Source organism: Paeniglutamicibacter sp. NPDC012692 (assembly GCF_042901625.1).
Classification (GTDB): domain Bacteria; phylum Actinomycetota; class Actinomycetes; order Actinomycetales; family Micrococcaceae; genus Paeniglutamicibacter.
The window spans coordinates 1-95,982 of the sequence record NZ_JBIBDE010000004.1 but is presented as its reverse complement, the minus strand read 5'-3'; the positions used below and the strand labels follow the sequence as shown (position 1 = coordinate 95,982).

General features: G+C 64.9%; 82 protein-coding genes and 1 pseudogene. 43 read left to right on the top strand and 40 right to left on the bottom strand.

The genetic code is table 11. The annotated features are described in order from the left end of the window. Nucleotides 1-206: 206 nt before the first annotated feature. From ACFY5D_RS14835 to ACFY5D_RS14825, 3 genes are all read right to left on the bottom strand, one after another. Nucleotides 207-932 carry a transglycosylase family protein gene (locus ACFY5D_RS14835; RefSeq protein ID WP_387531301.1) on the bottom strand — a complete coding sequence of 242 codons (726 nt, stop codon included), beginning with the start codon at nt 930-932 and terminating at the stop codon, nt 207-209. A 318-nt stretch (nt 933-1,250) separates the two neighbouring features. Next, nucleotides 1,251-1,940: a phosphonatase-like hydrolase gene (locus ACFY5D_RS14830; protein ID WP_387531298.1), complete on the bottom strand. Its 690-nt coding sequence runs from the start codon at nt 1,938-1,940 to the stop codon at nt 1,251-1,253. Between the two features lie 23 nt (nt 1,941-1,963). After that, nucleotides 1,964-2,734, bottom strand: coding sequence for a GntR family transcriptional regulator (locus tag ACFY5D_RS14825; protein WP_387531295.1), 771 nt, complete (start codon nt 2,732-2,734; stop codon nt 1,964-1,966). Nucleotides 2,735-2,888: 154 nt separating this feature from the next. Here ACFY5D_RS14825 and ACFY5D_RS14820 point away from each other — a divergent pair, with 154 nt between their 5' ends. The 5 genes from ACFY5D_RS14820 to rarD all read left to right on the top strand — a co-directional run bounded on the left by ACFY5D_RS14820 (nt 2,889) and on the right by rarD (nt 7,581). Further along, nucleotides 2,889-4,091, top strand: coding sequence for a TIGR03364 family FAD-dependent oxidoreductase (locus ACFY5D_RS14820; protein ID WP_387531292.1), 1,203 nt, complete (start codon nt 2,889-2,891; stop codon nt 4,089-4,091). Between the two features lie 14 nt (nt 4,092-4,105). Further along, nucleotides 4,106-5,026, top strand: coding sequence for a phosphate/phosphite/phosphonate ABC transporter substrate-binding protein (locus tag ACFY5D_RS14815; protein ID WP_387531290.1), 921 nt, complete (start codon nt 4,106-4,108; stop codon nt 5,024-5,026). After that, nucleotides 5,026-5,835 (top strand): phosphonate ABC transporter ATP-binding protein, encoded by an 810-nt coding sequence (locus ACFY5D_RS14810; protein WP_387531287.1) that lies wholly within the window; start codon nt 5,026-5,028, stop codon nt 5,833-5,835. The genes ACFY5D_RS14815 and ACFY5D_RS14810 overlap by 1 nt, the downstream gene beginning before the upstream one ends. Then, nucleotides 5,832-6,650, top strand: coding sequence for a phosphonate ABC transporter, permease protein PhnE (gene phnE, locus ACFY5D_RS14805; RefSeq protein WP_387531284.1), 819 nt, complete (start codon nt 5,832-5,834; stop codon nt 6,648-6,650). Before ACFY5D_RS14810 ends, phnE begins: the two co-directional genes overlap by 4 nt. A 70-nt stretch (nt 6,651-6,720) precedes the next feature. Then, a complete protein-coding gene (gene rarD, locus ACFY5D_RS14800; protein WP_387531281.1) occupies nt 6,721-7,581 on the top strand; it encodes an EamA family transporter RarD in 861 nt (286 codons plus the stop codon). Nucleotides 7,582-7,622: 41 nt separating this feature from the next. Here the strand turns inward: rarD and ACFY5D_RS14795 are convergent, their stop codons facing one another. The 3 genes from ACFY5D_RS14795 to ACFY5D_RS14785 form a co-directional block, all read right to left on the bottom strand. Next, the gene (locus tag ACFY5D_RS14795; protein WP_387531278.1) at nt 7,623-9,113 is read right to left on the bottom strand and encodes a TIGR01777 family oxidoreductase; all 1,491 of its coding nucleotides are present in this window, start codon (nt 9,111-9,113) and stop codon (nt 7,623-7,625) included. Between the two features lie 409 nt (nt 9,114-9,522). After that, the gene (locus ACFY5D_RS14790) at nt 9,523-11,271 is read right to left on the bottom strand and encodes a hypothetical protein (protein ID WP_387531275.1); all 1,749 of its coding nucleotides are present in this window, start codon (nt 11,269-11,271) and stop codon (nt 9,523-9,525) included. 255 nt (nt 11,272-11,526) lie between these two features. Then, on the bottom strand, nt 11,527-12,261 hold the full coding sequence (locus tag ACFY5D_RS14785; RefSeq protein ID WP_387531272.1) for a M50 family metallopeptidase: 735 nt from the start codon (nt 12,259-12,261) through the stop codon (nt 11,527-11,529). A 737-nt stretch (nt 12,262-12,998) separates the two neighbouring features. Between ACFY5D_RS14785 and ACFY5D_RS14780 the strand changes: the two genes are divergently transcribed. From ACFY5D_RS14780 to ACFY5D_RS14740, 9 genes are all read left to right on the top strand, one after another. Beyond that, complete coding sequence (locus ACFY5D_RS14780; RefSeq protein WP_387531269.1) at nt 12,999-13,643, top strand: DUF305 domain-containing protein; 645 nt, start codon at nt 12,999-13,001, stop codon at nt 13,641-13,643. A 12-nt stretch (nt 13,644-13,655) separates the two neighbouring features. Then, nucleotides 13,656-14,258, top strand: coding sequence for a DUF3105 domain-containing protein (locus ACFY5D_RS14775; protein WP_387531267.1), 603 nt, complete (start codon nt 13,656-13,658; stop codon nt 14,256-14,258). A gap of 24 nt (nt 14,259-14,282) precedes the next feature. Beyond that, a complete protein-coding gene (locus ACFY5D_RS14770; protein WP_387531264.1) occupies nt 14,283-14,579 on the top strand; it encodes a hypothetical protein in 297 nt (98 codons plus the stop codon). Between the two features lie 90 nt (nt 14,580-14,669). Then, entirely contained in the window at nt 14,670-16,241 is a 1,572-nt protein-coding gene (locus ACFY5D_RS14765; protein ID WP_387531261.1) for an AMP-binding protein, read from the top strand. A 51-nt stretch (nt 16,242-16,292) separates the two neighbouring features. Further along, nucleotides 16,293-17,009, top strand: coding sequence for an SGNH/GDSL hydrolase family protein (locus ACFY5D_RS14760; RefSeq protein WP_387531259.1), 717 nt, complete (start codon nt 16,293-16,295; stop codon nt 17,007-17,009). A 9-nt stretch (nt 17,010-17,018) separates the two neighbouring features. After that, the gene (gene glsA / locus ACFY5D_RS14755) at nt 17,019-18,806 is read left to right on the top strand and encodes a glutaminase A (RefSeq protein WP_387531256.1); all 1,788 of its coding nucleotides are present in this window, start codon (nt 17,019-17,021) and stop codon (nt 18,804-18,806) included. 70 nt (nt 18,807-18,876) lie between these two features. Then, nucleotides 18,877-19,629, top strand: coding sequence for a FadR/GntR family transcriptional regulator (locus ACFY5D_RS14750; RefSeq protein WP_387531253.1), 753 nt, complete (start codon nt 18,877-18,879; stop codon nt 19,627-19,629). Further along, nucleotides 19,626-20,306 carry a cache domain-containing protein gene (locus ACFY5D_RS14745; protein ID WP_387531250.1) on the top strand — a complete coding sequence of 227 codons (681 nt, stop codon included), beginning with the start codon at nt 19,626-19,628 and terminating at the stop codon, nt 20,304-20,306. Before ACFY5D_RS14750 ends, ACFY5D_RS14745 begins: the two co-directional genes overlap by 4 nt. Nucleotides 20,307-20,432: 126 nt before the next feature. Beyond that, on the top strand, nt 20,433-21,935 hold the full coding sequence (locus ACFY5D_RS14740) for an APC family permease (protein ID WP_387531247.1): 1,503 nt from the start codon (nt 20,433-20,435) through the stop codon (nt 21,933-21,935). A 783-nt stretch (nt 21,936-22,718) separates the two neighbouring features. Here ACFY5D_RS14740 and ACFY5D_RS14735 read toward each other — a convergent pair. Continuing rightward, nucleotides 22,719-23,729, bottom strand: coding sequence for a saccharopine dehydrogenase NADP-binding domain-containing protein (locus ACFY5D_RS14735; protein WP_387532064.1), 1,011 nt, complete (start codon nt 23,727-23,729; stop codon nt 22,719-22,721). A gap of 109 nt (nt 23,730-23,838) precedes the next feature. Here ACFY5D_RS14735 and ACFY5D_RS14730 point away from each other — a divergent pair, with 109 nt between their 5' ends. The 6 genes from ACFY5D_RS14730 to ACFY5D_RS14705 all read left to right on the top strand — a co-directional run bounded on the left by ACFY5D_RS14730 (nt 23,839) and on the right by ACFY5D_RS14705 (nt 33,735). Further along, entirely contained in the window at nt 23,839-24,396 is a 558-nt protein-coding gene (locus ACFY5D_RS14730) for a TetR/AcrR family transcriptional regulator (RefSeq protein ID WP_387531244.1), read from the top strand. Nucleotides 24,397-24,410: 14 nt separating this feature from the next. Then, the gene (locus ACFY5D_RS14725; protein WP_387531242.1) at nt 24,411-25,289 is read left to right on the top strand and encodes an AfsA-related hotdog domain-containing protein; all 879 of its coding nucleotides are present in this window, start codon (nt 24,411-24,413) and stop codon (nt 25,287-25,289) included. 481 nt (nt 25,290-25,770) lie between these two features. Then, nucleotides 25,771-27,129, top strand: coding sequence for a hypothetical protein (locus ACFY5D_RS14720; protein ID WP_387531239.1), 1,359 nt, complete (start codon nt 25,771-25,773; stop codon nt 27,127-27,129). 439 nt (nt 27,130-27,568) lie between these two features. Further along, a complete protein-coding gene (locus ACFY5D_RS14715) occupies nt 27,569-28,528 on the top strand; it encodes a hypothetical protein (protein ID WP_387531236.1) in 960 nt (319 codons plus the stop codon). A 742-nt stretch (nt 28,529-29,270) separates the two neighbouring features. Then, the gene (locus ACFY5D_RS14710) at nt 29,271-32,744 is read left to right on the top strand and encodes a TM0106 family RecB-like putative nuclease (RefSeq protein ID WP_387531233.1); all 3,474 of its coding nucleotides are present in this window, start codon (nt 29,271-29,273) and stop codon (nt 32,742-32,744) included. Nucleotides 32,745-32,748: 4 nt separating this feature from the next. Continuing rightward, entirely contained in the window at nt 32,749-33,735 is a 987-nt protein-coding gene (locus tag ACFY5D_RS14705) for an aldo/keto reductase (protein WP_387531230.1), read from the top strand. 282 nt (nt 33,736-34,017) lie between these two features. Here the strand turns inward: ACFY5D_RS14705 and cynR are convergent, their stop codons facing one another. Next, nucleotides 34,018-34,893: a transcriptional regulator CynR gene (gene cynR, locus ACFY5D_RS14700; protein ID WP_387531227.1), complete on the bottom strand. Its 876-nt coding sequence runs from the start codon at nt 34,891-34,893 to the stop codon at nt 34,018-34,020. A 109-nt stretch (nt 34,894-35,002) separates the two neighbouring features. On the opposite strand from cynR, the gene ACFY5D_RS14695 reads away from it, so the two are divergent. Continuing rightward, nucleotides 35,003-35,662, top strand: coding sequence for a carbonic anhydrase (locus ACFY5D_RS14695; RefSeq protein WP_387531224.1), 660 nt, complete (start codon nt 35,003-35,005; stop codon nt 35,660-35,662). 52 nt (nt 35,663-35,714) lie between these two features. Then, nucleotides 35,715-36,185, top strand: coding sequence for a cyanase (gene cynS, locus ACFY5D_RS14690; RefSeq protein WP_387531221.1), 471 nt, complete (start codon nt 35,715-35,717; stop codon nt 36,183-36,185). Nucleotides 36,186-36,333: 148 nt separating this feature from the next. Here the strand turns inward: cynS and ACFY5D_RS14685 are convergent, their stop codons facing one another. After that, complete coding sequence (locus tag ACFY5D_RS14685) at nt 36,334-37,680, bottom strand: polysaccharide deacetylase family protein (protein WP_387531218.1); 1,347 nt, start codon at nt 37,678-37,680, stop codon at nt 36,334-36,336. Nucleotides 37,681-37,824: 144 nt separating this feature from the next. On the opposite strand from ACFY5D_RS14685, the gene ACFY5D_RS14680 reads away from it, so the two are divergent. The 5 genes from ACFY5D_RS14680 (at nt 37,825) to ACFY5D_RS14660 (ending at nt 44,408) form a co-directional block, all read left to right on the top strand. Then, nucleotides 37,825-39,282, top strand: coding sequence for a DUF3375 domain-containing protein (locus ACFY5D_RS14680; RefSeq protein ID WP_387531215.1), 1,458 nt, complete (start codon nt 37,825-37,827; stop codon nt 39,280-39,282). Further along, the gene (locus ACFY5D_RS14675; RefSeq protein ID WP_387531212.1) at nt 39,279-39,938 is read left to right on the top strand and encodes a DUF4194 domain-containing protein; all 660 of its coding nucleotides are present in this window, start codon (nt 39,279-39,281) and stop codon (nt 39,936-39,938) included. The genes ACFY5D_RS14680 and ACFY5D_RS14675 overlap by 4 nt, the downstream gene beginning before the upstream one ends. Then, complete coding sequence (locus tag ACFY5D_RS14670) at nt 39,935-43,258, top strand: ATP-binding protein (protein WP_387531209.1); 3,324 nt, start codon at nt 39,935-39,937, stop codon at nt 43,256-43,258. Before ACFY5D_RS14675 ends, ACFY5D_RS14670 begins: the two co-directional genes overlap by 4 nt. Nucleotides 43,259-43,332: 74 nt before the next feature. Beyond that, nucleotides 43,333-43,830, top strand: coding sequence for an RNA polymerase sigma factor (locus ACFY5D_RS14665; protein ID WP_387531206.1), 498 nt, complete (start codon nt 43,333-43,335; stop codon nt 43,828-43,830). Then, nucleotides 43,827-44,408 (top strand): methylated-DNA--[protein]-cysteine S-methyltransferase, encoded by a 582-nt coding sequence (locus ACFY5D_RS14660; protein WP_387531203.1) that lies wholly within the window; start codon nt 43,827-43,829, stop codon nt 44,406-44,408. The genes ACFY5D_RS14665 and ACFY5D_RS14660 overlap by 4 nt, the downstream gene beginning before the upstream one ends. A 9-nt stretch (nt 44,409-44,417) precedes the next feature. Here the strand turns inward: ACFY5D_RS14660 and ACFY5D_RS14655 are convergent, their stop codons facing one another. From ACFY5D_RS14655 to ACFY5D_RS14630, 6 genes are all read right to left on the bottom strand, one after another. Next, a complete protein-coding gene (locus ACFY5D_RS14655; protein ID WP_387531201.1) occupies nt 44,418-45,737 on the bottom strand; it encodes a PP2C family protein-serine/threonine phosphatase in 1,320 nt (439 codons plus the stop codon). 13 nt (nt 45,738-45,750) lie between these two features. Further along, nucleotides 45,751-46,182 (bottom strand): ATP-binding protein, encoded by a 432-nt coding sequence (locus ACFY5D_RS14650; protein ID WP_387531198.1) that lies wholly within the window; start codon nt 46,180-46,182, stop codon nt 45,751-45,753. After that, a complete protein-coding gene (locus ACFY5D_RS14645) occupies nt 46,175-46,507 on the bottom strand; it encodes an STAS domain-containing protein (RefSeq protein ID WP_387531195.1) in 333 nt (110 codons plus the stop codon). Before ACFY5D_RS14645 ends, ACFY5D_RS14650 begins: the two co-directional genes overlap by 8 nt. Nucleotides 46,508-46,563: 56 nt before the next feature. Next, a complete protein-coding gene (locus ACFY5D_RS14640) occupies nt 46,564-48,498 on the bottom strand; it encodes a glycosyltransferase family 2 protein (protein ID WP_387531192.1) in 1,935 nt (644 codons plus the stop codon). Nucleotides 48,499-48,688: 190 nt separating this feature from the next. After that, complete coding sequence (locus ACFY5D_RS14635; protein WP_387531189.1) at nt 48,689-51,211, bottom strand: ABC transporter permease; 2,523 nt, start codon at nt 51,209-51,211, stop codon at nt 48,689-48,691. Between the two features lies 1 nt (nt 51,212). Then, nucleotides 51,213-51,965, bottom strand: a complete 753-nt coding sequence (locus tag ACFY5D_RS14630) for an ABC transporter ATP-binding protein (protein WP_387531186.1) — start codon at nt 51,963-51,965, stop codon at nt 51,213-51,215. A 126-nt stretch (nt 51,966-52,091) separates the two neighbouring features. Here ACFY5D_RS14630 and ACFY5D_RS14625 point away from each other — a divergent pair, with 126 nt between their 5' ends. Beyond that, the gene (locus tag ACFY5D_RS14625; RefSeq protein WP_387531183.1) at nt 52,092-52,637 is read left to right on the top strand and encodes a VanZ family protein; all 546 of its coding nucleotides are present in this window, start codon (nt 52,092-52,094) and stop codon (nt 52,635-52,637) included. On the opposite strand, the gene ACFY5D_RS14620 is transcribed toward ACFY5D_RS14625, so the two are convergent. Together ACFY5D_RS14620 and ACFY5D_RS14615 are read right to left on the bottom strand one after the other, a co-directional pair. Next, on the bottom strand, nt 52,634-53,548 hold the full coding sequence (locus ACFY5D_RS14620; RefSeq protein ID WP_387531180.1) for a cation diffusion facilitator family transporter: 915 nt from the start codon (nt 53,546-53,548) through the stop codon (nt 52,634-52,636). The two genes, ACFY5D_RS14625 and ACFY5D_RS14620, sit on opposite strands and share 4 nt — an antisense overlap. Then, nucleotides 53,545-53,943 (bottom strand): ArsR/SmtB family transcription factor, encoded by a 399-nt coding sequence (locus tag ACFY5D_RS14615; RefSeq protein ID WP_387531177.1) that lies wholly within the window; start codon nt 53,941-53,943, stop codon nt 53,545-53,547. Before ACFY5D_RS14615 ends, ACFY5D_RS14620 begins: the two co-directional genes overlap by 4 nt. A 64-nt stretch (nt 53,944-54,007) precedes the next feature. Between ACFY5D_RS14615 and ACFY5D_RS14610 the strand changes: the two genes are divergently transcribed. Both ACFY5D_RS14610 and ACFY5D_RS14605 read left to right on the top strand, forming a co-directional pair. Further along, the gene (locus tag ACFY5D_RS14610) at nt 54,008-54,604 is read left to right on the top strand and encodes a DNA-3-methyladenine glycosylase I (RefSeq protein ID WP_387531174.1); all 597 of its coding nucleotides are present in this window, start codon (nt 54,008-54,010) and stop codon (nt 54,602-54,604) included. Continuing rightward, the gene (locus ACFY5D_RS14605) at nt 54,601-55,452 is read left to right on the top strand and encodes a DNA-3-methyladenine glycosylase family protein (RefSeq protein ID WP_387531171.1); all 852 of its coding nucleotides are present in this window, start codon (nt 54,601-54,603) and stop codon (nt 55,450-55,452) included. Before ACFY5D_RS14610 ends, ACFY5D_RS14605 begins: the two co-directional genes overlap by 4 nt. An 87-nt stretch (nt 55,453-55,539) precedes the next feature. Here the strand turns inward: ACFY5D_RS14605 and ACFY5D_RS14600 are convergent, their stop codons facing one another. Then, a complete protein-coding gene (locus tag ACFY5D_RS14600) occupies nt 55,540-56,214 on the bottom strand; it encodes a heme oxygenase (biliverdin-producing) (protein WP_387531168.1) in 675 nt (224 codons plus the stop codon). A 648-nt stretch (nt 56,215-56,862) separates the two neighbouring features. Here ACFY5D_RS14600 and ACFY5D_RS14595 point away from each other — a divergent pair. The 7 genes from ACFY5D_RS14595 to ACFY5D_RS14565 all read left to right on the top strand — a co-directional run bounded on the left by ACFY5D_RS14595 (nt 56,863) and on the right by ACFY5D_RS14565 (nt 65,208). Then, nucleotides 56,863-57,765, top strand: a complete 903-nt coding sequence (locus ACFY5D_RS14595; protein ID WP_387531165.1) for a hemin ABC transporter substrate-binding protein — start codon at nt 56,863-56,865, stop codon at nt 57,763-57,765. Nucleotides 57,766-57,767: 2 nt separating this feature from the next. After that, a complete protein-coding gene (locus ACFY5D_RS14590) occupies nt 57,768-58,907 on the top strand; it encodes a FecCD family ABC transporter permease (protein ID WP_387531163.1) in 1,140 nt (379 codons plus the stop codon). Next, complete coding sequence (locus ACFY5D_RS14585; protein ID WP_387531160.1) at nt 58,904-59,722, top strand: heme ABC transporter ATP-binding protein; 819 nt, start codon at nt 58,904-58,906, stop codon at nt 59,720-59,722. Before ACFY5D_RS14590 ends, ACFY5D_RS14585 begins: the two co-directional genes overlap by 4 nt. Further along, nucleotides 59,719-61,134: a hypothetical protein gene (locus ACFY5D_RS14580; protein ID WP_387531157.1), complete on the top strand. Its 1,416-nt coding sequence runs from the start codon at nt 59,719-59,721 to the stop codon at nt 61,132-61,134. The genes ACFY5D_RS14585 and ACFY5D_RS14580 overlap by 4 nt, the downstream gene beginning before the upstream one ends. Next, nucleotides 61,131-62,471: a hypothetical protein gene (locus ACFY5D_RS14575; protein ID WP_387531154.1), complete on the top strand. Its 1,341-nt coding sequence runs from the start codon at nt 61,131-61,133 to the stop codon at nt 62,469-62,471. The genes ACFY5D_RS14580 and ACFY5D_RS14575 overlap by 4 nt, the downstream gene beginning before the upstream one ends. Nucleotides 62,472-62,572: 101 nt before the next feature. Next, entirely contained in the window at nt 62,573-63,964 is a 1,392-nt protein-coding gene (locus ACFY5D_RS14570; RefSeq protein WP_387531151.1) for a hypothetical protein, read from the top strand. A 155-nt stretch (nt 63,965-64,119) separates the two neighbouring features. After that, on the top strand, nt 64,120-65,208 hold the full coding sequence (locus tag ACFY5D_RS14565) for a WxL protein peptidoglycan domain-containing protein (protein WP_387531148.1): 1,089 nt from the start codon (nt 64,120-64,122) through the stop codon (nt 65,206-65,208). A gap of 193 nt (nt 65,209-65,401) precedes the next feature. Here ACFY5D_RS14565 and ACFY5D_RS14560 read toward each other — a convergent pair whose 3' ends face one another. The 4 genes from ACFY5D_RS14560 to ACFY5D_RS14545 form a co-directional block, all read right to left on the bottom strand. Further along, nucleotides 65,402-66,250: a siderophore-interacting protein gene (locus ACFY5D_RS14560; RefSeq protein WP_387531145.1), complete on the bottom strand. Its 849-nt coding sequence runs from the start codon at nt 66,248-66,250 to the stop codon at nt 65,402-65,404. A gap of 145 nt (nt 66,251-66,395) precedes the next feature. Beyond that, nucleotides 66,396-67,040 (bottom strand): histidine phosphatase family protein, encoded by a 645-nt coding sequence (locus ACFY5D_RS14555; protein WP_387531142.1) that lies wholly within the window; start codon nt 67,038-67,040, stop codon nt 66,396-66,398. 358 nt (nt 67,041-67,398) lie between these two features. Continuing rightward, the gene (locus ACFY5D_RS14550) at nt 67,399-67,863 is read right to left on the bottom strand and encodes an acyl-CoA thioesterase (RefSeq protein WP_387531139.1); all 465 of its coding nucleotides are present in this window, start codon (nt 67,861-67,863) and stop codon (nt 67,399-67,401) included. Further along, nucleotides 67,860-68,942, bottom strand: a complete 1,083-nt coding sequence (locus tag ACFY5D_RS14545) for an App1 family protein (protein ID WP_387531136.1) — start codon at nt 68,940-68,942, stop codon at nt 67,860-67,862. Before ACFY5D_RS14545 ends, ACFY5D_RS14550 begins: the two co-directional genes overlap by 4 nt. A 120-nt stretch (nt 68,943-69,062) precedes the next feature. Between ACFY5D_RS14545 and ACFY5D_RS14540 the strand changes: the two genes are divergently transcribed. After that, the gene (locus ACFY5D_RS14540; RefSeq protein ID WP_387531133.1) at nt 69,063-69,503 is read left to right on the top strand and encodes a pyridoxamine 5'-phosphate oxidase family protein; all 441 of its coding nucleotides are present in this window, start codon (nt 69,063-69,065) and stop codon (nt 69,501-69,503) included. On the opposite strand, the gene ACFY5D_RS14535 is transcribed toward ACFY5D_RS14540, so the two are convergent. From ACFY5D_RS14535 to ACFY5D_RS14520, 4 genes are all read right to left on the bottom strand, one after another. Next, a complete protein-coding gene (locus ACFY5D_RS14535) occupies nt 69,504-70,382 on the bottom strand; it encodes a 3-hydroxyacyl-CoA dehydrogenase family protein (protein ID WP_387531130.1) in 879 nt (292 codons plus the stop codon). A gap of 149 nt (nt 70,383-70,531) precedes the next feature. Then, entirely contained in the window at nt 70,532-71,995 is a 1,464-nt protein-coding gene (locus ACFY5D_RS14530) for an aldehyde dehydrogenase family protein (RefSeq protein ID WP_387531127.1), read from the bottom strand. A gap of 31 nt (nt 71,996-72,026) precedes the next feature. Next, a complete protein-coding gene (locus ACFY5D_RS14525) occupies nt 72,027-73,214 on the bottom strand; it encodes an acyl-CoA dehydrogenase family protein (protein ID WP_387531124.1) in 1,188 nt (395 codons plus the stop codon). 66 nt (nt 73,215-73,280) lie between these two features. Further along, entirely contained in the window at nt 73,281-74,642 is a 1,362-nt protein-coding gene (locus ACFY5D_RS14520) for an aminotransferase class III-fold pyridoxal phosphate-dependent enzyme (RefSeq protein WP_387531122.1), read from the bottom strand. Nucleotides 74,643-74,724: 82 nt separating this feature from the next. Between ACFY5D_RS14520 and ACFY5D_RS14515 the strand changes: the two genes are divergently transcribed. Next, complete coding sequence (locus tag ACFY5D_RS14515) at nt 74,725-76,278, top strand: PucR family transcriptional regulator (protein WP_387531120.1); 1,554 nt, start codon at nt 74,725-74,727, stop codon at nt 76,276-76,278. Here ACFY5D_RS14515 and ACFY5D_RS14510 read toward each other — a convergent pair. The 4 genes from ACFY5D_RS14510 to ACFY5D_RS14495 form a co-directional block, all read right to left on the bottom strand. Further along, nucleotides 76,264-77,466 (bottom strand): CaiB/BaiF CoA transferase family protein, encoded by a 1,203-nt coding sequence (locus ACFY5D_RS14510; RefSeq protein WP_387531117.1) that lies wholly within the window; start codon nt 77,464-77,466, stop codon nt 76,264-76,266. The genes ACFY5D_RS14515 and ACFY5D_RS14510 overlap by 15 nt on opposite strands. After that, nucleotides 77,463-78,995 carry an APC family permease gene (locus ACFY5D_RS14505; RefSeq protein WP_387531114.1) on the bottom strand — a complete coding sequence of 511 codons (1,533 nt, stop codon included), beginning with the start codon at nt 78,993-78,995 and terminating at the stop codon, nt 77,463-77,465. Before ACFY5D_RS14505 ends, ACFY5D_RS14510 begins: the two co-directional genes overlap by 4 nt. Nucleotides 78,996-79,199: 204 nt before the next feature. Further along, the gene (locus tag ACFY5D_RS14500) at nt 79,200-80,759 is read right to left on the bottom strand and encodes an MFS transporter (RefSeq protein WP_387531111.1); all 1,560 of its coding nucleotides are present in this window, start codon (nt 80,757-80,759) and stop codon (nt 79,200-79,202) included. Further along, nucleotides 80,756-81,253, bottom strand: coding sequence for a MarR family winged helix-turn-helix transcriptional regulator (locus ACFY5D_RS14495; RefSeq protein WP_387531108.1), 498 nt, complete (start codon nt 81,251-81,253; stop codon nt 80,756-80,758). The genes ACFY5D_RS14500 and ACFY5D_RS14495 overlap by 4 nt, the downstream gene beginning before the upstream one ends. Nucleotides 81,254-81,377: 124 nt before the next feature. On the opposite strand from ACFY5D_RS14495, the gene ACFY5D_RS14490 reads away from it, so the two are divergent. After that, nucleotides 81,378-82,238, top strand: coding sequence for an inositol monophosphatase family protein (locus ACFY5D_RS14490; RefSeq protein ID WP_387531105.1), 861 nt, complete (start codon nt 81,378-81,380; stop codon nt 82,236-82,238). Here the strand turns inward: ACFY5D_RS14490 and ACFY5D_RS14485 are convergent. Next, nucleotides 82,235-83,068, bottom strand: coding sequence for a hypothetical protein (locus tag ACFY5D_RS14485; RefSeq protein WP_387531102.1), 834 nt, complete (start codon nt 83,066-83,068; stop codon nt 82,235-82,237). The two genes, ACFY5D_RS14490 and ACFY5D_RS14485, sit on opposite strands and share 4 nt — an antisense overlap. Before the next feature lie 90 nt (nt 83,069-83,158). After that, entirely contained in the window at nt 83,159-83,650 is a 492-nt protein-coding gene (locus ACFY5D_RS14480; RefSeq protein ID WP_387531099.1) for a DUF2087 domain-containing protein, read from the bottom strand. 57 nt (nt 83,651-83,707) lie between these two features. Between ACFY5D_RS14480 and ACFY5D_RS14475 the strand changes: the two genes are divergently transcribed. Beyond that, nucleotides 83,708-83,920, top strand: coding sequence for a hypothetical protein (locus ACFY5D_RS14475; protein ID WP_387531096.1), 213 nt, complete (start codon nt 83,708-83,710; stop codon nt 83,918-83,920). Between the two features lie 55 nt (nt 83,921-83,975). Here ACFY5D_RS14475 and ACFY5D_RS14470 read toward each other — a convergent pair whose 3' ends face one another. The 7 genes from ACFY5D_RS14470 to ACFY5D_RS14440 form a co-directional block, all read right to left on the bottom strand. Beyond that, entirely contained in the window at nt 83,976-85,667 is a 1,692-nt protein-coding gene (locus ACFY5D_RS14470) for an FAD-binding dehydrogenase (protein WP_387531093.1), read from the bottom strand. 78 nt (nt 85,668-85,745) lie between these two features. Next, nucleotides 85,746-86,540: an IclR family transcriptional regulator gene (locus ACFY5D_RS14465; protein WP_387531091.1), complete on the bottom strand. Its 795-nt coding sequence runs from the start codon at nt 86,538-86,540 to the stop codon at nt 85,746-85,748. Between the two features lie 144 nt (nt 86,541-86,684). Then, the gene (locus ACFY5D_RS14460; RefSeq protein WP_387531088.1) at nt 86,685-87,155 is read right to left on the bottom strand and encodes a nucleoside deaminase; all 471 of its coding nucleotides are present in this window, start codon (nt 87,153-87,155) and stop codon (nt 86,685-86,687) included. A gap of 135 nt (nt 87,156-87,290) precedes the next feature. Next, nucleotides 87,291-88,547: an aminopeptidase P family protein gene (locus tag ACFY5D_RS14455; RefSeq protein WP_387531085.1), complete on the bottom strand. Its 1,257-nt coding sequence runs from the start codon at nt 88,545-88,547 to the stop codon at nt 87,291-87,293. A 61-nt stretch (nt 88,548-88,608) separates the two neighbouring features. After that, the gene (locus tag ACFY5D_RS14450; protein ID WP_387531082.1) at nt 88,609-90,009 is read right to left on the bottom strand and encodes an MFS transporter; all 1,401 of its coding nucleotides are present in this window, start codon (nt 90,007-90,009) and stop codon (nt 88,609-88,611) included. 260 nt (nt 90,010-90,269) lie between these two features. Beyond that, entirely contained in the window at nt 90,270-91,064 is a 795-nt protein-coding gene (locus ACFY5D_RS14445) for a creatininase (protein WP_387531079.1), read from the bottom strand. A gap of 173 nt (nt 91,065-91,237) precedes the next feature. After that, nucleotides 91,238-92,839, bottom strand: a complete 1,602-nt coding sequence (locus ACFY5D_RS14440; RefSeq protein ID WP_387531076.1) for a purine-cytosine permease family protein — start codon at nt 92,837-92,839, stop codon at nt 91,238-91,240. 176 nt (nt 92,840-93,015) lie between these two features. Between ACFY5D_RS14440 and ACFY5D_RS14435 the strand changes: the two genes are divergently transcribed. Further along, nucleotides 93,016-94,524 (top strand): PucR family transcriptional regulator, encoded by a 1,509-nt coding sequence (locus ACFY5D_RS14435; RefSeq protein ID WP_387531073.1) that lies wholly within the window; start codon nt 93,016-93,018, stop codon nt 94,522-94,524. Here ACFY5D_RS14435 and ACFY5D_RS14430 read toward each other — a convergent pair. Then, a complete protein-coding gene (locus tag ACFY5D_RS14430; RefSeq protein WP_387531070.1) occupies nt 94,521-95,192 on the bottom strand; it encodes a GntR family transcriptional regulator in 672 nt (223 codons plus the stop codon). The two genes, ACFY5D_RS14435 and ACFY5D_RS14430, sit on opposite strands and share 4 nt — an antisense overlap. Nucleotides 95,193-95,356: 164 nt before the next feature. Between ACFY5D_RS14430 and ACFY5D_RS14425 the strand changes: the two are divergent. Then, nucleotides 95,357-95,982 (top strand): annotated as a pseudogene (locus tag ACFY5D_RS14425) (serine hydroxymethyltransferase); the annotation flags it as partial.

Genomic DNA, 95,982 nt, shown 5'->3' with positions numbered 1-95,982 from the left:
GTTTTTTTTGTTTATGTGGGGGCCGGGGGCGCGCCCCCCCCCCCGCCCCCCCCCCCCCCCCCCCCCGCGGGGGCCCCCCCCCCCCCCCCCGGGGGGGCCCCCCCCCCACGCCACCGCTCAATGCAAAAGGGCTGTCCAACCGTCCCGTTCACAATGCGGGAGCCGTTGGACAGCCCTTCCTGATCCGTTCCCCGCGGGGTGACGGTTTACTTGCTCGGCAAGTCCAAGGACTGGCCTACGAAGATGAGGTTTGCGCTCGGAACAACATCGTGGTTCAGCGAGTACAGGTCCTGCCAGCTGTTCAGGCCGTGCGACTTGGCAATCTTGAACAGGGTGTCACCGGACTTTACCGTGTAGTTCTTGCCCGAATCCTTGACGTTTACGTTCACCGCGGGGGCCTTGGCGACAGATGCGGCAACGCGCTTGCCGCTGGATGCGAAGCTCTTGGCCGGAACCGACTTGGTCTTGTAAGCGGTCCTCTCATACGACGACTGCTTTGAGGTCGAGGCGTAGGACTTCTTCTGCGTGGCGGTCGCCTTGGCGGGGCTTGCGTAGCTCTTGGCCACCGAACCCTTGCCACCGGAAAGCCCCAATTTGGCGGAGCAAGCGGGCCATGCGCCCCAGCCCTGGCCGGCCTTGACCTTTTCGGCCACGCGGATCTGCTCGGCCCTGGATGCGTTGTGTGCGCTTCCCGTGCCGCCGTAGGCCTTCCACGTCGAGTTGGTGAACTGCAGGCCGCCCTTGAAACCGTTACCGGTGTTGATGCTCCAGTTACCGCCCGATTCGCACTGCGCCAGAGCATCCCAGGTGTTGCCGCTGGCGGCTGAAGCAGGCGCTACGGACATGGCCATCGCTCCGCCCGCCAAGGCAATCGCCGCAATCGTTGCTGCACCGCGGCGAATGTTCTTTTTCTTGGTGTTCTGCTGGATCATGGTTCTCCAGTGCCATCCCCGCATAGGTCGTCCCCGACCATTGTGGCGTCGTTGTCCGGCGTCGCAATCGACGTATGGGTGGCTACCGCCGCGCTGGACAACGGAGGATATCCGGCGGTAGATGTATCGTGTTCCGCAACCTGCTGTTATAGAAACGTTACTTAACGACCGTACGATACAACCCCCGCCCCGAGTCAACCCCGGCGACAGCAAAAGCTGCTTTTGCACTAGTCAGCTAAGATAAAAAATTTTTTACGCAGAAAACGGAGCTCCGGCGGCCCTTCGGGCCGCCGGAGCTCCGTTACCAAGTCGAAATTGTTAGTTACTGACTAGTGCCGATGCAATCACTGCAGGAAGATCCTTGACACCATCCAGCACCCATTCGTGAGGGTGGGCCTCGAGCTGCTCGCGGTCCAGCGCGCCGGTGAGCACGCCCAGCGGGCGAACCCCCGCGTTGTGTCCGGCCAGGAGGTCGACAACCGTGTCGCCGCCGGCAATCACATTACGAACGTTGTGTACGCCGGTGGCCTCCATGACGCGGTGGATCAAGTACGGTGCGGGGCGCCCCGCGGCAACCTCGTCACTGGTCACCACTGCATCCAGCAGTTCACCCTCACCGATGCCCCATCCAAGCGTTTCCAGAATCGGCGCGGCCACATCGCGGGAGAATCCGGTGGTCAACCCAACCTTGATTCCGCGTGACTTCAACTCTCGCAGGGCGTCCTCGACACCGGGCAAAGCCACCGGCGGGTTCGCTGCATAGAACTGCGCCAGCAACGCACGGAATTCACCGAATTGGCGGGCAACGACGGCCGGGTCGGCAGTGATCCCGCCAAGTTCCATCAGGGCCGCGATGGCTTCGGTCTTGTCGGCACCCATCCACGCCTGCAGGTCAGCCGCGTCTACTGTCGCACCCGTTGCCTTGACGGATTCTTCCAACGCCCGGTAAACATCTCCGTGCTCATCCACGGTGGTGCCGGCCATGTCCAAAACTACAAGTTCAATCATTTTTCTTCCTTTGTTTTTGTCGTTTAGGCAACCATGGGAATGCGCACCAACGCAGCCCTTGTTTGTCTCGTATTTTCAATGACGAAGTTCGCCAAATGAGGCAAATACCTGTCGTCGGAACATTCCAAAACACTGCCGTCTTGCCCGAACGTCAGCCGGCGCTCGCGCAAGAGCGGGGCACCCAGCGGGATCCCCAGAAGGGAAGCGTCCACCTCGTCGGCTGCCACCGCATCAATCAAGTGCCTGCCTCGGGAAAGATCAATCCCCAGCGACGTCAGGTGACCAAAAATCGATCCACTGTCGGTGTCGAAATCAAAAAGCGCATTGCCGGCCTCCGGCACGAAATTGCCCCGCTCCACCATGGTCGGAACCCCGTCAAGAAGTCTCAGGCGCAGTAGCTGCACCACCGGCTCCCCTGGCTCGATATTCATTTGGCCCGCGAGATATTCGTCGGCCCCGCGTCTGGCAATCTCCAAGGTCTTTTGCCCCGGCACCTTACCCATGGAATGGGCCCATTCGGTGAAGGACATAAACGTGGCAAATGGCTGCGATGGCACGGCATGTGCCACCACGGGCGGCTTGCCGCGTCCACCGGTGATCAACCCCTCGCTGCGCAAGGTGGCCAAGGCCTGGCGGATGGTTCCGCGGGAGACTTCGTGGGCACTGCAGAGTTCGGCCTCGCTGGGAAGGCCTTGGCCCTCTTTCCACTCCCCGGATGAAATCCGTTGGCGGAAAAGTTCGCTGAGACGCTGGTGCATGGGTTCATCGACTATCGGCATCACAATCTTGAGCATACAAGTGAAAATGGCGTGATTTCGGGGTATTTGGCAAACGATAAGTGAACAAATCATGGCCGATTAGCGACCAAAATGAACCGTTGGTGAACTTGTCTGAACAAGTGCCATTTCAGCTTGAAACGAGTCCGTTTGATCAGCAAGTATCAATGCCGTGAACATCTCCAACATGAATTCCACGGCCACCCAAGAACCGGTGGCGAGCAGCGACGTATTGATCGTCGGGGCCGGCATTGTCGGTCTCGCCCACGCTGCACTGGCCCACCAAGCGGGCCTGAGCGTTACAGTCGTCGAGCGCGACCACCGCGCCGTCGGTGCCTCGATCCGCAACTTCGGCCATGCCTGCATCACCGCGCAGCACGGCGAACTCTACGACCTCGCCCAGGCGGGACGACGCCACTGGCTCGGTTTTGCCGACAAGGCCGGATTCTGGGCTGCCGAAGCCGGCGCCCTGGTGGTTGCCGCAACCGAAACCGAACTACAGGTCCTGCGCGAATTCTCGGCTTCCCGCCCGCCCGGCCAGGTCACGGTGTTGGATGCCGAAGAGGTCCGGGCCAAGCTCGGACGGGAGAACACCAACGGCATCCGCGGTGGCGCTTTCCTGGCGGATGACCTGCGTGTCGACCCCCGCACCACCGTCGGCACCTTGGCAACCTGGCTGAACAAGCAAGACAATGCAGCAGTGCACTTCAACACCGCGGCGTTGGGCTTCGGCGAGGGAACCGAACGCCGGGCACGGGTTGCGACCAGTAGGGGCGTCTACGAAGCCGATCAGGTCTTCATCTGCGTCGGCCACGACGTCGACTACTTGTTCCCCGAGATCGCGGCCGAGCACCAAATCAAGCGTTGCGCACTTCAGATGACTGCGGCTGCCGCCCCGGAAAGCACGACCATCGTCCCTGCGGTCCTTACCGCAACGTCGATGCTGCGCTACGAAGCCTTCACCCACATGCCGTCGGCGAGCGCACTGAGGGACCAGGTCAAGGCCACCCGCCCCGATTTGTTGGACATCGGCGCCAACGTGATGTTCACCCAGCGGCCCGACGGCACGTTGCTCCTCGGGGACTCCCACTCATACGCCCTGACCCAGCCGCCGTTCCTCACCGAGTCCACCTCCGACCTGTTGCTGCAGGCCGCCGCGCAGGTGCTGGACGTGGAACAGATCCACCCCACCGAACGCTGGCAGGGCGTCTACGCCTCTTCCGACGTGGCACCGGTGCTGGTGCGCGAGTTCGCCGACTCCATCACCCTGGTCTCCGTCACCAGCGGGATCGGCATGACCCTCTCCTTCGGCCTGGCCGAGGCAAACCTCAACGCACTTCGACCTTCCCCACTCGCAAACACCAGCGCCCGCTAAGGATCCAGACCAGCATGAAACTCTCCCGCACATTCGCACTGTCCCTGGCGACGCTCGCAGCCTTCACCATGGTTGGTTGTTCCTCCGCCGAGACCCCGGCCAAGGCAGACGCCCAGGCCGGCAGCTTCTGCCCGAACGGCGAGCTGAAGTTCGGCATCGAGCCCTTCGAGGATCCCTCCAAGCTCGAACCCGCCTACAACGTCCTGGCCGCGGCGCTGGGCAAGGAACTGGGCTGCAAGGTCGAGGTCCAGGTCGTTGAGGACTACGCGGCCGAGGTGCTCTCGATGCGCAACGGCAAGCTGGACCTCGGCCAGTTCGGCCCCATGGGCTACGTCTTCGCCTCCACCAAGGCCAACGCCGAGCCGCTGGTTTCCTTCGGCACCGCCGACGGCAAGCTCTCCTCCTACACCGCAGGCATCTGGGTCCCCAAGGACTCCCCGATCACGACCATCGACGACCTGCGCGGCAAGGACCTGGCCCTTGGCTCGGTCGGTTCCACCAGCGGCGACGTGCTTCCCCGCTTCGGTCTGAAGAAGGCCGGCATTGCCGAGGACGAGCTGAACATGAATTACGCAGGCGGCCACCCGGAGGCCCTGCTCGCCCTGGCCAAGGGCACCGTGGACGCCGCACAGATCAACTCGCAGACCCTGGCCAGCGCGCAGGAATCCGGGAACTTCGATCCGGCGAGCTTCCGCCAGATCTGGAAGAGCGAAGAGATCCCGAACGACCCGATCACCGTTTCAGCAGACGCCGACCCCGCCTTCAAGGCAGCGGTGAAGGACGCCCTGCTCAACCTGGCTCCGGCGGACATCGAGGCGGTGGGCAAGTTCCTGGACGTCTCCCCCGCCGGAGGCCTGATCGAGGTCTCCAAGGAAACCTACTCCCCGCTCTTCGACCTTGCCTCCACCATGGGCCTGACCGAGGACGACATCTAATGGCGACGCTGAGCCTGCCCGCGCCGCTGGTCTTGCCGGTTCCCGCCGCCGACGAGCCGATCCTGCGGGTCTCGAGCCTGACCAAGTCCTTCGGCGGCCGCACGGTCCTTGACGGCGTGGACTTCGCGCTGCACCGCGGATCCGTCGTCGCTTTCCTGGGCGCCAACGGGTCGGGGAAATCCACCACCCTCAAGTGCGTCATGGGCCTGGAAACCCCCGAGGCCGGATCCATCCAGTTGGACGGCACCGAGCTGTCCACCCTGCGCGGCGGCGAACTGACCCGCGCCCGTTCATCGGTTGCCATGGTCTTCCAGAAGATCCACCTGGTTCCCCGGCGCACCGCGCTGGAAAACGTGTGCGCCGGGGCCCTGGGCCGGATCGGCGGACCGGCGTCCATCAGCCCCATGTTCTTCCCCCGCGAGCTCAAGGAAGAAGCGATGGCAGCCCTGGCCCGGGTCGGCCTGGCCGACCGCGCCCACGAAAAGGCCGGCCGGCTCTCCGGCGGCCAGGCACAGCGCGTGGCCGTGGCCCGGGCCCTGTGCCAGCGCGCCAGCGTCCTGCTCGCCGACGAACCCGTGTCCGCGCTGGATCCCCGGGCGGCCGAGGAGGTCATGGCATTGCTTGCGGAACTGGCGCACGAGGAAAACCTCGCCGTCGCGGCCGTGCTGCACCAACCGGACCTGGCCATGCGCCACGCCGACCACGTCATTGGACTGATCAACGGCCGCATCGAGTACTCCGGGGAGATCTCCGGCCTCGACGCCGCCATGCTGTCCCGCCTTTACACCCCGAATCGAGTCGCGGCATGAGCACGCCGGCAGCAACCCTCTCAGTACCCAAGGTCCCCAATGCCGGTTGGCGGATCACCTCGATACTCACCGCCATTGCGGTGTTCATCGTGCTTCACGTCTTTGCCCTGCGCGGCACCGACTTCCAGCTCACGGCCCTGGTCTCCGGGGCCGAGGGGATGGCTTCCTTCCTGGCCGATGCGTTCCCGCCGGACCTTGACTGGGAGACGGTCGTGGCACCCGCATTGAAGGCAACGACGGTCACCCTGTGGATCGGGTTGCTCGGCACCACCCTTTCCATCCCCAGCGCGTTGCTGCTGGCGGTGTTCGCCTCGCGCACCACCACGCCCCACCCGTGGGTGTACCAGCTCTCCCGGGCGATCCTGTCATTCTTCCGCGCAGTGCCGGACATCGTCTTCGCCCTGATCTTCGTGACCGCGGTCGGCCTCGGCCCGTTCGCCGGCGTCCTCGCCCTGATCTGCCACAACACCGGCGTGATGGGCAAGCTCTGGGCCGAGTCCATGGAGGAAACCGATTCCGGTCCGCAGCAGGCACTCGCCACCGCCGGGGCCTCCCGGTTCCAGCAGGTCACCCACGCCGCATTGCCCATGGTGCTCGGCCAGTTCGTCGGCCTGCTGCTCTACCGCTTCGACGTGAACGTCCGTTCATCCCTGGTGCTCGGACTCGTCGGCGCGGGCGGCATCGGCCTGCTGATCAACCAGTCCATCAAGTCCTTCCGCTTCGATGCCATGCTCACCCAGATCCTGGTGGTCCTGGTCCTGATCGTCCTCGTCGACCAGCTCTCCTCGTTCATCAGGCGCAAATTGGAGGTCTGATCACAGCCTTCGGCACGCGGTCAATTAGACTGAAGGTCCCAGCAAACCCCCTAGAGACGGAGCGTCTTCGGTGAATCGCGGCGTTCTTGCCTCCATCATTGCCTCGGCACTTTTCGCGACCATTTTCCTCATTTCAGGTTTCCTGAGCGGCATCGGGCCGAACGAGGTCTACGGCTGGCGAATAGTGCTGACACTGTTGATCCTGGTACCGGTGTACGCGCTGGTCCCCGGGCGCCGGGCGGAGATGCTGGCCCTGCTCGGGCGCATCAAGGCGCGCCCCGGACTGCTTGTCTACGGTGCAATCGCCAGCTCCCTGGTCGGCGTCCAGCTGTGGTTGTTCATGTACGCGCCCATGAACGGGTTCGCGCTCGCCACCTCGCTGGGCTATTTCCTGTTGCCGCTGGTCATGGTCGTCGTCGGGCGCCTGTTCTTTGCCGAGAAGCTTTCCCGGTGGCAACAGATCGCCGTGGCGCTGGCGGCCGTGGGCGTCGGCCACCAGTTGGTCTTTGCCGGCGGCCTGGCCTGGCCAACGCTCCTGATCTGCCTCGGGTACCCCGTCTACTTTGCGGCCAGGCGCAGGGCGCGCTTTGAATCCAACGCCGCGTTCACCCTGGAGATACTGTTCCTGACCCCGCTGGCCGTGTACTTCATCCTTGCCGGTGTCCGCGAACCCGATTCGTCCCTGGTTCCGGTGTTTGCCATCGGCATCTTGGGTGCGGTGGCCATGTTCCTGTACCTGGGCGCCGCGTCGTTGCTTTCGCTCTCGATCTTCGGGCTCTTGAGCTACGTGGAGCCGGTATTGCTCCTGGTTGCCGCGGTGGCCATGGGTGAGCAGCTCTTCCTCCGGGACGCGTTCACCTACGCACCCATCATTTTGGCTCTGGTTGTCCTGGCCCTTGACGGGTTCCGGTCGACCCGGACGTTGCACTAGGCGGCCGGGTCGCCGTTTCCTCAGGGACGGCGGCAGCGAAACTACGAGTGGCCGAGGGTGTGCCGCAGCGCGGCTTCAAGGTCCGCATGTCTGAATTCGTAGCCGCTGGCAACGAGCTTTCCGCTCGACACCCGCTGGTCGGCAAACGCGAGCTCGGACGCGCCTTCTTCGCCCAACAGGAGCCGGGGGCCGAACTTCGGGACCGGAAGTCTTGCCGGCCTGCGCAGGACCTTGCCCAGTATCTGCGCATACTCCTTGGCCTGCACCGGGTTTGGCGCCACCGCGTTGACCGGTCCGCTGAGGTCCGGAGTGAACAAGGCATGGACATAGATTCCGGCCATGTCGTCGATGCCCACCCAGGATTGCCAGGCTTCGTCTCCCAACGGGCCGCCGAGCCCCAACACGTAGAGCGGCAGCAGCTGCTGGAGCACTCCCCCGGACGGTGTCTGAACCAGGCCCGTCCGAAAGTTCACCACACGGACGCCGGCTTCCACCGCCGGGGCGCAGGCTTCCTCCCAGGCCAGACAGACCTTGGCAAGAAAGTCGTTTCCCGCGGGGGCGTCCTCGGCCAGCGGCAGTGCCGTGGAATCGCCATGCGGCGAGGCGCCGTAGATGCCGATCCCGGATGCGCAGAGAAGAGTGCGCTGTTTCCCGTCACGGGAAAGCGTCGCGAGGGTCTTTGCCAGAAGCGATGTTCCGTCCACCCTGGACGACATGATTTTGTGCTTGGTCGCTTCGGTGAAGCGTCCGCCGATGGCGTGGCCGGCCAGGTTGACCACCGCGTCGACGTCGGAAAGGTCTTCCGGGTTCAGGATGCCCAGTTCGGGATTCCAATAGATGCGGTCGACTCCGTTGGCGGCGTCACGGTTCCGGACAAGCCTTTTGACGCGGTGTCCCCCGCCGCCGAGCAGGCCGCAAAGTTGGGTGCCGATCGTCCCCGAAGCGCCGCTCACCGCGACCGTCAGGGGCCGCGAGGCGTAGCGGGCATGGAACTTGAGATCGGCGCGCAGCGTCCGTTCGCGGTAGCGGAAAACCTGGGTGAGTTCGCGTGTGAACGCCTTCTCGCTGATTAATCGCGGTTGGTTCCACGGCAGCCGCCCCAGGGCCGGCAGCTCGAACTCGACGACGTCGCGCATCAGCGTGCCGGGTTTTCCATCCACCGTGATGTCCGAAAAGAAATGTTGGTGTTCCCAGCGCGACAGCGGGCCGGACTCCATGACGTCCGTGAAGCTGTGTCCCCGGTCCAGGGAAATGTGTTTGGCCTTCCAGGGGATCTCCGCACGCACCCGGCCAGGCAGGCCCAGGGTTCTGGCGCCTGTCGCCACGGCTGCGGTCAACCCCATGCCCATGGTTCCGGGTGCGGCAACATCCAAGATTGCGCGCGAACCTACGGCGAGGCCATGATCGGGTTCCTGCCTGATCGTTCCCATGAACGGCGCAGAGAGCCGGGGCAATGCGCCCGGTCGTTCGAACCAGGCGAAGACCGTGCCACGGTCAAACGGCAGACTTGTGTTGTACTCAAAGATCGCCATTGTTCGCACCCTTCAATCCACGTATCACCAAGCGTAGGCGAATCATCTTGAAGTTCACCGGGACGGGTCTCAAAAACTTTTCAGGTTCCGGGGTCCAAAACGTCGGTGCCACCGGGTGTACTTGTCATATCGGCGCAAGCTGAAGGGAGCCGAAGATGACCACCGGGATGCCCGCGTACGCCACCTTGATGGAGCTGCGCACCGCGGGTTGGACACTGCAGCAAATTTCGGACACCTATGGGGTTAGTGAAGCAAGTATTCGCAGTGCCCTTGCACTCCATTTCACGTGGCGAAAACCCGCGGCCTAGGACAATTGCAGAAACCCCGCGGCTCCAAGAGATTGCGGGGCCTTCGTCCGCCACGATGCACCGGCGCATCGCCAAGTGGCTGAAATGCGGGTGCGGACTGCCTAGAGCACGTATGTGTCGTGAGCAACCAGTTCGTGGAGTTCGATGGTTCCGTCCGGCAACTTCCAATAGTGAACGCGGCGTGCCGCGGCGACACCGCTTTCAACGCTCATCCTCCAGCAGGTTGCCCCGTCTTCTTCCCGAACCATCTGCGGATCGTCGCCTCCCATGCCGGTGCGCTTCGGGTGCACTTCGCGCGCTTTCATCCGATCCGCGCGGCCCGTCAGCAGTTGGGTCAGTGCCTTCAGCGTCTTGGCCCGCACGGCAGCATCATGGGCGTAGAAGGAAGCCGCGAACTTGGGACCCACCTTGTAGTTTTCGCTCCACGGGTACTGCGACTTTTCATTCGCCGGCACACGTTCCACCCATTCCATGTAGAGCTCGTGCCGCAAGGCCAATTCATCATCGAGGAACTTCTCACGCGCATTGGAGACAACAACGGCGTCATGGGACCGGGCCTTCTTCCGGGCTGCCCTGTGTGCCTCGTTCAACGCCTCCGATTTGCTCTTCAAAAGGGGGCGGAGCTTGTTTGCCTCCTCCCGGTAGTGCACAACCTGTTCCAGGGCCAAGGCAAGTTCATCAATGGACCCGTTGGCCTCCTGGCGGCGCAGAACCGCCAATTGCGATTTGAGGGCATCGATTTTCAGCAGTGCCTGCCTCAAGGCGTCGCGCTGTTTCTCCGCCGTAGGAATCAGCGGCATGCCCAGCGTCGATGCGGCTTGCTCGGACTCGGAAAGTTCCGGAACAAAATCTCGGTCCAAGGCCAACCACGGAATCCCGCCGCGAATCAAGGCCGGTGCAACGGCCACCGGCTCGTCATCGTCCACGTCGACCAAAACCAGTTTCCGGACCCCGGCGGCGTTCACCAGGCGGGCCACGACGACTTGGCCCGGCGCCAACAAGGAATCGACATCGTCAAGTTCGTTGGAGGAGACGTCTTCGCGCCAGACCGTGATTTTTTCCCCGGGCATCGGAGTCAACACGGCAAACTCCGCGCTTGCCTCCAAGACCAGACAGAGGACCACCTGGTTCCAGGAATAGTGCTGCAAGAGACGTGGATGGGTCAAAGAGTCGCGAAGCGACAACTGTTGATTCTTCGGATCATAGACACCGCTAAGCCTGTTCCCTTCGCTGAAAACCCAAGTAAGCGGCGCATCGGCATAGATGTCTTCACTCCTCAGCTCGGCGGTCTTCCCGATGTCCAAAGCGATGTCGGCGGTGAAACCGTTATCCCGAAAACCCGTGACGACACCCGACACCAGGGCCGTGTGGCTACCGGTCGCAGTAGAGATCAACGCATGGGAAGCGATTGTGCGGACGGGTTCGGCAGCGCGGCGGCCCGGGCCTGGCGTTGGCGCGGTTGGCACCACCAACGTTCTTGGGTTGGGCAGAAAAAGAACTTCGTCAATGACTTCGTTCGTGATCTGTTCAACGGAATCCCCCGGACGGACAATATGCGGCTTGCCCGGTGGAATGCCGTCCACGCTGATGCCGATCGGATACACGCGTGCCGCAGTCCCGAAGACGTCCCATCCCCGCGGAAGACTGTCACGTAGTTCGTAGGTGACCCTGCCGGATGAAACTTCAATGACTTCTGCCCAATCCTTGACTTCGTCGTAGATTGCTTCGGTGTCGAAGTCGGCGCAGTCACGCCGCAGGCTGCTGGTAACGATGATGGAGTGCAATCGGCGGGGCCGCATGAGGTGAAGCGCTAGTTCCTCCCCGGAGGACTTCCAGCTTTGTACTCCCATGATTTGCTCCCCCGTTTCTGCACTGGAATCGGAATCGTGTGATTGTGGCTCTAACTTACCCGAGCAGGTCTCCAATCCATCGGCCAAATTGCCAGAGCTTGGCCGGGAACCGGGTTCGTGCGGAACACTGCGTATTTCATTGGGCTATTGACCTAGCCCTTTTCGTTGGGTTTTCTCATCGAAACCATCAACCGAGACTGGAGTGTCGCAGACTTCGCCAGCGGCGATGTGATCCTGGCGAGGGGCCCTGCTCGATTAGGCCTGCATCATCAGGGCCAGCATCATCGTTGAGACCACGACGCATGCACCCACGACAACTGTGAACCCCAGCAGCCAAAACCATGCGGGTAGCCAGCTTCGCGTTGCCAGTAAATAGGCGTCGGAGGAGGCAATAAGTTCCCTTCGGCTGATGTGGACGCCAAGGACCTTGAACAAATCACGGACTCCGCCGATCAGGAGCATGAGTCCAAGCGACAGGACAACCCATGCGATCGCGTACTTTGGAGTGAACACCACCAACAGCTGCGCGATCGCCGCCGAGGACAGTGCCACCAGTATCCCCACCCAATTGCGCAGGAAAATCAGGGACACAAGCAAGATCAGGGCCCCAACGGACAAAGCGGCGGATCCGTAGCCGAAGTAGGTTGACCCAATCAGCATCGCGCCAACCAAGGCCGGAACCGGGTATCCCCAGAACCCGCTCCAAGCCGCGGAGAAGCCCGGTTTTCCACTGCTCACCAGCTCGCCGGAGTGGTCAAGCCCGATCTTGAGCCCATGGACAAACCTGCCGGTCATCAGAGCCGCAAATGCGTGCCCGAGTTCGTGGACAAAGGTCACGTAGAGACCGAAATATCTCCAAGTCGCCCTGGGCACCGTAAGCAGAATGCAGATGGCAATGATCGCCAGGATTGGGAACAGCGTGAAGCTCAACGGCTCGGTGCGAACGAACCCTTGAAGTACCGCCTGCCACCACGTGTCAAGTATCTGCATTTGCCAACCCTACTGGTGCACGCTGTGGACAAGCGGAGACGCCAATCGACATGAGCACGGACTGATTTCGCGCTCCCGAAGAATTTCCATGTTCCCGACAACTCAAAACCCGATGAATGTATGTTCGAAGATTTTACAGGGAGAAATTAAAGGTTCGAAAATCGCGCGACTTCTTGAATGCGGGTGGGATCAACAGACTGTTTCCAGAGCCCTGGTAACCAGTGGAAGACCGGACGCAACACAGAGGGGGAAAGAGCCCAACGCCTGATATCTTCACAGCATCCACACAACTTCCATTCATAAAGTTGATCACTCAACTAACTTTTGTCGAAGGAGGCCCTGCAATGAAGCGACTCTTTGGCTTGCTGCTTGCACTGGCCATCCTCTTGCCGGTATGCCTGTCCAATGGGGCGATATCGGGCGCAGACAGTCAAGAAGTTGTTGTTGCCGGCGAGACGCATTGCCCTGTGGACATGCCAAATCATCATTACTGCGCACCGGCCACGGATCCGGTCCCGAATGTCTCCCAGATTGCGCCCCGGCCTGACACCAGCGAACTTTTCGGGGCTCCCCCGGCTATCGTTGTCGACGCAACGAGACCCTCCCGGGCGCAAGATTCCCCCGCCCCCGACCTGTATCAGCTTTCCATCACACGCATATAGGCAGCCCTTTTCTGCCGTCCCTGCGCGCCAACTATCCAAGTGCGCATTCATTACGTGTACCCGAGGACCAACTTAATGTCCGATTCAAAAACGTCGCGTTCCCTGATCATTGCCTTGGCGGCATTTGTCATTGCCGTGGGTTTCGGCGGCTGGATGCTGGGAACTGCCAGTCCGCGAAGCTCCTATCCGTCAGAGGCATCGCCCGAGGCCGGTTTCGCACGCGACATGCAGACCCACCATCAACAGGCCGTCCAGCTGTCCATGATCATCCGCGACAACTCCACCAACGACGCGGTGCGCTCCTTTGCCTACGACATTGCCCTGACCCAGCAACAACAATCAGGACAAATGTACGCTTGGCTAGAACTTTGGGGGCTGCCGCAATCCGGTGAATCCATGACCTGGATGAACGACCTGCTCACCGAGGACTCCACCCATGCCAGCCATGGGACCCCGACCACGGGGAAGGCCCACACCATGGCATCGATGGGCATGGCAACCCAAGAGCAAATCAAGGCACTTACAGCGGCCCGCGGCGCAGCCGCAGATCGCCAATTCCTGACCCTGATGATCGCCCACCACAAGGGCGGCGTCGAAATGGCACAAGCGTACCTGGACCGTGGACACAACCCCATGGTGCGCACGTTCGCCCAAAAAATCGTTATGACCCAAGAAGCCGAAATTTCGGCCCTGACCCAGCTGCTTGATCAGCTGGACTAAAGGATTCCAACCATGAACAAACGTGAAGAAGCCCAAGCCGTTCTCGCCAAGGCAAAGGCAAAGGAAAAACGAACCAAGATCCTCACCATCTCCATTGCGGCAGCGGCGATCCTTGCCATCGCCGTGCCGACGGCTGTCGTGCTCAGCGGTGCCGCACAGAAAAAGGCGGAGGTGCAGTCGGCGGCCAAGGCGCCCATCGACGGCGTACAGAACTACACCATCGGCACCGTCCAGCACACCCAGAATCCCGTGACATACCCGCAGAAACCCGGCGTGGGCGGAGATCACTTCCCCGTCTGGAAAAACTGCGGCATTTACACGGAGCCCGTCCAGGAAACGGCCGCTGTCCACTCCCTTGAACACGGCGCGGTCTGGATCACCTATGACGGCATCAGCGACGCCGACGTCAAGGCCCTCAACGAGGTCGTTGGCGACCGCACCTACATGTTGCTCAGCCCGTTCCCGGGCCAGGGAGCCAAGATCAAGCTCAGCGCCTGGGGCGAGCAGCTAAGCGTGGATTCCCCGACGGACCCGCGCATCGCAACATTCATCACGAAGTACCGCCAAGGCCCGCAGACCCCCGAACCGGGTGCTGCGTGCACCGGCGGCATCTAGGCTGAAAGAAAAAGGAAAAGGAACATGTCTCTATTGCCCTCCGCCTTGGCGGGAACAGGACTGATCGGCGGCTTCGCCACGGCCCGATCCACCAAGAACCGCCCGCTGGGCGGCGCTGTCCTGGCCGCCGCCGGGACCGGCGCCTTCCTGCTGTGGAAGTCCAACGCGGGAACGCCCACGGCCACCGCACTGACCGCGCTGTACCTGGCCGCGTTCGGTGCCTCGCACCCGCTGGCCAAGAAGATCGGTGCCTGGCCCGCCGTGAACACGGTGACTGCGGGAGTGGTCCTGGCATCCCTGGTCGCCGGCCGACGCCGATAGCTTAAACCTCTCCGGCAAACGGCGGCTGGGCTGGTAGTTTGACTCGAGAAACGCAATTTCGAGCTTTCTTCCAAGGTGGTCATCCGAGTCATGCAAGCATTCAACATCCAGGTTGCATCGACGATGCCTGCCGAAGTCCAGCCGGCAGTGCTGCTGTGCGACAGGCATCCGGCGCAGGACATCGCGTTCACCGTGATCGACGCAAACCTCGACCCGGTGGACCTGAGCTATGCACTGCTGAAGGACCGGTCGGAGCGGGCGGCCGCGCTCTTCGCGTCCCTGGGCATCAAGCCCGGGGACCGCGTGGCAACGCTGATGTCCAAGAGCGCCGAACTGGTCTATGCCCTGTTGGGGCTGTGGCGCCTGGGCGCCGTCCACGTGCCGCTCTTCACTGCCTTCGCCACCCCCGCCATCGAGGTCCGCGCGGCCGGGGCCAACGCGAAGCTGATCGTCGCCGACGAGTCGCAGCTGCACAAACTCGACGCCCTGGGCTATCCGGTGCTTCGCACCGAGGAGCTCGAGGCGCTGCTTGAGCAACAACCAACCGGATTCGAGGCGTGCACCCGTTCGCTGAACGACCCGCTGGTGGAAATCTTCACCTCCGGAACCACCGGCACGCCCAAGGGCGTGCCGGTGCCGGTGCGCGCGCTCGAGGCGTTCCACATCTACTTCAGCTACGGCCTCGATGTGCGCAAGGAAGACGTTTTCTGGAACGTGGCGGATCCCGGGTGGGCCTACGGCCTGTACTACGGCCTCCTGGCGCCCCTCTATGCCGGGCGCCGCAACCTCCTGCTCACCACGGGGTTCGACGCCGACACCTGCTGGAAGGTGCTGGCCAAGTTCTCGGTCACTAACCTTGCCGCGGCACCGACGATCATCCGCTCGATGCGGGCGGCCAAGCCCGAGGGCGTTCCGGGGCTGAAGCTCCTGCGGGCGTCCTCGGCCGGCGAACCGCTCGATGCCACGACGATCGCCTGGTCCGAATCCGTCCTGGGCGTCCCCGTCCGAGACCACTACGGGCAGACCGAGATGGGCATGTGCATCGTCAACGGGTGGGCTCCGGAAGTCATCGACGGGATCAAGCCCGGATCCATGGGCCGCCCCATGCCCGGGTACTCGGCCTGCGTGTTGCGGGAGGACAGCGACGACTACGCGCCGACGGGCACCCGCGGACGCGTGGCAATCAACATCCCCGGGTCGCCGATGATGTGGTTCAACGGATATTCCGGGGACCCCGAGCGCACGGCCGCCCGCTACTCTGACGACGGCCGGTGGTACTACACCGGGGACGCCGGCAGCATGGACGAGGACGGCTACATCTTCTTCTCCTCGCGCGACGACGACGTGATCATCATGGCCGGGTACCGGATCGGCCCGTTCGAGGTCGAGTCGGTGCTGGCAGCGCACCCGGACGTCCTCGAGTCTGCCGTCATCGGCGTGCCGGACGAACTTCGCGGCGAGGTCCTCATCGCCTACGTGGTGCTGCGCAACGGGCTTCAGGGCAGCGACGAGCTGACCGCCGACCTGCAAAAACTGGTCAAGACGCAGTACGTGGCCCATGCCTACCCGCGCCGCATCACCTACGTCGACGAACTGCCCAAGACCCCCTCCGGCAAGCTGCAGCGCTACGTGGTGCGGGAGGCCGAATCGTTGCGGGATTGAGTCCCAATCCCCCGCCCCTCGGTCCTATGCTGGGGCAAAGGGGGGATGGCCATGAAATCACATCGGCCGTTGCATTCGCTGGCACTCGTTGCGGTCCTTGGGGCACTGCTCAGCTTGGATGGCTCGCCACACGCGTTCCTGCCCTCGCCCGCGGCCTTTGACGCCCAGCTCAACCCGAATGCCACGACATTCGTGGTCGCCGGAGACTCGATCACCGCGGCCGGAAGCGACGCGGTGTGGGCGGGCAAGGTCGGGGAGGCCTCGTGGATCAACTTCGTCGATCCGACGGGGGCCGGCGGTACCCGGGTCGGCTGGCGAGGCGGGTGGGCCCTCGGCGGGGCGCAATCCGGCGACATGGCCCGGGCCCTGCGTTACCGAAGCGCCAATGCGCTGGTCGTCCTGGCCGGCACCAACGACCTCGCCAACCGGATCCCCCACGAAACCACAGGCCGGAACATCGAACGGATCGCGCTGGTCGCCTCGTCCGACGTCGTCATCATTTCCAGCGTTCCCCCGCGCGACAGCGCCTCCGACGCCACCACCGAGTACAACGGCTTCCTGCGGGCCCTGGCCGCCCGGCACGGCTGGCTCTTTGTGGACGCCGCGGCCGGGCTGCGCACCGCCGAGGGCAGGTTCAGGCCGGGCCTCAGCGACGACGGGGTGCACCCCAACGTCGCGGGCGCGGCGGTCCTGGGCCACGCCATCGGCAACGCCCTGGCCGGCATTCCGTTGCTCAACGGCGGTCCGATCCAGCCCGCGACCCCCTAGGCTGGGAGCATGCGCTCCCCGATTGCCGACTACCTCAGCCAATTGCACGACGACCTGCTCAAACTCACTTCGGGCAGGCCCTTCCAGGGCATCCCGGCGATGGCGGACGCCGACACCTCCAAGTTCGCGATCGCGCTGGCCACCGTCGACGGGCACGTCTACAAGGTGGGCGACGCCGGCCTGGAATTCTCGATCCAGTCCATCTCCAAGCCCTTTTCCTACGGGCTGGCGCTTGACGACCAGGGGCTTGCGACGGTCGACGCAAAGATCGACGTAGAGCCCAGCGGCGATGCGTTCAACGAGATCTCGCTGGCCCGCGAAACCGGGCGTCCGGCCAACGCCATGATCAATGCCGGCGCCATCGCCACGGTGTCGCTGGTCAAGGACACCGAAACCCCGCGCTTCGCGCGGATCCTGGAGCAGTTCTCGCGCTGCGCGGGCCGGGAGCTTCGCCTGAGCGAAACCATCTACGCCTCCGAGGCGCTGACCGGCCACCGCAACCGGGCGCTGGCCTACCTGCTGCGTTCGTTCGGCATCATCGAAACCGACCCCACCCCGGTGCTCGAGGACTACTTCAAGGCGTGCTCGGTCATGGTCAACACGGAGGACCTCGCGTTGATGGCGGCGACGCTGGCCAACGGCGGCAAGCAGCCGAACACCGGGGCCCAGGTCATGAGCGCCGAGGCCGTCCAGCGGGTGCTCTCCGTCATGACCACCTGCGGCATGTACGACGATGCCGGGGCGTGGATCAGCGCCGTCGGGCTTCCCGCGAAGTCGGGGGTCGGCGGCGGCCTGATCGCCGTGCTTCCCGGTCAGCTGGGCCTGGCCGTGTACTCCCCGGCGCTAGACGCCCACGGTTCCTCGGTGCGCGGCCTGGCCGCCGGCGAGCGCATCAGCCGGGACATGGGCCTGCACTTTGTCCGCGCCGCGCGCATCGGCCGCTCGGTGATCCGCGACCACTACGACATCACCGAGGTCCCCTCCGCCACCCGGCACACCGAGGGCGCGGAAAGGCTGCTTGCCGACTACGGCCAGCGCGCCCACATCCTGGAGCTCGCCGGCGACCTGCTCTTCGCCGGAACCGAGTCCATGGTGCGGGAGGTCAGCGAGCTGCCGGCGGACGTGGAACTGGTGATCCTTGACCTGCGCCGCGTCGACGAGATCGACAAGATCGCCATCCGGATGATCGGAGACCTGAACCGCGGGCTGGCCGCGGAGGGCCGAACCCTCGCGCTGGTCCAGCACGAGCTGTTCGCGCCGCTGGAGGAGGTCAGGTTCTTCCCCAACCGCAACGACGCCGTCGAGTGGGCGGAGACCACCCTGCTGCTGCGCCACGGCAGCCCGGACCTGATGCCGCACAGGGTTGCCATCGCCGATTTCGCGGCGCTCGCACCGCTGTCCCCGGAAGACATCTCGCTCCTGGAATCCCGCATGGTGGAGACCGAGATCGCCGACGACCAGGTCATCCGACGCGTCGGCCAGGAATTCGGGGGCGTGTACTTCATCCTCGACGGCAAGGTCGTCACCTCCACCGACCGGGGAGGCAGCCCCACCCGCCATGCCACGCTGTCCGCAGGCATGACCTTTGGCGAGATCGCGCTCGGCGGCGGCGGCGACCAGACCACCCGGGTGACTGCACTCGGCCGGGTCCATCTGAAGGTGCTGGGGGCCGAGGCCATCACTGCGCTGGAGGCCGAGCACCCGGATGTGGCCTTGCGCTTCTGGAAGGCCATCGCCCGCGATGCCTACACCCGGGTGGAGGCGTACCTCAAGGATTCCGGGCATCCGTTGCGCTGACGGACTCGGACTGAGCCGGGGCCATGCCTGCTGGCGCCCCCGGCGAATCCCAGCGGCTAGAGTTACAGCCATGACCCAGCATGCACTCCCCGGCAGAGGACCGCGCAGCGCCGTGTTCGCACCCCTGGGCGGGGCCGCACGCTCCATGCAGGTGGCGCAGCGGCTCACCGACGCCATACTCCTGGGTGTCATCAAGCCCGGCGAGCGCCTGCCCACCGAGGCCGAGCTCGCCAAGAGGTTCGGGGTTGCGCTTGTCACCGCCCGCGAGGCGCTGAGCGAAATCCGCGAGGCAGGGCTTGTCGAAACCAGGCGCGGCCGCGAGGGCGGGTCCTTCGTGCTGGCATCCGAGGACACCCCGGAACAGGTGCTCATGGCGCGCCTGCGCTCGATATCCCGCATCGAACTGGCAGACGTCGGCACCTACGAGGCGACGCTGTGCGCCGGCGCCGCCGAACGCGCGGCCGAACTCGCCTCGCGCGAGGAGGCGGCACGGCTGGCGACCTGGTGGGAGGGCGCGGATTTCTCTTCGGCGCAAAGCGCGGCGCGGAACCAGGGAGGGTTGCTGCTGGAAATTTCCGTTGCCTCGCAATCGCCGCGCCTGGTCCGTGAGCAGATCCGCTTCCAGGCGGAATTCGGCCAGCTGCTCTGGCTGGGTTTGGGCGAGGGCGGCATCCGGGAACAGGTTTCGGCGCTGAACTCGGAAATCGTCCAGGCCATCGGCTCCGGGGACGCCGGGGGCGCGCGGGCGGTTGTCCGGGCCGAGCTGAAGATCCTGACCACATGGCTTTTGAAGACCAAGGAACGGCTGGAGGCCGCGGCATGAGCCGATTGCAAGAGGTGGCCGAACAGCTCGGCGAGGTTTTTGAGGGTTATTTTTCCGAGCTGCATGAGTTGCGCGTGGCCGTTGAAGCGGGGCTCGCGCGCGGGGACGAGATCGACCGGCTGGTCCTCGACTTCGTGGGGCCCCGCCTGATGGATCCCGCCGCCACTGTCGTTGGAGCGGGGTTCATCGGCGGACCCGGCAGCGACTCCGGGGAATCCATCCACTTCGCGTGGTGGCTCGGCCCCCTGGATGACAACCCGCTTCTTGGCACCACCACGGAGGTGACCAGGCTGGATCTTGCCGCACGCGAGTACGCCGACTACCTCCGGGATTTCACGACCATGGAGTGGTACTCGGTGCCCGAATCCACGGGCGATCGTCACATCACGGGGCCTTACGTCGATCACCTGTGCACCTGCGACTACATGCTCACCCTCACCTCACCGGTCGGATCCCCCGCGCTTGGCGTGGTGGGCCTGGACATCCTGGTCCGGCAGATCGAGCCGGGCATCCTGCGCCTGCTTCGCTCGATCAAAGGCTCCGCCGCCCTGCTGAGTTCCACCGGACGGATCATCGCATCGACCTCGGAGAATTGGGATTTGGGTGCCGGCCTCCAGGACCACGGGGGAATCCCCGTTCCCGGCACGAGCCTGATGGTTGCCGCGATCCCAAACTAATCATTCTATTTAGAATGATAAAGGTGTAGCCTGTTCATGTGACGACGGTCACGAGCGGGTCAAGGTGTTGCGCACACGGTGGCCCGGACCCAATTTTCGTTCGCACCGAATAAGGCCCCACACATCATGAGCAACCAAAGCATCGAAGACGGCAACCACCTCGCCGTCCTGGGATACGAGCAGTCCTTCGACCGTTCGATGTCCCTCTGGGCAAACTTTGCCCTCGGCTTCACCTACCTGTCGCCCTTGGTGGGCGTGTACTCGCTCTTTGCCATCGCCATGGCAACCGGCGGACCGCCGTCCATCTTCTGGATCTTCATCGTCGCCGGCGGCCAGTTCCTGGTCTCGTTGGTCTTCGGCGAGGTCGTTTCCCAGTACCCCATCCACGGCGGCATCTACCCGTGGACCCGGCGGCTCTGGGGCAAGCGCTACGCCTGGATGGCGGCCTGGATCTACATCTGGGCGATGATCGTCACGATCACCGCGGTGGCCCAGTTCGGCTCGGGCTTCGTGGCCAGCACCTTCGGCGTCGAGCTCACGCGCGGCAGCACGCTGCTGTTCTCCGTGGCGTTGCTGCTGGTTGCCCTGGTCCTGAACTTCACGGGAACCAAGACCCTGGCCCGCGTGGCCCGCATCGGCCTGGCCGCGGAACTCATCGGCGTCATCGCCGTCGGCCTGTACCTGTTGATCTTCGTCCGCAAGCAGCCCTTCTCCGTCTTCTTTGATTCCATGGGCGTCGAGGGCGAGGGAAGCTACTCGGCCGCATTCATGGGCGCGGCGCTTGCCGGCTTGTTCCTCTTCTACGGCTTCGAGGCCTGCGGCGACGTCGCCGAGGAGGTCAGCAACCCGGCCCGCCGCATCCCCACCGCCATGATGATGACCATCCTGGTCGGCGGCATCTCGGCGCTGTTGTCCTTCGGCGGATACGTGCTGGCCGCACCTGACCTGCAGGCGATCGTCAACGGCGAGGACGCCGACCCGATCCCGGCGATCCTCGAGTCCGCCCTCGGCCCGGTCGGGGCAAAGATCTTCCTAGTCATCGCGCTGACCGCATTCCTGTCCTGCGTGCTGTCACTGCAGGCCGCGGCCTCGCGGCTGATGTACTCCTTCGCCCGCGACGGCATGATCCCGGGCCATCGCTGGCTCTCCAAGGTCTCGCCGACCACCAAGGTGCCGACCAACGCGCTGGTCGTGGCCTGCTCCATCCCGCTGCTGATCTGCATCATGATCTACTTCGGCTCCGAACAGCTGCTGACCCAAGTGACGAGCTTCGCCATCCTGGGCATCTACGTATCGTTCCAGGCCGTGGTGCTTGCGGCCCTGCGCCAGCGCATGAAGGGCTGGAAGCCGGCGGGGCCGTTCTCCCTGGGCTCGGCTGGTTTCATCATCAACGTGCTGGCCCTGGCCTATGGAATGTTTGCCATGTTCCTGCTGGCTAAGCCCGGCACCTCTGGCGACTTCTTCGCCGACTGGGTGGTGCTCATCGGCCTGGCGATCGTCGCCGGATCCGGTGCCCTCTACCTGTTCATTGCCCAGCCCGACAAGAAGTCCGATGCTCCCACCGGGGACGCCATCGAGGTCGCGGCAAGGCTGCGGGCGGTCAACGCCAACGCCAACGCCCGGGTCTAGCACTCCGCCCGGTGGCCACCCCACTCATGGATGACACACAAGGAAGCGTCCCCCGGCGGGGGACGCTTCCTTGTTGCTAGAGTGTGTCCTCCAATGCGGAATCGACGCGCTTCCGCGGTGCGCCGCCCTCGTTGCCCCGACCCACAGGGCGTCCATGAGTTTTCGAACATCGTCGATTCCCCGCCCCCGACCGGGGCTGAGCATGGGCGCCAGCGGTCCGCGGCTTCCGTCGGGCAGGGGGCGGATCTTGGTGCGCAGCTCTCCACGGGAGCGGCCAACCGCGTGGCCCGGGGCTCAACGAGCAGACTCTTGCCATTCGAGTGGTCCCCGCGTGGCAGGTGAGGTCGGTGCCGTGCTGGCGGGTGCGGTTCTCCGTGGAATCCACAGACACTTCCCAGTTGGCCAATCCCTCGGCGTTCGTCCAGCTGTTCAGGGCATTCAGGACCGTGTCCCAGGTGCCGTGGTGGCGGTGTTGCCCTCAGGACGGTCTTCCACGATGTCGAAATGCTCCGGAAAATCGCGCCCCGGGACTCCGGCCAGGTAACGCCAGCCGATGGTCCTTGAACGGATGTCATTCATTGCCAGTGGAACCCTGCATCACAGGGGCAGCCTGCTCCCACTGAGCACCGCAGAATACGGCATGACGGGACGTCACCCGCCAATCCTCACGAACGCGGCTATCGGGATAGAAGACACACTAACGGGCTTAGCGCTCAGTCCGTTCCCTGCCACTGCCATGACCCCTCATCGTCTTTCACCAGCGCCCATGCACGGACCGTTTTGTTAGGTATCGGCGATCTGGAGGCCAGGCAGCGTGCGGAGGTTACCGGTTCCGACGAGTTCGCCGGAAGTAACGACACCGGGGGAAGGACGATTTCGAAGCTGTTCAATTACCTGCACGGCGATGCGCGCGGCCAGTTCACTTCCACTTCCTCCCTTGAGGTAGCTCGTCACGCTCTCACCGCGGGGGTTGGTGGCCCGAATCCAAATCTGGGTGCACTCCACATCAGTTCCCCTGGGCTTCCGTCCCTTGCGGCGCGAACTGCGTGGCCCGCCCCAGCCCGTTCTGGCCAGTCGGCGGATGAGGGGAATCGTGAGCTGTGCCAGCAGGAGGTTCATCCGCGTGGTGGAATATGCAGTGACCTGCTCGATGCCGGTGGTCCGGGCAACTGCGAACGCGTCCCCAAGGGCCACGGGCACCGCAGTGCGCCGTCCGTCAGGCAGGTCGAATCCGACGATCCTACGACCTCGAGCTGACCGGCGGGAACCTTTGTTGCCAGCATTGGGTTGGCCCAGGATCTCCCACATGGTCCTCGACACGCCTTCAGTCTTTATCCCGCCGCTCGAGCTCCGAACAATCATCAAGCCGTCGGGTTCCTCAATTCTTGCAAGGAGGTGGCTTGCAAGAGCTTCGGCCGCGGCCGTTCCAAAGCCGGCACCAGGAACAAGGGTCACCCCGGCCTGCCGGGCATTGTTGTCCAACGACCAAGCATCCTCGAAAGTGGTCGCCTCGTTAGATAGGTCCAGATAGTGACACCCGTTGCGGATGCAAGCGCGCATGAGCCCGGCCGCCGTGCGGACAAAGGGGCCAGCCGTGTTGAGAACGATCTTCACATCCGTCAGCATGGCGTCCAGATCCTCCGGATCCGCGGACCCCGATTCGCGCCACGGTACGTTTAGGCTCCGCGCCGCAGCTATGAGCCGGGCCGAGGCTCGCCCAGCAAGGATGACTTCGATCCCGGACTCATGAGAGAGCGAGGCGATGCGTTTCGCCATGGAACCGTACCCATAAATTAGAAGGATTGCGCCACCCTCTCGGAGTTACCTGCAGCCATTCGGTCCACTTACCGTTACACTACGTATCATTATGGTCTCATCAATTGGACGCCCGCGAAACGCCGATGTGAATACCGCACTGCTCCGGGCTGCCGAAGAGCTCATTCTTGAGCGCGGCTTTGGCGCAGTTTCCGTGGAGGCAGTTGCTTCCCGGGCCGGAACAACTCGTCCTGCATTCTATCGGCGATTTGACGGCATTCCGCGTCTTTTACTGGCCCTGTTGTTGGACCGGTTCGCCATAGACCTTGATCACTGTATCGATTCCGGCAACCTCCCAGACGACCTCATGGCCATTCAGCGAGACCAGCTGGAACTATTCTCCGACCCTCTCGTCAAACGAAGCTTGGCCGGATTTTTAGGTTCCCTCCATGACGATCCAGAACTGCGAAAAGTCTTTGTGGAGGAGTTCCTTACCCCCCGCAGGCAAGGCGCCGGCATGATCATTCTGCGGGCGGCCAGCCGGGGGGAAATCCCCCAAAATCCAAACCTGGAATGGGCCCTCGACCTTCTCACCGGGCCGCTGTTGATGCGGGCCGTCATGCCAGGGCTGGCAGGATTCGATGAGGCATTGATTTCCCAGACAGTGGCAAGCGCGCTGAACGCTCTATCCTTTCGATCCCCCTAAGGAAGCAGGTTTCCATGCGACACACGGTTGATAGTTCCCTCATCCACAAGCGTTCAGCAGATCAGGTACTTCTGCTCGCTGCTGAAACGAGTACGGACGGCTCCCTCGGGATCAGCGTGGCACTGCCGCACGGACACCCTTTCACAAACACGATTCCCGAGAACACTACACTCCTCGGCATTGAACTGATGCGCCAATGCGCCATCTCATTCGCACATCTGGATGGGGGCGTTCCCAAAGGGTGGGCCTTCTTGATGAACGAGCTCTCCTTCGCATGGCACGACGGCATGGCTCCGAAAACCCCCGAACAATTCACAGGACGCGTCGACGTGCGTCTCCTGGCCGCAAAAATGCGCAAAGACCGAATCAGTGACCTGCAGCTGAAAGCAGACTACCTCGCCGATGGTGTGGTTTTAGGAAGCGGCCGGGGAGACCTCTCGACCTTGCCGCCCCAGACCTATCAAGCGATCCGCCGCAATGCCGCTCCTGCCACCCGGGAAGCTACAGGCCCCCTCGGGACGGTGTTGGCCAACGTGCGCCACGAACCCGAGGGACTCGAAGCACAACTGGTTTGGAACCAGAATGACCGATTCATCTTTGATCATCCCAGCGACCACCTATCGGGAATGCTGCTCACCAGCGCAGTCCTTCAGGCCCACCTGCTGCTCACTGGGTCGCAAGCCCAGGACGTCAGCCTAAGATGCGAAAATTTCGCTGAGTACGACCAAATCACCCGGGTATCCACGTCCTTGACCGCATCAGGCGAAACCCGGACCACCATCACACAATCCGGACGGAATATCGCGTTTGGGTCCTGCGGAGGCCACCGAGCAACGGACACAACCGGACCGGCAGTCGGCCAGTTCCACCGCCAGCTCAAACCCGTTTCCTAGCCGCTTCCAAAAAGTCCTCCCAAACCTGTTGCCAAGGCACATCCTCCTTCATATAGTTAAGTTACAGCACGAAACGTAACGTAAAAATGCAGACAATTCGTTCTCGTGCATACAGAGCGGATCTTGGATGTGAACCGGCAACGGCGCTAACCCAAGATCCACCACCATCAGCCGGCATTCAACTCTAAAAACGCCGCAACCTCCGGCAGGGGCGTTTGAAATGGTACGGCGGCCGTGTAGCCGTTAGCCCATAACGGCGAACGGTCTGCGGTCGCCCACCCAGCAACACCGCTTCCACGGGCCCAAATTCATATTCAGAGCCCGTGTCCCCCAGTTCCGGGCAATGCAGCACTACGCTGCATTGCCAGAGAAAACGCCGGGAATCCGGCGCGCCGCACACCATGTTTTTCACATGAGCTTCCGGATCCATGCGCCATCAAAACTCCGGAGGCGCCACCTCTAATACAGAGAGTTGATCGTCATGACTGAAATCCTTCAGCAGCTTGAGCACAGCGCAGACACAATCCTGACCACCGAGCACCCGCTGGCCACCACCAGCGAAAGCCCAATCACCACGGTCGCAGGGGCGGAGGACAACGATAAGGCGTGGGGCCACCTTTACGGTGCCATCGCATCCGGGCTCGGTGTGGATCCCTCCAATTTCCAGCTCAATTACCCCTTTGCAACGTGGGACTGGCCAGTTGCCAACGTCGGTTATACAAGCGCTGCGCAGTACGACTTCTGCTCTGCTGTGCCCCAGTTCAGCGCTACCGGCGCTTACACTTCAGCCGGCACGGAGTTCAATGATGCCTACGAGCAGATGCTCCATGTTGTTGCCGCCGACACCTCGGACCCGGCACTGGCCGAGAAAATTTCGCAAGCACGCAACGTGTTGAATCTGGCGACCAACGACTTCCAAATCACCTACAGCCAGGCTCGCGAGGCCTATGTACGTGAGACGGGAGGAACCAACGTCCCATCTTTCACCGAATGGTTGGGTAGCTACGGCGGCAAGGCCTGGGCTACGCAGCTGGCAGCAGCTTCCAGCACAGTCGATGCAAAGAAACGGCTGCTGGACCAGTTGCTCTCCGAAACGTCCACACCCGGTCTGAATGACGCGATCCTTAGGCTGAACAACAAGGACTATTACACCCGGCTCCAGGACCCGTCCCTTGCCAACTTCCCGGCTGTACCCAGCTACTCACTGGGCATGGATGCGACAACATGGTTGCAAAAGGTCCAGGCTGGAACCGGCGGCACCAGCGGCAAGATCAGTTTTTCCAACTCGCAAGCCGAATACGACTACAAGAAATCTTGGGCTGGCGGCAGCGCCTCAGTAGGTAACTTCTTCTGGAGCGTAAACGTTGGTGGCTCATGGGAACGCATTGACGAGTTCGGCACGGACAACTCCTTGGAAGTCACTGTTAGCTTCAAGGCCTGGGACAGTATCAGCATCGAAGCAGGCCGGTGGTACAACGGGGCATTCGTGCGCAGCGTCTCCGAGGGTCCCTTCGTCCGAGGCTATTCCTCCAACGGTGAAGACCACACCAAGGCAGTCTGGGGCAAAGACGGCATCATGGGAGTCCAAAAGGTTGGGATGATCGTTTGCTACAAGCCGTCCTTCTCTATCAAGGTCAGCAGCTCCACCTTTAGCTCTTTCTCCGAGAAGTGGGAAGTGTCCGCTGGAGTGCGGATCGGCCCCTTCACCTTTACCGGCGGCGGCGGCAGCACCTCCTCCGGTTGGAAAGCAGATAAGGCAACCAGCACTTTCACCGGTGAATCGACCGCCGAAACGGCACTGATTCTGGGCACGAAGATCGCCCTGATAAATCCCGCGTAGGCAATTGCATTCGAGATGAAGTTTGAAAGAACCCGGCACATCCTGCGGCTCAATCCCCATCGTGCAGGGTGGTGCCATGGGCCAGACGCCCGGGCGCACCACAGCGTTCAAGAATAAGACGCTAGGTGCAGCGGGGGACGGCCCTGTCCGGAGAAACGGACTTGGTGGACCAGGCTTGACGGCACATTCGCACATTCGCACTTTGATCCGTCGATCCGACTTCACCAAGCACTCCTGACAGTGCTCGCGAACCGGGCGCTCCGCTCCACGCGCGAGCATCACGATCGGCAACAGTTCCACCGCCGTTCCACAACTGGTAGGAGTTCGGCATATCTCCGACGCCATGACATCTCACCATGAGCCCAAGTTTTCAGACTCACAGAAACCGTCACACTGCAAGGTCCTCACCAATTACCGAAGCTTAGGGGTAGAACTGGCCATGTTGGACATTGAATTCGCAGTCGAGGCGACCGGTGGATACACAAACGACTACGTCGAACTGAACGGCCGGCCTCACACCATCAAAATTCGCCTTCTAGACGGCGAGCACACCTTTGAGTCTGAACCATTCGATCTCGGTATCCTGCCTGCCGTTGAAAATCGCCGACTTCTGGGACAGTTGACGTTCCGATACAGTTTTGACGAGAAGAACGGGCTTGTCACCGTCTGCGGAACAGACTTTGATTCATCAGAGGCGATGTGCCTCCTGACTGTCCCCGAAGGAACGTCCGAATTCTGCTATCAACGAGCATCCTCGGGCGGATTCCTTGCCGATGATCTCATGGCAAATCTCCATTGGAACTACCGGACGCTCCTAACTCCCGGCTTGGACGAAGTGTTCACCCGGATGGCAAGATCGGCGAACGAGTCCTTGATCGCTGCTTTGACAGAAACTGTCGGACTTTCCACACAAGTGCGCATGCATCCACCGGAACTGACGAGCGACGAGTACCTACAGTTGCTGACCGTCTACCGTGATGGAACCTTCCTTGGACTTTACGAACAAGGACAGGAACTTGGCCCGAAGGACATGATCTACACCGTCGAGTCCGTATTCGGAGGAGAGGTGACGATGTCATACGGAGAAGCGTTCGCAAATGTCATCGGCAGCACCGCCGACCCGAAGATTGGCGGCCTAACCTGGATCATGTTGTGGGCAAAACAATTCGGGATGTATCCCACGCAATGCACCTCATACTTGTCGCAAGGATTCCCCTGCGGGCCAACCATGGTGGGTGGACATGTGGTGTCGGGAAAGAGCGCGAAAAAAATTCCAAACGGCTCGAATTCGGTGTACATCTACCCGATCTGCATACAACACAACAACAACGACAGTGTGTACATGGAGGCCCTCACATACCTCAAAGGTATCTGGCTCAAGAACTACATGGGTTCGTAGCCACTTCAGCGCTCTTCACCTCGTCAAGACGAGCGGTCCGGCCAAACCCCGTCGGTACCGCAGGAAACAGTTCCTCGCCGCATGCAAACCGAGGGATAGGCCAGCCGGGAGATGTCGGTGGATTCCGCGGTGAACCGCACCCGCCAGCACTGCGCCCACCTCACCCGCCACATTCGGGACCACTCGAATCGCAGGAATCTGCTCGTTGACCTCCTAGGCCGCCCGCGCACATCTGCGGCAGCGCGGCGTCCGGTGTGGGATCCCCCGAATGCGAGGACCCAAAGAACACCCGGAAATGCATAGGGATCCGCCGGCGGGTGGCCGGCGACTTGCAACAGGGAAGCGTGCAAACGACGCAACGCCGTCAAATGCAGCTTCAACAGCCTCGGCAATGGAGACCACCGGCTACGACACAAGCCCACCCTGACGTACCGCCCGCCCGTGGTGCCGCGGGCCGTGTTCCCTGGAGAGCTGCGACTACCGAGCCAGGAGACACGCCATAGGAGCGAGGGGGCATTGCAGCAGGCCTTGGCCGCTCGCGCGGAGCAACCCACCATGCGATGCTCCTTCATCGACTTCAGTGGGATCCAACACGGTTCCACGAGCTCACGTTTCATCGGACTTGGAGTTTTTCTGTGCCGCCCGGCGGCAAACAGCCTGGGGCAGGGGGCACAAAACCAAAGCGACACCCGGCAGGTGCTAGTTTCGAAACTAAACCAAGCCTTGAAGGAGCGCTCGCCTCGTGTTTTTCCTCGACCAAGATCTGATCTATTCCGCCAGCGACCTGGTGACCGCAGCCAGCTGCGAATTCACCTCGCTGAGCAAGCTCGATGAAAAACTGGGCCGCAGCAAGGCTACGAAATCCGAAACCGACGAAATGCTCGAACGCACGGCGAAGCTCGGTGACACCCACGAACACAAGGTGCTGGACGACCTGCTGAAGAAGTTCGGCGAGTACGATCCGTCGTCCGGCCGCGGCGTCAAGATGCTGCAGGCGGGCGTCCGCGGGGACCGCACCTCGTTGGAAGAGGCCCACCGGGAAACCCAGGACGCCCTGCGCATGGGCGCGGACGTGGTCTTCCAGGCAACGTTCTTCGACGGGGAGTTCGTTGGCTTCGCCGATTTCCTGATTCGCGAGGACAACGGCGCCTACGCGGTGTGGGACACCAAGCTGGCCCGCCACCCCCGCGTCACAGCGCTGCTGCAGCTTGCCGCCTACGGAGACCAGCTCCTGGCCGCGGGCGTCGAGGTTGCGCCGGACACCACCCTGGTGCTGGGCGACAACACGCATTCGGTGCACCGGATGCACGAGCTGCTGCCCGTCTTCAGGGACCGCCGGGACCGTTTCAAGTCGCTGGTTGAATCCCACCAAAAACAAGAGCAGACCGTGGCCTGGGGCCAGCCCGGGATCAGCGCGTGCGGGCGCTGCGACTACTGCTCCGAGCAGGTCACCGAGCACCGCGACCTGCTGCTGGTCGCGGGAATGAGCACTACCAAGCGCAAGAAGCTCATGGAGTCGGGCATCGCCACCATTGACGAGCTGGCGCACAGCAACACCGGGTCCAAGGACACCCACTTCAAGCTGGCGGAACAGGCCCGCATGCAGGTCGGCCTCGGCGGCAGAGACGGTGTCGTCGGAGGCGTCGCCTACAAGGTCTCGGGCAACCAAACGATTTCCCGCCTGCCCGAACCCAACCCCGGGGACATCTTCTTCGACTTCGAGGGCGACCCGCTCTGGCAGGACCCCTTCGACGATTCCTGGGGCCTGGAATACCTTTTCGGCGTCATCGAAATCGACACCGAAGAACCCGTTTTCAAGCCGTTCTGGGCCCATTCGAGGGCCCAGGAACGCAAGGCCTTCACCGACTTCGTCGCCTACGTCGAGGACCGCCGGAAAACCTACCCGGACATGAAGGTCTACCACTACGCACCGTACGAGAAGAGCGCGCTGCGGAACCTGTCGCTGCGCCACGTGGTTGCGGAGGACGCCATCGACCAGTGGCTTCGCGACGGCCTGCTGGTCGACCTCTACGACACCGTCAGGCACTCGCTGCTGATCTCCGAACGCTCCTACTCCATCAAGAAACTCGAACCCCTCTACATGGGCGAGAACCTGCGCGGCGGGGACGTGAAGGATGCGGGGGCCTCGATCGTCGCGTATGCCAAGTACTGCGACGCGCTGGAGAACGACGCCGCTGCCGCCGCGGGGATCCTGGAATCCATCAGCGACTACAACGCGTACGACTGCCTCTCCACGCTGCGGCTGCGCGACTGGCTGCTGGGCCTGGTCCCCCACGTGCCGCGCGCCGAATGGGTCGAGGAAACCCCGCTCCCCGACATCGACGAGGTCGAACCCAGCACCGAGGAACTGGCGCTGCGCGCCTACCTCGAAACGTTGCCGCAGAACCGGGCACTGACCAACGACGAGCGCGCCATCGCCATGGTCGCCGCGGCCACCGGCTACCACCGCCGCGAGGCCAAGCAGTTCTGGTGGGAGCACTTCGACAGGCTCGACCAGCCCTTCGAGTCATGGGCCGACACCCGCAACGTGTTCATCGTCGAAGACGCCGAGGTCGTCGAGGACTGGCACAAGGCAAGCCCCCGGGCCAGGGTCGAATCCAGGGTCACCGAATTGCGCGGCACCATGGCCGAGGGCTCGGACTTCAAGGTCGGCAGCGGCTGGTTTGCCATGTACGGGGCACCGTTGCCCCCGGAACTGGAGCCCAGCAACGCCGACCGTGCCGGCCTTTTCAACGCCACGGTGAGCGAAAACGACGAGCGCTTTGTCATCACCGAAAAGTCCAACACCAAGGTCCCGCCCTTCGGGGCCCTGCCCGTCGCGCTGACCCCGGACCAGCCGATCAACACCACCTCCCTGCGTGATTCGCTGGCCGAGCTCGCCCGCACCGTGGGCGGTTCGCTGCCCTCGCTGCCCAAGCACCCGGGCATCGACATCCTGCGCAAGGCCGCCCCTCGCTTCACCACCCTGTCCGGGCCGCCGGTGCCGCAGGAGGTCGACGGACTGAAGAACGTCGTGCCTGCGATCGTCGAGGCCCTGAACGACCTCGACAATTCCTATCTGGCGGTGCAGGGCCCCCCGGGCACGGGCAAGACCTTCGTGGCTTCCCACGTCATTGCCGCCCTGGTGAAGCAGGGCTGGAAGGTCGGGGTCGTCGCCCAGTCCCACGCCGTGGTGGACAACGTGCTGGACAAGGCCATCGGCAATGCCGGCGTGCACCCGGACCAGGTGGCCAAGAAGCAGAAGGCCGGCGACAAGACCCGGGTTCCGTGGAACGGGACCACCGACGACGCCATCGAGAGGCTGCTGGGCGGCGAGGAGGGCGCGCTGATCGGCGGCACGGCCTGGACCATGACCGGCAAGCGGGTCCCGGAGGGATCGCTCGACCTGCTGGTCATCGACGAGGCGGGCCAGTACTCGCTGGCCAACACGCTGGCGGTGTCCCGCGCCGCCAAGCGGCTGCTGCTGCTCGGCGACCCCCAGCAATTGCCGCAGGTCACCCAGGGTTCCCACCCGCAGCCGGTCGACGAGTCGGCGCTGGGCTGGCTCAGCGCCGGGCACCCGACACTGCCGGAGGAACTCGGCTACTTCCTGGCCGACTCGTGGCGCATGCACCCGGAGCTCTGTGGGAAGGTCTCGGCCCTGAGCTACGAATCCAAGCTGCATTCGGCGGCAGAGGCCGCCACCCGCTCGCTCTCCGGCGTGCCCGCCGGTGTCGCCACGGTCCTGGTCGAGCACCACGGCAACACCACGCAATCGGTGGAGGAGGCGCAGGAGATCATCAACCAGGTCCGGGCCCACATGGGCCTGAGCTGGGTCGGCGGCACCGGCAAGGCACCGCGGGAACTGCTGGCCGAGGACATCCTGGTGGTTGCCGCCTACAACGCGCAGGTGAACCTGCTGCGCGAGGAGCTGGATGCCGCGGGCCTCGAGGACGTCAAGGTCGGGACCGTCGACAAGTTCCAGGGACAGGAGGCGCCGGTGGTCATCGTGTCCATGGCGTGTTCCTCGGCCGACGACGCGGCGCGCGGCATCGAGTTCCTGCTCAACCGGAACCGGATCAACGTCGCCGTCTCGCGCGGGCAGTGGCGCGCGGTGATCGTGCGCTCCCCCAGGCTCACCCATTTCCTTCCGTCCAACCCCGCCTCGTTCGCGGAGCTCGGGGCTTTCCTGGCACTCGGGACATGTTATGAATAAGAGCATGACTTCACGCGTGCTCGCCGGCCAAAAGGTAAACCCCCTCGGATACGGGGCCATGAACATCGTTCACGGCTACTCCAACTTCCCGACCCCGGAGGCATCCGGCCGCCTGCTCAACGAGGTCCTCGACGCGGGCGTCAACCACATCGACACGGCCACGCTCTACGGCGGCCGACGCAGCGAGGAGCTCATCGGTCAGCACCTGAAGCACCGCCGCGACGAATATTTCCTGGCGTCCAAGGGCGGACTGTCGCTGATCGACGGGCGCAGCGTCATTGACGGCCGCCCCGAGCTGCTGCTCGCCCAGGTTGATGCCTCGTTGCAGCAATTGCAGACGGACCGGATCGACCTCTACTACCTGCACCGGCTCGACCCTGCCGTCCCGGTGGAGGAATCGGTGGGAGCGTTGGCGCAGGCGGTGGCCGCCGGAAAGATCGGCGGCATCGGGCTGTCGGAAATCTCGGCCGCAACGCTGCGCAAGGCCCACGCGGTGCACCCGATCGACGCCGTGCAGAACGAGTACTCGCTGGCGACCCGCAACCCGGAAATCGCCATACTGGATGCCTGCGCCGAGCTGGGAACCGCGTTCGTGGCCTTCAGCCCGCTGTACCGCGGCTACCTGTCCGGCAACCTGCGGGACATCGAGTCCCTGCCGGAGAACGACATCCGCCACTTCATGCCACGGTTCCGCTCCGAAAACTACCCGCAGAACCTGGTGCTGGTTGACCGCCTGAAGCAGCTGGCCGCGCAGTGGGGAACCACCGCGGCCGCACTGTCGCTGGCCTGGGTGCTGGCACAGGGAGACCACGTCCACGCGATTCCCGGGACCACCAGGTCCGAGCACCTTGCCGAGAACATGGGCGCCCTGGACGTCGAGCTGGACCAAGACCAGCTGGCGCAGCTCAACGCAGTCATCAACAACGAGACGATCCACGGCAGCAGGTACAACTCGCACCAGCAGAAGACCGTGGAAAGCGACGAGTTCTAGCCGGGGGCCGACGGGCCAGACGCCGGCAACCTTTAGCCGATCGAAGTCACCCGTCGCTGGTGTGGGCCGGACACTGCAGCAAACGGTTCGCTTCTGGTGCCCGCCTGGCCGGATTGGTTCCGGACTCGCCGGTTCTTGTTGCTCGATACGGCTCGCCACTTCGCGGGCATCGTCGAGTGCCATGCGCCGGCGTCGGGGCAACCGGCTGCACAGCCGCTGATCGGGTTGCCGGATTTCAGGGTTGCCGGTGAAACGTGCCCTACGCGGAAACGGAACGCCTTGCTATTTCCAGTGCGCGATCAGGTCCATGAATGCCAGACTGGCGGCATTCATGTATGCCCCTTTCCTGCGGAGCAGGGCGGCCGTGCGCGAGGGAATCTCTGGCGAAATCGCGATCGCTTCAAGGCCATCGCGATCACGGGCGATGGCCTCCGGCAAAATGGTTGCCAGCCGCCCGCGGCGAACCGTCTCCACGATCGCACTGATCGAATTGGCCTCGATCGCGATATGTGGCGCGATGTCGTGTTCCTGGCAGTATCGATCGATGTGGCCCCTCGTCGCAAAGTCGCGACTGAGAAGCACCAAGTCCTCTTGGCCTAGCTCCTTCAACGTCATCGCCTCGGTTCGCCCTGCGTATTGATGGGCTGTGCCGAGGACGAGGCACAGTGTTTCCACGAACAGCGCCTGGGATTCAATCTCCACCGAGCGGACCCCGGAAAATGCTATGCCGAGATCAAGGCTGTCCTCAGCCAACGCCGCCTCGATGCGGTCCTGGGTCATTTCTTGCACGCTCAGTGTGATGCCCGGATGCAAGGTGTTGAAACGTTCGAGCAGGGGCCCGATCAAGTACGCGGTGAAAGTGGGCGTCATTGCCAATCGGAGCGAACCACGGCTCAAGTCCTTGACGTCATGGACTGCCCGTTCGCCCGCATCCAAATCCCTCACGGCGAGCTTCGCATAGTGCAGATAGGCCTCGCCGGCGTCGGTTAGCCGCACCGTCCGTCCCGATCTGTCCAGCAGCTGGACCTGCAACGAGTTTTCCAGCTGTTTGATCTGTTGCGAAAGGGTCGGCTGCGAAACGAACAGCGCCTCCGCTGCCCGGGTGAAGTTCCGGTGTTCGGCGACGGCGGTGAGGTAACGGACATGGCGCAGCATCATGCGATTCATACTATAGGGAAACCCTATGAATTCGATCGAAAACAGGTCTTGGACACTATAGAAAAACGCCGTCATCCTTGAAATACAACCCATCGCAAGGAGACCGCCCATGCAAGACATCATCGATGGCTTTCTGAAATTCCAAAAAGAAGCTTTCCCTGAACGTTCGGGACTCTTCAAGCAACTGGCAACCAGCCAAAACCCCGGAGCATTGTTCATCACCTGTTCGGACAGCCGGGTAGTGCCGGAGCTGCTGACCCAAAGGGAGCCGGGCGATCTGTTCGTCATACGGAATGCCGGCAACATAGTCCCGGCCTACGGCCCGGAACCCGGCGGCGTCACCGCCACCGTCGAGTACGCCGTCGCCGTTCTGGGCGTTACGGACATCGTCATCTGCGGCCACTCCGACTGCGGTGCGATGACGGCCATTTCCACAGGCAAGGATCTTGGGCATTTGCCGGCAGTCGCCAACTGGCTTTCCCATGCCGACGCGGCCAAAGCCGTGAACGCCGCCCACACCCACGAGTCCGACGCGGAGCGACTGTCAGCCATGGTCCGCGGAAATATCGTTGCGCAGCTGAACAACATCAAGACGCATCCCTCGGTGGCGCTCGCAATGGACCAGAACGTCGTGACCCTCCACGGCTGGGTGTACGACATCGAATCGGGCTCAATCGACACCCTCGACGGTTCCTCTGGTCGTTTCGTCAACCTCGCGAATCATTCACAAGGACCCTCCGAACCAGCCGCTTCCGGCATTACCGCCTGAACGCCCCCCACATCCCAAAATCCCAAAATCCCAAACCCAGAAAGGAATCACCATGATTCATTCCCAGTTCTCACAGACACCGCGCGAGGAACTCACCGCCGTCATCGTCGATGCAAAGACCCGCAAGGACCTCTCTTGGCAGGATCTCACCGACGGCACCAACCTCAGCCTGGCCTATGTGACGGCGGCCCTGCTCGGCCAGCATCCGCTGCCGGCAGACGCCGCGGAAGTTGTCGGCGAACGGCTTGAATTGAGCCGGGACGCAATCCGACTCCTGCAGACCATTCCCTTGCGCGGAAGCATTCCCGGTGGCGTTCCAACGGATCCCACCATCTACCGCTTCTACGAGATGCTGCAGGTTTACGGCTCCACGCTGAAGGCATTGGTGCACGAACAGTTCGGCGACGGCATCATCAGCGCCATCAACTTCAAACTGGACATCAAGAAGGTTGAAGACCCGGAGGGCGGTTCCCGGGCAGTCATCATCTTGGACGGTAAGTACCTTCCGACCAAGCCCTTCTAAGGTCTCCCCCTCGCAGGGACGCCCAGCTGCACCGCCCCTGGAATGGTCCGGGGTGCGACCCCTCCATGCCAGGGCTCGTACCCCGGATCAAACGCTGCCGGGACGTTCGCAATGCGGAAGCCAGATGGGACCGCCCCGAATCGCGGCCCTATTTGGGCCTGGCCGGGTCGACGACCTTTTTCACGTCGAAGAAGGTCTTGAGCACCGGCCGGTCCCCGCGCTTTTCCTTGGCGAACTGCAGTCCGTCGAGGTTGATGCGGGCCTGGCGCAGGTAGGTGTCGCCCTTCTGCACCCAGGAGGGCGCGGTGCCGTCGACCCCGTAGAAGAAGTCGAATCCGTCCTTCTTGAGCGCGTCGTACCTGGTGCCCTTGTACCTCTCCACGTGGGCGATGTCGGCGCCGAAGGGGTAGATAAGCTGGTCGGTGTCCCCGATGATCGGGCGGACCTCCGCGTCCCATTTTTTCATGTCCTTGGTGAACCGCGGCATGGGGCTCTTGCCCATGTCGATGTGTCCCCAGGAATGGGAGGCAAAGACCCAGCCGTTGGCTTTCATCGCATCCGCCACCTGCGTGGCGGTCTCGGTGTCCTTGGCCATGGTCTTGCTCTTGGGGTACTCGCTCTTGGAGGTCCGGTAACCCAGCACCCCGTTGTAGCCGGTCAACGCCACGATGCCCTTGGACCCGCGGTATGAGAAATCCGGGTGCTTCCGGACGTACTCGTCGATGAGCGGGACCATGTCGTAGGCGCCGATCGTCGTCTTTCCGTGGGCATCGGTGTATTCGTTCTTGACCTGCCCGTGTTCATCGAGCAGGAGCTTTGACGGGAAGCCGTCCCCGTCCATGTACTCGTAGTAGCTCACGTCGTCCTCGGACAGGACGATCGGTGTCTTGCCCTGGGGCAGGTGGATCTTCCGGTAGGCCATCTTGCCGTTCTTGTCCAAGCCGGCGATGTCAGCGGGGTTCACCAGCACGAAACCGCGTTTGTGGAGCGCGGGAATGATCTTGTTGAACTCGGACATGGTCACCATGTAGTCCAGGTAGCCCTGCTGGCGCTTGTCCCCGTCGAATGCGCGCTTGGGATCCACCACCAGTGAATGGAAGAAGAGATGGGAGATCTTGGAGTTGTCTTCCCAGACCACGGTGCCGGCCTTGGCCCTGGCGATCCCGGCCAGCGCCTTTTCGGCTTCCGGGCCGGTGACGCCCCCCAGGGTTTTTGCCGCGGCGTCGTAGTCGTAGCCGGCGGCCAACGCCTTGGCCTTGCCGATGAGCTCGGCCTCGGCGGGTTCCGCCGGTTCCCCCGTTGCTTCGGGCACCGGGGCTTGGCTTGCCGGGACCTGTGTTGCGGGGGTTGCGGTTGCCGGGGCCGACGCTGGGCTGGATACGGTCGCGGCCTGCTTGCTCGGTGCCGGCACCCCCTGTGGCGCGGGCGTACAGCCGGCAAGAACCAGTGCCGAGGCCGCCGCCGCGGCTGCTGCCAGACGTGTGCGTTGGAGCATCTTCTCCCTTTTCCTCCCCACGGCAATGGCCGCGTGTTGGTTGTTGGATCGGTGCGATCGACCCTACCCGCTTGCGCGCGAACCTTAAATCGGCGCGCCGATGGACTAGGATTGTTGGGTTCAATCCCCCGCAAAAGGACCGTGATGCGACCTACCCACCAAGCGAGCCCGCTGTGGAGTCAGACGCAACAATTCAGGTCCTCGGCGGCCTGGAAGTTGCTCTCCACCGCCCCGTGGGCAGTTGCCTTCCTGCGTGCAGAATTCACCAGCGCCAAGCCCCGGATCGGCCTTGAGGTCTTCCAGGCCTCGCTCGAGGCGTTCCTCAAGGTGGTGCGCGCCGAGGACCCCGGCTTCAACGACACCATGACGGCCACTCAATATGCCGACGCCTGGGTGAAAAACCAGTTCCTGGCCAGGCCACTGGTCGACGGGCACTTCGTCTATGAACCCACCGCGCAGACGGCCCGCGTGCTCAAGTTCCTTGCGGACTTCTCCGGGGACCGCACCAACCTGAACTCCTCGCGGCTGAACACCCTGCTGGTTTCCCTCGAGTCCCTGGCGCACGAAACCGACCCCGACCCGGCGGCCCGCATCCGCGCACTCGAAGCGGAAATCGCCCAGCGCCAGGAAAAGATCACTGCACTGCGCGACGGAACCTCCCCCGCCGTGCTGCCCAAGGAGGGCGCGCTTGCGGCAACCAGGTCCGTGCTGGACATGGCTTCGGGCCTGCCCGCCGATTTCAAGCGCATGCGCGACGGTGTGCAGGAAATGCTCCACGCGCTCCGCGGGGAAATCATGGAATCCTCCTCCGTCAAGGGCGTCGCGATCGGTGCGGTGCTCGAGGGTGACAAGCAGCTGCGCAGCACCCCGCAGGGCGAGACCTTCCGCGGCTTCACCGAGTTCCTGAACTCCCCCGAGGCGCAGGTGCGCTTCCGCGAGGCGGTCAACGAGGTGCTCGAGCGCGACTTCGTCGATTCCCTCGACGCCCAGGAGCGCCACACGCTGGCGAACCTGTTGCGCGAGCTGCGCCGCCAGGCCTCCGAGGTCCACCAGTCCTACGGCCGTCTGTCCGAATCCCTGCACGCCTACGTGCAGTCCGAGGAGTTCAAGGAAGCCGCCGTGCTGCGCGAGGCCGTTCGTGCCGCCGAGCTCGCCGTCGCTTCCTCGCGTGCGCTGCATTCGCGCACGCTGGTCGCCCCGATCAAGCTCTACAGCCCGCGTTTCACCTCGATCGCGGGGCTGGGCATCTACGACCCGGACGAGCACGTGGCACCGCCGAAGCTTGCCGCACCCCCGGAACTCTCGGTCGCGGACATCCGCCGCACGCCGAGCACCCCGGGACCCGACGTCCCGGCGCTGAACAAGGCCGTCTCGGCGGCGCGCTCGGCATCCGGCGGCGCGGTGTCGCTGACCGAGGCGTACAAGACGCTCGAGGACCGGCACAAGCACCTGAACACCATCCGCTACCTGATCGAGGCCGCCCGCCTCGACGGCGAGGACCCGGACGAGACAAGCTTCGAAGAAATCACTTTCACCCAGGTCGACGGCACCACCCGCACCGCCCTGGTGCCAGCCATCAGCTTCACGAAGGATCCAGCATGAGTACGCCATTGCCCTCCGGCGCCGCAGCCGAACGCCGCCTCTTCGAGGGCGACACGGGTTCCTTCGAACTGCCGTTGCGCCAGCTTCTGGTCCGCCTGCTGCGCGGCCCCTACCTTGACGGTGTCGCCGAGCCGCGGCTCTGGCAGCTGGTGCTGGATCGCCGGGCGGAGATCTCCGCATACGTCGCCGAGATCTTCCTGGTCCTCGAGGTCGATGCCTCGCGCAAGATCGCACTGCTGAGCCCGGTCGCCCTCGAGGCCGCGCACACCACCGCCATCGCCCCGCGTCGTGCGCTCAAGCGCGAGGAAACCCTGCTGGCGCTGCGCCTGCGCCTGCTGCTCGAGCGCCACGCCGGCTCGGGCACCGACGCCGTCGTCACCCGCGACGCGGCCCGCGAGATCCTGCTCGAACACCGTGCCCCCGGGGACACCGATGACAAGAAGCTCGAGGAAACCACCGACGCGGCGCTGGCCCGCCTGCTGAGCCTGAAGCTGATCCTGCCCACCGAGCTGGCCGACGAATACAAGGTCTCCGGCGCGCTGGCGCTGGCCCTGCCCTTCGCGACCATCGAGGAAATCCCCGACTACATCGCCGCGATCGAGCGCGTGGGCGCGGATGACACCGAAGAACTTGAACTGGAGACCGAAGACGCATGAGCATCGAAATGACCCTGCCGCTCTCCGACGCCGTGAACCCGGGCCAGCACCGGCTGACCCAGATCCAGGTGATCAACTGGGGCACCTTCCACGGCCGCCACACGCTGTACGTGGACCGGGCCGGCACCCTGCTGACCGGCCACCCCGGCGTGGGCAAGTCGACGCTCTTCGACGGCATCGGGCACATCTTCTACGCCGCCCCGCGGCTGAACGAATCCGCGCACGAGGCCTCCACCCGCAAGGACCGGCGCACCACCTACTCCTACATGCGCGGCCGCCGCTTCAAGACCGAGGCCGGCACGCTCTACCAGCGCCCCGGCGCCAGCTGGAGCGCCATCGCCCTGGTCTATGAGGACGGGCTGGGCTCCAACGTCTGCATCGGCGCCATCTTCGACCTGCCGGCCAACGGGCTCGAGGGCCAGGTCGGCAAGCACTACGTCATGGGCGACCGGGTGCTGGACACCGCCGCCCTGGAGGAACACGGCGCACGCCGCTTCACCCCCTCCTCACTGCAGAAGTCGCTGCCCGGCTTCGAGGCGTTCGACGTGCACCGCGCGTTCGCGGAGAAGTTCCGCCGCCGCCTGGGCATCGACAACGACAAGGCGTTCTCGCTGCTGCGCACGCTGCAGAACGGCAAGGGCCTGGACAAGGGCGTCAACCAGTTCTTCCGCTACGAAGTGCTGGAAATCCCGACGACCATGAAGGCCGCCGCCGGGGCCATCGAGGACTTCTCCCACCTGCGCGGCATCCACCGCCAGCTGGAGGAGGCCCGCGCCCAGCGTGACGCCCTGGCCAACGTGCCCGAGCAGAAGCTGCGCCACGAGGAACTCAGCGCCGAGCTGACCAAGCTCAACACGCTGGTCACCACGCAGCTGCCCGCCTTCGGCGCTCAGCTGGCAACCCGGGCGCTGCAGAGCGAAACCGAGCAGCTGACCGCCGCGGTGGAGAAGAACGCGGCGCTCATCGAGGAAACCACGGCCCGCAAGGCCGTGCTGGACACCAAGGTGACCTCGCTGAACGAGCAGCTCGAGGCCGGGGGCGGCGCGGGCCTGGCTGCCCTTGAACGCGAGGCGGAGGCCGCCCGCAAGTCGCTGGCCGAGCGCGAGGCCGTGCTGCGCACGCTGCGCTCCGACTTCGAGGCAGCGGGTCTGGGCTTCACCTTCACGGCCTCGGGCCTGCAGGCCATGCGCCGGCAGGCGGCCGTGAGCGCGGAGAACCTCTCCTCCATCGCCAAGGACGCGCGCACCATGGAGTACGAGGCCATGGCAAACGTGATGAACCTGAAGGACCGGATCTCCAAGCTCAAGCTGCAGATCGACTCCTACGCCAAGCGCGGCTCCAACATCGACGACCGTTCGATCGCCGCACGCCGTGCCATCGCCGCCGCCACCAAGCTGGGCATCGAGGACCTGCCGTTCGCCGGCGAGCTGATCGACCTGTCCCCCGCCCACGGGCAGTGGCGCCCCGCCGCCGAGAAGGCGCTGCGTTCGCTGGCCACCACCATCCTGGTGCGCGGCGAGGACCTGAAGTCCGTCACCCACGCCATCGACTCGCTCAGCGGGCTGGGACGCATCCGCTGGAACGACATCTCCAAGACCCCGCGCGAGGTCGTCCCCGGCCCGGGCGATCTGGTCGGCAAGCTCGACTTCAAGCACTCGGACGCCGGCACCTGGCTGCGCGGAAAGATCGCCGCCGACTACCCGCTGGTCTGCGTCGACTCGGACGCCGGGCTGCACATCCACGACAAGGCCATCTCCATGGCCGGCACGATCAAGACGGGCGCCGGCAGCTTCGAGCGGGACACCCGTTCGGTCGCCGCCTCCGACTACCTGCTGGGCTTCACCAACGCGGAGAAGATCTCCGAGCTGGAGGCCAAGCTCGCCTCGCTGGTCGAGGAGCTCTCCCGCATCGAGGACGTCGCCAACGACCGCTCGGCGGCCAAGGACCAGCTCGCCTCCAAGCTGGCCCTGCTGGGCACGCTGGCCGCGGACGAACGCAGCTTCGCCTCGCTGGACGCCTCCGGCGCCCTGACCACGCTGCAGGACCTCGAGGCCCGCATGGCCGAGGCCCTGTCCACCTCCGGGGACCTGTCGCCGGTGCGCCGTGCCCTCGAGGCCGCCCGCGCGGAGCTCGAGGAATGCGTCGGCACCCTGGCCGTGGCCCGCGCCGAGGCCGCCACGCTGGCCCGCGGCCTGGAGAAGGCCTCGGCCGCGCTACGCGCCGCCAAGGTCCGGGATTCGGCCACCGAGGAATGGGCCAGCGACATGCTGGCCGCCAGCGAGCAGCTGGCCCCGCTGATCACCCGCCTGGAACAGCGCCAGCCGGTCGGCACCTCGGAGCTCGAGGCGGCGCTGAACGCGCTCGCGCTCGCGCTCTCCGAATCCGGCGCCGACCTCAAGCGGGAAACCTTCACCCTGGAGGCGGCCCTGAAGGACACCTTCAAAGCGTTCGCCCGCGAGTTCGGCAACTCGGCGGCCGTCAGCTTCGGCACCGGCGTCGAGGCGGCCGAGCACTACGTGGCCCTGCACCAGGGCATCATCGAGGAAGGGCTGCCGCAGCACGAGGAGGAGTTCCGCGAGTACTTCTCCAACCGCTCCTACGAGCGCTTCTCCGACCTCCTCCAGCTGCTGGAGGAGGAACGCCGGCAGATCGCCGAACGCATCTCCCCGCTGAACCAGATCCTGGCCGACGTGCCGTTCGAGCACGGCTCCAAGCTGGCGCTCGAGGTCAAGACCACGGTCCCCGACGAGGCCCGGGCCTTCCGCCAGGCGCTCAAGGACGCGCTGGCCGGGGCGTACTCCTCGCGCGGCTCGGCAACGCTGAGCGAAAGCTACAAGGCTCTCGAGTACCTGGTCGACTCGCTGGACGACCCGTCGCGGGCAGCCTGGCGCGACACCGTGCTGGACGTGCGCCAGCACGTGACCATCAGCTGCAACGAGCACAAGCCCAACGGCGAGCTGGAAACGGGCCTGGAACCGGGCACGCTCTCCGGCGGCGAGGGCCAGCGCTTCACCTCCTTCATCATGGGCGCGGCCCTGGCCTACCAGCTGGGCTTCGCGACCGCGGGCTTCACCGCCTACGGCACCGTGATGATCGACGAGGCGTTCATCCAGGCGAACTCCGAGTACGCCGCCGCCGGCATCAACGCGCTGCAGGAATTCGGCTTCCAGCTGCTGCTGGCCGCTCCGGAGGACAAGATCGACCTGTCCAAGCACCTGGGATCGGTCACCGACATCATCAAGCACCCGGGCTCCAACGTCTCGGGCTTCGTGGAGTCGGGCCGCTCCCCCGCCGTGGCCACGACGATCATCCTGCGCTGAGAAACATTGCGCTGACAAATAATGCACCCGGCACCTCACATATCGGGGGCCGGGTGCGTTTACATGGTGTGGAGATGAAAACGAACCCGCCCTTCGAGCTGGTGGTGCGAGAGCACGGGCCGGCGGTGCTGCGCATGTGCACGGCGCTGCTGCGCCCGGGACCGGACGCGCAGGACGCGTGGAGCGAAACGTTCCTCGCGGCCCTGCGTGCCTACTCGGGGCTCGAGCCGGGCGCCAACGTGCAGGCCTGGCTGATCACCATTGCCCGGCGCAAGGCGATCGACGCCCTGCGTTCGCGGCACCCGGTCCCGGTGGATTCCCTGCCGGAGACGGCGGTGCCCAGCGACGGATTCGGTCAGGACGGGTTGTTCGACCACGCCGGCCTGTGGGACGCGCTGGGCTCGCTCACCGAGCTGCAGCGCAAGGCGATCGGCTACCACTACCTGCTCGGCTTCCCGTATGCGGAGATCCCGGAGTTCCTGGGCGGCAGCGCCGCCTCGTTGCGCCGTGCCGCGGCCGACGGCATCAAGTCTCTGCGCAAACTGCTGGAAGTTTCGGAGGAAGAACGATGAGCGAACTCGCCATGCATGAAATCGACATGTTGAAGGAAAACCTGGCCGAGCGCGCCGCCGCCGAGGGGCTGATCGACGTCTCCTACCGGCTGGTGGATTCGCCGGTGGGGCAGCTGATGCTGGCGGCCACCGAGCGCGGGATCGTGCGGGTCGCCTTCGACTCGGAGGACTTCGACGCGGTGCTCGGATCACTGGCCCAGAAGGTCGGGGTGCGGGTGCTGCACCGCGCCGCACCGCTGGACGCGGCGGCGACCCAGCTGGACGAGTACTTCGCGCACTCACGCACGGGGTTCGACCTGGGCCTGGACCACCGGCTGTCCAGCGGCTACCGGCTTGAGGTGCAGCTTGCCCTGCCGCGCATCGGCTACGGCCACACCGCCAGCTACAAGGAGATGGCGGCGCTGACCGGCCGCCCGGCCGCGGTGCGTGCCGTCGGCACGGCCTGCGCCACCAACCCGTTGCCGATCCTGGTGCCCTGCCACCGGGTGCTGCGCAGCGACGGGTCGTTGGGCGGCTACCTGGGCGGGCTGGACGCCAAAAAGGTCCTGCTCGCACTCGAGCAGGGCCCCCTCCGCTAGGCGCGGGCCCTAGTCCGTGGAAACCGAGGACATGGCGCGCCGGCCGGCGTCGCGGCCCCGCGGAACCGCGTTGCTCAGTTCGGACCGCCTGACGGCCAGGACGGTGACGTCGTCCGGGTTGGTGTGCCCGGTGGCCAGCCGGTGGATGGCGTCCACCAGGTCCTGGGCGCTGTCGGCGTTGCGTGCCAGCTCGGCGACCTCGGCGATGGCGGACAGCGTTCCGTCGTAGAGGTCCAGCACCCCGTCGCTGAAGCTGACGATCATGTCCCCCGGTGCCAGGGTGATTTCCCGGGACGTCCAGGTCGCATCCGGCATCAGCCCCACGGGTTGCTCGTGGGAGGTCAGCCGCCCCCAGGTCCCGGTGCTGCGCACCAGCAGGCTCAGGCCGTGGCCCGCATCGGAGAAGACGACCCTGCCGTCCGTCGCCCGGAGCCTGGCGTGGAAGAGGGTTGCAAAGGCCGCGGCCTGGCTCAACTCGGTGGCGAGGCAGTCGGAGGTCATCACCATGGCCTTCACCGGGTCCTCGCTGTTTCGCGCGCTGCGGATGACCGCGCGCGTCGTCGCGGCGATCATGCCCGCGCCGGCGCCCTTGCCCATCACGTCCCCCAGGGTGAACCCGAGCCCGCCCTCGATCGGGTACCAGTCGAAGAAGTCCCCGCCAACGGCCTTCGAGGGGATGCAGGCACCGGCGGTCTCGTAGCCGGCCAGCAGCGCGGCTTCCTTGGGCAGCAGGAACCTCTGGATCTGGGCGGCCCTGCTGAGTTCCTCCGAGGCCGTGGCGGCCTCTATCCGTGCGGTGTTCAGGTACTGGCGGGCCCGCGTGGCCAGCTCGTTGACCGTGAGCGCGGCAAGGGCGAAGATGAGCGTGTTGATCATGCCGCGGGCGAGCTCGTTGGGGTTGTCGACGGTCTGCGCACCGAGCGCAAACGGCATCATGATGGCCACCACCGTTCCGAGGACGGCATACAGGACGTAGCGGCGACCTGACATGACGGCGAACCAGAGCACCGGCAGCAACGCCAACGAGGAAAAGATCGAGTGGGACTCGCCGGTGCCGTGCCGCAGCAGCCCCGCGGCGATGAAGTCCAGGGCCGGCACGATGGTGGCAAAGCGCAGCAAGGACGGGCGGCCGAAGATGCACGCCAGCACCGTGGCCACGGCCACCAACGCCACGCCGGCGACGACGGATGCCGCGTTGCTGATGGACAGCGTCGGGATCATGGTGCTCATGAGCACGGCAACGAGGAACAGCCCCGCGAACAGGAGCTGTTTGCGCAACGGCGAAAGGTCGTCGAATCCCGTCAGGATGCGCACGGGGTCGGCAGTCATGGAATTTCCTTCCCTACGGGTGCGGTGTCGAATCCCGGGACAGGACCCAGGTGTTGGTGCCGTCCTGGCGGACGAAGGTGACGGTGGTGACCAGTGCGCGGATCAGGGCAAGCCCGCGCCCCGACTCGGCCTCCGGCCCGGGCATGCCCTTGGCCTCGGTTCCCAGCTGCGGGTCGGCGGCCCCGAACGCGCTGATTTCCGCCCGCAGGCTCTGCGCCCTGACGCCGATCTCGATGCCCAGCTCGACGGGGTCCGGCGACTCCGGGACCGCGTGCAGGACGATGTTCGTGGCGGCCTCGATCACGGCCGTGGCAAAGGTCATGCGGTCCATGTCGGGGACGAATGGCGCGTCGTCCCACAGCTCTTCGAGCAGGTCGTGGATCGCCTCGATGGCGGCCGGGAGGGCCTGGTCGCGGAAGCTGCGGCGGGCAATGAGGTCAGTCATTTCCGAACGCGTCCTCTGCCGACGGGTAGGAGGTCAGCACGCGGTCCATGCTGGTCAGCTCCAGGACCATCGTCACCTGCGGCTGCACGGCGGCAATGCGCAGGTCCCCGCCCGCCTGCCGGGCCGCCTTCAGGCACCCGATGAGTGCGCCGAGGCCCGAGGAATCCATGAAGGTGGTCTCGGCCAGGTTGACGACGATCCGGTTCGAGCCGGCGGCCACGACCTCGTTCACGTACGTCCTCAGGTTGGGTGCGGACACCATGTTCAACCTGCCGGAGGCCGTGACTTCCGTGTACGACCCCCTGGCCATGTGGCTAAGTTCCATCGTGGTTCCTTTCTGCCGTCCACCGGACCATGCGGCGACGTTCCCTTGTGATCTGGCTAAATCTCATCCGGCGCAAATCCCCGGTAGCGCACTGCCTTGTACAGGACGCTGAGCACGAGCAGGTCGAAGACGACCCAGCCGACGTTGACAAGCGTACCGACCGGTTCGGCCAAACCCGTGGCCAGACGCACTATTCCGGCGACGGCTGCGACGCCCAGGAGGGCCGCGGCCGTGAGCTGCGGACGGATCAGGCTCCAGCGCGGGCCCCCTGCCTGGCGGCTCTTCGGGGTGACGGCGAATCCCAGGGGACGCCCGAACCAGACATTGCGTGCCGCCGTGGTGCAGGCCTTGATCCAGGTCGGGAACAGCGCCAGGCTGTATTGCTGGCCGCGCCAGGTGGGGATGCCGTGCCCGGCGACGGCGAAGAGCAGCTGGTTCACGACCATGAACGGAATGAACCGGATGAAGAAATCGGTGCTGAGGCTGGCGACCGGCAGGATGCCCAGCAGGAGGTAGATGACGGGCGCCGCAAAGTAGACGACGGCGGCGAACCCGCTGAGGTAGCTCCACATCGTGGCGAAGTACATCAGCCGCTGGCCCCACTTCAGCCCGCGCTGGACCAGCGGGTTCTCCCGCAGCATGACCTGCATGGTGCCCTGTGCCCAGCGCAGCCGCTGGGTCAGCATGGTGCCGATGTCCTCGGGCGCCAGGCCGTGGGCGAGCACCTCGTGGTGGTACACGCTGTTCCAGCCGAGGGCGTGCATCCGCATGGCCGTGGCCATGTCCTCGGTCACCGAGATCGTCGCCATAGGCATGAGGGGCTGCGCCTCGCCGGAGCGTTCCACCGACAGCGCGTCCAGGACGGCCTGGACCGATTCCATGGCGCCCAGCGGGGACCATTCGCGTTCGGCCAGCCGCTGCACGGCCTCGTCGGTGATCGCCAGGACGCCCGTGTCCCCCACGGATGCCATGTCCAGCGCGGCGATCTCCTCGAGGTCGGCCTGCAGCGCATGCATGTCGGCCTCGACCAGGGCCCGGACGGCGGCGTCCACCTTCCGCCGTACCTCGTAGGTGATTTCGCTCAGGGATTTTCCCGCTTCGAGCTGGCTGCCCGCATGCAGGGTCGCGGCCTCCACCTCGTCCAGCATCCCCGCCACCAGCGGGGAGGCGGCATCCGCCGATTTCCGGGCCTGCCGGATGGCCTTGCGGGATGCGGACAGGGCCCGGCGAACGCTCTTTTCCGTCTCCTGCACGTAGCCGACCAGGCCCAGCTGCATGAGCGCCTCGCGGCGCAGGACCGCATTCGACCCGCAGAAGAAGGCCGCGTTCCAGCCGTCCTTGCCCTGCTGGATGGGCCCGTAGAAGAGCGGCGCCTGGCTGCCCAGCGGATCGTCGTGGGGCACGTTGATGAAGTACTGCGGGGTCTGGACCAGCGCGACCTTCCGGTTGTTGAAGTAGCCCAGGGTCTTGTCCAGGATCTCCGGCTTCGGGATCTGGTCGGCGTCCAGGATCAGCAGGAACTCGCCCTCGGTGACCATCAGCGCGTTGTTCAGGTTCCCCGCCTTGGCGTGCCGCGGCATATTGGTCCAGTCCTCGCCGCGGGTGACATAGCCAAGCCCGTGCTCCGCCGCCAGCTGCCGCAATTCGGGCCGGTCGCCGTCGTCGAGGATCCAGGTGCTGTGCGGATGCCGGATGCGCCGGGCGGCCAGCGCGGTTTCCATCACCATCTCCAGCGGCTCGTTATAGGTGGTGATCAGGACGTCCACCGTCGCATCCGCCGGGGCCTCGGGCGCCCCGGTCCGTTCCTTCAGGCGCCAGACCGTCATGCCGAACAGGAGCACGTCGATCAGGCTGTAGGTCTCGGCAACGATCAACGGGACCGCGATCCACCAGGCGTCCCAGTTCAGCGAGGCGGCCCAACGCCAGGCGACATAGTTCACGCCCAGTATCAGCGTGAGCACCACCATCAGGCGCGTCCAGAACCGTCTCATATCCTGCCTCCAGCAGCTCCCTGCGATCGTCCGCGGACATGTGCCGCCAAGGTGCCCGGCGACGTTGCGTGAACGCGGACCGGGTTGGCGGGACATGCCGAACATACCACGGTTGACCAGTCAAAAGATGCCCGAAGGGCCCCGCTCGCACTCGAGCGGGGCCCTTCGGGGAACCAGATGACGTTGGCTGCTACTCGCTGGCGAGCCCCTGCACCGGGGCCAGCTTGGCGGCGCGGCGGGCCGGGACGATCGAGGCGGCCAGGGCGGCCACGACGCTGATGGCGATGACGCCGGCCAGCTGCAACCACGGGATCGAGACCACCATGGAGCCGAAGGACGCCATCACGGACTGTGCACCGAGCAGGCCGTAGGCGGTGCCGATCAGCACGCCGAGCAGCGCCGCGACCCCGCCGATCAGCACGGCCTCGGTGGCCAGCATGCCGCGCAGCTGGCCACGGGTCAGGCCCAGGGCCCGCAGCAGGGAGTTCTCGCGGGTGCGCTCGAGCACCGAGAGGCTCAGCGTGTTGGCCACGCCGATCAGCGCGATGAACACCGCCACGGCCAGCAGGCCGGAGACGATCAGCAGCAGCATGTCGATGACCTGGTTGAACATCTGCTTCTCCATGACACCGCCGCCCACCGCGTATTCGTCGACGTCCAGCGTGGAGGCCAGGTCCGTGGCCAGCGTGCGCAGTTCCGCGCCGCTGAGCGAATCATCGACCTTGAGCCACAGCTTGGCGGAGGTTTCCGCCGGGGCCTTGCCCTGCGGGACGCCCAGCACGCTGGAGGCGGTTTCCCAGGTCATGACCGAGTCGATCGCGTTGGCATCGCTGATGAGCAGCTTCAGCTCGCCCTTTGTGCCGCCGTCGCCTTCGGCCTTCATGGTCTTGCCGTCCCAGTAGCTGGCCACCAGGACCTCGCCGGACTTGGGCAGCTGGCGGCCGGTGTTCAGCACCGCGGCCATCTCCGTGGCGTCCATGGCGTAAAGCGGTTGTTCGTCTTCGGTTTCGCCCACCTGGGTCAGCAGCGCGGCGGACTTCACGCCCTCCAGTCCCCGGACCTTGCCCAGGTTCCCCGGGGTCAGGGTGGACAGGTCGCCGTTCTGGACCTCCATGTCCACCAGGTATTCGCCGCCCAGGGCATCGCCCAGCGAGGACTTTGCCGTCTGGGCGCCGACCATCATCATGGACACCAGCGTCACGCCGATGAGCAGTGCCGTGGCGGTGGCGGTGGTGCGTCCCGGGTTGCGGACCGCGTTGACGCTGGCCAGCTTGCCCGGGACGGATCCGCCGGCGGTCAGCTTGCCGATGAGCGAGACGCTCTTGGGCAGGAAGAGCGAACCGAGCATGAGGATGCCCGGGAAGGAGAGCAGGCCGCCGCCGAAGGCGATCAGCAGCTCGCCCTTGGCCGCGCCGTAGACAAGCGCCGCGGTGCCCGCTGCAAGCAGCAGCAGGCCGAAGATGATGCGGACCTTGCCCGAGGTGTTGGCCAGCGACACATCGTCGGCCGGGCGCAGCGCGGCAAGCGGCGCAACGGACATGGCCTTGCGGGCCGGAACCCACGCGGCGACCAGGGTGATGAGCGTTCCCGCGGCGATGGTCCCCAGGACGGCCAGCGGCGGAACCGCGAGGGTCGCGAAGGACATCTCGGACACGTTCGCGGCCAGGATCTTGATCAGCAGCGACATGATGCCCGTGGCCAGCAGGACGCCGGCGGCCGAGGCCACCAGGCCCACGATCAGCGCCTCGACGAGCACCGAGGCCCGGATCTGGGAACGCACGGCACCGAGGGTGCGCATGAGCGCCAGTTCCCGGGTGCGCTGGGCAACCAGCACCGAGAAGGTGTTCATGACAACCAGTCCGGTGACCACCAGGGCGATCAGCGCGAAGACCAACAGCACGATGGTGAGCTGGTCGTTGCCGCCGGAGAACATGGCGACGTCGGCGACGATGCGCTCGTCGGGGGTCATCACCGTGAAGTACTTGACGCCCGTGCCCTCGACGGAGGCGCCCAGGGCTGTCTTCAGCGAGGCGAGTGCCGCGGGGTCCTCGGCGCGGACGATGATCTGGTTGTAGTCGGTGGTTGCGTCGCCCCTGAGAGTTTTCAGCAGGTCGGGGGTCACCGACAGGTTCATGACGGAGCCGCTCATGGGGTCGTTGGAGGTCGCGGTGATGCCGCTGACCACGACGTGCCGGCCCTTGGCGTTGTCGGATCCGTCGGAAACCTCGATGGTGTCGCCGACCGAGATGTTGTACTCCTTGGCGTACACCGCATCCACGGCGACCTGGTCGCTGCTGGCGGGCATGGTGCCGTTTTCCAGGGCGGTGGTGTTCAGCCGCGCGTCCGCGGCGGGGGTGCTGGCCGTTGCGAAGTAGCGCTTGCTGCCCGCCTGGACGCTGACCCCGGCCCCGCTGATCCCGTGGACGGCCGCCACCCCGGGGGTCTTGCCGATCGCTTCAAGGGCCTTGGTGCCGAGCGAGTACGACTCGTTCTTGGCGTTGTCGTCGTTCTCGTAGGCGGCGGTCATGTCGCCGGTGACGACCAGGTCGGCGGTGGCGTAGGCCGAGCCGATGCTGTTTTTCAGGGATTCGGTGGCCGAGGCGTTGACCATGAGGGTCGCGGCAAGGAAGGCCGTGCCGATCATTACCGCGAGGATCACCGCAATGAACCGGCGTGAATACGCCTTGAGGTTTGCGAGGGCTAGCTGGATCAACTTACGCTCCCAAACCGGAAAGTGCCTGGGTCACCGATTCAACGGTGGGGTCCTCCAGCTGCCCGACGAGCTGGCCGTCCTTCATCAGCAGCACGGTGTCCGCATAGGAGGCGGCAACCGCGTCGTGGGTGACCATGATGATGGTCTGGCCCATTTCCCGGGTGGAGGAACGCAGCAGCGAGAGGACCTCGGCGCCGGTGCGCGAGTCCAGGTTGCCGGTCGGTTCGTCGCCGAAGACGACCTCGGGGCGGGTGAGCAGGGCGCGAGCCACGGCCACGCGCTGCTGCTGGCCGCCGGAGAGTTCGTGCGGCTTGTGGTTCAGGCGGTCGTTCAGTCCCAGCGTGGTCACGATGGTTTCCAGCCAGGCCGGATCGTGCTTCTTGCCGGCCAGGGCCAGCGGAAGCAGGATGTTGGCCTCTGCGGTCAGCGTCGGAACGAGGTTGAAGGACTGGAAGACAAAACCGACCTTTTCGCGGCGCATCTTGGTCAGTGCATCGTCATTCAGCTTGGAGATATCGGTGCCGCCGATGAAGATCTGGCCGCCGCTTGCCTCGTCGAGGCCGGCGAGGCAGTGCATCAGGGTGGACTTGCCGGAGCCCGATGGGCCCATGATGGCCGTGAAGCGTCCGCGGGCGAAGGAAACATCGACGCCGCGCAGGGCCTCAACGCGGGTGGATCCCTCGCCGTAGATCTTGCTGAGGCCCGTGGCGTAGACAGCGATATCGGTGCTGGTATGAGGTGCAGTAATGGTCATACCAACACGTTATGTTGCGGCTGTATGGTTTTGGATCATCCGTAGGGCCCTACTTGGGGTCCTTGCGGCTCATACCCGGGTATGAGACAGCACGCTCACAGGGTGGCAGGTTAGGCTCGTGGTTCTATGCTTTATTTCCCCGCGTCCACCGTTGCCGGCCTGGTTGCGCTCGGCCTGTTGGCGTGCGTCCTGTTGCTGGCCCGCCTGTTGCTGCTGCACCGGGCCGGTGACCGGACGGGCATTCGCAGGATCGTCGGGGCGGTCCTTCCCTTGTGGGCAATCGGTCTGGCGGTCGCGGTCCTTCCCGCAGCCCCGTTCCCGGATCCGTCGATTCCGGACGGCACGTTCAACTGGGTGCCGTTCCTGGCCCACGGGGAACGCGACCTCGGCGTCGAGCTTGCGGCGAACCTCGGGCTCTTCGCCCCGCTGGCGCTGGTGCTTGCGTTTTGCTGGCGCGGCCACGCGGTCGCCAAGACGACGTTGCTGGTGCTTTCAACCTCGGCCTGCATCGAGGTCACCCAGCTGCTGCTGGACAACAACCGGGCCGCGGACATCACCGATGTCATCACCAACACCGCGGGCGGCTTCCTGGCCGCGTGCATGGGCTCGCTCCTGTCGCGGGCTTTCGCCCCGAGGCCCGCGGACGCGCCGGGTGCAGGTATCAGCGCCTAATCGTGGCCCTCGTGTTCAGGGGTCTGGTGGCTCGAAGCCTCGATCTGGAACGTGGAATGCTCGATGCTGACCTCGAAGTGTTCGGCCACGCAGGATTGCAGTTCACCCAGCAAAGTCGCTGCGGCACCGTTGCGGAAGGCCTCGTCCGCCACCACCACGTGGGCCGAGAGGATCGGCAGGTTCGAGGCGATCTGGCTGGCGTGCAGGTCGTGGACCGCCAGCACCAGCGGGTGGGCCGTGAGGTGCGCACGCACGTCTTCGAGGTTGAGGCCCTTGGGTGTCGATTCAAGCAGGATGTGGGTGGTCTCCCCCAGCAGCTTCAGCGCGCGGGGAATGATCAGGCCAGAGATGAGCATCGCGGCGATGGAGTCGGCCTGCATCCACCCCGTGCTGGAAATGATGATCGCCGAGATGATGACTGCGACCGAACCGAGCGCGTCGTTGAGCACCTCGAGGAAGGCAGCGCGCATGTTCAGGTTGTCGTCCTTGCCCGAGGCGAGGATGAGCATCGAGGCGAGGTTGCCCACCAGGCCGATGATGCCGAAGATGAGCAGGCCGCCGGCGGCGACCTCGGCGGGTTCAAAGAGCCGGCGGATGCCGTCGATGAAGGCGTAGACGCCGACACCGAGCAACAGCGCCGATTGCAGGGTTGCCGAAAGGACCTCGGCCCGGCGGAACCCCCAGGTCCGCTTGGCCGTTGGCTTGCGCATCACGAGCGTTGCCGCGGTCAGCGCCAGCAGCAGGCCCGTTGAGTCGGTGAGCATGTGTGCCGCATCGACGAGCAGCGCCAGCGAGTTGGTGACGATCGCGCCGACGACTTCGGCGATCAGGATGACGAAGGTGATCCCGAAGGCCCAGGCCAGCTTGGTGCGGTTGGTGGTTGCGGTGCCGTGGTCGTGGTCGTGGCTCATTGGATTCCTCCCCCTTCGGACCGCTGCTGCCCGTGGACCTCGGTGAAGTCGTGGGCATCCAGTCCCGACGCGGCGCTGCGACCGATGTAGCTCTGGGCCTCCCCCAGCAAGGCACCCAGCAATCCGGGATTGGCCAGCGAAAACATGCTGGACCGGCCCACCGCGCGGGAGGTGACAAGCCCGCAGTCGCGCAGGCAAGAGAGGTGTGCACTCACGGTGCTCTGGGCGAGTCCCAAGTGCTCGGTGAGGTCCTTGACCTTGTGTTCCCCGGTGCGCAGGTGGGCCAGAATCATCAGGCGCGTGGGGTCGGCCAGGCCGTGGAACAGCGCGGCCGCGGCGGCGTGGGTTTCCACGGCTTCGTGCCCCGTGTGGCTATCCCGAACTATCATCGTCATATTACGATGATAGCGATAGATGGCGATAAGTACAGCCATGCGGAACCCGTGGCAGGATTGGAACATGGATACGGGGATCGTCATCGGAGAAGACCAACTTGCTCGTCCGGCCTGGGCCGCGACCGACCCGATGATGCGCGAATACTATGACATCGAGTGGGGCATGCCGGTGCGCGACGAGCACGGCGTCTTCGAGCGCCTCAGCCTAGAGGCATTCCAGTCGGGATTGTCGTGGGCCACGATCCTGCGCAAGCGTGAAAACTTCCGCGAGGCATTCGCAGGCTTCGACCCGGACACCATCCAGGGGTTTGGCGAGGACAAGGTCGAGGAATTGCTGGGCAACGCCGGAATCATCCGGAACCGGGCAAAGATCCTGGCAACCATCAAGAACGCGAAGGCCACCATCGAGCTGCGCAACGACGGCGGCCTGGCCGAATTCGTCTGGTCATTCAAGCCCGAGCAGACACCTGCTCCGCGCTCCATGGCCGAGATCCCGACCACCAGCCCGGAATCGCTGGCGCTGTCGAAGGCGCTGAAGAAGCGCGGGTTTTCCTTCGTGGGACCCACGACGATGTACGCGCTCATGGAAGCGCTTGGCATCGTCGACACCCACCTGGTGCAGAGCCACCGCCGGGGCACCTCGGGGGTTTGGCCCGCGTGATCCGGCGGTTCCTCGAAGCCAACGGGAAGCTGGACCCGGGGCACATGATGCACGTGCTGGGAATCCATTCCATCCCCGGCTTGGATATCCACGACCCTGCAAACAACCGGCACACACGCCTGGTCCCCCTTGGCGCCGGGCCTTTCGCTGCCACCTTGGAATTCTCCGGGGACGGCGTTCTCCTCGAGTGCGCGGGGCCGCCCAACGATGACGTGCCGGAACTCATCCAAGCCGTCCGGTCCTGGCTGGACCTGGACACAGACCTCGCGCCGGTGCAGGCTGCCTTTGCCGACGACGAACTGCTCGCCCCGCTGGTGGGCGCCAGGCCATGGCTGCGCTCGGTCGGCTACCTCAACGGTTTCGAGGCGGCGGCAACCACCATCCTGGGTCAGCAGGTCTCGCTGGCCGCCGGCCGCACTTTCGGCGGTCGATTTGTCGAAGCGTACGGCCGCGAGGCCGCCGAAGGACTCCGAAACTTTCCGCGGCCCCGGGACGTGTTGGCCGAAGGCGTCGACGCCCTGCGCGAGGCGATCGGGCTGACCCGGGCCCGGGCAACCACACTCTTTGCCATGGCGGAAAGCTTTGCCGCCAAGGACTTTGCCGCTCCGGGCGAGTTCCCGTTGGACCGCGAAGAGCTGCTCGCCTTGCGCGGCGTGGGGCCATGGACTGCCGATTACCTTCAGATGCGCGGCAGGAGTGATCCCGATGCCTTTGTGCCCGGGGACCTGGTTGTCCGCCGGGCGTTGAACCGCGTCACCGAGCGCGAGGCTGCGCAGCTGTCCGCGGCATGGGCCCCGTACAGGTCCTATGCCATGGTGCACCTGTGGGCGTCCGACGCCACCTGCTAGGCATGCAAAAGGGCGGTTCCCCGAGGTGTTACCAAACCTCGCGGATCCGCCCTTTTCACCGGCAGAACTGGAATTCGCCGATTTTTGCTATGCCGACAGCAACGTCGACTGCTGTGATTGGGTGAGCAAATCCCTAAACAGCGCCTTGTTAAGCGTGAATCCCTTCGCCGCTTCTTCGAGCAGGGATGAAACCCGCTCGGGTGTCACCGCGTAAACATTAAGCTTCGCGCGGTATTCGTCCTTGTATGGCTTGTGCTTGTCGATCCCGTCGAAGCGCCACATGCTGAGGTCATCCTGGGCGATCCCGTAGTGGCGTTCGACAAGCCGGCCAATGATCTGGCCGCCGGACAAATCGCCCAGGTAGCGCAGGTAGTGGTGGGCAACGATCCTGGCCGGATCATCGGCGGCGGCGCGAATGTGCCGTACGTAGTCCTGGGTCGCAGGCAGCGCCTCGGGGATATCGGTGAGACCGTGCGCAGGAAGGAGGCTGTCGAGATCCGCCTGGATCTTGGACATGCGTTCCAGCCGGAGATCAAAGATGGGCGCCAGGTCCGGGTCTCCGGCCAGGGCCCGAACCTCGACCTCCAACGCCGAATAGATATAGGTGTACTGCGCGAGCAAGAGGACGTAGTCACGCGAGCTACGCGTCCCATTCATCAGCGTGGTGATGAACTCGCTGCCTTCTGCCTCATCGTGGTCGGCCTTCGTTACTTCCTTGAGCCTGGTAGAAAACAGCACCTCGTCGCCGTGCGACATCAGCATCCCCCTGAGAGTGTTAGTTAAGTTAAAGCTATCCTAACCACAGCAGCACCAATAACGATAGTGAGACGTTTCGTAAATGACGCCCAAACACCATGCAGTGAACTATTTTCATCTTGCATCGCCAATCGGGGATCAACCCCAGAATCCTTCAACGCTCCTAGTCAGCACGAACTAGACCGAATGGCCACCAGGCGCCTGAGGGGCCAACTCCGCGTCACGGCGGCGGGGAAGGGATGCGGTCCCTTGACCGCCAGTGCAATACCCGCAGGTGACCGGCTTTCATATTTCACCTCCTTTTGTCCAATTTGCTCACATGATTGTGCTTTAAGTTAGACTCCTGAAGTTAGGCCACCATTACCATGGGGCCACTTGGGGAATTGTCACGAACGCCATTCGAACGGACCCCAAAACGCACGCCGCTCGATTCGTTGACATTCCTAAGGAAAAACATTGCGCACTACGCTGTTCAGTCGCCGGCCACCCAAGGCCGTTGCGCTCGCGGCCCTTCTGGCAATTGTGCTGGCGGGTTGCTCTGCCACACAGGATTCACGATCCGGCGGCCAAGGCGCGGTGCTCAGCAGCGCAAAGGTTCTTGAAGACCCCAAGAGCCATGTCGGGCCGTCCACTGCATTGTTATCCCGGCCCGCATTGGATCCTGTTGCGAAGAACCCCGCCTCTTCACTTCCCGCAACCGTCACCGATGCGCAGGGAACCAAAGTCACGATCAGCGACACTTCGCGCATTCTGCCCATCGACCTCTATGGCACCTCGTCGCGAATCGTTTTCGACCTTGGCCTTGGCAAGAACGTGGTCGGCAGGGACATGTCCTCCGACTTTGACGAAATCAAGGGCCTCCCGCTGGTGACCCACAACGGCCATGAGCTCAACGCGGAGGCAATCCTCGAACTCTCGCCGTCGGTGATCATCACCGATTCCTCGCTGGGACCCTGGGACGTAGTGCTGCAAATGCGCGAGGCAGGAATCCCCGTTTTCGTCGTCGACTCGCATCGCAGCCTCGAAAACTCACAGGAGATGATCAAGCAGATCGCCAACGCCCTGGGCGTGCCGGATCACGGCGCCGCGCTCGCAAAGCGCACCGATGAGCAGGTCAAATCAATGACGGAGCAGATCGCGGCAATCGCCCCCCAGGGAGACGATCGATTGCGCATGCTCTTTCTCTACGCGCGCGGGCAGTCCGGGGTCTACTACCTCTTCGGGGAGGGGTCCGGTGCCGACTCGCTGATTTCTTCGCTCGGCGGCATCGACGTCGCCAGCGAAATCGGCTGGAAGGGCATGCGGCCGATGACCGATGAAGCACTCGTCGAGGCGGCCCCCGACCTTGTCATCATGATGACAAGTGGTCTGGAGTCCGCCGGCGGCGTCGAAGGGATCATGACCAGCGTTCCGGCACTCGCCCACACCCCCGCCGGAACCAAAAACAGGATTGTCGACATGGCGGACTCCGAGGTGCTGAGCTTCGGGCCGAATTCCGCAGCCATCCTTGAGGCTCTCTCGGTGGCCGTCTACGCCCCGGGTTCCGAGGCCAACTAGCCATGGGTTCCCGACAAATGATGCCGCTGCTGCTGCCGGAACAGCAACAGGATGGTTTGCCCGCCTCCGCCCAGCCACCGACCGCCCCGCCGGCACTCAGGCGGCGACGACGGATCACCGCCGGTCTGCTGATCGCGGGCCTGGCCGTCGCGTTGATCGTGGCGGCCCTGGTCTCGTCCGGGATCGGCCAGATGCAGTTGAGCGCGGCGGAGGTGTTCGCCAGCGTGGCCCACCGCCTCGGGCTGGATTGGGGCATGCTGCCGACGCACCCGCATGCCGAATCCGCGCTCTGGGCGATCCGCTTCCCCCGCGTAGTCATGGCCATCGTCATCGGCGCGGCGCTTGCCTGCTCGGGCGTGCTCATGCAGGGCGTCTTCGGAAACCCGCTTGCCGAGCCCGGGGTCGTCGGGGTTTCTTCCGGCGCAGCGGCCTTCGCTTGCATCGTCATCGTCTTCGGGCTGAACTTCCTCGGCACCTGGACGGTGGCCTTCGGGGCATTCGTGGGCGGGTTGGTGGCCACGGGGCTGGTCTACGCAACCGCCCGCTCGGGCGGGCGCACCGAGGTTGTCACGCTGGTGCTCACCGGCGTCGCCATCAACGCCGTGGGCGGAGCGGTGATCGCCCTCATGACGTTCCTGGGCGACAACTCCTCCCGCGAGGAGATCATCTTCTGGCAACTCGGGTCCCTCAACGGAACCCGCTGGGAGAACGTCTGGGTGGCCGGACCGATCACGCTTGTAGGCGTCGGGCTGGCGTTCCTTTTCACCCGCAAGCTTGACCTGCTGGCCCTCGGCGAGCGCCCGGCCCGGCACTTGGGCGTCGACGTCGAGCGGATGCGCCGGCAGGTGATCGTCCTGGTGGCGATCCTGACCAGCGCCGCGGTGGCGTTCGCCGGGATCATCGGCTTTGTCGGCCTGGTGGTCCCGCACATCCTGCGTATGGCCGTGGGCCCGGGACACCGGGTACTGTTGCCCGCCAGCGCCCTGGGCGGGGCGCTGCTCCTGCTCATCGCGGACACCGTGGCGCGCACGCTGGTTCCCAACGCGGACCTGCCCATCGGCATGCTCACCGCACTGGTCGGCGGCCCCTTCTTCTTCTGGCTGATCCGCCGCACGCGAAAGACTGCGGGTGGCTGGTCATGAGCCCGGCAACCGTGCTGCAGGCGCACGCCGCGAGGCTTGCCATTTCCGGCCGGCCGATCCTCGACGGCATCGATCTGGAGCTCTACGCGGGCGAGGTCGTGGCGCTGGTCGGGCCCAACGGCGCGGGCAAGTCCACGCTGCTGGCCGCGTTGTGCGGCGACGTCTCGCTGGACTCGGGCAGCATCACGCTTCACGGTCTCGAGCTGCCGAAGTGGAGCGTGAAGGAGCTGGCGCGGGCGCGTTCGGTCCAGATGCAGGACGCCCACGTGTCATTCGCCTTCAGCGCGCGGGACGTGGTGCGGATGGGACGCGCGCCCTGGGCCGGCAGCGCCCTTGAGGAGCGTGACGACCAGGTCATCGATGCGGCCATGCACAGCACCGAAAGCACCGCGCTGGCCCCACGGGTGGTCCCGACGCTCTCGGGCGGCGAAAGGGCCCGCGTGGCGTTCGCCCGAGCACTGGCGCAGGAGACCCGGATCATCATGCTCGATGAGCCGACGGCCGCCATGGACATCCGCTACCAGGAGCTGCTGCTCACCCGCACGCGCGAAAGGGCCGCCGCGGGCGCCACCGCCGTGGTGGTGCTGCACGACCTTTCGCTGGCCGCCGCCTATGCGGACCGGATCGTGCTGCTGCACGCGGGGAGCATCCGGATGGTCGGAACCCCGCGCGAGGTGCTGCGGCCGGAGATCCTCGAAGAGGTGTACCGGCACAAGGTGGCCGTGATCGACCATCCGGAATCGGGCGGGCTGGCCGTCGTGCCGCTTCGCCCCCATTTGAACACCCATCAGGCACCTCAGGAGGAACTCGTATGAAGACCGGACACACCGGGCGATCCGGCCGCCGGCCGTGGGCCGCAGCGCTCGCTATCGCCCTGGCCGCGAGCCCGGTGCTGATCGGACTCTCCGCGCTGCCCGCGGAAGCCGCACCGCGCATCAGCGTGGTCTCCTCGCAGGGCAACGCCAAGGCCTCCGCCGCCGGTCCCACCTCGGTCACAGTGACGGGTTCCGGCTTGCAGTCAATCCCGAAGGCCTTCGGAGGCGTCTACGTGACATTCGGCTACGTGAAGAACACCGGCGGCTGGCGCCCCAGCCAGGGCGGCAAGTCCGGACGCGACTACTTCTATGTGTCGGATTCGCAGGCCAGGAACAACCAGGGATACCAGCGCTTCGTGGCATTCCCCGGGTCCAGTACCTCCGATTCGGCAAACGGAGGCACGCTGTCGGCTTCCGGCGCCTTCAAGCTCAAGATGGTCATTCCGGGACCGACGTTCAGCGCCGAGACCGCCACCGGCGGGCGCACCACGATCGATTGCCGCAACGTGCAATGCGGCATCTTCACCTTCGGCGCGCACGGCGTGGCCAACGGCAACAACGAATCGTTCACGCCGATCAGCTTCGGCGCCGCCGCCACGAGCCCGGGGTCGGCCAGCCAGGGCTCCGATTCAGCGGCCAACGGCAAAGGCACCTCGGGCAACGCTACCCAGTCTCCGGCCACGCAGGCCCCGGGAACAGGCAGCGCCATAACCGGAACGGAGACGCCGACCGCGCAGGATCAGACGGCGGGCGCCGTCCCCCGGGCTGTCACCAGCGGAAACCCTGCCTTGGGCATCGAACAAAAAACTGTTGTTGCCGGACGTGCCTTAGCTTTCACCGGCCAGGGGTTCGCCCCCGGCGAGCAGGTGGTTGGCACCATGGCCTCGGGAACCACCGCGGCCGGACCGATCACCGCCGGGACATTCGGCGAGGTAGCAGGCGCCGTACAGATCCCCGCGGACATGGTCCCCGGAACCCACAAGCTGAAACTGACCGGCGCAGGATCCGGAACCAACGTCGAGGCGGAGTTCAGCGTGATGGCCGATCCGGCAACGCTGGCGAACCCCGCAGTGGGCTCCTCAGACGGGGTGCGGTGGGCCCTGATTGCGGTGATTGTCGCCGGCTCGCTTCTTTTCCTTGTCATCCTGGTTTCGCTGGTCACGGCATTTGCGCGCCGAAACAAGAATCCCAAGTCGCGACCAAAGGGCAAGAAGAAGCGCCGTCCGGCATCCCGCGGGCGCGGCGTCTCCGCCCCGAAGGTACGGGCAACCGGTTCCGCCGGCGCAGTGAGGCCTGCCGCGTCGGTCCCCCACGAAACCTCCAACAACCATTCCCCGGCGGCCGCTGCTCCCGAGCCCGTAACCAACGCCATCGAGCTGCTGCCCGAGCATTTTTCGAAGGAGACCGTATGACGTTCCTGAAGACGTCGACATTGGCTCTGGCAGCCATGCTGCTTCTTGCACCGCTGTCGGTCGGAACGGCAAGCGCTGCCATGGCCGCGGAACAGCCCCAACCGATAGACATCAGCGTCAAGATCCCGGAGACAATCGGCAGTCCCCAGGAATTCATGGTCACGGATGCCCAATTCCGTTGGGGGTTGAACAAGGAAGCCACCTCCGGCGCCCACTTCGGTGGATGCAATTTCTTGTCGGCGGGCATCGCAGGCGACACCGGTTCCTCACGCATCTGGACCGCATCGGACGGGTTCTACTCCGCGAAATCGGGTGACGCCCGCATTGAAAAGCCCAACGCGACAGGCAAGTGGATCGCGGATTCCTGGGACAACAAGTGCCTCGACGCAAGCGGGCGGGAGGTGGGAACCACCGCCAACGAACAAGGCACGGGTGCGCAGGTGGTGATTGACGGCGGTTCCGGCAACATCAACGCGGCCAATGGAACCGCCGAAATCCGCTGGAAGGGCTCGTTCTCCGTGGCGATGTACGGAGGCATGACGTACTGGTCCGCCACCGATCCGGTGCTTTCCGTCGCAAACGGGAAGGGCACCTTGAGGGCCACACTCAGCGGGTACGGGTCGGATCGCATGGACACCACCAAATGGTCGAAAATCGCACCACGCGAGATAACCCTTGCCACGATGCCCGGCGTCACGTTGGGGGAACACGGCATCGTCGCCCAACCCGCCTACAAACGGGTAAAGATAGACGGCGTTGAACCAGCGCAGGTTCGAGATGGCTCGAACTGGGGATCATTCCCGTCCGACTTTGTAAAGTTCCAGGTCCAAACAGGGCAAGGCTCCTATTGGTATTCCTCCGGGGTGGGCGACAACCGCAAGCTTGCTTCGACCGTGTACACCAGCTACACACCAGACGTTTCCGTGGTGCCCACCACTCCGCCGGACACCACGGATCCGGGTTCCGGGGGCACGGATTCCGGGACTGGCGACCAAGACGGCACGGGGACCGGTTCCGGATCCGACGGCGATTCCCCCGGCGCCGGCGGATCGGTTGCCGGAAGCGGGCCGGGCCAGGGAACAGTCATCGGCAACGGAACCGTCTTGGATGCTCCTCCCGCCGGGACCGTGTTCGCCGCCGCGACCGCGGCAGCCGTGGGCGCAGCGAACTGGCTTGGCGGGTCCTTGATCCCCGAGGCCATCGAACTGGCCAAGGACCGCCGCGAGTTCCTGCTGTGGTCGATCGCCGGACTGTTGGGTCTCACCGCGCTCAGCTGGGTTGGTTTCCGGCGGGGATGGTTCGTCCTGCCGTTCACAAAACCCAACCCTGACAACTAAAGACGCACTAAGTTAAATAGCGTCGCTCCAAATACCGTAATTTGTGCACTTTTGGAAAAGTTAAGTTAGCCTAACCTTACAAACAACCACTCGGAGGAATCATGTCCGCACGCCGTTGGGCAATGCCCACGACACGCAAATCACTCGCAGCCACCACGGTTGCAGGTTTGGCGCTTGCACTCAGCGCACTGACAGTGCCTGCCCAAGCAGCAGAACAGAACGTCTCGGATGTCACGTTGAGCTGGGGTCTCAACCTCGAGTCCGGAGCAGGCGCCCACCAGCCGGGCGCCTGCAACTTCCTCTCAGCAGGCAAGGCAGGAAACTCCGGTTCCAGCCGGGCCTGGACCGAAGCGGACGGGTTCTACAAGCCCAGCGAAGGCAACGTGAAGATCGTCAAGGACGGCCCGGACGGAAGCACCATCGACACCAGCTGGGCCAACAAGTGCCAGACCGGGGCCGGCACGCCCGTCAGCCCTTCGGGCACGACGAATGTCAGCAACAACAAGGTCATTCTCTCCAACGGAACCGGCACCGTGGACACCACGGCCAAGACCGCCCACATCAAGTGGACCGGCTCTTTCACCTCGGTGTTCTACACCGGGCTGACCTACTGGTCCGCAACCGACCCGGAGCTGACAGTCAACGCGGACGGAACCGCAACCTTGAGTGCAACGGCAAGCGGCTACGGCGCTTCCATGGAAGACCCCAAGGTGTGGGAAGCAATTGCACCGAAGAAGATCACCTTGGCCAACCTCAACGGCGTCGAAGTCGATGCCGACGGGTTCGTCAAGCTGCCGGAGTACAAAAGCGTTGCGGTGCCTTCCAGCGTCTCGAACCAGGTAACGACCGGCGCAAACTGGGGCGCATTCCCACAGGACTTCGTTGACTTCCAGGGCAAGACCGGGACCCAGGCCTACTGGTACTCCACCGGCGGATCCGCCGACCCCCGCAAGGTGGCCACGGAACTCTCCATCGCTTGGGCAGTTGGAGACGACGCCCAGCCTCCCGCCGCCGGTGACAAAAACGTAGACGTGGACGTCAAGGTGCCCGAGGCGGTCGTCGAGCCGGAGCCGGAAGCCCTCACGTGGACCATGGCCGCCACCAGCACCTCGTTGAGCAACGCGACCCAGCAGGCAGGCGGAACCTTCGGCGCAACCGGCGAGCTGCCCAGCATCACCGTCACCGACACCCGCAACGCCTCAACCGGTTGGGCGCTGAATGGCAAGGCCTCGAACTTCACCGCCAGCGCCGGCACGTTCCCGGGCTCGGCCCTCGGCTGGGATCCTGCAGTTTCGACCCCGACGGGAACCATCACGGAAGGTGCCGTTGTCGCGGCGGGCAACCCCGGCTTGGGATCGGCGCAGACCCTGGCGTCCACCTCGGGCAGCAACACCAAGGCAACCGTCGATGCCGCGCTCGAATTGGTGGCACCGGCAGGAACCAAGGCCGGCAACTACACCTCGCGCGTGACGCTGACGCTGATCGGCGAATAGCTTCCCGCCAAACATCGGGGTGCTTGGCTTTCCGTTGGCAACAACGGAGAGCCGGGCACCCCCGCTTTTGCACGTGCGGACACGGCCCGCTGAACGGCACACACGCCATCGGCGGCTTCCCCGAACGTCCCTCCCCCATTTACTCCTAGGACACAATGCACTCGCCGCATCCACCCAAGATTTCCCGAGTCGCCCGCTGGGGCTCCGCCCTGGTGGCGACCATGGCGCTCTCAGCCGTTTCCTTCACCGGCGTGGCAGCACATGCGGCACCAGCCGACGAACTTTCCTGGAGCATCAAGCCCGGGGGCGCGGCATCCCGCACCAACTTCAGCTACGAACTCGAGCCCGGTGACAAGCGGAAAGACTCCTTCGAGGTCACCAACCTCGGTGCCAAGGACATTTCACTTTCGGTCTACGCCGCGGACGGAATCACCTCCGGCAGCGGCGCGCTGGACCTGCTGCCCGCGGATGAACCCTCCACCGTCGTCGGCGCCTGGGTCAAAGTGGACCAGCCGCAGATCACGCTCTCCCCCGGCGAAACCGAAAACGTCGACTTCACCCTAGCGGTTCCGAAGAACACCGAACCCGGCGACTACGTCGGCGGCCTGATCTCTTCCTATGTCGAGGCCTCCGGCGGCAGCACCGTGGTCGTCGACCGCCGCCTGGCCACCCGCATGAACGTGCGGGTCGGCGGCGAGGGCACCGTTGCACTCCAGGTGCAGGATCCAACCGTCGCCACGACGCCCGCGTGGAACCCCTTTGCCCCGGTCGCAGCAACCGTGTCCTTCACGCTGAATAACACCGGCACGGTTCGGGCCCGCGGCCCCTACAGCATCACCACGCAAGGGCCCTTTGGGATCGGCACGACAACCCAGTCCTTCGCAGCCGACGAGTTGATCCCAGGCGGAAATGCCACGGTGGTTCAGCGGATCGAGGGCATCTGGCCGCTCTTCAGCCTGGGCACGAAGGTTTCCATTGCACCCGAAGGGATCGACGGTTCGCCCGGCGAGCCGAGCACCGCCGCCACCAGCGGATGGGCGGTGCCGTGGGCCCAGCTAGTCCTGTTGCTGGTGCTGGTCGTCGTCGCCGTTGCCGTCGGCCTGCGACGCGGCCGCGACTACGACGAGGATGAGGACGGGGACGGAGATGGGGTGGACGAGGTTCCCGTGCCCCGCACGCCGGTAGACACCGCACCATCGGGACGTCGCGCAGCCGCACCCCGGGAACCGGTGGAAGGCAACTAACCATCCGCCGGCGCATTTGGGCAACCATGCGGCGAGAACCGTCCACGACACAATCGAGGCCGGTTGAGCCGTGGCCAAAAAGACCTCCGGCGGGTGCGGAACACCAGTGTTCCGCACCCGCCGGAGGTCTCCATCCTTGCGGTCAAGCGCTAACGATCCCGCGGGGAATCCTCATGCCGTTGCCGTCCTTGGCTCAGGCGTTCAGTGGCTCCGGGAAGATCTGCCCGATCGGACTTTTCTTTTCCGCCTGGAATTCGTCTTCGGCACGGCCAAAGGCCCAGTATGCCGAGAGGGACATTGCCTTGCGGTCGACCTCGCGTTCGCCATGGAGGTAAGCCCGCAGGGATTTCATGGTTTCCCGCTCGCCGTGGGCGAAGACTTGGACGGTTCCGTCGGGCCAGTGCGCGGCGCGCACCACAGATTCGAGCCGCGTGTTTTCAGGGGTGAAGGATCCACCGCGGTGCAGCCAGTGGACCTCTACACCTTTTGGCACGTCGAGTTCGACGTGGTCTTCGGGACCGCCGACCTCAAGATAGATGTCGCCGACCATGTCCGGAGTCATGTCCAGAACCGCGGCCGAGATGGCAGGCAGTGCCGTCTCATCGCCGATCAACAGGTGTCGGTCGAACGCCGGGTCCGGCGTGTACAGGCCGCCGGGGCTGCTGAAGCAGATGAGGTCTCCGACCTTGGCGTTCTGGGCCCAAGGTCCAGCCAGTCCCTCGTCACCGTGAACCACAAAGTCGATTTGCACTGTCTCGGCTTCCAGATCCACATGGTGCAGCGTGTAGGTGCGGCGCACCGGGAAATCCTCCGGTGCAAGCTCTTCGCGCAGCGCGTCCAGATCATATGGCGGCACGAGCCCCAGTTCCGGCTTGGCGAAGAGGATCTTCACGTAGCGATCGGAAACCAGCTTGTCCTGGTAGTTTGCAAAGCCCTGTCCGCCAAAGGTCAACCGAACCATGTGCTCGGAAAGCATCTCGCTAGCCACCACTTCGAGGACCACCTGTGGACGAACCGGACGTGCCAAACTCTGTGTACTCACCGAAGACCACTTTCTTGGATTAGGGAAGGTATTCCTATCCTAATCGATGGTTCCGTTGGCCAGTGAATTCAAACGTCAGCCAACAGGTCCGCTCTTGCCAGCCGACCCGGCGGCGGGGATTCCAACCCGAACTCGAATGCGGCTACTACCCGCGGGCCGCACGGCGAGTTGCTCCACCCGATCCGCTCGAAAGAGTCTGGCCCTGCCAACTGTGCACCGTCCAGCGATCCGCCGGTCCTGATTCGAGAACCGCAACGCCCGTGTTCTGCAACGGGGAATGCCGCAAAAGGGAGAGGTCGAAGTTTGATTTTCGGCTGGCAAGCCAGGTCATCAGCATGGCCCCGTGGCTGACCACGGCCAGCGATTGGGTGCCGTCGGCACCCGCCCGTTCGATGACGGCGCTGAACCGCTCAAGAGCGGTGCGCCCGTCCTCACCCCCGGGGATCTTCGCCAGCAAGTCTCCCTGAAGCCACCTAAAGAAAACGTCACGGTAGGCCAGCTGCGCTTCCATATCGGTGCGCATTTCCAATTCGCCCGCGGAGATTTCGCGCAGGCCCGCATATTCGGCCAGAAGCAGCCCACGGGTCGTTGCCAGCGGCGTTGCCGTCATTCTGGCGCGGATCAAGGGGGATGAATAAACCGCGTCCAGTTCTTCCGTGGCGAGTTGCTCTGCAAGCCTTTCGGCCTGGGCGACGCCTACCTCGTTCAGTGGGGCGCCGGGCGCCGCAGTGTCCAGGGCCTGCACCACGTTGGAGGCGGTCTCGCCGTGGCGAATCAGTAGTAATCTCACACTTTTACTCTAAAGTGTCGGAGCCCGATTGGTGGGATCATTCACTGCAGCACGAGATGCGTGCCAGTTTTTCGTCCCCGATCCGGCGCGCACACCAACCCCATGCTTCACGGGTGGTTCGGATGACGAAGCGGCCCTCAGGCACCCCCCGGAACAGGGCAAGGGCAAACGAATGGCACTATGTTCATGCGCAACGAACCAGCCATTGCCAAACCCTGTCCATCCCCTGAACAGGGCCACCGACTGGACCCGAAATCGGATACCGGTCACTCCATCGCAGCGAGAGCCGAGTTCCCTCACGCATCATTTGGTCATGAAATACCAGGTGGGAACGGTGGTCACGCCACCGCTGCAAGGGCTAACGGAAGAGCGGCTTGGCCTCATAGGCACTCAACGCGATCTTGTGTTCGGCGCTCAGGCGCAACAGCCGCTGGGTTTCGACGGCGAAAAACGCCAGGGTGGTCGTGGCACGCACACAAGTCCCGCCGTCCACAGGGTCGTGGAATTCGTAGCAAATGTCGAAGCTCGCGGCCTTGATGTTGCTGATCCACAAATCCACGTGCGCCGGCACGTTGCGGTAGTCAAGCGGCTTCACGTAGCGCACGCGGTGCTCAACCACCAGGATCTGGGTGTTTTCCGGGACGGTGGAGAACAGGTCGATCTGCGGCAGGATGCCCGGTTTGCCGGTGCCTCCGGGCACCCCGAACCCGGCGATACGAGCTTCCTCCATCATGCGGACGAGGTTGACGTTGTTGATGTGCCCGTAGGCGTCCATGTCGCCCCAGCGCATGGGTACCTCGACGCGGATCTTGTGGCTGCTCACTGTTCGTTCCCCGGGAACGGATCGGCCTCGAGGAAGCCGAGTTCGGTCAGTTGGGCGGCAATGCGGGCGCCGTCCGGCTCATAAACCCATGGCACGCCGGGTGTGGAGTTCAGGATCCCCTGGCTGCGCCCGCCTGCAAGCACAGCCTCGGAAGGCGTGAGCTGGCGGATGACGATGGCAGCAACGTGCCCGGGGTAGCGGCGGGCGAACTCGGCATAGAGGTACGGGTCGTGCTGGCCGTCGTCACCGATCAGCAGCCACTTGATGTTCGGGAACTCGGAGGCGATCCGGCGCAGCTGGTCGGCCTTGTGCTGCATGCCGGAGCGGAACCAGCGTCGTTCGGTGGGTCCCCAGTCGGTCAGCAGCAGCGGGCCCTGCGGGTACAGGTTGCGGGACAGGAAACGCGTGAGTGTTTGGGCGACGTTCCAGGCACCTGTGGACAAGTAGAAGGTGGGGGCGCCCGGCTTGTTGCGCAGCAGCCGTTCCATCATCACGGCCATGCCGGGGGTGGCAAGCCGCGCGTGTTCGGAAAGGACAAAGGAGTTCCAGGCCGCCAGCAGCGGGCGCGGAAGCGCGGTGACCACCACCGTGTCGTCGACGTCGGAAAGCACCCCGATTTCCTGGGCGGCATCAACCATCAGCACCGGGGCAACGACGGGTGCGCTGCCCTCGATGGTCATCGAGATTTCGTGCCAGCCCGGCTCGAGCACGGCGGCCACCCGCACGTCGAGGACTCCCCCGCGGTCGGCCTGCACGTCGAAGTCCTCGCCGTTGATGCTCACGCGAATCTGCCCGTTGGGAACGATGGGCGACATGAAGTTGCGCCAGCCGCGCACTCCGTCGGCAATGACCTTGGCGACGTGGCGTCCGTCTTCAAAGGCGCCGGGCTTGGCCAGGACTGCGCGGGCAAAGACGCGCACCCAGCCCTTTTCCGGGTCGGCCAGTCCGTATCCGGTGTATGACAGGAGGGTGGGCATCAGTCCGCGCTCGCGGGCGCGCTCCGCGCGTAGCTCGTACACGCGATCTTCGAAACGTGCGGCGATGTGCCGGGCATGTTCCACACTCAAATCCTTGACCATGACCCCAGTCTTTCATGTGCCCACCAGCAGAGATGGATCGGAAGGATGATTCCCAACGCGTCCCGAGAACGACACGACGTAGATCTGGCATTTTTCTACAATACGTAGAATACTGGGGCCATGATGTTTGAACACGACGATGACCAGCCGATACTCGTTCTCGACGACGACCAGTCATGGCGTTTGCTCGAACACGCAAACCACGGACGCCTTGCCACGGCGGTGGGCGGAATCGTTGATATCTTTCCGCTGAATTACGCGGCGAAAGACCGCGTCATCTACATACGCACGGCGCCGGGCGAAAAGCTTGCGGCCTTGACCGTCAACGGGCAGGTGGCATTCGAGGCGGACGGCATCCTGTCCGACGAGGCATGGTCGGTGGTTGTCCACGGCACGGCACATCGGCTCGAAACGCAGGCCGAAATCGCCGCCGCCCGCGAATCGGGTGTCAGCCCGTGGATCCCCACCCAGAAGGAATCATGGGTGAAGATCAAGGCCGAAAACATCTCGGGCCGCCACTTCCGCCTCGGGGCCCAGCCCGAGGCGGACGGCGAAAACTGACTACTTGTAGTCGTAGAACCCGGCCCCGGACTTGCGGCCCAGCTTGCCCTCGGCAACCAGCGCGGCAATCCGCTGGTTCGGGGCGTCCTCGGCCGCACCGGTTTCGGCGTAGGTGGCTTGGTCGATGAAATTGACGACGTCCAGGCCCACCAAATCCATGAGCGCAAACGGGCCCATCGGATACCCCAGCGCGGTGCGCGCCGTGGTGTCGATGTCCTCGATGCTGGCGACGCCAGCATCGGCCAGGAACAATGCCTCGCGCCGGACCGCGCCCATCAGGCGGTTGGCAACGAAGCCGGGGATTTCGCGGTTGATCAGCACCGGTTCCTTGCCCAGACGGCGCGCCAGCTCCATGGTCGTCTCAACGGTTGCGTCGCTCGTGGTTTCGTGGCGCACCACTTCGACGCATTTCATGACCAGCGCCGGGTTGAAGAAATGCATGTTGCAGACCCGGTCCGCGCGCCCTGTCGCTCCGGCGACCTTGGAGGACCCAAGGGTCGAGGAGTTGGTGGCCAGGATGGCGTGTGCCGGGGCAATCTTGCCGAGGCGCTCAAAGATCTGCGTCTTGATGTCCAGTCGCTCCGTGGCCGCCTCGATGACGAAGTCGGCGTTTGCCGCGGAGGCCTCGAGGTCGGTGTTGTAGGTCAGTGCGCCCAATGCCGCGGCCGCGGTTTCCTCGTCCAGCTTGCCCTTGGCCACCCTGCCCGCAGCCCAACCCTCGAGTTCGGCACGCGCGCCGGCCAGTCCGTCCTCCGAAATGTCCTGGATGGTTGTCGCATAGCCGGCCAGGGCCGCGGTCATGGCGATCTGCCGGCCCATGGTCCCGGCGCCGATGACCAGGATCGTGGAAATGTTCTCGATGCCGAGTGGTGTGCTCATCGTTGGATCCACTGCTTTCTAAGAATCGTGTTCGCCGGCTCGCGCTCGGCCCGGATCTGGTGTTCATCCCAGGCAAGCCCGGGGGCGCCGGTCGCATCCATGAACGTGGGTGACAACAGGCGCCCACGGGCACTGCCGGTTGGTTTTGCTTACGCGCCCCGCAGGTACACGGTGGTGGTGTGCGTGAAGAATTCCCGCGCAGCCGCCCCCTGTTCCTTGGGCCCGTAACCGCTCTTCTTCGCCCCGCCGAACGGCACGTGCGGATCCGCGCCCGCCGATTCGGAGTTCACGTGGAGGATGCCCACGTCGATGGTTTCCATGGCGTCCAGGGCCTTGGTCAGGTCCTGGGTGAAGACCGCGCAGCTGAGTCCGTACTCGGAATCGTTGGCCAGCGCAAAGGCTTCCTCGGTGGTTGCCGCACGCCGGACCGCGAGGACCGGTCCGAAGAACTCGTCACGCCAGGCGATGTTCTCCTCGCCCGCGGGGATTTCCAGCACCGTCGGCGCCACGAAGGCAGGACCGAGCCCGGACACGTCGCCCTCGAAGCGCGGGATGGCACCCTGGGCAACGGCTGCCTGGATGCCTGCACGGATTTCCGCCGCGGCCGAGTCGGAGACCACCGGGCCCATGTGGACCGCGGAATCGGTCGGGTCGCCGGTCTGCCACTGCGCAAGCCGCTCGGCCAGGCGGTCCAGGAACGCATCGGCGATGCCATCCTGCAGGACCAGGCGCGAGGTCGCCGTGCACTTCTGGCCGGTGGAGCGGAACGCCCCGAAGAGCACCTGCTCGGTGGCGAGTTCCAGGTCCGCGTCGTCGAGCACGACCGAGGCGTTCTTGCCGCCCATTTCCGCCTGGATCGGCACGCCGCTGCCGGCCGCCGCGGCGGCCAGCATGCGGCCCACCCCGGTGGAACCGGTGAACGTGAGCCCGTCCAGGTCCAGGTGGTTGACGATCTCGTTGCCGAGCGAGCCCGGGCCGATGACCAGGTTCAGCACGCCCGCCGGCAGCCCGGCCCCGACGAGTGCTTCGGCAAGGCGCAGGGCCAGCAACGGCACGGTGCTGGCCGGCTTCCACACCACGGTGTTGCCGAAGACCAGCGCCGGGGCGATCTTCCACGCGGGGATGGCTATGGGGAAGTTGAACGGGGTGATCACCCCGACAACGCCCAGCGGCTTGCGGGTGACCAGGATCCTTTCGCCGCGGCGCGGGGAGGAGAAGACCTCCCCGGCCAGGCGGTCGGACTCGGCCGAGTAATAGGTGAGGATCTGCGCGGCGCGCAGCACCTCGCCGCGGCCCTCCGCGAAGGTCTTGCCTTCCTCGCGGGCCAGCTCGGTGCCCCAGGCGTCGGCGTTGGCGCTCACGATGGCCGCGGCGCGGGAGAGGTATCCCCCGCGTTCTGCCATCGGGGTGGCTGCCCACCCGGCGGCCGCGGCGCGTGCGGCGGCCATGGCGTCCTGCACGTCCCCGGCCGTGGCGGTGCCGCCGGCGGCGAGCACGTGGTCCGGGTTGGTCGGCGAGGCGGATTCCAGCCGGCGTCCGGTTCCCTCGACCCACTGGCCGTCGATCAGCAGGCGCAGCGCGACGGTGTCGGTCTGCGTGATGGTTTCAGTCATTTTTCCCTCAGGGTGGATGTCGGCCGAACGTTTAGCGGAAGGCCGGGACGCCGGTGAGCTTGTTGCCCAGGATCAGCGTGTGGACCTCGTCGGTACCCTCGTAGGTGCGCACGGATTCCAGGTTGTTGGCGTGGCGCAGCGGCGAGTAGTCCAGGGTGATGCCGTTGCCGCCCAGGATGGTGCGGGCCTCGCGGGCGATCTTGATGGCCTCGCGGCAGTTGTTGAGCTTGCCGACCGAGATCTGGTGCAGGTCAAGGGTGCCGGCGTCCTTCTGGCGGCCAATGTGCAGGGCCAGCAGGTAGCCCTTGTTGATTTCCAGGGCCATGTCGACGAGCTTCTGCTGGGTCATCTGGTAGCCGGCCAGCGGCTTGTCGAACTGCATGCGCTGCTGCGAGTAGGCCAGCGCGTCCTCGAAGGCGTCGCGGGCGGCGCCCATGGCGCCCCAGATGATGCCGTAGCGGGCCTCGTTCAGGCAGGAGAACGGGCCCTTGAGCCCGACGACGTTCGGCAGCACGGCTTCGTGGGGAAGCCGCACGTCGGTCAGTTCGATCTCGCACTGGATGGAGGCGCGCATCGAGAGCTTGGGCTCGATCGGGGTGGCCTTGAAGCCCGCGGTCTCGGTGGGGACCACGAAGCCGCGGATGCCCTCGTCGGTCTGCGCCCAGATGACGGCGACCTGTGCCACGTTGGCCAGGCCGATCCAGCGCTTGGTGCCGTTGATGACCCAGTCGTCGCCGTCGCGGCGGGCGAAGGTCTTCATGGCCGAGGGGTCCGAGCCGGCCGTCGGCTCGGTCAGGCCGAAGCAGCCGATGGCCTCGCCCTTGGCCATCTTCGGCAGCCATTCGGACTTCTGCTCCTCGGAGCCGTGCTTGTAGATGGCGCTCATGGCAAGGGATCCCTGCACCGAGACGAAGGTGCGCAGGCCGGAGTCGCCGGCCTCCAGCTCGGAACCGGCGAGGCCGTACTCGACGGCGGTGGCGCCGGCGCAGCCGTAGCCCTTCAGGTGCATGCCCAGCAGTCCGAGCCTGCCCATTTCCGGGACAATTTCCAGCGGGAAGACCGCGTCCGCGTACCAACCGGCGATGTTCGGCTTGATGGCCTCGTCGACGAAGCCGCGGACCTTGGCGCGCAGCGCGAGTTCCTCGGCGCTGAGCAGCGAATCGAAGTTGATCAGGTCGGCAGGGTCCAGCAGGTGGGTTTCGTGGGTGGTGATGGTCATGGAGTGCTCCTTGGAAGGCGGGTCTGGAAGTCTGGGTGGTGCGTGCCTGGCGTGTGGTTTGGCTGGCTACTTGGCGGCGTCGGCGATGGCACCGGCCAGCACCGTCAGGCCGTCGCGCAGCAGTTCCTCACCGATGACCAGCGGTGGCAGCAGGCGCACGACGTTGCCGTGGGTGCCGCAGGTCAGCGTCAGCACGCCCGCCGCGTGGCAGGCGGCCGAGATTTCCTTGGCCAGGTCCGGACGCGGCTCCAGGGTGGCTGCGTCCGCGAGTTCGATGGCGAGCATGGCGCCGCGTCCGCGGATCTCGGCGACCACGTCGGTGGAGTCCAGCAGCGGCTCGAGGATTTCGCGGGCCACGGCCTCGATGCGGCGGGCGTTTTCCAGCAGCTTGCCATCCTCGAACTGCTCGAAGACCGCGAGGGCCGCCTCGCAGGCGAGCGGGTTGCCGGCGTAGGTGCCGCCCAGGCCGCCGGCGTGCGGCGCGTTCATGACCTCGGCGCGGCCGGTCACGGCGGAGAGCGGGACGCCATTGGCCAGGGCCTTGGCGGTGAGGATCAGGTCCCCGGCAACGCCCTCGTGCTCGGAGGCGAAGAGGGTTCCGGTGCGGCCCATGCCGGCCTGGATCTCGTCGATGACCAGCAGGATGCCGTACTTGTCGGCGAGCTTGCGCAGGCCCGGGATGAAGCCGGCCGCAGGGACGATGAAGCCGCCCTCGCCCTGGATCGGCTCGATGACCATGGCGGCGAAGGTGTCGGCACCGTGCTCGAGGATGGTTGACTCGACCGATTCCAGTGCCGCCTCGGCGCCTGCGGCCAGGCCCTCGGCCGGGCGCAGCGGGTTGGCGGAGGCGGCGCGGATGATCTCGGTGGGCAGCGGGCCGAAGTTCAGCTTGTACGGGTTGACCTTGGCGGTCATGGCCATGGTCAGCAGCGAGCGGCCGTGGTACGCCTCGTCGAAGACCAGGACGTTCGGGCGGCCGGTGGCGGCGCGGGCGATCTTGATGGCGTTTTCAACGGCCTCGGCGCCCGTGGAGAACAGGCCCGTGCGCTTCTCGAAGTCGCCCGGGGTGTTCCGGTTGAGCCACTGGCAGACCTTCGTGAAGGATTCGTACTCGGTGACCATGAAGCAGGTGTGGGTGAACGCCGCGAGCTGGGCCGCGACGCGTTCTGCGACGAGCTTGTTGCTGGCGCCCAGCGATGTCACGGCAATGCCGGAGGCAAAGTCGACCAGGCGGTTGCCGTCGACATCCTCGATGATGCCGCCCTCGGCGCGGGTCACGAAGACCGGCAGCGTGATGCCGAAACCGCTGGTCACCTGCGCGGTGCGTTCGGCGTGCAATTCGGTGGAACGCGGGCCGGGAATGGCGGTGGCAAGGTGGCGGGTCTGCGGCAGCGTGGCGGCCTCGGCGGCCAGGAGAGTTTCGGTCATGGGCTCCACGTTATGTGAACGAGTGACACGCGTCATTGGACGTTCCATCCAATTTGGGCATCGGCGTTGGATAATTTAGCCCATGATCTCCCTTTTGCAATTGGGTGCGGAGCTGGGCGGCGAACTCGCGCCCTGCGAGGGCGCCGACTTCAGCGCCAAGCCCGTCACCGGTGTCCACGTTTCCGAGCTGGAGGATCCGACCCCGTACCTGGAGGGCGGGGAACTGCTGCTGACCACCGGAATGCCGTTCGCCGCATCGGCGGCGCTCTCCCGCGCCTACATGGCCAGGCTCGAAGCCAAGAACGTCCACGCCGTCGGGCTGGGCCTGGGCCCGTGGCTCAGGTCGGTCCCCGGGCACGTGGTGGCGGCAAGCCTTGCCGCGGGGATCGAGCTGGCGATCGTGCCCGACGGCGTCCCGTTCCAGAACGTCACCCGCGCCTACTGGCGGCTTGCCACCAGGGACGACACCACCAACCTGATGGATTCGCTCGGCACCCAGACCGCGCTGGCCCGCGCCGCGATGCGCCCCGACGCCACCAGCGCGGTGGTGCGCGGCCTGGCCCAGGCGCTCGGCGGGTGGGCCGCCTACCTTCCGGCCGATGCCGGAGCGGAGACGGTGTGGCCAGCCTCGACAAGCGCCCTGGTCCCCGACCTGCGCTCCGAGTCCATCCGCTTCAACAAGGCCGGAGTGCCCTCAGCAGCCACCTTCGAGGTCCACGGGCAGCCCGTGGTGCTCTACCCGATCCTGGTGGGCACCCGCATCCACGGCTTCCTGTGCATCGGGTCGGGCCGCACGCTGACCAAGGCCGACCGGCAGATCATCATGACCGTTTCCACGCTGCTGGCCCTGCGCGCGCGCCAGCGCGAGGTCATCGTCGGGACCACGAACGCGCTGGGGGCCGCGACCACCAAGTTGCTGCTGCACGGCCAGGGCGAGGCCGCGCACATGGTGGCCGAGGACGTGGGGCTGGGCGAACTGCCCAACCGGGTGCGGCTGCTGGGCATCAGGCTTTCGCCCGGTGACGATCCGGGGCTTGCGGCCCGCGCGGCGGCGCGGTTGGAGGCGGACCCCGGGCTGCCGGACCTGGCCGCCGCCGTGGACAAGTGCGCGTTGCGGCATGTCCAGGATTCGATCCTGTACCTGGTACTGTCCGCCTCCGGCCTGGAAAGCACCCCGGCGAACGGCGAGCGCGACTCGCTGGAGCAGAATGCGCTGCTGGGCGTTTCGGCACTCGACGAACCCGAGCTCTCCGGGTCGCTGGCCGCGGCGCTGGGCGATCCGGTGAGCCTCGGCGAGATCCCCGGCAACCTTGCGGTGCTTCGCCAGGCCGTGTTGCAGGCCCCGCCGGGGCGCCTGGTTGCGGTGAGCGCGAGCGAGGATGCGCGGGCCACCGGCTGGGTGCGGATGCTGGCCGAGTACCCGCGTGCCGACCTGCTGGAGACCGTCCGGGAATACCTCCGGGCGCGCGGCACCTGGGAGGATGCTGCGCGTGCCCTGGGCATCCACCGGAACTCGCTGCGCCACCGGATCTCGGTGGCCGGCGGCCTGCTGGGTGTGGACCTGGACGATCCGGACGTCGCCGCGCACCTGTGGCTGGCGCTGCGGCGCGACGAAAGCGGCCTAGGACCGCGCTAGCACCGGATCCGGCGCTCCGGGTTCAACGGGTTCGCCCGGCTTGCAGAGCCAGGCACGGATCGCGTCCGTGTGTTCGCCGAGCCGCGGAGGTGCCATGGACGGCGCGTCCAGCCGCGGCGTCCAGCTGATCGGGTGCCGGATCTGCTTGCCGACCGTCACCCCCTCGGCGTTCTGCACCTCGATCACCGGGTCAAGCCCGAGAGATTGCGCGTAGTCGATCCCCTCGTCGATCCCCGCGACCTTGCCGGCGGGAACGCCGACGCCGGTGAAGCGCGCCTGCCACTGCGCGCCGGTGTCGGCCCGCAGGCCGGCCTCAAGCAGCGGGATGAGCACCTCGCGGTTGGCCACGCGGGCCGTGTTGGTGGCAAAGCGGGGGTCGGCGGCAAGCTGCGGTTCGCCGATCTCTGCACAGAGCCTGGCGAACTGCCCGTCGTTGCCGCAGGCCACGGCGACGGAACCGTCCGCACAGGCCAGCAGCTGGTACGGCACGATCGAGGGGTGCGCGTTGCCCATGCGGGTGGCGACCTTGCCGGCGCCCAGGTACGCCTGGGCCTGGTTGGCCAGCGCCCCCTGCAGGCTGGAAAGCAGGTTGACCTCGACGTGGGCTCCGGCCCCGGAGGCGTTGCGGGCGGTCAGCGCGGCCAGCACCCCGATGGTCGCATCCTTGGCGGTGAGCACGTCGACCAGCGCGACGCCCGCCTTCATCGGGTCGGCCCCTGCCTCCCCGGTGATCGACATCAGCCCGCCCAGGGCCTGGACGATGAAGTCGTAGCCGGGCAGGTGGGCCCCGCCGACGGAACCGAACCCGGAGATCGAGGCGTAGACCAGCCCGGGGTTCTCCGCGGTCAGTTCCCCGTAGCCGAGCCCGAGCTTGGCCATGCCGCCGGGCTTGAAGTTCTCGACCAGCACGTCGGCGCGCAGGGCAAGTTCCCGGGCCAGCGCCAGGTCCTCCGAGTTCCCGAGGTCCAGCGCCACCGACTGCTTGTTGCGGTTCACCGACTCGAAGTAGGTGGAGCCGGTGGCGGAGAACGGCGGGCCCCAGCTGCGGGTATCGTCCCCGGCGCCGGGGCGCTCGACCTTGATGACCGTGGCGCCGAGGTCCGCCAGCGTCATGGTGCACAGCGGGCCGGCCAGCACCCGGGAAAAGTCGGCGACGATGATGCCGTCCAGCGGGCGGATCGTGCTCATACGTGGTTTCCTTCTTTCGAGTTTTCGGGGGTTGCGGGTTCCTCGCGGCGTTCCGCAACGGCTTCGGGGAACACGGCGGCCTTGGCGTTTTTGCGCATGGCCAGCCGGGCCAGCAGTTCCTCCTCGGCGTGGATGCCCGGTTCGATGCCGCGCGGGATGCGCGCCACGAACATGAAGCCCAGCAACCACCAGGCGCCGAAGAGCATCCACGGCTCGAAGCCGATGGCGGCGGGCATGCCCGGCATGTAGAGGCTGATCAGCGCGAGGCAGAAGAGCACGGACAGCACGCCAATCGCCTGGCCGAAGTTTCCCTTGCCGCCGATGCGCAGCGGGCGTTCCATGTTCGGCTCGCGGCGGCGCAGTATCAGGAAGGCGACGCCGACCAGCAGGTAGGCGATCACGATCGAGGGCGATCCGGAGTCGACCAGCCAGCCGAGCATGGCCGAACCGAAGAACGGTGCCAGCACCGAGAGCCCGCCGATAAACAGCAGCGCGTTGACAGGGGTGCGGTACTTCGGGTGCAGCTTGGCGAACCAAGCAGGCAGCATGCCGGAGGCCGCCATGGCGTAGAGCAGGCGCGAGGCCCCCATGAGCAGCGAGTTCCAGGAAGTCAGGATGCCGGCGATCCCTCCGGAGATCAGCACCTTGGCCATCAGATCCGAGCCGAAGAGCGCGCCCATGGCGTCGGCGGTCGCCAGGTCAGACTCGGCAAGGGCCGCCGGTCCCATGCCGGAGGAGGTTGCCAGGATGACCATGACGTACCAGGCGGTGGCGATCAGCACGGAGATGATCACGTACTTGCCGATGCGCCGCGGCGGGATGTCGCATTCCTCGGCCGACTGGGGGATGACGTCGAAGCCGACGAACATGAACGGGACGATGATCATGACGCCGAAGAACCCGGCAACCCCGTTGTTGAAGAACGGTTCCATGGTTGCGGTCGATCCGCCGGTGAAGGAACCGAAGAGCAGCACCGCGCCGATGGCAAAGAGGAAAAGGACAACAAATGTCTGGACGACGCCCGCGGTCTTGATGCCGCGGATGTTGATGGCGGTGATGACGAGCCCGCCGAGCACGCCGACCAGGGCCCAAGTCAGGTAGACCTCGGAACCCGCGATGTCCCAGAGCTTGATCTGGTTCAGCTCGGGGAACAGGTAAAGCGCGGTCTTGGGCAGCGCTACCGCCTCGAACGCGACGATGGTGATGTAGCCGCCGACGATGGCCCAGGAACCGATGAACGACCAGCGGGCGCCCATGGCCCGGAGCAGGTAGTTGTGCTCGCCGCCAGCCTTGGGCATGGCCGCGCATAGCTCGGCGTAGGTCAGCCCGACGACCGCCATGACGGCTCCGCCGACGACCATGGCCAGCGAGGCGCCGAACGCGCCGGCGGTGGTGATCCAGTCGCCGGTGAGCACCACCCAGCCGAAACCGATCATGGCGCCCACGCCGATGGCGAGGGTGTCCCATCGACCCAGGACCTTCTTGAGCTGGGGTTCTGCGGTGCTGCCCTGAGGCGGAGCGTTGGTCATCGCGGTTCCTTCCGTGTGTTCGACCACCTCACCCTACGAGCAAACGTGACCGCAATCTCGGATGGTTCATCCAATGAATTGGATGAACCATCCGGAACGACTGGACGCATCGCCGCGAGCATGCGCCCGCCAAACAAAAAAACGGCGTGCTGCCACCCGAAACAATTCGGGTGGCAGCACGCCGCATCTGGCGTAGCGCGTGACCTAGACGGTCCGGCGCAGCGGGGCTTCCTTGATGAACAGGATGCAGACCAGCGCAACCACGGCAACGGCGGCAGAGGCCATGAAGATGACGCCCGTGGCGTCGCCGAAGGCCGTCTCGTACATGACCCGCACGGCCGGCGGCATGGTCGACAAATCCAGCGATGTGCTTCCGGAGGCTACCCCGCTGGAACCGTCCGGTGAGATCAGGTGCGCGGCCGTGAGCGCGTGGATGACCAGCGAGCTGACCTTGTCGGAGAGCATCGCACCGAGCACCGCGACGCCGGCGGCCCCGCCCACCGAGCGGAAGAACGCCACGGACGAGCTGGCGGTGCCGATGTCGGTGACCTTGACGTTGTTCTGCACGGCGAGCACCAGGTTCTGCACCATGAAGCCCATGCCGACGCCGTTGAAGAACATGCCGGCGGCCAGGATCCAGTAGTTGGTGTCGTGGGACATGGTGCCCAGCAACGCCAGCGCACCGATGTTGACGCTGGCCCCGACGACCAGGAAGATCTTCCACCGGCCGTGCCGGGAAATCATCTGTCCGGAGAACACCGAGCCGAAGAGGTTGCCCAGGATCATCGGCAGGGTCATGACGCCGGCCAGTGTGGGGCTGGCCTCGCGGGCCACCTGGAAGTACTGGCCCAGGAAGGCGCCGGACCCGAACATGGCCACGCCGATGGAGACGGAGGCAATGATCGACAGCGCGGTGGTGCGCATGGCGATGATGCGCAGCGGGATGATCGGTTCCGGGACGCGACCCTCGACCCAGATCAGCAGGGCGATCAGCGCCAGCGAGCCGCCCACCATGGCGTAGGTCTGCCAGGAGTTGAACTCGAAGTAGCCGGCCTTGCCGACGTAGGACACCCAGATCAGCAGCACCGAGACGGAGACCGTCACCAGCACGGCGCCGGCCCAGTCGATGTACACCTTGCGGGCAACGTGCTTGATGTGGAGCGTCTTGTGGATCATCCACATGGAAATCAGCGCAATCGGCACGCCGATGAAGAAGGTCCAGCGCCAGCCCAGCGGCGAGTCGACGATCACGCCGCCCAACAGCGGCCCGCCGGCCGTGGCCAGCGCCATGACGCCGCCGAAGTAGCCCGAGTAGCGCCCGCGCTCGCGCGGCGGAATGACGGTGCCGATCACGGCCATGCCCATGGCGGTCAGCCCGCCCATGCCGATGCCCTGGATGACGCGGGCGCTCATGAGCATGGGGATGTTGATTGCGAACCCCGCCAGCAGGGAACCGGCGACGAAGGTCAGGATGCCGAGCTGGAGCAGCCTCTTCTTGTCGAAGAGGTCGGCCAGCTTGCCCCAGATCGGGGTGGTGGCGGCGTTGGCCAGCAGCGCCGCGGTGAGGACCCAGTTGAAGTCGGTCTGCGTGCCGTTGAGGGCGTCCATGATGGTCGGCAGTGCGATCGAAACGATGGTGGTGGCCAGCATTGCGGCGAAGAAGGCGGCAAGGACGCCGACGATGGAGCGCAGCACCTCCTTCTGATCCATCTGCGGTTGGTCGCCCTGGCGCTCGCGCGTCACGGCGGTTGACTGCTCGCTCATGCGTTTCCTTCCTGCGCAGCTTCCGCCGCTGGTGAGTTCCTGCCTTGCATCTGGTCGATGCCGGCGCGAAGTGCTTGCTGGATCCGGTTCACGGTGGCCGCGGCCTCGGCGATCTCCGTCGGCCCCCAATCCTTGAGCAGGTCGGACAGCAGGTCGGTCCGGCGCTTGTAGGCGCGGTCCACCTCGTCCTTGCCTTCCGGGGTCAGTGAGATGAGTTGGGCCCTGGCGTCGTTGCGGCACGGGGTGCGGGTCAGGAGCCCCATGGACTCCAGGTCCGAAACCTGCCGGCTCAGCGCGGCGGGCCCAATCCCGATCCACTGCGCAATGTCCGTGGCCCGCGTCGGCTGGTTTCGGTAGACGAAGAGGAGGACGCCCATGGCGGCGAAGCCGACCTTCTGGCCTCCCTCGCCCAAGTGGGCGAGCTGCCGCAGGGTGCGGTTCAGGGAGCTGACGCTCTCCACGAGTTCCAATGTTTGCGAATCACCCTGAGGCAAGGGACGGCGCTCCTTGAATAGAAATTAGTTGACCTAGGCAAATGTTGCCCTCGTCAACCATATGGGCAATTTAGTTGCTCCGTCAAACTAAATTGGTGAGATGTTTGCGACTACGCTTGATCCCGTGAGCACCGAAAACTTCAGCCCGGCCGACATTGCACTTGCCTCCCGATTGCGTTTGATAGCGCTGGAAGCGGCGCGACTTGCCGCACCGGTTTTACGTGAAGCCTTCCGCAACGACGTACAGCGCGAAAACAAGACCAACGCACACGACCTGGTCACGGCCTTCGACAGGCACAGCGAAGAAATCATCCGCACCCACCTCACCGGGGCGGAACCCGACTCGCGGGTCCTGGGCGAGGAGGGCGGCACCACGGGCGATGGAAGCATCCAGTGGATCGTGGACCCCATAGACGGAACCAGCAATTTCACGCACGGGATCGCGTTCTTCTGCATCTCGATCGCCGCGGCGCGCGACGGCGAGCTGCTAGCCGGTGTCGTGCTGGATCCGATTGCCGGCCATGAATTTACGGCGGATGCGGAGCATGCATACCTCAACGGCGAGGTCCTGGCTCCCGCTCCGCGCCCCGACCAGTCCCATGCCAACCTCATGACCGATTACCCCTCGGCGGAGGCTCTGGCCGTCGACGGCCCCCTGGGTCTGACCGAATTCGGGTCGTGGGTCACGGCCTTCGCCACGGTGCGCCGCAAGGTTTCGGCGGCCCTGGCGCTGGCTCACGTGGCCGCCGGATGGTGCGATGTCACCCTGGGCCTGGACACCAAGCCGTGGGACATTGCCGCGGGCGCATTACTGGTGCGGCGCGCAGGCGGACGCTACCTGGCATACCGCTACGATGACAAGCAGCTGCCCGACCATGCCGCGCCATGCTTCATCGCCCTGGGTCCGGGCGCGGACTATCCGGCCGCCACGGCGTCGGTCGAACGAATCATTTCCGCGCGGCGGGCCGCGGGCTTTGGCGGCTAGTGGCCCGCCATGGCGTTGAGTTCGTCGCTGACCGAATAGTCCTCGGTGTTTTCGAGCCAGGAGGCACCGATCATGCACTGGGCCTGGGCGCCGATGCCTTCGTCTTCATCCTCGATGACAAGGTAGCCCTCGGAATCGAAGACCTCGCAGCTGACCTTTCCGCTGTTGTCGCCGACGTTTGTGGCGATCACGCCGCCGAAGATGACGGATGCGTCGTGGCTTTCGGAGAACGTTCCGCGCTGGTTGCTAGTCACTGAAGCGGTCGCTTCGGTGGTGGTGAGGGAAATCTGGTACTCGCCGGTCGAGGAGGCAACGAATTCGTAGGTTTCGCTGCGATCCATGAATGTCATGAGCGTCGTGAACAGGACCGCATAGAGTATCGAAACCAGCAGCGCGAACGCGCCAGTCACCAATGCGGTCACCGAGAAGCCGCGGCGGTTCAGCCGCTTGGCGATGCCGACGATGCCGAGCACCATAGCAAGCGGACCCAGCAGGAAGGCCACGAAGCCAAAGAACGGGACAACCGAAATCGTTGCCGCCACGATGCCCGTCACCATCGCAAACGTGGTCATTCCGTGGGTGCGCTGGGGGGCGTTCCAGCCGCCGGGGCCGTATCCGTAGGTTCCATATGCCGGGTACTGACCCGGATATTGCCCCGCATACTGTCCCTGGTACTGCCCTTGGTAATAGCCCGGAGGCGGGGTCTGCCCCGTGGATCCGTCCCGGTACTGGCCGGGGTATTGGCCAGTGTATTGCCCGCCGCCGTATCCCTGCTGGTTCCACGACTCGTGGTTCGAGCCACCGCCTGGCGCGGTATTCGGGTCGGACATTTGGCTCCTTGAACGGAAGGGAAAGGCGTGCTGATCGCCCTGCGGCTCTAGAAAGAAATTACCCGCTTCTTGGAGCTTGGCACAATCCCGCTAGTCCGAACCATCACTCAAGCGATAAACGGATCCATCCGGGCGACGAAGGAGCACTCCGTAATCAACCAGGTACCGGCGCAGCAGCACCGCGTCGTCGGCAATTTCTTCGAGCCGCAGGGTCAAGTCGGGTTCGTTGATTTCCTCGCCGTGCTTCATCACCCGCGACCCGATTGAACGCAACAGGGAAAGGCGTTCTCCGTAGTTTTTGGGGTACCGATCGATGCGGCCGTCGGCATCGAGGAAACGGTCGATCCCCTCCTTGGGCATGCTCGAGGCGCCGACCGACAAGGTACGCGCATAAACGCCGGCATCCACCAGGCCCTCGTTGGTGAGCAGGCCCGCGGCCTGCAGGTTTTTCTCGGCCTTGGCCTGCCGCGCCGGCGGCAGATCCCCGGTGATTCCCAATACGGCTTGGGCGTAGGCCCTGCGCGTTTCCTCATTGGCCAGGGCGCCGAATACCTGCCGCCAGTCGGCCGTCGATTCGCTCATTGATTCCTTCACTGTTTTTCCCTCGTTTTTCCAATTCTTCGGGCATACCCTGAGGGTATGGCTACTCTATTTCATCGAAATGCACAGGCCGCCGTGCACCACCACGGTGGCGGATCACTCATCCTCGGCGGCATCATCGCCGCATTGCTGTTCGGGGTGTTCGCTATTTTCCTGGCCAGCAACAACGGCACATGGACGCCCATGCTGATAGGCGTTTCTTTCGGCATCTCGGCGGCCCTCTTTGGAACGGTGTACCACTTCACTCACTGACCCCGTTCCAAAGCCACCACGCCGACCGGGAAAACTCCCGATCGGCGTGGTTTTCCTATGTCCTGCCGACCGCTGCGGCCCGCTCTTGCGACGCCGCCGCCCGTCCGGCAGACCGCCCGCTGAACAGGCAGCCGCCCAGGAACGTTCCCTCGAGCGCGCGATAGCCGTGGCAACCGCCGCCGCCGAATCCGGCGGCTTCCCCCGCCGCATACAGTCCCGGCACCGGCTCCCCCTCGGAATTCAGGACGCGGGAGTCCAAATCCGTGTTGAGGCCGCCCAGAGACTTGCGGGTCAGGATGTTCAATCGGACGGCAACCAGCGGGCCGGCCTTGGGATCGGTCAACGGATGCGGCTTGACGCTGCGAACAAGCTTGTCCCCCACGTAGTTTCGCGCGCTGGTGACCGCGGAAATCTGCCCGTCCTTGCCGAAGGCGTTCTGGACGGCGGAATCCCGCGCGGCGACCACGGCGGCAACCGATGCTGCGTCCAGCAGATCATCGCCGGTGAGCTCGTTCATCTTCTTCACGAGTTCGTCGAGGTTCGGCGCCTGCACGAAGTCCTCTCCGTGGTCCAGGAAGGCCTGCACGGGGTCCGGCACGTCCACCTTGGCCCTCGCCAGCACCGCGCGCACGTCCTTTCCCGTCAGGTCCGGGTTTTGCTCGCTGCCCGAGAGCGCAAACTCCTTGCCGATGATACGCCGGTTGAGGATGAACCAGCTGTAGTCGTGGCCGGTGCCGCGCAGGTGTTCCAGGGTGCCGAGAGTGTCGAACCCCGGCCACAGCGGATCCGGCAGTCGCTTGCCCGTGGCATCGATCCATAGGGAACTCGGCCCGGGCAGGATGCGGATCCCGTGGTTGCGCCACACGGGGTTCCAGTTGGCGATGCCCTCGGTATAGTGCCACATCCGATCGCCGTTGACCAGCCGTCCGCCGGCGCGCTCGGCGATGTCCAGCCCGCGCCCGTCGACGTGTGCGGGGACGCCGGCGACCATGTGTTTTGGCGCCTCGCCCAGGCGTTCGGGCCAGGCGGCCCTGACCTTGTCGATGTTGCCGCCGATGCCGCCGGTGGCGACAATGACGGCAGGGGCGAAGTACTCAAACGTGCCGGTCGCGTTGCGGTTAGTGGCCACCCCGCGTTCGGCGTCATCGGGTTCGAGCAGGGTGCCGCGCACGCCGCCCACGACATCCTCGGACATGACCAGCTCGTCGAGTTGGTGGCGCCACAGCATTGTCAGTTGCCCCTTGGCGACGGCCGTTTTTGCGGCCTTGGCGAACGGCTCGACGATCCCGGGACCGGTCCCCCAAGTAATGTGGAATCGCGGGACCGAGTTTCCGGGCCCCTGCGCCCCGGCGCCGCCGCGCTCCGCCCAGCCGACGACCGGGAAGAACCTGACGCCGCGCTCGCGCAGCCACGCGCGCTTTCCGCCGGCAGCCCAGTGCACGTAGGCCTTGGCCCACTCCCGGGGCCAATGGTCTTCCTCGCGGTCGAAGCCCGCCGTCCCGAACCAGTCCCTCAGCGCCAGCTCTTCGGAGTCCTTGACTCCCAGCCGGCGTTGCTCGGGCGAGTCGACGAGGAAGATCCCGCCGAAGCTCCAGTGGGCCTGGGCCCCGAGGTTCGCCTCGGATTCCTGATCGATCAGCAGCACCCGGCGGCCCGCGTTGACCGCCTCGGTCGCGGCAACCAGCCCGGAAAGGCCCGCGCCAACGACAATGACATCAAAGTTTTTCGAATGTGGTGTGTGCGCCATGACCCCACCCTACCGAATGGTAATCCCGATCACACCAGGTCTCGGTCCGGCTCAGGCCTCCTCGCAGCCACGAAGGGACTACGCGGACTGGGCACCCATTCGCATGCTGATCTGCTGTGCCGCACGAATGCACGCCATGCCCAGGTCGTGGAGCTGTTCCTTGGAAACCCGGTAGAAGGGTGCGGCGATCATGGCGCAGGCAACGACCCTGCCCCGGTGGTCGTAGATCGGGGCGGCAACGCCGACCTCGTCGCTTGAGGTTTCCCCGTGGTTCGCCGCATAGCCCTGCGCACGGACCTCCCCGAGTCGAGCCATGTATGCGTCCCGCGCATCGGCGGTGTTGTCGGGCAGGACGACGCCGCCGGATTCCAGCAGGTCCCGGGCCGCCTGCGCACCCTCGTTAGCGAGGAACACCTGCACCGAGGCGCTGAGCGCCGTGTTGTAGCGGCTGCCCATGACGGAGGTGTGCTTGACCTGGTGCACACTGGCAATTTGCTCGACGGATACGGATTCGGCCCCGTCCCAGATGTTGAGCACGGCAGTTTCGCCGGTCGCCTGGGCCAGTTCCTTGAGGATCGGGAAGGCGATGCGTCGCACGTCGAGGTTGGCCAACAACGGCCCGGCCACGGCGATGAGCCCCAGACCGAGGCTGTACTTGCGCGTGTTCTCGTCGCGGGCCACGATGCGTTCCTGCTCAAGCGTCGCCAGGATCCGCGAAATGCTCGACTTGTGGAGACCGACCCGGGCCGCGATTTCGGTGACACCCAGCACGGGATGCTCGACGGTAAAGCACCGCAGGACATCGATCACGTTGACGATGACCGAGGCGCCGCGGGATTCCGTGGCATTGGATTCGGTCGGCTGGGCAGCCATCTGTACTCCTAGGTGGGATCCGGTGGATATGGGCAACGCTGCTGAACGGGGTTTGATTCGTTCACGTTGACGTTACCGCGATTTGCGGGCGGGTAGGGCCAGCCCTGTTGCGACGCTGGTATCTTGTCGCATTCCCGCCAAGTTTCAGTCGTTTTCGGGAACGCCGATGTCCTCGTTCCACAGGCTCGGGCTCTCGGCGATGAACTGCCCCATGAGGGCCGTGGCCTCGGCGTCGTCGATCAGCACCACCTCGACCCCGCGGTCCCGGAGGAGCTCGAGTTCCCCGTCGAAGTTCTTGTTTTCGCCCACGACCACGCGCGGAATGCCGAACAGGATGATGGCACCGGAGCACAGCGCACAGGGTGCCAGCGTCGAGTACAGGGTGGTTCCCGCGTACGAGGCGCGGCGGCCGACGTTGCGCAGGCAGTCGATCTCCCCGTGGGACGTGGGATCCCCGTTCTGGACCCGCCGGTTGTGTCCGCTGCCGATCCGCGTCCCGCCCTCGAAGAGGCTGGAGCCGATGGGAACGCCGCCCTCGGCGGCGCCCAGCCGGGCTTCCTCAAGCGCAAGTGCGTAGCCCGCGCGGTCGTGCTCGTGTAATGCCTGCTGGTTCATGGTCTGCACTCCCTGGTTCAGATGGTCTTGGTCAACGGTACTCGGCGGCACCGGCCCTTGGCGGGCCGCATGGCGAATCCCGGTTAAAATCCAAGGTGGGTGGCGTCCCTTGGAACGCCACCCACAGGGTGTTGCCTAGCGGTCGATGATGTTGTTCTCCGGACCGAAGCCGAACTTGGTGATGTTCTCTACGCTGTTGTCTTCCCCGATGACCAGGATGTCGTGCTCGCGGTAGCCGCCGGCACCCGGCTCGCCGTCGAGCACGGTGATCATCGGTTCCATGGAAACCACCATGCCCGGCTCGAGGACCGTGTCGATGTCCTCGCGCAGCTCCAGGCCCGCCTCGCGGCCGTAGTAGTGCGACAGGACGCCGAAGGAGTGGCCGTAGCCGAAGGTGCGGTTAGGCAGCAGGCCGTGGCCGATGTAGATCTCGTTGAGCTCCGCGGCGATGTCCTTGCAGACCGCGCCGGGCTTGATCAGTTCCAGGCCGCGCTTGTGCACCTCGACGTTGACGTTCCACAGTTCCAGGCTGCGCTCGTCCGGCTCGCCGAGGAACAGGGTGCGCTCGAGGGCGGTGTAGTAGCCCGAGGTCATCGGGAAGCAGTTCAGCGAGAGGATGTCGCCGCGCTGCAGCTTGCGGGTGGTGGCCCAGTTGTGGGCTCCGTCGGTGTTGATGCCGGACTGGAACCAGACCCAGGTGTCGCGCACTTCGCGGTCCGGGAAGGTCTTGGCGATCTCGTGGACCATGGCCTCGGTGCCGATGAGGGCGACCTCGTACTCGGTGATGCCCTCGCGGATGGCGGCCTTGATGGCCTCGCCGCCCAGGTCGCCGATGCGTGCACCATGCTTGATGACCTCGATCTCCTCCGCGGACTTGATCATGCGCTGGCGCATGGCGTCCTGCGAGACATCCACCAGGGTGGCGCCGCCGAAGGCGTCCTGGATGCGCTGGCGGGTCAGCACCGGCAGGGCGTCGTCCTCGACGCCAAGGCGGGATGCCTTGACGCCGGCGCGGCGCAGGGCCTCCTGCAGGCCGAAGTAGAAGTTGTCGCGCTGCCAGTCGGTGTAGACGATGTTGTCGCCGTAGCTGGTGCGCCACGGCATGCCGGCGTCGATGTTGGCGGTGATCGTGACCGACTCGTTGGCGGTGACGACCAGTGCGTAGTTGCGGCCGAAGGTCGTGTAGAGGAAGTCGGAGTAGTACTTGATGCCGTGGTAGCTGGTGAGGATGACCGCGTCGAGGTCCTTGGCTGCCATGATCCGGCGTAGTCCGGCAAGGCGGCGCTCGAACTCGGCGTCGGAGAAGGTCAGTTTCTGCTTGGTGCCGTTGTGCAGGGTCTTCAGTCGCTCAAGCTCGGAAACGTTGGTTGCGGTTGCCGGTGTAATGGTCATGATTTTCTCCTGTGTTCTTGATGTTTGGTGTTGTTGTGCGGGAAGAAGGTCTGAGGTGGGCCTAGGCCAGCGGCTTCTTGCTGGTTTCCACCGAGCAGGCGACGGCGATCAGGGAAATGACCGCGGCGCCCATGAGGTACCAGCCGGGGGCCAGCACGGTGCCGGAGGTGGCAATCAGGACGGTTGCCACGAATGGCGCCGTGCCGCCGAACAGGGCGTTTGAGAGGTTGAAGCTCACGGCGAATCCGGAGTAGCGAACCCGGGTGGGGAACATTTCGGCCAGGTAGCTGGGCAGGGTTCCGTCGTTGAGGCTTAGCATCGCTCCGAGCATGATCTGCACCAGCACGATGATGAGGAAGTTGCCGGTTTCCAGCAGCATGAATGCGGGAACCGTGAGCAGCACGAACAGGATCGATGCCGTCATCAGGACCTTTTTGCGGCCCAGACGGTCCGAGAGCATTCCCATCAGGAAAATGAAGCCGATGTAGGTGGCAAGTGCCACGGTGGTGGCAACGTATGCCGCCGTCTGGGACAGCCCGATGTTTTCGTGTAGGTGCGTGGGCATGAAGCTGAGGATCAGGTAGAAACCCACGGCATTGAGCAGGACCGCGCCAACGGCCTGGATGAGTTGGCGCCAGTGGTTCTTGAACAGCGCGCTGACCGGGGCCTTGACCGCGTCATCTTCCTTTGCAAGCTCCTTGAAGACCGGGGAGTCCTCGAGCTTGGTGCGGATGTAGCGCCCGATCAGGCCCATGGGTGCGGCCAGCAGGAACGGCAAGCGCCAGCCCCAGGATTCCATCTGCTCGGTTTCCAGCATTGAGGTAAGCAATCCAGCCAGCAGCGAGCCCAACAGCAGGCCGGTCGCCGTGCTGGCCGGAACGACTGCGGCGTATAGGCCGCGGCGGTTGGCCGGTGCGTATTCCACCAGGAAGGCCGAGGCCCCTGCATATTCGCCGGAAGCCGAGAAGCCCTGGACGACACGGACGATGAGCAGCAGGATCGGTGCCCAGATTCCAATGGTTGCGTAGGAAGGAATCAGTGCGATGCAGAAGGTCGCGGCGGACATGATCAGGATCGACCAGGACAGTGCCTCGCGCCGGCCGAACTTGTCGCCAAGGTGCCCCCAGACGAATCCGCCCAGCGGGCGGATCAGGAACGAAATCGCGAACAGTGCGAAGGTGAGCATCAGGCCGGTTGTCGGGTCCGTTTCGGGGAAGAACACCGCGGTGATGGTGACGGCCAGGTAGCCATAGACCGCATAGTCGAACCATTCAACGAAGTTGCCGATGAAGCTTGCGGCAACGACCTTGTTGCGGGTCTTGCGTCCGACACCGGACGGGTCGGGTCGTTCCTGGCCGCTGAGCGTAGGGCCAAGGTCGATGCGTGGATCTGTGGTGAGAGAGGTCGTTGCAGAACGCTCGGAGGCGGGGGTGCCGGCCGGGGTGTTGTTGCTCTGATTCATTGGGATTACCACCAGAAGGAATTGGAGTTGCATTCATTGCAACGCTGTTGCATTCACTGTATTTGTGTCCCCCGTCACTGTCAAGGGTTCAATTTGACCTGCATCACACTCGACATTCCCGGTGCCAAAAAGGTTGGGCGCCCGGTTTCCCGGGCGCCCAACCTTTTTGGCACAGATGACCCACGGGCCCTCTTTCGGCCCCGTTTCCACGTGCCGCAGCGACCCTTGCGACGCAAGGTCACGGGCGAGCCACAACTGCGCTATTTGATTCCATGGACCTCCACTGGCAGCGAGTACTCGGCCTCGATGGCCCGGGCCACACCGCTGGTCACTGCGTCCAGGAGAAGCTGCCCGCGCTCGGCACTGGCACCGATCGGCGAGGACAGGCACCCGCTGGCCGGGGTGAGCGCCGGGTCCTCGGGGAAGACGTCGTAGGGCTTCAGCTGCGCCGGCGGGTGGTCGACGGCACGGGACATGTCGACCTTTTCCGGATGCAGCAGCAGCATGAGGGAGGTCTCCAGCACCCCGCCATGCTCGATGTCCCAACCCAGGAAGCCATCGGGGAAGACTCTTTCCAGAGTTTCCTCATCCACGAAATCCCAGTAGGAAAGCAGCATGGCTCGTGCATCCAACCCGGCTTCCAGGGCGCGGCCCACGGCGATCTCCAAGCCCTCGTAAATGAATTGGTAGTTTTCGAAATGGCCATTGAGGATGACCACCTTCGTGAATCCCTGGCCGATGAAGGAACGGGCAATGTCCTCGATCTGGCCGCTGAGCGTTGCCCCGCTCAGGCTCGTGGTTCCGATCCGGTGGTTTCCTCCCCCGGAGCGCGGCTGCGACTTGTACCCGTAGGCGAACGTCGGGGCCACCAAGGCGCCAAGCTTCCGGGCCACCTCCGCGGCGATGGCGCGCGACAGCATTGCGTCGACGCCCAGCGGCATATGCGGCCCGTGTTGCTCGGTGGCGCCGGTCGGGATGACCACCGTCGCATGGGGTTGTGCTACATATGCGGCGTAGGTATCGGCATCGATATCTTCGAGAAAGACCGACTGCATCGGATTACTCCTTGTAATTTTGGCGCGAGTGCATTGGCCCTTGGCCTGCCTCGCGCGTCGCGCAATGAATGGGAAAACGGACTAGGAAAACTGCTGCAAGTGAAGTGGGCCCCACGGCGGTCCTTACCGCCATGGGGCCCACTACGCTCGGTCGATTGCTACGAAGTTGGTTGCTACGAACCGATCCCGTGCTTCGCCGGATCCGCGTCGTCGGCCGGTCTGTGGCTAGCCGCCACCGGCTCGTCGTCGATGCGCTGCTCGGACCTCAGGAACTCGGCACTGCCGTGCTCCGTGATGAACTCCGCGTCGGAGCAGTCAAGCTTCAGGCCCAGCGGCACGCCCTGTTCGATGCGGGACTTGAATCGGCTGTAGCCCAATGCGTAGTACAGTCCGGCGCTGGTGGCGGTCCCCGCCAACCAGGAGAAGTCGATGCCGCCGACGGCGGTGGCAATCGGGCCCTGAAGCTCCGGAATCGACCCGTACATGCACATCCAGGTCATCAGGATGCCACCGGCGAAGGCAATGAATGCCGCGGGGTTGAAGGACTTGAGCTTCGTCGACTTGGGATCGAGGAACAGGTAGGAGAAGTCCTTGTGGCGGCGCTCGAAGACGAAGTAGTGGACGGCCATGATGCCGCCCCAGGTGGCCACCCAGGCCGCGATGGCGATGATCCAGTTGTGCAGGACCTCGGCGAAATCATGGGCGAAGAGGAACGCAATGACCGCGGCCATGGACAGGAAGCCGACCATGATCGAGAGCTTCTTGCGGGAGATGTTGATGTCCAGCGCCTGCGTGGCAACACCGAAGGTGTACATGTTGATGATGTTGGTGGCGATCGGCCCGTGGATGACCAGAAGGATCACCGGGATCGACAGCGTGCCGAAGCTTTCGACGATGAGTTGACCGGGGTCGGCGGTGCCGTTCTTGGTCGCGAGGCTCGCCCCCAAGATTCCAAGCCACACGACGGGAAGGAACTGGCCGAGGACGCTGACAATGTAGAGCTTGTGCGGCTTGATGCGCTTGGACACGAATCGGGAGTAGTCGGGTGCATAGGTGAACCAGCCGATGCCCCAGCCGATGCCGATGGCGGTCATGATCGAGGACATGGCCGCGATGCGCGGCATGCCGGTGAGGACTTCGCCGACCGGGCCCTGGTAGCTCCAGTCGATGTCCAGCTGGGTCCAGGCCAGGATCGACATGGCGATGAGCACCAGGATCGTCGGCGGCATGGTGATGCGCTCGAAACGCGCGATGGCCTTGTAGCCGCGGTAGCAGATGGCCACCTGGATGGACATGATGACCGCCGCGGTCGCAATGCGCCAACCCATGTTGCTTGCGGTCGGATCCACCCAGCCGATCATGCCAAACAGCGCCATGATCAGGTCCAGGATGACCCAGGTGTTGACCGCGGACCAGCCAATGGCAATGACCGCCTGGATGGCTGCCGGAAGGTATGCGCCGCGGCGACCGAAGGCCCCGCGGGCAAGCAGCATGCCCGTGGCGCCCGTCTTTTGACCGAGGATCACGAAGAACCCGAACCCGAGCATGCCGATGACGTTTCCGGCGATCAGCACCGTCAGGGTATCGGCCAGGCCCAGACCCAAGTGGATTCCGAGCGCCCCGAGGATCCAGTTGATGGGAGCGACGTTGGCGCCCGCCCAGATCCAGAACTGCCCGGATAGCTTGGTGGTTCGGGCCGATTCCGGGATCGGCTGCAGGGAGTCCTCGACCTCATGGGTCACACTTTCAGATGAACTGGCAACATCTCTACTCATTGGTTCACTCTCTCGACTGCGGGGGTTCGACAAGAACTTATCCACAAGCCTAGGAGTGATCCACGCCACTAGATACACTCGAAATGTATATAACTTCGCCCTATCGAGTGACAGATTGTCACCCGCTCGATCAGCGAAAAACCGGACACCAAATAGTTTCAATCGAGGAGTGACGCATGCTTTTGCCGCTGCAGGACGTACTGGACAGCCCGCTTTTCCTCAAGGCACGACCGCAAGTCCTGGCGGGTGCAACGTTCATCGAACAGACGGGCGTCCGGTGGGTGCATTCGAGCGAGGTTTTGCAGATTGCACCGCTCCTGCGGGGCGAGGAGTTGCTGCTCAGCGGGGGCCAAGCGCTGCTTAAGTTACGCCACGAGGCACAGGTCCAGTACGTCCAGAGCCTCGCCGACAGGAACGTCGCGGCGCTTGCCATCGAAACGGCCGGGCTGGCCAAGGGCATTGGGCCACGGCTCATCGAAGCCGCCGAGGACGCCGGCCTGCCCTTGATCGAACTGCGGGTAACCGTTCCCTTCGTGGAAATGGCCGAGGCCATCAACCGCATCATCGTCTCGCAGCAGGCACTGGCGCTGCAGCGCGCCGACGCAATCTCCCAACGCCTGGCACAGCACATCGCCACCGCAGGGCCGAACCTTGCGCCGCTTGTCATGCTGATCGCGGAGGCCCTGTCGGTCAATGCGCACCTGGTGGACCTGGCCGGCGTCCCGCTGGCCACGAGCCGAACCATCCCCGAAGAAGACGAAGCCCTGGAAATCATCTCGGACATTTTCGTCAGCGACGTGGTTGCCGCGAGGCTCCACCTGCACAGCCCGCGCGAGACGGACCGCGAGCTGCTCACAACCATCGCCGAGCGGCTGGGCAGCATCCTTGCCCTGGCGCTGGCCCAGCACCACCGGCCAACCCGCTCCCAGATCGCCGACTCGGCACTCATCCAGGCGATCATCCGAAACTCGAGCGCGCCCGAGATCCGCGAACTGAGCACGCAGGTCGGACTGCCCGTGACGGCGCCCGTGGCGATCATCATTTTCCGGAGCGTCGAGCTGGGGCGCATTCGCGGCGCGCTCGAAAGGATCCTGCGAAGGCACAGTCCGGAAATCAAGACCTACATGGATTCGGAGTACCTTTACGGAATCGTCCCGCTGAACCCCGATTCCCCGCGCCGTGATCGCAGGCGCCTTCTGGAGCTGATGCGGGCCGACATCCACCCGCTGGCCGTCCAAGGCGTGATGGGTCCGGGCGTGCACGACGCCACTCACGGTTCTTGGTCGCTGCGCGAGGCGCTGCTTGCCGAACACCTGGTGAGCAGCATGCCGCATGCCGGCGGGCTCAGGGACTGCGACGACGTCGTCCTGGAACGGTTCTGCGCCCGTGAACTCGACGGTGACGGCGTTTACCGGTTCACCCGGGAACTGCTTTCCGAGCTCCTGGAACACGACGCCCAGCGCGGAAGCAACCTGGTCAAGACCCTTGAAACATGGTTGACCTCGGGCTGCAATTCAACGGCGACGGCCACCGCCCTCTTCCTCGAACGCCAGACCCTGCACAAGCGGCTCAACAAGATCTTCGAGATCCTGGGCGGGGACCCGCGCGGCACCTCGCGCATGGCGGCGCTGCACCTGGCCACGAAACTCGCGCGAAACACCTTCGAGCCGGTGCAGAAACCCTAAAGGACGGCCCGGATGGTCTGCTCGAAACTGGAGATGTGCCCGAGCGCCAGGTCCGCGGCATCGTCGGCACGGCCCTCGACAATGGCATCGAGCAGGGCAACGTGCTCATCGATGTGCCCCGCCACCGACGGAACCTTGTCGAGCACCAGGCACCAGATGCGGGTGGCCAGGTTGTCCAGTCGGATCAACGTGTCCTCGAGGTGCGGATTGCCGGCCGCCTTGTAGATCAGTCGGTGCACGTTGAGGTCGAAGGCCATGAGCCCGCGCTTGTCCACGGCGGACTCCCCCAGGCCTTCGATTTCCCGCGCCAACGCGGCCAGTTCCCGGCGACTCTGGTCCGACGCGCTTTGCGCCGCCTTGCGCGCCGCCAGCGGCTCGAGGACCCGACGGAGTTCCGAGACGTCGGCCAGCTCGGTGATGTCCACGATGGTGGCGAAAGTGCCCCGACGCGGATAGGAGACCACCAGGTGGTCGGTCTCCAGGCGCTTGAGCGCCTCGCGCACCGGGGTGCGGCCTATGCCCAGCTCGAGGGCCAGCTGGCCGTCGTTGATCGGTTCGCCGGGACGGATGTCAAGCATGATGAGGCGGTCGCGGATGTCGCGGTAGGCCTGTTCCGCCAAGGAAACCGGAGCTTCGGAGAGCTCTGCGGGGATTGCGATGTTGCTCATCTGACGACTCCTTAGCGTGGAAAATACGGGAAACATCTTAGTTCGGGTGCCGTTGCGACTTCTTCCGGCAGAGCCATTGACAGTATGTGATCCCCATCATAGCATTGCAACCAGTTCTGATATATCAATCATCAACAACTTGTACTTCAAGGAGTGAAGACTGGATGGCACCCACGAAAACCGCGCTCGTCGAGTCGGCGTTGACCGAGAGCATTGCGAGCCTTGATCCGGAGATTGCGGAGCGCATCGACGCGGAGCTGGCCCGCCAGCAGCGCGGCCTGGAAATGATCGCCTCGGAGAACCACACGGCCCTGGCCGTCATGCAGGCCCAGGGCTCGGTGCTCACCAACAAGTACGCCGAGGGCTACCCGGGACGCCGCTACTACGGCGGCTGCGAGGAGGTCGACGTCGTCGAGACCCTCGCCATCGAGCGCGTGAAGTCGCTCTTCGGCGCGGACTTCGCCAACGTGCAGCCGCACTCCGGCGCGCAGGCCAACGCCTCGGTGATGCACGCGCTGATCCGCCCGGGCGACACCATCATGGGCCTGAACCTGGCCCACGGCGGCCACCTGACCCACGGCATGAAGATCAACTTCTCCGGCCGCCTCTACAACATCGTCCCGTACGGTGTCGAGGAGGACACCCTGGTCATCGACATGGACAAGGTCGAGGCCTTGGCCATCGAGCACCAGCCGAAGATGATCGTCGCCGGCTGGTCCGCCTACCCGCGCCAGCTCGACTTCGCGCGGTTCCGCGAGATCGCCGACAAGGTCGGCGCGTACCTGTTCGT

Excerpts from the sequence above, each read along its gene's own strand:
- ACFY5D_RS14830 (WP_387531298.1), bottom strand. The coding sequence starts at position 1,940 with ATGATTGAACTTGTAGTTTTGGACATGGCCGGCACCACCGTGGATGAG.
- ACFY5D_RS14455 (WP_387531085.1), bottom strand. The coding sequence starts at position 88,547 with ATGACCATTACACCGGCAACCGCAACCAACGTTTCCGAGCTTGAGCGA.
- ACFY5D_RS14715 (WP_387531236.1), top strand. The coding sequence starts at position 27,569 with ATGTTGGACATTGAATTCGCAGTCGAGGCGACCGGTGGATACACAAAC.
- ACFY5D_RS14815 (WP_387531290.1), top strand. The coding sequence starts at position 4,106 with ATGAAACTCTCCCGCACATTCGCACTGTCCCTGGCGACGCTCGCAGCC.
- ACFY5D_RS14670 (WP_387531209.1), top strand. The coding sequence starts at position 39,935 with ATGAGCATCGAAATGACCCTGCCGCTCTCCGACGCCGTGAACCCGGGC.
- ACFY5D_RS14675 (WP_387531212.1), top strand. The coding sequence starts at position 39,279 with ATGAGTACGCCATTGCCCTCCGGCGCCGCAGCCGAACGCCGCCTCTTC.
- ACFY5D_RS14610 (WP_387531174.1), top strand. The coding sequence starts at position 54,008 with ATGGATACGGGGATCGTCATCGGAGAAGACCAACTTGCTCGTCCGGCC.
- ACFY5D_RS14750 (WP_387531253.1), top strand. The coding sequence starts at position 18,877 with ATGACCCAGCATGCACTCCCCGGCAGAGGACCGCGCAGCGCCGTGTTC.
- ACFY5D_RS14765 (WP_387531261.1), top strand. The coding sequence starts at position 14,670 with ATGCAAGCATTCAACATCCAGGTTGCATCGACGATGCCTGCCGAAGTC.
- ACFY5D_RS14510 (WP_387531117.1), bottom strand. The coding sequence starts at position 77,466 with ATGAGCACGATCCGCCCGCTGGACGGCATCATCGTCGCCGACTTTTCC.
- ACFY5D_RS14775 (WP_387531267.1), top strand. The coding sequence starts at position 13,656 with ATGAACAAACGTGAAGAAGCCCAAGCCGTTCTCGCCAAGGCAAAGGCA.
- ACFY5D_RS14535 (WP_387531130.1), bottom strand. The coding sequence starts at position 70,382 with ATGAGCACACCACTCGGCATCGAGAACATTTCCACGATCCTGGTCATC.
- ACFY5D_RS14530 (WP_387531127.1), bottom strand. The coding sequence starts at position 71,995 with ATGACTGAAACCATCACGCAGACCGACACCGTCGCGCTGCGCCTGCTG.
- ACFY5D_RS14460 (WP_387531088.1), bottom strand. The coding sequence starts at position 87,155 with ATGAACCAGCAGGCATTACACGAGCACGACCGCGCGGGCTACGCACTT.
- ACFY5D_RS14740 (WP_387531247.1), top strand. The coding sequence starts at position 20,433 with ATGAGCAACCAAAGCATCGAAGACGGCAACCACCTCGCCGTCCTGGGA.
- ACFY5D_RS14695 (WP_387531224.1), top strand. The coding sequence starts at position 35,003 with ATGCAAGACATCATCGATGGCTTTCTGAAATTCCAAAAAGAAGCTTTC.
- ACFY5D_RS14480 (WP_387531099.1), bottom strand. The coding sequence starts at position 83,650 with ATGAGCGAATCGACGGCCGACTGGCGGCAGGTATTCGGCGCCCTGGCC.
- ACFY5D_RS14680 (WP_387531215.1), top strand. The coding sequence starts at position 37,825 with ATGCGACCTACCCACCAAGCGAGCCCGCTGTGGAGTCAGACGCAACAA.
- ACFY5D_RS14655 (WP_387531201.1), bottom strand. The coding sequence starts at position 45,737 with ATGACTGCCGACCCCGTGCGCATCCTGACGGGATTCGACGACCTTTCG.
- ACFY5D_RS14580 (WP_387531157.1), top strand. The coding sequence starts at position 59,719 with ATGAAGACCGGACACACCGGGCGATCCGGCCGCCGGCCGTGGGCCGCA.
- ACFY5D_RS14620 (WP_387531180.1), bottom strand. The coding sequence starts at position 53,548 with ATGAGCCACGACCACGACCACGGCACCGCAACCACCAACCGCACCAAG.
- ACFY5D_RS14785 (WP_387531272.1), bottom strand. The coding sequence starts at position 12,261 with ATGCAGATACTTGACACGTGGTGGCAGGCGGTACTTCAAGGGTTCGTT.
- ACFY5D_RS14435 (WP_387531073.1), top strand. The coding sequence starts at position 93,016 with ATGCTTTTGCCGCTGCAGGACGTACTGGACAGCCCGCTTTTCCTCAAG.
- ACFY5D_RS14505 (WP_387531114.1), bottom strand. The coding sequence starts at position 78,995 with ATGACCAACGCTCCGCCTCAGGGCAGCACCGCAGAACCCCAGCTCAAG.
- ACFY5D_RS14795 (WP_387531278.1), bottom strand. The coding sequence starts at position 9,113 with ATGGCGATCTTTGAGTACAACACAAGTCTGCCGTTTGACCGTGGCACG.
- ACFY5D_RS14810 (WP_387531287.1), top strand. The coding sequence starts at position 5,026 with ATGGCGACGCTGAGCCTGCCCGCGCCGCTGGTCTTGCCGGTTCCCGCC.
- ACFY5D_RS14540 (WP_387531133.1), top strand. The coding sequence starts at position 69,063 with ATGATGTTTGAACACGACGATGACCAGCCGATACTCGTTCTCGACGAC.
- ACFY5D_RS14565 (WP_387531148.1), top strand. The coding sequence starts at position 64,120 with ATGCACTCGCCGCATCCACCCAAGATTTCCCGAGTCGCCCGCTGGGGC.
- ACFY5D_RS14570 (WP_387531151.1), top strand. The coding sequence starts at position 62,573 with ATGTCCGCACGCCGTTGGGCAATGCCCACGACACGCAAATCACTCGCA.
- ACFY5D_RS14545 (WP_387531136.1), bottom strand. The coding sequence starts at position 68,942 with ATGGTCAAGGATTTGAGTGTGGAACATGCCCGGCACATCGCCGCACGT.
- ACFY5D_RS14450 (WP_387531082.1), bottom strand. The coding sequence starts at position 90,009 with ATGAATCAGAGCAACAACACCCCGGCCGGCACCCCCGCCTCCGAGCGT.
- ACFY5D_RS14625 (WP_387531183.1), top strand. The coding sequence starts at position 52,092 with ATGCTTTATTTCCCCGCGTCCACCGTTGCCGGCCTGGTTGCGCTCGGC.
- ACFY5D_RS14630 (WP_387531186.1), bottom strand. The coding sequence starts at position 51,965 with ATGACCATTACTGCACCTCATACCAGCACCGATATCGCTGTCTACGCC.
- ACFY5D_RS14520 (WP_387531122.1), bottom strand. The coding sequence starts at position 74,642 with ATGACCGAAACTCTCCTGGCCGCCGAGGCCGCCACGCTGCCGCAGACC.
- ACFY5D_RS14500 (WP_387531111.1), bottom strand. The coding sequence starts at position 80,759 with ATGAGCGAGCAGTCAACCGCCGTGACGCGCGAGCGCCAGGGCGACCAA.
- ACFY5D_RS14445 (WP_387531079.1), bottom strand. The coding sequence starts at position 91,064 with ATGCAGTCGGTCTTTCTCGAAGATATCGATGCCGATACCTACGCCGCA.
- ACFY5D_RS14640 (WP_387531192.1), bottom strand. The coding sequence starts at position 48,498 with ATGAGACGGTTCTGGACGCGCCTGATGGTGGTGCTCACGCTGATACTG.
- ACFY5D_RS14650 (WP_387531198.1), bottom strand. The coding sequence starts at position 46,182 with ATGACTGACCTCATTGCCCGCCGCAGCTTCCGCGACCAGGCCCTCCCG.
- ACFY5D_RS14485 (WP_387531102.1), bottom strand. The coding sequence starts at position 83,068 with ATGTCCGACCCGAATACCGCGCCAGGCGGTGGCTCGAACCACGAGTCG.
- phnE (WP_387531284.1), top strand. The coding sequence starts at position 5,832 with ATGAGCACGCCGGCAGCAACCCTCTCAGTACCCAAGGTCCCCAATGCC.
- ACFY5D_RS14770 (WP_387531264.1), top strand. The coding sequence starts at position 14,283 with ATGTCTCTATTGCCCTCCGCCTTGGCGGGAACAGGACTGATCGGCGGC.
- ACFY5D_RS14790 (WP_387531275.1), bottom strand. The coding sequence starts at position 11,271 with ATGGGAGTACAAAGCTGGAAGTCCTCCGGGGAGGAACTAGCGCTTCAC.
- ACFY5D_RS14590 (WP_387531163.1), top strand. The coding sequence starts at position 57,768 with ATGGGTTCCCGACAAATGATGCCGCTGCTGCTGCCGGAACAGCAACAG.
- ACFY5D_RS14720 (WP_387531239.1), top strand. The coding sequence starts at position 25,771 with ATGACTGAAATCCTTCAGCAGCTTGAGCACAGCGCAGACACAATCCTG.
- ACFY5D_RS14430 (WP_387531070.1), bottom strand. The coding sequence starts at position 95,192 with ATGAGCAACATCGCAATCCCCGCAGAGCTCTCCGAAGCTCCGGTTTCC.
- ACFY5D_RS14780 (WP_387531269.1), top strand. The coding sequence starts at position 12,999 with ATGTCCGATTCAAAAACGTCGCGTTCCCTGATCATTGCCTTGGCGGCA.
- ACFY5D_RS14470 (WP_387531093.1), bottom strand. The coding sequence starts at position 85,667 with ATGGCGCACACACCACATTCGAAAAACTTTGATGTCATTGTCGTTGGC.
- cynS (WP_387531221.1), top strand. The coding sequence starts at position 35,715 with ATGATTCATTCCCAGTTCTCACAGACACCGCGCGAGGAACTCACCGCC.
- ACFY5D_RS14665 (WP_387531206.1), top strand. The coding sequence starts at position 43,333 with ATGAAAACGAACCCGCCCTTCGAGCTGGTGGTGCGAGAGCACGGGCCG.
- ACFY5D_RS14585 (WP_387531160.1), top strand. The coding sequence starts at position 58,904 with ATGAGCCCGGCAACCGTGCTGCAGGCGCACGCCGCGAGGCTTGCCATT.
- ACFY5D_RS14660 (WP_387531203.1), top strand. The coding sequence starts at position 43,827 with ATGAGCGAACTCGCCATGCATGAAATCGACATGTTGAAGGAAAACCTG.
- glsA (WP_387531256.1), top strand. The coding sequence starts at position 17,019 with ATGCGCTCCCCGATTGCCGACTACCTCAGCCAATTGCACGACGACCTG.
- ACFY5D_RS14575 (WP_387531154.1), top strand. The coding sequence starts at position 61,131 with ATGACGTTCCTGAAGACGTCGACATTGGCTCTGGCAGCCATGCTGCTT.
- ACFY5D_RS14705 (WP_387531230.1), top strand. The coding sequence starts at position 32,749 with ATGACTTCACGCGTGCTCGCCGGCCAAAAGGTAAACCCCCTCGGATAC.
- ACFY5D_RS14515 (WP_387531120.1), top strand. The coding sequence starts at position 74,725 with ATGATCTCCCTTTTGCAATTGGGTGCGGAGCTGGGCGGCGAACTCGCG.
- ACFY5D_RS14685 (WP_387531218.1), bottom strand. The coding sequence starts at position 37,680 with ATGCTCCAACGCACACGTCTGGCAGCAGCCGCGGCGGCGGCCTCGGCA.
- ACFY5D_RS14825 (WP_387531295.1), bottom strand. The coding sequence starts at position 2,734 with ATGCTCAAGATTGTGATGCCGATAGTCGATGAACCCATGCACCAGCGT.
- ACFY5D_RS14645 (WP_387531195.1), bottom strand. The coding sequence starts at position 46,507 with ATGGAACTTAGCCACATGGCCAGGGGGTCGTACACGGAAGTCACGGCC.
- ACFY5D_RS14745 (WP_387531250.1), top strand. The coding sequence starts at position 19,626 with ATGAGCCGATTGCAAGAGGTGGCCGAACAGCTCGGCGAGGTTTTTGAG.
- cynR (WP_387531227.1), bottom strand. The coding sequence starts at position 34,893 with ATGATGCTGCGCCATGTCCGTTACCTCACCGCCGTCGCCGAACACCGG.
- ACFY5D_RS14465 (WP_387531091.1), bottom strand. The coding sequence starts at position 86,540 with ATGGCTGCCCAGCCGACCGAATCCAATGCCACGGAATCCCGCGGCGCC.
- ACFY5D_RS14615 (WP_387531177.1), bottom strand. The coding sequence starts at position 53,943 with ATGACGATGATAGTTCGGGATAGCCACACGGGGCACGAAGCCGTGGAA.
- ACFY5D_RS14600 (WP_387531168.1), bottom strand. The coding sequence starts at position 56,214 with ATGCTGATGTCGCACGGCGACGAGGTGCTGTTTTCTACCAGGCTCAAG.
- ACFY5D_RS14835 (WP_387531301.1), bottom strand. The coding sequence starts at position 932 with ATGATCCAGCAGAACACCAAGAAAAAGAACATTCGCCGCGGTGCAGCA.
- ACFY5D_RS14525 (WP_387531124.1), bottom strand. The coding sequence starts at position 73,214 with ATGACCATCACCACCCACGAAACCCACCTGCTGGACCCTGCCGACCTG.
- ACFY5D_RS14725 (WP_387531242.1), top strand. The coding sequence starts at position 24,411 with ATGCGACACACGGTTGATAGTTCCCTCATCCACAAGCGTTCAGCAGAT.
- ACFY5D_RS14475 (WP_387531096.1), top strand. The coding sequence starts at position 83,708 with ATGGCTACTCTATTTCATCGAAATGCACAGGCCGCCGTGCACCACCAC.
- ACFY5D_RS14760 (WP_387531259.1), top strand. The coding sequence starts at position 16,293 with ATGAAATCACATCGGCCGTTGCATTCGCTGGCACTCGTTGCGGTCCTT.
- ACFY5D_RS14440 (WP_387531076.1), bottom strand. The coding sequence starts at position 92,839 with ATGAGTAGAGATGTTGCCAGTTCATCTGAAAGTGTGACCCATGAGGTC.